This is a genomic window from Bartonella sp. AP280QHHD (assembly GCF_042196125.1).
In the GTDB taxonomy this organism is placed as follows: domain Bacteria; phylum Pseudomonadota; class Alphaproteobacteria; order Rhizobiales; family Rhizobiaceae; genus Bartonella.
This window is the reverse complement of the sequence record NZ_JBHIPQ010000056.1, coordinates 1-115,343: the sequence shown is the minus strand read 5'-3', so window position 1 is coordinate 115,343 and position 115,343 is coordinate 1. Positions and strand designations below refer to the sequence as shown.

The 115,343-nt window shown below is 36.0% G+C and carries 99 protein-coding genes, 3 tRNA genes and 5 pseudogenes; 42 read left to right on the top strand and 65 right to left on the bottom strand.

The annotated features are described in order from the left end of the window. The first annotated feature begins 566 nt into the window (after nucleotides 1-566). Entirely contained in the window at nucleotides 567-1,547 is a 981-nt protein-coding gene (gene dusA, locus ACFIMK_RS09285) for a tRNA dihydrouridine(20/20a) synthase DusA (protein WP_375613406.1), read from the top strand. Between the two features lie 393 nt (nucleotides 1,548-1,940). Continuing rightward, nucleotides 1,941-2,948: a nicotinate-nucleotide--dimethylbenzimidazole phosphoribosyltransferase gene (gene cobT, locus ACFIMK_RS09280; protein ID WP_375628152.1), complete on the top strand. Its 1,008-nt coding sequence runs from the start codon at nucleotides 1,941-1,943 to the stop codon at nucleotides 2,946-2,948. A 25-nt stretch (nucleotides 2,949-2,973) separates the two neighbouring features. Here cobT and ACFIMK_RS09275 read toward each other — a convergent pair whose 3' ends face one another. The 7 genes from ACFIMK_RS09275 to topA all read right to left on the bottom strand — a co-directional run bounded on the left by ACFIMK_RS09275 (nucleotide 2,974) and on the right by topA (nucleotide 11,600). Beyond that, entirely contained in the window at nucleotides 2,974-3,465 is a 492-nt protein-coding gene (locus ACFIMK_RS09275) for an Lrp/AsnC family transcriptional regulator (protein ID WP_015856433.1), read from the bottom strand. A 21-nt stretch (nucleotides 3,466-3,486) separates the two neighbouring features. After that, on the bottom strand, nucleotides 3,487-4,116 hold the full coding sequence (locus tag ACFIMK_RS09270) for a uracil-DNA glycosylase family protein (protein ID WP_375638419.1): 630 nt from the start codon (nucleotides 4,114-4,116) through the stop codon (nucleotides 3,487-3,489). 27 nt (nucleotides 4,117-4,143) lie between these two features. Further along, nucleotides 4,144-4,707, bottom strand: a complete 564-nt coding sequence (locus tag ACFIMK_RS09265; RefSeq protein WP_375611942.1) for a thermonuclease family protein — start codon at nucleotides 4,705-4,707, stop codon at nucleotides 4,144-4,146. A 331-nt stretch (nucleotides 4,708-5,038) separates the two neighbouring features. Continuing rightward, entirely contained in the window at nucleotides 5,039-5,206 is a 168-nt protein-coding gene (rpmG, locus tag ACFIMK_RS09260) for a 50S ribosomal protein L33 (protein WP_004864083.1), read from the bottom strand. 102 nt (nucleotides 5,207-5,308) lie between these two features. Continuing rightward, nucleotides 5,309-6,481 (bottom strand): MFS transporter, encoded by a 1,173-nt coding sequence (locus tag ACFIMK_RS09255; protein ID WP_375628148.1) that lies wholly within the window; start codon nucleotides 6,479-6,481, stop codon nucleotides 5,309-5,311. Nucleotides 6,482-6,746: 265 nt separating this feature from the next. After that, nucleotides 6,747-9,023: a ribonuclease R gene (rnr, locus tag ACFIMK_RS09250; protein WP_375638418.1), complete on the bottom strand. Its 2,277-nt coding sequence runs from the start codon at nucleotides 9,021-9,023 to the stop codon at nucleotides 6,747-6,749. A gap of 3 nt (nucleotides 9,024-9,026) precedes the next feature. Further along, complete coding sequence (topA, locus tag ACFIMK_RS09245; RefSeq protein WP_375611939.1) at nucleotides 9,027-11,600, bottom strand: type I DNA topoisomerase; 2,574 nt, start codon at nucleotides 11,598-11,600, stop codon at nucleotides 9,027-9,029. A gap of 264 nt (nucleotides 11,601-11,864) precedes the next feature. Between topA and ACFIMK_RS09240 the strand changes: the two genes are divergently transcribed. Then, entirely contained in the window at nucleotides 11,865-12,071 is a 207-nt protein-coding gene (locus ACFIMK_RS09240) for a hypothetical protein (RefSeq protein ID WP_005773510.1), read from the top strand. On the opposite strand, the gene dprA is transcribed toward ACFIMK_RS09240, so the two are convergent. Genes dprA through ACFIMK_RS09220 form a run of 4 tightly spaced genes read right to left on the bottom strand, consistent with a single transcriptional unit; the run spans nucleotide 12,001 to nucleotide 16,097 of the window. After that, entirely contained in the window at nucleotides 12,001-13,233 is a 1,233-nt protein-coding gene (gene dprA / locus ACFIMK_RS09235) for a DNA-processing protein DprA (RefSeq protein ID WP_375650374.1), read from the bottom strand. The genes ACFIMK_RS09240 and dprA overlap by 71 nt on opposite strands. Continuing rightward, on the bottom strand, nucleotides 13,190-13,822 hold the full coding sequence (plsY, locus tag ACFIMK_RS09230) for a glycerol-3-phosphate 1-O-acyltransferase PlsY (protein WP_375611937.1): 633 nt from the start codon (nucleotides 13,820-13,822) through the stop codon (nucleotides 13,190-13,192). The genes dprA and plsY overlap by 44 nt, the downstream gene beginning before the upstream one ends. Nucleotides 13,823-13,833: 11 nt before the next feature. Further along, on the bottom strand, nucleotides 13,834-15,135 hold the full coding sequence (locus ACFIMK_RS09225) for a dihydroorotase (protein ID WP_375668373.1): 1,302 nt from the start codon (nucleotides 15,133-15,135) through the stop codon (nucleotides 13,834-13,836). Beyond that, nucleotides 15,132-16,097, bottom strand: coding sequence for an aspartate carbamoyltransferase catalytic subunit (locus ACFIMK_RS09220; protein WP_375611935.1), 966 nt, complete (start codon nucleotides 16,095-16,097; stop codon nucleotides 15,132-15,134). Before ACFIMK_RS09220 ends, ACFIMK_RS09225 begins: the two co-directional genes overlap by 4 nt. Nucleotides 16,098-16,222: 125 nt before the next feature. Here ACFIMK_RS09220 and ACFIMK_RS09215 point away from each other — a divergent pair, with 125 nt between their 5' ends. After that, nucleotides 16,223-17,842: an acyl-CoA dehydrogenase family protein gene (locus ACFIMK_RS09215; protein WP_375682941.1), complete on the top strand. Its 1,620-nt coding sequence runs from the start codon at nucleotides 16,223-16,225 to the stop codon at nucleotides 17,840-17,842. Here ACFIMK_RS09215 and ruvX read toward each other — a convergent pair. After that, a complete protein-coding gene (gene ruvX, locus ACFIMK_RS09210; RefSeq protein ID WP_375611932.1) occupies nucleotides 17,827-18,306 on the bottom strand; it encodes a Holliday junction resolvase RuvX in 480 nt (159 codons plus the stop codon). The genes ACFIMK_RS09215 and ruvX overlap by 16 nt on opposite strands. Nucleotides 18,307-18,454: 148 nt before the next feature. On the opposite strand from ruvX, the gene gatC reads away from it, so the two are divergent. Then, nucleotides 18,455-18,742: an Asp-tRNA(Asn)/Glu-tRNA(Gln) amidotransferase subunit GatC gene (gatC, locus tag ACFIMK_RS09205; protein ID WP_375606898.1), complete on the top strand. Its 288-nt coding sequence runs from the start codon at nucleotides 18,455-18,457 to the stop codon at nucleotides 18,740-18,742. Nucleotides 18,743-18,773: 31 nt separating this feature from the next. Then, complete coding sequence (gene gatA / locus ACFIMK_RS09200) at nucleotides 18,774-20,258, top strand: Asp-tRNA(Asn)/Glu-tRNA(Gln) amidotransferase subunit GatA (RefSeq protein ID WP_375611931.1); 1,485 nt, start codon at nucleotides 18,774-18,776, stop codon at nucleotides 20,256-20,258. A 95-nt stretch (nucleotides 20,259-20,353) separates the two neighbouring features. Here the strand turns inward: gatA and ACFIMK_RS09195 are convergent, their stop codons facing one another. From ACFIMK_RS09195 to ACFIMK_RS09175, 5 genes are all read right to left on the bottom strand, one after another. Beyond that, nucleotides 20,354-21,064, bottom strand: a complete 711-nt coding sequence (locus ACFIMK_RS09195; protein WP_273791026.1) for an ABC transporter ATP-binding protein — start codon at nucleotides 21,062-21,064, stop codon at nucleotides 20,354-20,356. Further along, the gene (locus ACFIMK_RS09190) at nucleotides 21,051-21,833 is read right to left on the bottom strand and encodes an ABC transporter ATP-binding protein (protein ID WP_375611930.1); all 783 of its coding nucleotides are present in this window, start codon (nucleotides 21,831-21,833) and stop codon (nucleotides 21,051-21,053) included. The genes ACFIMK_RS09195 and ACFIMK_RS09190 overlap by 14 nt, the downstream gene beginning before the upstream one ends. After that, complete coding sequence (locus tag ACFIMK_RS09185) at nucleotides 21,830-22,888, bottom strand: branched-chain amino acid ABC transporter permease (RefSeq protein WP_375611929.1); 1,059 nt, start codon at nucleotides 22,886-22,888, stop codon at nucleotides 21,830-21,832. Before ACFIMK_RS09185 ends, ACFIMK_RS09190 begins: the two co-directional genes overlap by 4 nt. Further along, nucleotides 22,888-23,964 carry a branched-chain amino acid ABC transporter permease gene (locus tag ACFIMK_RS09180; RefSeq protein WP_375611928.1) on the bottom strand — a complete coding sequence of 359 codons (1,077 nt, stop codon included), beginning with the start codon at nucleotides 23,962-23,964 and terminating at the stop codon, nucleotides 22,888-22,890. The genes ACFIMK_RS09185 and ACFIMK_RS09180 overlap by 1 nt, the downstream gene beginning before the upstream one ends. A 114-nt stretch (nucleotides 23,965-24,078) precedes the next feature. Further along, on the bottom strand, nucleotides 24,079-25,212 hold the full coding sequence (locus ACFIMK_RS09175) for an ABC transporter substrate-binding protein (protein ID WP_273791030.1): 1,134 nt from the start codon (nucleotides 25,210-25,212) through the stop codon (nucleotides 24,079-24,081). A 323-nt stretch (nucleotides 25,213-25,535) separates the two neighbouring features. On the opposite strand from ACFIMK_RS09175, the gene ACFIMK_RS09170 reads away from it, so the two are divergent. The 4 genes from ACFIMK_RS09170 (at nucleotide 25,536) to ACFIMK_RS09155 (ending at nucleotide 28,478) form a co-directional block, all read left to right on the top strand. Continuing rightward, nucleotides 25,536-26,111 carry a cold-shock protein gene (locus ACFIMK_RS09170; RefSeq protein ID WP_273791031.1) on the top strand — a complete coding sequence of 192 codons (576 nt, stop codon included), beginning with the start codon at nucleotides 25,536-25,538 and terminating at the stop codon, nucleotides 26,109-26,111. A 251-nt stretch (nucleotides 26,112-26,362) separates the two neighbouring features. Next, complete coding sequence (locus ACFIMK_RS09165; protein ID WP_375628133.1) at nucleotides 26,363-26,875, top strand: DUF192 domain-containing protein; 513 nt, start codon at nucleotides 26,363-26,365, stop codon at nucleotides 26,873-26,875. Then, nucleotides 26,872-27,645, top strand: a complete 774-nt coding sequence (locus ACFIMK_RS09160; RefSeq protein ID WP_375638412.1) for an alpha/beta fold hydrolase — start codon at nucleotides 26,872-26,874, stop codon at nucleotides 27,643-27,645. The genes ACFIMK_RS09165 and ACFIMK_RS09160 overlap by 4 nt, the downstream gene beginning before the upstream one ends. A gap of 620 nt (nucleotides 27,646-28,265) precedes the next feature. Then, on the top strand, nucleotides 28,266-28,478 hold the full coding sequence (locus ACFIMK_RS09155; RefSeq protein WP_375638411.1) for a DUF3126 family protein: 213 nt from the start codon (nucleotides 28,266-28,268) through the stop codon (nucleotides 28,476-28,478). Nucleotides 28,479-28,522: 44 nt separating this feature from the next. Here the strand turns inward: ACFIMK_RS09155 and radC are convergent, their stop codons facing one another. From radC to sfsA, 3 genes are read right to left on the bottom strand one after another with little or no spacing between them, the layout of a single operon-like run. Continuing rightward, nucleotides 28,523-29,317: a DNA repair protein RadC gene (gene radC / locus ACFIMK_RS09150; RefSeq protein ID WP_375638410.1), complete on the bottom strand. Its 795-nt coding sequence runs from the start codon at nucleotides 29,315-29,317 to the stop codon at nucleotides 28,523-28,525. A 17-nt stretch (nucleotides 29,318-29,334) separates the two neighbouring features. Beyond that, the gene (gene map, locus ACFIMK_RS09145; protein ID WP_375638409.1) at nucleotides 29,335-30,165 is read right to left on the bottom strand and encodes a type I methionyl aminopeptidase; all 831 of its coding nucleotides are present in this window, start codon (nucleotides 30,163-30,165) and stop codon (nucleotides 29,335-29,337) included. Then, complete coding sequence (gene sfsA, locus ACFIMK_RS09140) at nucleotides 30,158-30,874, bottom strand: DNA/RNA nuclease SfsA (protein ID WP_273791037.1); 717 nt, start codon at nucleotides 30,872-30,874, stop codon at nucleotides 30,158-30,160. Before sfsA ends, map begins: the two co-directional genes overlap by 8 nt. 303 nt (nucleotides 30,875-31,177) lie before the next feature. Between sfsA and ACFIMK_RS09135 the strand changes: the two are divergent. The 4 genes and pseudogenes from ACFIMK_RS09135 to ttcA all read left to right on the top strand — a co-directional run bounded on the left by ACFIMK_RS09135 (nucleotide 31,178) and on the right by ttcA (nucleotide 34,768). Continuing rightward, nucleotides 31,178-32,015: pseudogene (locus ACFIMK_RS09135) on the top strand (RNA methyltransferase). Next, nucleotides 32,008-32,835 (top strand): glutamate racemase, encoded by an 828-nt coding sequence (gene murI, locus ACFIMK_RS09130; RefSeq protein WP_375638408.1) that lies wholly within the window; start codon nucleotides 32,008-32,010, stop codon nucleotides 32,833-32,835. Before ACFIMK_RS09135 ends, murI begins: the two are co-directional and overlap by 8 nt. 172 nt (nucleotides 32,836-33,007) lie before the next feature. Beyond that, on the top strand, nucleotides 33,008-33,625 hold the full coding sequence (gene rpsD, locus ACFIMK_RS09125; RefSeq protein WP_273722651.1) for a 30S ribosomal protein S4: 618 nt from the start codon (nucleotides 33,008-33,010) through the stop codon (nucleotides 33,623-33,625). 267 nt (nucleotides 33,626-33,892) lie between these two features. Then, complete coding sequence (ttcA, locus tag ACFIMK_RS09120; protein ID WP_375638407.1) at nucleotides 33,893-34,768, top strand: tRNA 2-thiocytidine(32) synthetase TtcA; 876 nt, start codon at nucleotides 33,893-33,895, stop codon at nucleotides 34,766-34,768. Nucleotides 34,769-35,300: 532 nt separating this feature from the next. Here ttcA and rimO read toward each other — a convergent pair. Continuing rightward, nucleotides 35,301-36,614, bottom strand: coding sequence for a 30S ribosomal protein S12 methylthiotransferase RimO (rimO, locus tag ACFIMK_RS09115; RefSeq protein ID WP_375638406.1), 1,314 nt, complete (start codon nucleotides 36,612-36,614; stop codon nucleotides 35,301-35,303). Nucleotides 36,615-37,074: 460 nt separating this feature from the next. After that, complete coding sequence (gene lexA, locus ACFIMK_RS09110) at nucleotides 37,075-37,779, bottom strand: transcriptional repressor LexA (protein WP_273791042.1); 705 nt, start codon at nucleotides 37,777-37,779, stop codon at nucleotides 37,075-37,077. Between the two features lie 1,204 nt (nucleotides 37,780-38,983). Here lexA and ACFIMK_RS09105 point away from each other — a divergent pair. The 11 genes and pseudogenes from ACFIMK_RS09105 (at nucleotide 38,984) to ACFIMK_RS09055 (ending at nucleotide 48,823) form a co-directional block, all read left to right on the top strand. Then, a tRNA-Lys gene (locus tag ACFIMK_RS09105) sits at nucleotides 38,984-39,059 on the top strand. A 539-nt stretch (nucleotides 39,060-39,598) separates the two neighbouring features. Next, a complete protein-coding gene (locus ACFIMK_RS09100; protein ID WP_375610370.1) occupies nucleotides 39,599-40,498 on the top strand; it encodes a septal ring lytic transglycosylase RlpA family protein in 900 nt (299 codons plus the stop codon). Nucleotides 40,499-41,587: 1,089 nt separating this feature from the next. Next, nucleotides 41,588-42,751: a D-alanyl-D-alanine carboxypeptidase family protein gene (locus ACFIMK_RS09095; RefSeq protein ID WP_375628125.1), complete on the top strand. Its 1,164-nt coding sequence runs from the start codon at nucleotides 41,588-41,590 to the stop codon at nucleotides 42,749-42,751. 28 nt (nucleotides 42,752-42,779) lie between these two features. Then, nucleotides 42,780-43,424, top strand: coding sequence for a dTMP kinase (tmk, locus tag ACFIMK_RS09090; RefSeq protein ID WP_375613423.1), 645 nt, complete (start codon nucleotides 42,780-42,782; stop codon nucleotides 43,422-43,424). Further along, entirely contained in the window at nucleotides 43,421-44,464 is a 1,044-nt protein-coding gene (locus tag ACFIMK_RS09085) for a DNA polymerase III subunit delta' (protein WP_375638405.1), read from the top strand. Before tmk ends, ACFIMK_RS09085 begins: the two co-directional genes overlap by 4 nt. Nucleotides 44,465-44,540: 76 nt before the next feature. Next, nucleotides 44,541-46,100 carry a methionine--tRNA ligase gene (gene metG, locus ACFIMK_RS09080; RefSeq protein WP_375638404.1) on the top strand — a complete coding sequence of 520 codons (1,560 nt, stop codon included), beginning with the start codon at nucleotides 44,541-44,543 and terminating at the stop codon, nucleotides 46,098-46,100. Then, nucleotides 46,090-46,863 (top strand): TatD family hydrolase, encoded by a 774-nt coding sequence (locus ACFIMK_RS09075; protein WP_375638403.1) that lies wholly within the window; start codon nucleotides 46,090-46,092, stop codon nucleotides 46,861-46,863. The genes metG and ACFIMK_RS09075 overlap by 11 nt, the downstream gene beginning before the upstream one ends. 10 nt (nucleotides 46,864-46,873) lie before the next feature. Further along, nucleotides 46,874-47,683, top strand: a complete 810-nt coding sequence (locus ACFIMK_RS09070) for an MBL fold metallo-hydrolase (protein WP_375638402.1) — start codon at nucleotides 46,874-46,876, stop codon at nucleotides 47,681-47,683. Between the two features lie 109 nt (nucleotides 47,684-47,792). After that, nucleotides 47,793-48,152, top strand: a complete 360-nt coding sequence (locus ACFIMK_RS09065; protein WP_375606871.1) for a hypothetical protein — start codon at nucleotides 47,793-47,795, stop codon at nucleotides 48,150-48,152. Between the two features lie 56 nt (nucleotides 48,153-48,208). Beyond that, nucleotides 48,209-48,337, top strand: a pseudogene (locus ACFIMK_RS09060) (MBL fold metallo-hydrolase); the annotation flags it as partial. Nucleotides 48,338-48,460: 123 nt separating this feature from the next. Continuing rightward, nucleotides 48,461-48,823, top strand: a complete 363-nt coding sequence (locus ACFIMK_RS09055; protein ID WP_375618144.1) for a hypothetical protein — start codon at nucleotides 48,461-48,463, stop codon at nucleotides 48,821-48,823. A 314-nt stretch (nucleotides 48,824-49,137) separates the two neighbouring features. Here ACFIMK_RS09055 and ACFIMK_RS09050 read toward each other — a convergent pair whose 3' ends face one another. The 3 genes from ACFIMK_RS09050 to pcsA are packed head-to-tail and all read right to left on the bottom strand — an operon-like array spanning nucleotide 49,138 to nucleotide 51,434. Further along, on the bottom strand, nucleotides 49,138-49,551 hold the full coding sequence (locus tag ACFIMK_RS09050) for a DUF6163 family protein (protein WP_375611911.1): 414 nt from the start codon (nucleotides 49,549-49,551) through the stop codon (nucleotides 49,138-49,140). Further along, nucleotides 49,548-50,594 carry an enoyl-CoA hydratase/isomerase family protein gene (locus tag ACFIMK_RS09045; protein ID WP_375638401.1) on the bottom strand — a complete coding sequence of 349 codons (1,047 nt, stop codon included), beginning with the start codon at nucleotides 50,592-50,594 and terminating at the stop codon, nucleotides 49,548-49,550. Before ACFIMK_RS09045 ends, ACFIMK_RS09050 begins: the two co-directional genes overlap by 4 nt. A 21-nt stretch (nucleotides 50,595-50,615) precedes the next feature. Then, complete coding sequence (gene pcsA, locus ACFIMK_RS09040; protein ID WP_375638400.1) at nucleotides 50,616-51,434, bottom strand: phosphatidylcholine synthase; 819 nt, start codon at nucleotides 51,432-51,434, stop codon at nucleotides 50,616-50,618. Between the two features lie 185 nt (nucleotides 51,435-51,619). On the opposite strand from pcsA, the gene ACFIMK_RS09035 reads away from it, so the two are divergent. The 4 genes from ACFIMK_RS09035 to sodC all read left to right on the top strand — a co-directional run bounded on the left by ACFIMK_RS09035 (nucleotide 51,620) and on the right by sodC (nucleotide 54,984). After that, on the top strand, nucleotides 51,620-52,846 hold the full coding sequence (locus ACFIMK_RS09035; protein WP_375632233.1) for a UbiH/UbiF family hydroxylase: 1,227 nt from the start codon (nucleotides 51,620-51,622) through the stop codon (nucleotides 52,844-52,846). A 510-nt stretch (nucleotides 52,847-53,356) separates the two neighbouring features. Beyond that, nucleotides 53,357-53,701 (top strand): hypothetical protein, encoded by a 345-nt coding sequence (locus ACFIMK_RS09030; RefSeq protein WP_375638399.1) that lies wholly within the window; start codon nucleotides 53,357-53,359, stop codon nucleotides 53,699-53,701. Then, nucleotides 53,679-54,002, top strand: coding sequence for a hypothetical protein (locus ACFIMK_RS09025; protein ID WP_375675849.1), 324 nt, complete (start codon nucleotides 53,679-53,681; stop codon nucleotides 54,000-54,002). The genes ACFIMK_RS09030 and ACFIMK_RS09025 overlap by 23 nt, the downstream gene beginning before the upstream one ends. A gap of 454 nt (nucleotides 54,003-54,456) precedes the next feature. Beyond that, nucleotides 54,457-54,984, top strand: a complete 528-nt coding sequence (gene sodC / locus ACFIMK_RS09020) for a superoxide dismutase [Cu-Zn] SodC (protein ID WP_375632234.1) — start codon at nucleotides 54,457-54,459, stop codon at nucleotides 54,982-54,984. 646 nt (nucleotides 54,985-55,630) lie between these two features. On the opposite strand, the gene ACFIMK_RS09015 is transcribed toward sodC, so the two are convergent. From ACFIMK_RS09015 to ACFIMK_RS08975, 9 genes are all read right to left on the bottom strand, one after another. Beyond that, nucleotides 55,631-56,569: a COG2958 family protein gene (locus ACFIMK_RS09015; RefSeq protein WP_375675848.1), complete on the bottom strand. Its 939-nt coding sequence runs from the start codon at nucleotides 56,567-56,569 to the stop codon at nucleotides 55,631-55,633. 377 nt (nucleotides 56,570-56,946) lie between these two features. After that, nucleotides 56,947-59,700, bottom strand: coding sequence for a DEAD/DEAH box helicase (locus tag ACFIMK_RS09010; RefSeq protein WP_375682940.1), 2,754 nt, complete (start codon nucleotides 59,698-59,700; stop codon nucleotides 56,947-56,949). Between the two features lie 22 nt (nucleotides 59,701-59,722). Then, entirely contained in the window at nucleotides 59,723-61,363 is a 1,641-nt protein-coding gene (locus ACFIMK_RS09005) for a site-specific DNA-methyltransferase (protein WP_375638396.1), read from the bottom strand. An 83-nt stretch (nucleotides 61,364-61,446) separates the two neighbouring features. Then, complete coding sequence (locus ACFIMK_RS09000) at nucleotides 61,447-61,848, bottom strand: SUF system Fe-S cluster assembly protein (protein WP_273787976.1); 402 nt, start codon at nucleotides 61,846-61,848, stop codon at nucleotides 61,447-61,449. Beyond that, on the bottom strand, nucleotides 61,841-63,085 hold the full coding sequence (locus tag ACFIMK_RS08995) for a cysteine desulfurase (RefSeq protein ID WP_375611900.1): 1,245 nt from the start codon (nucleotides 63,083-63,085) through the stop codon (nucleotides 61,841-61,843). The genes ACFIMK_RS09000 and ACFIMK_RS08995 overlap by 8 nt, the downstream gene beginning before the upstream one ends. A gap of 10 nt (nucleotides 63,086-63,095) precedes the next feature. Beyond that, nucleotides 63,096-64,358 (bottom strand): Fe-S cluster assembly protein SufD, encoded by a 1,263-nt coding sequence (gene sufD, locus ACFIMK_RS08990; RefSeq protein WP_375611953.1) that lies wholly within the window; start codon nucleotides 64,356-64,358, stop codon nucleotides 63,096-63,098. 11 nt (nucleotides 64,359-64,369) lie between these two features. Beyond that, complete coding sequence (gene sufC / locus ACFIMK_RS08985; RefSeq protein WP_375613438.1) at nucleotides 64,370-65,125, bottom strand: Fe-S cluster assembly ATPase SufC; 756 nt, start codon at nucleotides 65,123-65,125, stop codon at nucleotides 64,370-64,372. A gap of 159 nt (nucleotides 65,126-65,284) precedes the next feature. Then, nucleotides 65,285-66,796, bottom strand: coding sequence for a Fe-S cluster assembly protein SufB (gene sufB / locus ACFIMK_RS08980; protein ID WP_375613439.1), 1,512 nt, complete (start codon nucleotides 66,794-66,796; stop codon nucleotides 65,285-65,287). A 139-nt stretch (nucleotides 66,797-66,935) separates the two neighbouring features. Continuing rightward, on the bottom strand, nucleotides 66,936-68,111 hold the full coding sequence (locus ACFIMK_RS08975; RefSeq protein WP_375628096.1) for a cysteine desulfurase family protein: 1,176 nt from the start codon (nucleotides 68,109-68,111) through the stop codon (nucleotides 66,936-66,938). A 160-nt stretch (nucleotides 68,112-68,271) separates the two neighbouring features. On the opposite strand from ACFIMK_RS08975, the gene ACFIMK_RS08970 reads away from it, so the two are divergent. The 3 genes from ACFIMK_RS08970 to ACFIMK_RS08960 all read left to right on the top strand — a co-directional run bounded on the left by ACFIMK_RS08970 (nucleotide 68,272) and on the right by ACFIMK_RS08960 (nucleotide 71,204). Then, entirely contained in the window at nucleotides 68,272-68,952 is a 681-nt protein-coding gene (locus ACFIMK_RS08970) for an alpha/beta hydrolase (protein ID WP_375613441.1), read from the top strand. A 322-nt stretch (nucleotides 68,953-69,274) separates the two neighbouring features. Next, a complete protein-coding gene (gene tyrS / locus ACFIMK_RS08965; protein WP_375638395.1) occupies nucleotides 69,275-70,528 on the top strand; it encodes a tyrosine--tRNA ligase in 1,254 nt (417 codons plus the stop codon). A 190-nt stretch (nucleotides 70,529-70,718) separates the two neighbouring features. Beyond that, nucleotides 70,719-71,204, top strand: a complete 486-nt coding sequence (locus tag ACFIMK_RS08960) for a peroxiredoxin (protein ID WP_375611894.1) — start codon at nucleotides 70,719-70,721, stop codon at nucleotides 71,202-71,204. A 338-nt stretch (nucleotides 71,205-71,542) separates the two neighbouring features. On the opposite strand, the gene prfB is transcribed toward ACFIMK_RS08960, so the two are convergent. From prfB to ACFIMK_RS08945, 3 genes are all read right to left on the bottom strand, one after another. Beyond that, nucleotides 71,543-72,671, bottom strand: a protein-coding gene (gene prfB / locus ACFIMK_RS08955; protein WP_375611893.1) for a peptide chain release factor 2 whose coding sequence is annotated in 2 segments (ribosomal slippage) — nucleotides 71,543-72,601 and nucleotides 72,603-72,671 — 1,128 coding nt in all. Because the reading frame shifts where the segments join, the coding sequence is not laid out codon by codon here. A gap of 170 nt (nucleotides 72,672-72,841) precedes the next feature. Next, nucleotides 72,842-75,307: a penicillin-binding protein 1A gene (locus tag ACFIMK_RS08950; protein ID WP_375628088.1), complete on the bottom strand. Its 2,466-nt coding sequence runs from the start codon at nucleotides 75,305-75,307 to the stop codon at nucleotides 72,842-72,844. Between the two features lie 168 nt (nucleotides 75,308-75,475). Beyond that, nucleotides 75,476-76,651 (bottom strand): N-acetylmuramoyl-L-alanine amidase, encoded by a 1,176-nt coding sequence (locus ACFIMK_RS08945; protein ID WP_375683654.1) that lies wholly within the window; start codon nucleotides 76,649-76,651, stop codon nucleotides 75,476-75,478. A 642-nt stretch (nucleotides 76,652-77,293) separates the two neighbouring features. Here ACFIMK_RS08945 and ACFIMK_RS08940 point away from each other — a divergent pair. After that, a complete protein-coding gene (locus ACFIMK_RS08940; protein ID WP_375638393.1) occupies nucleotides 77,294-79,924 on the top strand; it encodes a ribonuclease E/G in 2,631 nt (876 codons plus the stop codon). Nucleotides 79,925-80,013: 89 nt separating this feature from the next. Here the strand turns inward: ACFIMK_RS08940 and ACFIMK_RS08935 are convergent, their stop codons facing one another. The 24 genes and pseudogenes from ACFIMK_RS08935 to ACFIMK_RS08820 form a co-directional block, all read right to left on the bottom strand. Beyond that, nucleotides 80,014-80,625: an invasion associated locus B family protein gene (locus tag ACFIMK_RS08935; protein ID WP_273791265.1), complete on the bottom strand. Its 612-nt coding sequence runs from the start codon at nucleotides 80,623-80,625 to the stop codon at nucleotides 80,014-80,016. A 1,529-nt stretch (nucleotides 80,626-82,154) separates the two neighbouring features. After that, nucleotides 82,155-82,994 (bottom strand): hypothetical protein, encoded by an 840-nt coding sequence (locus ACFIMK_RS08930; RefSeq protein ID WP_375613447.1) that lies wholly within the window; start codon nucleotides 82,992-82,994, stop codon nucleotides 82,155-82,157. 262 nt (nucleotides 82,995-83,256) lie between these two features. Next, complete coding sequence (mfd, locus tag ACFIMK_RS08925; protein WP_375638392.1) at nucleotides 83,257-86,757, bottom strand: transcription-repair coupling factor; 3,501 nt, start codon at nucleotides 86,755-86,757, stop codon at nucleotides 83,257-83,259. Between the two features lie 5 nt (nucleotides 86,758-86,762). Next, complete coding sequence (locus ACFIMK_RS08920; RefSeq protein WP_375611887.1) at nucleotides 86,763-87,050, bottom strand: succinate dehydrogenase assembly factor 2; 288 nt, start codon at nucleotides 87,048-87,050, stop codon at nucleotides 86,763-86,765. 65 nt (nucleotides 87,051-87,115) lie between these two features. Beyond that, nucleotides 87,116-87,796, bottom strand: a complete 681-nt coding sequence (locus ACFIMK_RS08915) for an ABC transporter ATP-binding protein (RefSeq protein ID WP_375638391.1) — start codon at nucleotides 87,794-87,796, stop codon at nucleotides 87,116-87,118. Further along, a complete protein-coding gene (locus tag ACFIMK_RS08910; protein WP_375628078.1) occupies nucleotides 87,796-89,064 on the bottom strand; it encodes a lipoprotein-releasing ABC transporter permease subunit in 1,269 nt (422 codons plus the stop codon). Before ACFIMK_RS08910 ends, ACFIMK_RS08915 begins: the two co-directional genes overlap by 1 nt. A gap of 11 nt (nucleotides 89,065-89,075) precedes the next feature. Then, nucleotides 89,076-90,401, bottom strand: a complete 1,326-nt coding sequence (gene proS, locus ACFIMK_RS08905; protein WP_375628076.1) for a proline--tRNA ligase — start codon at nucleotides 90,399-90,401, stop codon at nucleotides 89,076-89,078. A 203-nt stretch (nucleotides 90,402-90,604) separates the two neighbouring features. Next, complete coding sequence (locus tag ACFIMK_RS08900) at nucleotides 90,605-92,281, bottom strand: ribonuclease J (protein WP_375628074.1); 1,677 nt, start codon at nucleotides 92,279-92,281, stop codon at nucleotides 90,605-90,607. 45 nt (nucleotides 92,282-92,326) lie between these two features. Continuing rightward, nucleotides 92,327-93,136, bottom strand: coding sequence for a biotin--[acetyl-CoA-carboxylase] ligase (locus tag ACFIMK_RS08895; RefSeq protein ID WP_375613451.1), 810 nt, complete (start codon nucleotides 93,134-93,136; stop codon nucleotides 92,327-92,329). Beyond that, nucleotides 93,136-94,590, bottom strand: a complete 1,455-nt coding sequence (gene nuoN / locus ACFIMK_RS08890) for an NADH-quinone oxidoreductase subunit NuoN (protein ID WP_375638390.1) — start codon at nucleotides 94,588-94,590, stop codon at nucleotides 93,136-93,138. Before nuoN ends, ACFIMK_RS08895 begins: the two co-directional genes overlap by 1 nt. A gap of 17 nt (nucleotides 94,591-94,607) precedes the next feature. Next, entirely contained in the window at nucleotides 94,608-96,077 is a 1,470-nt protein-coding gene (locus ACFIMK_RS08885; protein ID WP_375628157.1) for an NADH-quinone oxidoreductase subunit M, read from the bottom strand. Beyond that, on the bottom strand, nucleotides 96,077-98,041 hold the full coding sequence (gene nuoL, locus ACFIMK_RS08880; protein ID WP_375638389.1) for an NADH-quinone oxidoreductase subunit L: 1,965 nt from the start codon (nucleotides 98,039-98,041) through the stop codon (nucleotides 96,077-96,079). Before nuoL ends, ACFIMK_RS08885 begins: the two co-directional genes overlap by 1 nt. Before the next feature lie 6 nt (nucleotides 98,042-98,047). Continuing rightward, nucleotides 98,048-98,356: an NADH-quinone oxidoreductase subunit NuoK gene (gene nuoK / locus ACFIMK_RS08875; protein ID WP_273791275.1), complete on the bottom strand. Its 309-nt coding sequence runs from the start codon at nucleotides 98,354-98,356 to the stop codon at nucleotides 98,048-98,050. Nucleotides 98,357-98,370: 14 nt separating this feature from the next. Next, nucleotides 98,371-98,991, bottom strand: a complete 621-nt coding sequence (locus ACFIMK_RS08870; RefSeq protein ID WP_375611880.1) for an NADH-quinone oxidoreductase subunit J — start codon at nucleotides 98,989-98,991, stop codon at nucleotides 98,371-98,373. A gap of 94 nt (nucleotides 98,992-99,085) precedes the next feature. After that, a complete protein-coding gene (gene nuoI, locus ACFIMK_RS08865) occupies nucleotides 99,086-99,577 on the bottom strand; it encodes an NADH-quinone oxidoreductase subunit NuoI (protein WP_273723184.1) in 492 nt (163 codons plus the stop codon). Nucleotides 99,578-99,591: 14 nt separating this feature from the next. After that, on the bottom strand, nucleotides 99,592-100,638 hold the full coding sequence (nuoH, locus tag ACFIMK_RS08860) for an NADH-quinone oxidoreductase subunit NuoH (RefSeq protein WP_375632259.1): 1,047 nt from the start codon (nucleotides 100,636-100,638) through the stop codon (nucleotides 99,592-99,594). A gap of 21 nt (nucleotides 100,639-100,659) precedes the next feature. Then, a complete protein-coding gene (nuoG, locus tag ACFIMK_RS08855; protein WP_375613455.1) occupies nucleotides 100,660-102,729 on the bottom strand; it encodes an NADH-quinone oxidoreductase subunit NuoG in 2,070 nt (689 codons plus the stop codon). A gap of 68 nt (nucleotides 102,730-102,797) precedes the next feature. Continuing rightward, on the bottom strand, nucleotides 102,798-104,102 hold the full coding sequence (gene nuoF / locus ACFIMK_RS08850) for an NADH-quinone oxidoreductase subunit NuoF (RefSeq protein ID WP_375613456.1): 1,305 nt from the start codon (nucleotides 104,100-104,102) through the stop codon (nucleotides 102,798-102,800). 129 nt (nucleotides 104,103-104,231) lie between these two features. Next, nucleotides 104,232-104,922: pseudogene (nuoE, locus tag ACFIMK_RS08845) on the bottom strand (NADH-quinone oxidoreductase subunit NuoE). Further along, the gene (locus ACFIMK_RS08840) at nucleotides 104,922-106,112 is read right to left on the bottom strand and encodes an NADH-quinone oxidoreductase subunit D (protein ID WP_375682939.1); all 1,191 of its coding nucleotides are present in this window, start codon (nucleotides 106,110-106,112) and stop codon (nucleotides 104,922-104,924) included. Before ACFIMK_RS08840 ends, nuoE begins: the two are co-directional and overlap by 1 nt. Nucleotides 106,113-106,233: 121 nt before the next feature. Further along, complete coding sequence (locus ACFIMK_RS08835) at nucleotides 106,234-106,845, bottom strand: NADH-quinone oxidoreductase subunit C (RefSeq protein WP_375613458.1); 612 nt, start codon at nucleotides 106,843-106,845, stop codon at nucleotides 106,234-106,236. 14 nt (nucleotides 106,846-106,859) lie between these two features. Beyond that, a complete protein-coding gene (locus ACFIMK_RS08830; protein ID WP_375621224.1) occupies nucleotides 106,860-107,441 on the bottom strand; it encodes a NuoB/complex I 20 kDa subunit family protein in 582 nt (193 codons plus the stop codon). Then, the gene (locus ACFIMK_RS08825; protein ID WP_375632253.1) at nucleotides 107,432-107,797 is read right to left on the bottom strand and encodes an NADH-quinone oxidoreductase subunit A; all 366 of its coding nucleotides are present in this window, start codon (nucleotides 107,795-107,797) and stop codon (nucleotides 107,432-107,434) included. Before ACFIMK_RS08825 ends, ACFIMK_RS08830 begins: the two co-directional genes overlap by 10 nt. A 298-nt stretch (nucleotides 107,798-108,095) precedes the next feature. Then, nucleotides 108,096-108,172: transfer RNA gene (locus ACFIMK_RS08820), tRNA-Asp, on the bottom strand. Nucleotides 108,173-108,345: 173 nt separating this feature from the next. Between ACFIMK_RS08820 and ACFIMK_RS08815 the strand changes: the two genes are divergently transcribed. Beyond that, nucleotides 108,346-108,421 (top strand) — tRNA-Val (locus ACFIMK_RS08815). Nucleotides 108,422-108,602: 181 nt separating this feature from the next. Here the strand turns inward: ACFIMK_RS08815 and ACFIMK_RS08810 are convergent. Beyond that, nucleotides 108,603-109,005, bottom strand: a pseudogene (locus tag ACFIMK_RS08810) (helix-turn-helix domain-containing protein). Nucleotides 109,006-109,221: 216 nt separating this feature from the next. Between ACFIMK_RS08810 and ACFIMK_RS08805 the strand changes: the two are divergent. The 3 genes and pseudogenes from ACFIMK_RS08805 (at nucleotide 109,222) to ACFIMK_RS08795 (ending at nucleotide 111,366) form a co-directional block, all read left to right on the top strand. Further along, nucleotides 109,222-109,944 carry an ATP-binding protein gene (locus ACFIMK_RS08805; RefSeq protein ID WP_375638387.1) on the top strand — a complete coding sequence of 241 codons (723 nt, stop codon included), beginning with the start codon at nucleotides 109,222-109,224 and terminating at the stop codon, nucleotides 109,942-109,944. Between the two features lie 706 nt (nucleotides 109,945-110,650). Then, nucleotides 110,651-111,091, top strand: a pseudogene (locus ACFIMK_RS08800) (phage antirepressor KilAC domain-containing protein); the annotation flags it as partial. Further along, entirely contained in the window at nucleotides 111,088-111,366 is a 279-nt protein-coding gene (locus tag ACFIMK_RS08795) for a hypothetical protein (protein ID WP_375638386.1), read from the top strand. The pseudogene ACFIMK_RS08800 and the gene ACFIMK_RS08795, both read left to right, overlap by 4 nt. 45 nt (nucleotides 111,367-111,411) lie before the next feature. Here the strand turns inward: ACFIMK_RS08795 and ACFIMK_RS08790 are convergent, their stop codons facing one another. From ACFIMK_RS08790 to ACFIMK_RS08780, 3 genes are read right to left on the bottom strand one after another with little or no spacing between them, the layout of a single operon-like run. Next, nucleotides 111,412-111,684: a CopG family antitoxin gene (locus tag ACFIMK_RS08790; RefSeq protein ID WP_375631758.1), complete on the bottom strand. Its 273-nt coding sequence runs from the start codon at nucleotides 111,682-111,684 to the stop codon at nucleotides 111,412-111,414. A 42-nt stretch (nucleotides 111,685-111,726) separates the two neighbouring features. Then, complete coding sequence (locus ACFIMK_RS08785) at nucleotides 111,727-112,044, bottom strand: type II toxin-antitoxin system HicB family antitoxin (protein WP_004856761.1); 318 nt, start codon at nucleotides 112,042-112,044, stop codon at nucleotides 111,727-111,729. Further along, nucleotides 112,034-112,306, bottom strand: coding sequence for a toxin HicA (locus ACFIMK_RS08780; protein ID WP_375628353.1), 273 nt, complete (start codon nucleotides 112,304-112,306; stop codon nucleotides 112,034-112,036). Before ACFIMK_RS08780 ends, ACFIMK_RS08785 begins: the two co-directional genes overlap by 11 nt. A 49-nt stretch (nucleotides 112,307-112,355) precedes the next feature. On the opposite strand from ACFIMK_RS08780, the gene ACFIMK_RS08775 reads away from it, so the two are divergent. The 5 genes from ACFIMK_RS08775 to ACFIMK_RS08755 form a co-directional block, all read left to right on the top strand. After that, a complete protein-coding gene (locus tag ACFIMK_RS08775) occupies nucleotides 112,356-112,898 on the top strand; it encodes a hypothetical protein (protein ID WP_375638385.1) in 543 nt (180 codons plus the stop codon). After that, nucleotides 112,879-113,568: a phage baseplate assembly protein V gene (locus ACFIMK_RS08770; protein WP_375682938.1), complete on the top strand. Its 690-nt coding sequence runs from the start codon at nucleotides 112,879-112,881 to the stop codon at nucleotides 113,566-113,568. Before ACFIMK_RS08775 ends, ACFIMK_RS08770 begins: the two co-directional genes overlap by 20 nt. Continuing rightward, complete coding sequence (locus ACFIMK_RS08765) at nucleotides 113,565-113,906, top strand: GPW/gp25 family protein (protein WP_375682937.1); 342 nt, start codon at nucleotides 113,565-113,567, stop codon at nucleotides 113,904-113,906. The genes ACFIMK_RS08770 and ACFIMK_RS08765 overlap by 4 nt, the downstream gene beginning before the upstream one ends. Then, nucleotides 113,903-114,730 (top strand): baseplate J/gp47 family protein, encoded by an 828-nt coding sequence (locus tag ACFIMK_RS08760; protein ID WP_375638383.1) that lies wholly within the window; start codon nucleotides 113,903-113,905, stop codon nucleotides 114,728-114,730. Before ACFIMK_RS08765 ends, ACFIMK_RS08760 begins: the two co-directional genes overlap by 4 nt. Next, nucleotides 114,730-115,343: phage tail protein (locus ACFIMK_RS08755; RefSeq protein WP_375682936.1), on the top strand; the 614-nt coding region annotated here is incomplete at its 3' end. The genes ACFIMK_RS08760 and ACFIMK_RS08755, both read left to right, overlap by 1 nt.

Genomic DNA, 115,343 nt, shown 5'->3' with positions numbered 1-115,343 from the left:
AAATGGCAAAATTAGATAGAATATTTAGGATGAAATTTGTCTATCTTATAAAGTGAAATTCAAGAATGTTACCAAGAATAACTCATTGAAAAAAATGATTTATAATTAGATTCATGTGAAATAAGGATTTTTATTCTTTCTTTAGGAGAAGATAAAGATACTTTCTGTAGCATTTATTTGCACAATAAGTTAAAAAAATCTAAAGAAAATTAAATCTATTATAAAAAATTGTATAATGTGTTAGTTTAGCATTTATTATCTTAAATGCTGTGCTAAATCATGTAAGGATGGAGGCTTGATGAGCGTAAGAAGAACTTGTAAATGAGTTTTTTATATTATGGTGAAAATCTTCTTTTTTCATGTTTATATACCTAAACACTAATCTATGAGAAATGCGATATTGTGTTTTATCATGATTGATTGTAGTAAACCTTGATATCAATTGAAAATAATGAACTGTTATTATACTCATGATAGTATAAGAGAATAAAATTTTCCGTAAACTAAAAGTAAGTATTTTTCTATGTATAAAGAGAGAGCTATAGGGACGTGAGAGTAATACCCTCATGATATTTTACAACCTTCCATCGCCTATAAAATTTGCAGTAGCACCAATGTTGGACTGGACAGACCGACATTGCAGGTTTTTTTATCGTCTTTTAACGAAAAAAGCTCTCCTTTATACGGAAATGATGGTAGCAGATGCTGTCATTCATGGTGTTCGCGAACAATTGTTGGCTTTTAGCGATAAAGAACGTCCAGTTGCATTACAACTAGGGGGGGCTGATCCGAGAAAGTTAGCAGAAGCTGCACGAATTGCTGAGGATTTTGGCTACAACGAAATAAATCTTAATGTCGGGTGCCCATCAAATCGTGTTCAAGCAGGTGTCTTTGGGGCTTGTTTGATGCTACATCCAGACATTGTGGCAAATGCCGTGGAAGCGATGAAACGAGAGGTTACTATACCTGTAACTGTCAAATGTCGGATTGGAGTGGACGAACAAGATGAAGAGTTAGCGTTAGATCTTTTGGCTAATCAGGTTTGGAATGCTGGATGTGATGCGCTCTGGATACATGCACGCAAGGCATGGCTGCAAGGATTGAGTCCGAAAGAAAACCGTAATATTCCGCCCCTTAATTATGAAAGAGTTTACAAATTAAAACGTAAATATCCTCATAAATTCATTGGGATAAATGGTGGAATTAAATCGATTGATGAGATCAAAGAACACTTAACTTTCTGTGATGCTGTCATGGTTGGTCGCCAAGTTTATCATAATCCAGCTTTGTTAAAACATATTGATTTTGAACTCTATGGTGAGACGCAAAATAATCTGAGTGAGAGTGATCTTATTGAGGTTATGTGTGATTATACAGCTCGACATATTGCATCGGGGGGGCGGCTTTCTCATGTGACACGTCACATGATTGGTTTATTTCATGGGCGAGGTGGGGCACGTCGATGGAGGCAAATATTATCAAATGATGCGACAAAACCAAATGCAGATATATGTATTTTAAAAGAAGCTTTTTATGCTCTCATTTAATAATAGCCTAATAATTAACATATATTAAAGTTGAGATCCTTTGCGTTTGGATGTCTTTGCGATAATTTTGATCTCTTCAATTTTATAAGTTTTTGAAAGTTTATAACTTTTATTATGCATAAGAATTGTTGGAATGTATATATTAAACGGCATGCTGATTATGCCTATTAAATAAAAAATAGGTTAAGGGTATCACTGTAAAGGTAATCATAAGATATTAATAACATTTTGAATCTTGCACGTTTGTTATTAGGGTTGAAAATAGAATGTAGAAATTATTGCTTTCATAGTATTTAACATTTTTAAAGCACTGTTAAAAAAACAATAAATTATTCATATCCTGTATATATGACGGGATTTTCATAAACATTGTAGATTTTAAAAGGTATCCTTATGACCGCTAGTCCATTTGATGATTTTCGTGCTTTGCTTACAAATTTACCTGTTGCTGATGAGTTTTCTATAATTTTGGCAAAAAAACGGCAAAAAGACTTAACAAAAGAGCAAGGAACATTAGGAAAACTAGGAGATATTGCTGTTTGGTATGCGGGGTGGAGGGGTACAGAAAAACCTATCGTAACGAGACCTTTGGTCGCTATTTTTTCTGGAAATCATGGTATTGTAGAGGAGAATATTACACCATTTCCACAATCTATGACACAAAAAATGGTAGAAAATTTTGCCTCTGGTGGAGCTGCTATCAATCAAATTTGTATTGCTTATGATCTTGGATTAAAAATATTTGATTTAGCATTAGAATATCCAACAATGAATATTACGAAGGATGCCGCAATGGATGAGCGGAGTGCGGCTGCTACAATGGCATTTGGAATGGAATCCATTGCGGGTGGAACAGATCTTTTATGTATTGGAGAAATGGGAATTGGAAACACAGCAATAGCTTCAGCTTTATGCTTAGCATTGTTTGGAGGGGAAGTGGAAGAATGGACAGGAAATGCTATGGAATCAGAAGGTGATTTTTATCAGCGTAAAATTGCAGCGGTTAAGACAGCTATTTCTTTGCACAAGGATTATTTCAATGATCCTTTTGAGATAATGCGTCGCTTAGGAGGACGTGAGATTGCTGCTATGGTTGGTGCTATTTTAGCAGCAAGAATAGAAAAAATACCCGTTATTTTAGATGGTTTTGTGGCAACAGTAGCTGCAGCGGTTCTTTATAAAATGCATCCAAAAGCTCTTGATCATACCCTTGTTGGACATGTTTCTTCTGAGACAGCTCATCGTAAACTTTTAAAAAAAATTGGCAAAGAACCACTTCTAGATTTGGGGATGCGTCTTGGTGAAGGGACAGGAGCAGCTATGGCAGCTGGTATCGTCAAAGCCGCTGTTTTAACACATGCACAAATGGCAGTTTTGGAACAAGAAAGTTTGAATGCCTAAAAGTCATGAGACGGATATAAAAATCTTAAGAGTTTTGTTCATGCGTCTTGTCGTGTAATTTAATATAATTAAGTGGAAGTTCCGTTGTATATTTAATCTGTTCCATTGCGAAAGAAGATGAGACATCACGGATATCAATTTTAGAAATTAATTTTTTATAAAAAAGATCATAAGCTTCAATGTTGGGCACAACAACACGCAATAAATAGTCAATATCTCCACTCATTCGATAAAATTCAATGACTTCACGGAATTCTTGCACAATTTTTGAAAAACGCTTAAACCATTCATGACTATGTGTATTTGTGCGAATAGACACAAAAACAGTGACGTGTGCGTTTACTTTTTCTGGAGAAAGAACAGCAACACGACGCTGAATGACGCCATCTTCTTCAAGTTTTTGAATTCTACGCCAGCAAGGAGTGGTCGAAAGTCCCACTTTTTTAGCAATATCAGCAACAGAAAGTGTCGCATTTTCTTGCAAAAGATGTAAAATTTTTCGGTCAAGACGATCCATATTTTTTCTCAATATTTTAATTTATAAAAATTTACGCACTAAACAACGCAGATATACAATAAGCTCATCGTTAAACCATGGGTTTTTCTGTAACCAAGAAGTATTTCGCCATGACGGATGAGGCAAAGGCATAACATTATAGCCTCGAGGTTGAGGAATGGAAAGAATATTTCTCCAATCACCAACAGTTGCAGAAACGGTTTTATGTTTTAATTCTGTAATGTGCCACTTTTGCGCATAACTGCCAATAGCAAGAACAAGCTTTATTTGAGGCATTGCCTGAAATATCTTTTCATGCCATATTTCTCGACATTCACGTCTTGGTGGTAAATCAGCTTTATTTTTATCATAACCTGGAAAACAAAATCCCATAGGAACAATAGCAAAGAGAGATTTATTATAAAATTCTTCTTTCGTGACACCTAGCCAATTACGCAATTTTTCGCCAGAGCGATCATTAAAAGGGATAGAAGTTTCATGGACACGCAACCCTGGCGCTTGGCCTGCAATTGCAATCGAAGCAGTATCGGATAAATAAACGACAGGGTTTGGTTCATGAGGAAGAGGAGGAAAATAATGGGGTTGTTGGACGCAAACACGACAGGAATAGATCTTTTTTTCAAGTTTGATAATTGGGCTACATTGTTTCATTAGTAAATAAAATTAAAAAATATTTTTTTATTCTGTGCGAGGATTTGCTTTGCGCCATTCTTTTGGTCGTTGAAAACTTGATGCCCATATTCCTTTCTTTTTCTTTCTAGCTTCTTGCTCTTCTTTGGGGTATTCATAATAATTTACAGCCCAACCATTATGTACAAGTGTTGCGTTGATATTGCTAACTTGTTTTGTTTTACATGTTGCAAGAATACGGCGATATTTATCTGTTTTTTGCCAGTGACATGTAACAGTTTGATTTTTTAATAGTTTTTCTAAATATTTCTTTGCCTCAAGCCCACAAGGGTAGCGTGCTTCTTTTTTTCCACAAAATTGGTGGAGTTCAGGAGCATCAATTCCAGCTAGTCGAATCTTAATTGAAGAAATCATAATGGTATCGCCATCAATGATTAATGCATTTCCTTCAACAGTGTTTTGAGAAGAAAATTTTTCTTTTTGAGGCAACAGCTGAGTTTTCTTAAAATAAGTTGACATAATGATAAGAATGCTAGCAGCGACAAAAATACTGAAACCGATAACTTTTAGATTAAAGCTTCTTAGATTAAAATGAGAAAAAGATTTTTTCATGAAATAAAGAAACTGCTAACATTATTATAACTCTATTTTAGTATTGTTTATAATTGACCCGAGAAACTTTATTCATATGACGAAACAGTGTTTCGTTTTAATGACAAAATTTTCATTAGATATCACAATAATCAAATACTCATACAGAATATATGTAAGCAACTTAAATAATAAATCAATTTATCCAAATCCGTACAAAACATACAAAGTTTAAAGTAAACTTTTTAAACTTAAGGAAATAAAAAAACATCCCTCAAAAAATAACTTTGAAGAGCAATACTCCCACATTTCTTTTGGAGTATAAAATCTATCAATTTAATAATAATTTTATTTATTTAATTTTTGTTTCCTTAAATTCAACGTGCTTTTTTACAACTGGATCATATTTACGCTTGCTCATTTTATCTGTCATTGTACGGCTGTTTTTCTTTGTTACATAGAAAAAACCAGTATCTGCAGTTGATAAAAGCTTGATCTTAATGGTTGCTGCTTTAGCCATAATGTAAATACCCTATTTATACTGAAAAAATATTATTGCTGTCAAAACTTATTTCCGACATCATCAGATTTTCCGGCAACACTACGGATGTTCTCAAAAAAGTCAAGAGCTGATTAATTTTCTCATAAGTTGGACAAACACCAAAATGACATATAAACCGAAAAAAACAGCCATGGCTATCGAAAAACCAAAGGGTTTAAAGATATCCATGGATTTTCCGATAAAGGTCGGTCCGATGAGCATACCAATTCCATAACAAAAAATAAAAGCAGAATTAGCAGCAGCAAGTTCTTGCCCCTTGAGACGGGCTCCTAAATGTGCAAGACTAATTGTATAAAGGCTCGCTGATACACCACCCAGAAAAAACAAATCAAGCATCAGAATCCATGGATATTGAAGAATCCATGGTACTATAAAAGTTCCTATAAAACCTAGAATAGCGCAACTCATCAGCGGGTAGCGTCGATCTTTGGCGTAGTCGCTTATAATGCTGATAGGAATTAAGAGGAAAATATTCCCAAGTGCAAGGGTTGCCATAAAATGTGCTGCTTCATTCTCATTATAACCAATGGATAAACTAAAGGGTATTATAAGAGTTAATACGCCCATTTGAATGGCCCCGTAAACAAGGACCGCCATCATTGCACTTGGAACGTGAAAAAGATAACGAAAAAATGGCATATATTGATTTTTTTGAAATTCTGGACTTAATTTCCAAGCGGTAAGAATTGGTATAGTAGCAAGTATAATAAGGCTATATCCAACAGCAAAAGGAATAAATCCTTGTGTTCCCACTTTTGCTAGCAGCGTTAGACCTATTATAAACCCTAATCCTAAGACAATAGCATAAATAGAAAGGATCAAACCGCGTTTTTTTGGGGGAGCATAACTGTTGATCCAAAACTCTGACAGGATAAACATAACTGTCATGCTGAAATGTAATATAAACTTTAAAATAAACCAAACCCATATGGGATCAAAAAAATAGAATCCTAAAAAACTTAAAGATCCTATCGCCATCATAAGCAATATTGTTTGAGCGATTCCTAAGTATAAGGCAATTCGAGACGTAAAAATAGCTGCAATAATTGTGGCGATTCCACCAACTGTTCCACTATAGCCGATTGTACTGTTGGAAAGTCCTTTCTCTGCCATAAGAAGAGAGACAAGTTGTGTTCCCATTGCCAATGCTGTTCCAACAGTGCCAATGGTTGCAATAGCGGCAATAATTGCACGCAAAGAATTATTTTGAGAGTCAAAAGGTTTTTTTTTCATGAGAATGGCTTAAGGTACTCTTGTTTATTTAAACAATGAAAAGATGAGCTGAAATGAAAGGGAGCCAAAACTATCCTTTGCAGTTTCTCTCATTTTCTAAGTATAAAAAACTGCAAGATTTTTATATGGTTATTATAGACTTAACAATAAAATTTATCCTCTTGTATACTAAAGAAATAAGATTGTATATATAAATATTATATAATATAAGTCATTTCTTAAATTGAATTTATTATTCATATATATTCAATGGAGGGCAAGAAGATTAATTTTTTCTTTTCCCATAAAAAGTATACTTTTGTTTTTTTAATTTGTTTTTATGGTAGGATGTCGGTGAAAATTTTATTGGACGAGGTTTTGTTAACAGTTCAAAGCATAAAGCGCCAGCAAAAGGTTGTACCGTTATAAGTTTTACTTCTACAACATCACTGAGCTGATAGCCTTTATGGCTACGCTGTCCTACAAGAACATGTTGTGCTTCATCAAAATGATAATAATCATTTTTAAGTGTAGAAATATGGATAAAACCATCTGTATTGAGTTTATCAAGTGAGATAAAAAGACCTGCTTTTGTAACTCCGGAAATGCGGCCTGTAAAAATACGACCGATTTTATTCGTTAAATAGTGAGCAACAAGCCGATCAATCGTTTCTCTTTCAGCCATCATTGCACGGCGTTCGTATAAAGAAACTTGCGTAGCAATTTCTGCAAGATTTTGTTCTTGTGTATCTGTTAATTGATCATTTCCTAATTTGAGAGCTTTAATGAGTGCTCGATGAATAATGAGATCAGCATAACGACGGATTGGTGATGTAAAATGTGTATAGTTCTGCAAATTTAAACCAAAATGGCCACTATTTTTAGGGTTGTACTCTGCTTGTGATTGTGAACGCAAAATAACTTGATTGACTAGTTCTTGTTGTTGAGTATGAGCGACCTTTTCTAAAATTCTATTAAGGCGCGCTGAGGTAAGTTCGCTTCCGCGGGAGAGTGGTATCCCCAAACTTTGAAGAAAGCTCCGAAGTATTTCTTGCTTAGCAAGAGAAGGTTTTTCATGAATACGATAAATGAGCGGCTGGTGATGTTGTTTTAATGTTTCAGAAGCTGCAATATTAGCTTGTATCATAAACTCTTCAATTAAACGATGCGCTTCTAATTGTGTTTCACTCACAACATCTTTTATGCATCCATTTTGATCAAGAATAATCTTTTTTTCTGCAATTTCTAATTCTAGTGGTTGGCGACGATTTCGCGCAGCTTTAAGGCATGCATAGGCTTCCCATAAGGGGTGCAAAATGCTCTCAAAAAGAGGGGTTATTTTTTCATTTATATTACCTTCAATTGCCAATTGTACTTCTTGATAAGAAAGTTTGGCTCTTACACGAATCATAGTACGATGAAAACTATGTTTTCGTTTATTACCGTTTGCATCAAAAATCATACGAACGGCTAAAGCTGGTCTTTCTTTTCCTTCACGCAGAGAACATAAATCATGAGAAAGGCGTTCAGGTAACATTGGCACAACGGTATCAGGAAAATAAACAGAATTTCCACGTTTCAATGCTTCTTTATCTAAAGCGCTTCCTGTTTTGATATAATAAGAAACATCTGCAATGGCTACAATAATAATCCAACCATCATTATTTGCTGGATCCGTATCCTTGGTTGCATAAACTGCATCATCATGGTCTTTTGCATCTGGTGGATCAATTGTAATAAAGGGTAATTGTCGCCAATCTTCACGATTATCCATATTGGCAGCTTTGATATGTTTGGCTTGCTCAAGAACACTTTCAGGAAAAATATAAGGAATTCCTTTCGAAAGAAGCGCTATCATTGAGAGTGTTTTCTCACTCTTAATGTGCCCTAAAACATTCTTTATTTTTGCGCTCTTTAATCCGTAACCAGTATTTTTTTTTATTTCGACTTCAACGAGATCACCAATTTGAATCTTCATTTCTGGAGACATTTCAACAATGAGTTCATTGGTTTTGCGGTCTATAGGATCAAGGCGCCATTGATTATTTTCCAATTTTCGCACAATAGCAAATGCGCTTTTGGGAGATACATCAATTTTACGAATAATTCGTCCCGTATAAGGATGGCTTGAGCTTTCAGAATTTTTATTTCGAAAAACTTTTACAAGAATATGATCTCCAACACCAATATTACTTCCTTTTATGTGATGAAAAGAGTGTATTTCAATATTGGGCTTTGGAGAATCTTCCCATTCAAGAGGTTGTGCAATAAAACTTCCATCTTTATCACGTCCGCTAATTTTTACTAAAGAAACAGGGGGTAATTTTCCTTTGTTTATTGCTCTTTTGTGGTGTTTAGATATGAGATTTTGATCCTTTAACTCACGTAACATATCTCTAAGCCAGATACGAGAATCGCCTTTTAAGTTAAAAGCTTTAGCGATTTCTCGTTTACTTGAGTGGTTAGGATTCTCAATTATAAAGGAAAGGATTGCTTCCTTATTGGGAAAAGTTTTCCCCTTGAATGAAGAGAGATATTTTATGTTTTTTTCACCTTTAGCCAAAATTTATGTCTCTTTTATTTTTGCTTTTGTTTTAGAAGAAGCTCTTTTTGAAGTTGTTTTTTTACTCGATGCTTTAGCCGATATAAGTTCTAGTGCCTCTGGAAGTGTTACACTAATGGGATCTTTATCTTTTGGCAATGTTGCATTAATTTTACCCCAATTGACATAAGGACCATAACGCCCGTTGCGCACGGTAATGGTTCCTCCTTCGGGATGCTCTCCTAATGTTGCCAATGCTTCAGGTGTTGTTCTGCTTTGCCTGGTTTTGTTTTCTTGTTGTTCTGCTAATACTGTAACAGCGCGATTGATACCAATATCAAAAACTTCATCTGCATGAAGAAGGCGCGCAGATTTTCCATTATGGCTAAGATAGGGACCATATCGTCCAATCGTAGCCGTGATTGTTTTTCCGGTTTCAGGATGAATGCCAATTTCACGGGGAAGGGATAGTAAAGCCAAGGCTTTATCAAGGGTTACATTTTCTGCCTGCCATTCTTTTGGTAATCCTGCACGCTTAACTTCTTTGCTTTCACCAAGTTGAATATAGGGACCAAACCGGCCATTACGAAGAGAGATCTCTTTTCCTGTTTCAGGGTCAATACCAAGTATAACAGGTTCATCATTGCGTACAGCTTCATTCTCTTCTCCAGTATCTGTACCAAGTTGGTGTGTGTATTTACATTCGGGATAATTGGAACAGCCAACAAAAGCACCATAACGCCCAAGTTTTAATGATAATTGACCATTTTTACAAAGAGGACAGGAACGCACATCACTTCCATCTTCGCGTTCAGGAAAGGCGAGAGGTGCTAATGTTACATTTAAAGCATCAAGAACATTGGTTATACGGAGTTCTTGGATATTGCTAATAGATGCATTAAATCCATCCCAAAAATCTCGCAATACGTCTTTCCAAGAAAGTTTGCCATCAGAGATAAGATCCAGCTTTTCTTCAAGATCTGCTGTGAAACCATATTCTACATAGCGATTAAAAAAATTTTCAAGAAAGGCTGTAACAATACGTCCCTTGGCATCGGGAATAAGCTTTCGTTTATCAATGACAATATATCCACGGTCACACAATGTCGCTAATGTGGATGCATAAGTTGAAGGACGACCAATTCCTAACTCCTCAAGCTTTTTAATTAATGAAGCTTCAGAATAACGAGAAGGGGGCTCTGTGGTATGTTGTACAGATTCAACTTTTTCTTTTGTAAGTGCTTCACCAGTGTTTATTTGTGGTAAACGTGTTGTTTCATTTTCTTCATTATTTTCTTCGTCTCGTTGATCCGTGTAGACGGAAATAAAGCCATCAAAACGAACAACAGATCCTGTTGCCCGTAGATTTGCACGCTCTTCTCCTTGCTGTGCTTCAATTTCAACGGTTGTACGTTCAATGTCAGCAGAGCGCATTTGGCTGGCAATGGCACGCTTCCATATCAGATCATAGAGCTTTGCTTGATCGCTATCGAGAAAATTACGGACTTGACTAGGATTGCGTTGAAAATCTGTTGGGCGGATCGCTTCATGTGCTTCCTGTGCATTTTTTGCCTTTGTTGAATAAAAACGTGGCTTTTCAGGAATATAGTCTTTTCCGAAAGTTTCATGAATAACTTTTCGTGCTGAATCAATAGCCTCTGGTGCTATCTGCACACCATCGGTACGCATATAAGTAATAAGCCCTGCCGTTTCACCATTAATTTCAATGCCTTCATAAAGCTTTTGGGCAATTTGCATAGTGCGAGAAGCTGAAAAACCTAGTTTTGAAGAAGCTGCTTGTTGTAGTGTAGAGGTCGTAAATGGAGGAAAAGGATTTCTCTTTGTAGGTTTTGCTTCAACACTGAGTGTATGATATTGCGCTTTCTCCAGCATAAAGCGAATTTGGTCTGCTTGTTCTTGAGATTGAATATCAAGCTTGCCTATTTTTCTTTGATTAAACATTGTCAATCTTGCTTGGAAACTATCATTTCGGATGGTTTTTAACTGTGTTGTAATGGACCAATAATCTTCTTTGATAAAATGTTCTATTTCTGATTCACGATCACAAATAATACGCAAAGCAACCGATTGAACGCGTCCTGCTGAACGCGCACCAGGGAGTTTACGCCATAAAACAGGTGAAAGTGTAAAACCAACGAGATAATCGAGAGCACGACGTGCAAGATAAGCATCGACAAGGGATGTATCAATATCACGTGGATTATTCATAGCATCAAGCACAGACTTTTTGGTGATGGCATTGAAGACAACTCTTTTAATAGGTTTATCTTTTAAAACTTTTTTTTGACGAAGAACATCCAGAATATGCCATGAAATAGCTTCCCCTTCACGATCAGGGTCTGTTGCTAATATAAGGCTATCAGCTTCTTTAACGGCTTTTGCTATTTCATTTAAACGTTTAGCGGCAGCAGAATCTATATCCCATTTCATAGAAAAATCTTGATCCGGTAAAACAGAACCATCTTTTGCAGGCAAATCACGAACATGTCCAAATGATGCGACAACTTTGTATTGAGACCCAAGATATTTATTAATTGTTTTTGCTTTTGCTGGAGATTCAACGATAACGATATTCATAATTTTACCCAAATATTGAAATAAAAATTTTTTTATAAACGCCTTTTACGCGAATAGCTAATGCCAATTGCTTAAGAGCACATAAAAAAATATTAGCCATATAAAAAACATGAATATTGTACAACTTATGATTGTCATTATTAGAGTACACCCTATATAGAATTACACGATTTATTTTCCACTGTTATTACAAAAACATACGGCGAAATACTAAGATAACGTCTATTGAGAGGTAGGAGGGGAAATGCTCAAGGATAGAGGATTATGTTTATAAATCATTTAAAAGTTATCCAATATATTACAGACATGTCAAAGCAAATGAATCAGATGGCGCGTCAGGCGCACAGTCCGCTTTTAGCATTGCTTTTGGATATGGTTGCCAAAGAAGGGCAAAGCATTATTAATAGTGCTGAGGCTCTTGGGGAAGATCAAGATTCGACAATGACACACAACCACCAGAGTGTCGAATAAGCTTTCCAGCAAGCTCGAGTTCTACCAACAAGAGGTAGAGAGTTGGGAGTGAAATACCTGAGTGGATACTGAGTGTGTCTAAGTCGATTGGCGTTGTTGAAAGAGCGGAGAGAACTGCTGCACGTGCTGCATCATCATCTGCTAAAGAGAGATCGCTGTTTTTTTCATCTGCTAAATTAAAATTCTCCTTTTCAAGTTGTAAGGAGGATGGTTCCTCAAAAAAATTGAGTTGCGAATTTGGAAGCGGTGAAATTAATGGCGTAAGTGTTTCTATAATGTCAGAAGGATGTGTGGTGAGTAGAGCACCGTCTTTGATAAGATTGTTTGTACCAACAGATCTTGGATCAAGTGGAGAACCGGGAATGGCAAAAATTAGCCGTCCCATTTCAGCTGCTTGACGTGCGGTAATTAAGGACCCTGAGCGCAGGGCTGCCTCTACAACCAAGAGACCAAGTGATAGAGCTGCAATAATACGGTTTCTTCTTGGAAAATCGATAGCACGCGGCTTCCAAGAAATGGGCATTTCGCTGATGATGGCTCCACCGTTGGCAATAATATCTTCATGCAACTTTTTATTTTCAGGAGGATAGATATGATCAATTCCTCCCGCCATGACTGCAACAGTTCCTGTTTTTAAACTTGCTTGATGCGCAACGCTATCAATTCCACGAGCGAGCCCAGAAATTGTTACAAAGTCTGCTTCTCCGAGAAAACGCGCAAATTGAGCTGTAAGCTTTTTTCCCGCAGCTGAAGCATTTCGAGAACCTATAATTCCAATAGAAGTTTTTTGAAAAATTGAAACATTACCTTTGATAGCAATAAGCGGCGGAGGGGCTTCTGTAACCTTAAGAAAAGCTGGATAATCTGGTTCTCCCATACCGATAAACCGGACACCTAATCTTTCAGCTTCTTGCATTTCTTTTTCTGCATCTTCTAAGCTTGCTATTTTAATAGATACAGAACCACCCCCTTTTCTACTAAGCTCTGGCAGTGCTGCCAGAGCATTTTCTGCTGTTTTATAATGATCAATGAGATTGCGAAAACTAACAGCTCCAATATTTTCACTGCGCAATAACCGTAACCAGCTTAGACGTTGATGATCAGTAAGCAGGATTCCTTTATTTATCTCCGTGTTGCGTACCAATCTTACTTTCTTCCCCAATTAATAATCTACCGATATTTGCAGAATGTTTTATAAACACAAATACGCTCATCACAATCAGCATACAATAGAAATAAGAAGCGGAAAAATAAAAAACAAATATCGGTGTGATCGTAACAGCAATAAGCGCAGATAATGAAGAATAACGCATGAGGAGAAAAATCGCACTCCATACAATAATAAAAATAATTGCTGCAGGCCAATAGATTCCTAAGCAGACTCCTAGATAGGTAGCAACACCTTTGCCACCTTTAAATTTAAGCCATACGGGGAAAAGATGTCCTAAGAAAACAAAAAAGCCTGCTAGAGAAACAAGGATACTATTGTCTAGCGGATCACTAAAAAACTTTATAACGAAAACAACGATAGTTCCTTTCAACATATCACAAAGAAGTGTTAGAGCAGCAAGCTTTTTATTTCCTGTTCGTAAAACATTTGTTGCTCCAATATTGCCGGAACCGATTGTTCTTATATCACCAATTTTGAACAATTTCGTAAAAAGAAGCCCAAATGGAATCGAGCCAATGAGATAAGATACGAGGAAAATAAACCATGGAGTGGACTGAAAAAATATTTCTGCTTCATTCATTAAGAATCTCATTAAGTTTGTTGATCAAGTTTAAAAACGTTTTTCCCTTTCACAAAAGTCTGGATCACGCGTCCTTGAAAACGTGCATTCTCAAAAGGGGTATTTTTTGAACGTGAATAGAGCTTCTCTTTCGAAACAACCCATGGTTCTTCAAGATCAACCACAATAAGGTCTGCATGAGCCCCTTTTTTGAGTGTTCCTGCATTGAGTCCAAAGAGCTTTGCAGGCGCCGTTGACAAAAGTTCCGTTATCCGTAGAAGAGATAGGCTCTCATTATGATAAAGACGTAAGGCTGCGCTCAATAAGGTCTCCATACCAATAGCGCCAATTGCCGCGTCATTAAATGGTAAATGTTTTGTGTCGATACTCTGAGGATCATGAGAAGAGACAATAACATCTATAATCCCATCCTTTATTGCTTCAATCATTGCTACACGGTCTTCTTCTGTACGCAATGGGGGCATTAAGCGAAAAGAAGTGCGATATTGTCCAATGTCATTTTCATTGAAAGATAAATGATTAATAGATACACCCGCTGAAATTTTCTCACTGCGTTTTTTACCTAAACGAAGTGCATCAGCAGAGAGTGCTGTCGATATTTGAGCGGCATGATAGCGTGTTTGCGTTAATGCTGCTAAACGTAGATCTCTTTCAAGTGGGATAACTTCTGCTTCGCGAGGGATGCCAGAAAGACCAAGCCAACTGGCAAGCAGTCCTTCATTCATCACACCTTGCCCTGTAAGATCTTTATCTTGCGTTTCATGCATCAATGGAACATCAAAATCGCGTGCATAAGTCATTGCACGCCGCATAACAGATGAATTTTGAAGTGTTTTTTTTCCTTCACTAAAGGCAACGGCTCCAGCATCTTTGAGCAAACCAAATTCGGTTATTTCTTGTCCGTTGAAACCTTGTGTGATTGAAGCAACGGGATAAATATTGACCAATGAGATTTCCTGTGCTGTATGCGTAATAAATTTAACGAGTGCTACATTATCAATAACTGGATGCGTGTTTGGCATCATAAGAAAGGAAGTAATACCACCTGCTGCGGCCGCGTAACTTGCTGATGTAATTGTTTCACAATGTTCATTCCCTAATTCTTCAACAAAAACGCGCGCATCAACAAGTCCAGGGAGAATTGCTTTGTTTTGTGCGTTAATAACTTCTGCTTCTTCAGGGAATCCCTGATTCAGAGCTTCTTTTCCAGCGGCTATAATTCGTCCATTTTCAACAATAACTGTACCAATTTCATCGATTACGCGCGAAGGATCAATAATACGAGCATTTTGAAAAACAACTGGTTTTATCATTTTTTTTCTCCACTGATCTTTGCGCGTGAATCTAATAAAGCCTCCATGACAGCCATACGCACTGCAATTCCCATTTCTATTTGTGTATGAATCATACTTTGTGGTCCATCTGCTATGTCGGATGCAATCTCTACACCACGGTTTAATGGGCCAGGATGCAGAATAATAGAATCATTTTTGGCATAGGCTAAATTTTCTTTATGTAAGCCAAAATAATGGAAATATTCACGCGTAGAGGGAATAAAAGAGCCTGTCATCCGTTCATGCTGTAAGCGCAACATCATGATAACGTCAGCATTTTTAAGACCTTCTTTCATCGTGTTAAAAACCTCAACACTCATATGAGCGATTTCTGCGGGTAAGAGTGTTGAGGGAGCAACAGCACGAACACGAGCACCCAAAGCATTGAGACACAGGATATTGGAACGGGCAACACGTGAGTGTAAGATATCTCCGCAAATCGCAACAGTTAATCCTTCAATACGACCTTTTGCCCTTTTAATGGTTAGAGCATCTAATAAAGCTTGGGTTGGATGTTCATGAGCACCATCACCTGCATTAATAACACAACAATCAACTTTTTGCGCTAATAAAGCTGCCGCTCCTGCACTGTTATGGCGAAAAACCAGTATATCTGGCTTCATCGCATTGAGAGTTGTAGCAGTATCAAGTAATGTTTCTCCCTTTTTTACAGATGAGTTGCCGATCGCAAGACTCATCACGTGTGCACCTAGCCTTTTACCCGCTAATTCAAAAGAAGATTGTGTTCGCGTAGAGGCTTCAAAAAAGAGATTAATTTGAGTCCGTCCATGCAAAGTAGATTTTATTTTATCAATTTTGTTAGAAAGGATAATATTTGCTTCTGCACGATCAAGCAATGTATTAAGATCTTGTACACTCAGATCTTTAATAGCTAAAAGATGTTGATGAGGGAAAAGTGGGAAAAAATTATCTTGCATCATAGCATTCTTCTTTATCTCTCTCTAAACAGGTTAAACAAGCATTTGTTTGAATATGATAAATGTTTCTTAACTCTAAAAAGACAAATAGTCTATGATATGAATGATTTGAATGTAGGAATATACCTATGAGTGCTGTATCTGCGCAAAATACTCGTCGAAAAAATACATTTCTTAGCGATACGCTTATGTTTCGTATTGCTTCTACTTTGCCTAAGTTTTTGTTAGCAAGTTTTGAAGAAATAGGGGATTTTGCCGCGAGTCGAGAAGCATGGAAACTTTCTTGCTTAGCGAATCATTATAAGCCTTTACTATGCTATAATGATGAATGGGGGCAACCAACAGAAAGATTAGAGATCCATTCTTCCTATCAAGCTCTTCAACAATATTCTAGACAAGCAGGTTTGGTTACCTCGCTTTGGGAAAATACGAGCTCAGAAAATGGAGTACGCTATCAAGCGCGTGCGATTCGTTTAGCTTTATCTGCTGGTTTAGAAACAGGACATTTGAATGAAGTTATCATAACGAGTGCAGCTATTGCTGTTTTAATTAGTGATATTGAGCTCTTCAAAAAATGGCAAAATGTACTTTTATCACGCCAATATGATTCCTCATCAAAGCCTATTCATCATAAAAAGGCTGCTTCTCTAACTTGTGCATTTGACGATATTGAAAAATACGCTTTCAATTTTCCAAGTGTTAAGAAAATTTCTTTCGATGAAAGTATGGAACGTGATCTATATCATTTAAATGTTGTAAAAACCAACGTTATTAATCCTACCGCTGACGGATATCTTGTTAGTGCAGATTTAGATGGTCATTTAAGTTGTTTTTTTATTCCACGCATACAAGAAAATGGCGCATTAAATGGATCTATATCGATTCGTCATTTAATTCAGCGATCTGGAGAACTTTTAACACCAGAGGGGGTTGTCGACTTCCAAGGCAGTTATGGCTGGCTTTTGGGAAATGCTGGAGAAGGGCTTAAAGTTATTAAAGATATCGAGACGATGATGCGTTTCGATCAATCTGTCATATCGGCAGGTGTTTTACGAGCGGCTCTTCAATTTGGTATGGATTTTTTCCGGAAAAAAATACCCAATCAGCCTTTACCTCCACTGACAGAACGTATTTTTGCAGATATTGCATTAGATATAGCTGCCTCACAAGCATTGGTTTTGCGTTTAGCGAGAGCATTTGACAATGCAGCAAATGACCGTTCTGAAGCAGCTTTTGCCCGCATTATGACACCTATTATTGCTTATCATGTAAGTCAATTGGTTGTGCCTATTATTGGTGAAATTATTGCACAACTTGGTATTGAAAGTTTTATAGAGAATAATCCATTATCACAAATGTTGCATAATGGGCCTGCGCGAATTGTGAGAAATAGTTCTGCTAATCAATTGGTAAAGGATGCAATTCTTATTGCTGAAAAAGCACCGGGATTGTTTCAGAAATTGTTGGAAAAAATTGCTCTTGATATTGGACCAGCGGGACCCCGAGCAATTGAAATTATTAAGTCAGCAGGTGATATGGCATCAGCAAATGAAGGTGCAGGAAGATTTTTTGTTGAACAAGTAGCCTATGCAGCAGCAGCAGCAGCATTACGTTCTACAGACATAGAACATGTTGCGAATGCCTATATGGAAAGCCGCCTTGGGGGACAATGGAGATCTTCTTACGGGATGCTCATTGCACGATATAATGCAGGGCATTTGCTCAATGTCCTCTATCCTTCCATATGATGAAAGTTTTGAATTCTATTGAGAGCACCTTGCAATATAAAAGCGGCGGCTGCCGAATCAATACGGCTTGCTCTTTTAGCGCGCGATACATTCATTTCTAAAAGAGACCGTTCCGCAGCAATTGTTGATAAACGTTCGTCCCAAAAAACAAATGGAATTTTTGTATAAGCTTTCATATTGCTCACAAAAGCTCTGGTTGCTTGAACACGAGAGCCACTGCTTCCATTCATGTTAAGAGGTAAGCCAATGATAATAACGCCTACATTTTCACGGTCAAAAATTTTAATAAGTGTGTAAGCATCTTCTGTAAATTTTTTTCGCTGTAGTACAGGACGCGGATTTGAGACAGTCAGCCCCATATCAGAAATCGCAATTCCGATAGTTTTTGTCCCTAAATCTAAGCCTGCTATTGTTTGTCTAGGCAAAAGATGTTTTATAACTTCATCTATATTAATAACAGTCATAAAGGTATAATACGTTTTTTAATGTTTCAGATCTATAGTTATATTCTTTATTCATGTTATCTAATATTCTTGCACTTACAAGTGCACCCTTGTATAGCCAGAATAAAGATCAAATAAATAAACAAAAAAGCAGAAAGGCGTAAAGAGTATGTCTGTTGATCAAGAGACAGTCAAGCGGATAGCACATTTAGCAAGGATTGCCCTCCACGATGATGAGATAGAACCTGTGACAAAAAAATTCAATGCTATTTTAGGTTTTGTAGAGCAATTGAATGAAGTTGATGTCAGTGGGGTTGAGCCATTAACATCTGTGATGCCGATGACTCTACGAATGCGTGAAGATAGTGTTACAGATGGCGATAAAGCAGCAGATATTGTAGCCAATGCCCCTGTTACAGAAGAAAATTTTTTTCTTGTCTCAAAAATTGTTGAGTAACTTTTTATATTTTTGAAATTTGAGAACCAATATGACTGATTTAACAACTCTCACAATTGCGCAAGCTCGTGATGCTCTAACAAAGAAAAATCTCAAAGCAACAGAATTAACGGAAGCTTATTTACAAGCAATAGAGTTGGCGAATCCAACTTTGAATGCTTATGTAACAATAACAGCAGAACAGGCAATGAAAATGGCTGCTGAATCAGACAGTCGCTTAGCGAAAGGGCAGGGAGGGCTTTTGGAAGGAATTCCCTTGGGGATTAAAGATCTTTTTGCAACCTATGGTGTTCATACTCAAGCCTGTTCAAATATCCTTGATGGTTTTAAACCGCACTATGAATCAACTGTCACGGCTAATTTATGGCAAGATGGTGCTGTGATGTTAGGAAAACTTAATATGGATGAGTTTGCTATGGGCTCATCCAACGAAACATCATATTATGGTCCCGTTATTAGTCCATGGAGAAAAAAAGGCTCAAATGAAAAACTCGTACCCGGTGGTTCTTCGGGAGGATCCGCAGCCGCTGTTGCTGCACAAATTTGTGCTGGTGCAACTGCAACCGATACAGGTGGCTCAATACGTCAACCAGCAGCTTTTACTGGAACTGTGGGAATAAAGCCAACTTATGGACGTTGTTCGCGATGGGGCGTTGTCGCGTTTGCTTCATCTCTTGATCAAGCTGGACCTGTTGCTAGAGATGTTCGTGATTGTGCTATCTTACTCAGATCAATGGCCTCTTTTGATGAAAAAGATTCTACTTCCGTCAATTTACCAGTTCCTGATTATGAAAGTTATCTTGGTCAATCAATCAAAGGAATGAAAATCGGTATTCCAAAAGAATATCATGTGGATGGAATGTCTCCAGAAATTATTGAGCTTTGGCAAAAAGGAATAAATTGGTTAAAAGAAGCAGGTGCTGAGATTAAAGATATTTCTTTGCCCCATACAAAATATGCTCTACCTTCTTATTACATTATAGCTCCTGCAGAAGCCTCTTCTAATTTAGCGCGTTATGATGGTGTGCGTTTTGGTTTGCGCATGCCTGGGAAAGACATCATTGAGATGTATGAAAATACGCGTTCTGTTGGTTTTGGTGATGAAGTCAAACGGCGCATTCTGGTTGGGACTTATGTTCTTTCATCAGGTTATTATGATGCCTGTTATTTAAGAGCTCAAAAAGTAAGAACACTCGTAAAACGTGATTTTGATCAATGTTTTGCTTCAGGCATTGATGCTATTTTGACACCAGCAACACCAACATCTGCTTTTGGTATTGCTGATGAAAAAATAAAAAATGATGCTGTAGCAATGTATCTTAATGATATTTTTACTGTACCAGTTAATATGGCTGGATTACCAGGAATTTCTGTTCCTGCTGGTCTGTCATCAAATGGTTTACCTCTAGGATTGCAATTGATTGGTAAACCTTTTTCTGAAGAAGTCATTTTTCAGATAGCGCACATTATTGAACAAGAAGCAGGAATATTCAGTGCAGAAAAATGGTGGATGTAATAGTCAAAATTCACAAAAGAGCATTTCTCATCCTTAATGAGAAATGCTCTTTTAAATGGTGGAGGGAATGAGCTCTATTTCCTTAATTCGTAGTCTTACCCACCAAGATAGGCTTCTTTAACACGCGAATCAGAGAGCATAGTTTTTCCTTCACCGTGAAATAAAATATGTCCTACCTCTAAAATATAAGCATAGTCAGCTATGGAAAGTGCAGCAAATGCATTTTGTTCAATAAGAAGAACAGTTTTCCCCATATCATTAATTTTTCGAATAATCGAAAAAATTTCTCGAACGAGAAGTGGTGCTAACCCCAACGAGGGTTCATCTAATATGACCATATCAGGATTGCTCATGAGTGCACGGCCCACAGCAACCATCTGTTGTTCACCACCTGACATTGTTCCTCCCAACTGTTTTGCTCTTTCACGTAGGCGCGGAAAAAGGTCAAATATCCATTCAATATCACGGGAAATTCCCTGCTTATCGTGACGAATATAAGCGCCTAGATGAAGATTCTCTAAAACAGTGAGATGGGGCATGATACGTCGTCCTTCAGGGCTTAAAGCAATCCCTAATCGCAAAATCTCTTCTGGTGATTTTTTAATAATAGATTTGCCATTATAGGTAATTTCTCCATAAACAGAGCGATTAAGCCCTGTAATAGAACGTACAATACTGCTTTTTCCTGCACCATTGGCTCCAATTAAAGTGACAATACTGCCCCGCTTTATGGACATAGAAAGATTTTGGACAGCTTTAATGGCGCCATAATGAACGTAAAGATTTTTTATTTTAAGAATATCCATAAACATCTCCGCCAAGATAAGCTTCAATAACTTTAGGGTTATTACGAATTTCATCTGGTGTACCACTGGCAATGCAACAGCCATATTCCATAACCAAAATATGTTGGCAAAGCCCCATAACCACTTTCATATCGTGCTCAATAAGAAGAATTGTAAGATCAAAGTCTTTTTGCACTTTTGCTATGAATTTTCTAAGATCTTCACTTTCTTGTGGATTCATGCCAGCAACAGGTTCATCAAGAAGAAGCAATTTGGGCTTTGTGGCTAACGCACGTGCAATTTCTAGACGTCGTTGCACACCATAAGGTAAAGCTGTTGCCGATTGATTGGCAAGATGATCAAGTTGTAGCTGTTCAAGGAGCTCCAAGGAATTTTTATAAACTTCCTTCTTTTCTTTTATTGCTTTTGAAAAAAAGAGAGCTGAAGAAAACCAAGGATATTTTTGTCGAACATGCGCTCCTACCATAACATTCTGCAAAACCGTTAACCCTGAGAAAAGACGAATATTTTGAAATGTTCTGGCAATATGGCTTCTACAGATAATATAAGGAGACGCTCCAGAAATTTTTTTCTCATCAAAAAGAATGATGCCGCTTGTAGGAGCATAAAATCCAGAAATCATATTGAAAACTGTTGTTTTTCCAGCACCATTGGGACCAATTAATCCAGTAATACTTCCTCGTTTAATTGCCATATTAACATTATTTACAGCAACTAATCCGCCAAAACGCATTACAATATTATTGAGTGAAAGGATATTGTCGTTCATAGCTTTCCCTCAGTATTAGAAAGCTTTTTGCGTGTCAAAAAGCTATAAATTCCATTCCATGAAAATTCTCGTTGTCCCATTAACCCTTTTCTCCAAAACAAGATAATTACCAGCAATAAAAGAGAAAAAACAACCATACGAAGCCCTGGGGTTTCTGGAATATGTATAAAACCTAAGTCAAATGGACTTTCAATGATACGAAGCCATTCAAGCATGACTGTAATAATAATGCTGCCAATAATGCTCCCTGTAATTGAACCGAGACCACCAGCAACAACAATCATTAAAATATTAAAAGTCAGAAGAAAATTAAACATTTTTGGATCAATGGTTGAAATAAGAGCCGCCATTAATGCGCCACCTATACCTGCAAAAAATGCTCCAACAGTAAAGGAAAAACTACGGTAGAAAAAAGCATTAATTCCCATAGTTTTCGCAGCTATTTCATCATCACGGATAGCACGTAATACGTTACCAGTATTGCTTTGCAGTAAGAGGACAATAAAGAGAACTGTAAATGCTAGCCAACCATAGTTCCACCATAATGTTGCATTTTGAGGTATTCCTTTGATTCCCAAAGAGCCATTTGTGAGCGATGTTGCGTTCGTAATGACAATGCGAATAATTTCCGCAAAACCTAATGTTGCAATTCCAAGATAATCGCCACCAAGACGCAATATTGGTAAAGCAATTAATAAACCTACAACAGCAGCACACAAACCACTTACGACAACAGCGATAAAAAAAGGTAACTGCAAATGATATAATGGTTCAGCAATAGGATCAAGAATCCACATCATTTCTTTTTGTTCAGGGGAAAGAAGTAAAATTGCGCAAACATAAGCACCAATAGCCATAAATCCAGCATGTCCAAGAGAAAACATACCTGTGAAACCGTAAATCAAATTAAGCGAAATTGCCAATATCGCATTAATAGCAATCAGATTGATGATACGAAGCGTATAGTCATTAAAATGGCTATCAGCATAAAATAAAAAACCTATGAGAACTAAAACACTTATACACGATAAAACAGTTGTCGCTGACTTTGCCATTAGATTTTCTCCTGATTTCTTTTACCCATTAATCCTGTGGGCAATATCAATAGAATCAGAATCAATAAAATGAAAGCGAAGGCATCTCGATATCCAGATAGCGCGGGGAAAAATGCGATAATCATAATTTCAATAAACCCTAATAACAATCCTCCCAACATTGCTCCTGGTATCGAACCAATACCTCCGATAACAGCAGCAATAAATGCTTTGAGACCAGGAAGAACACCCATATAAGGCTGAATTTGAGGATAACGTAAAGACCACATAATGCCTGCTATGGCGGCAAGAGCTGAGCCTATTCCAAATGTAAACGCAATAACTTTATTGACAGACACACCCATCAAACGTGTTGTTTCAATATCATGGGAGATTGCGCGCATAGCAAGACCCGGTTTTGTTTTATGGATAATCCATAATAGTAATAAAATAAGAATTAATGACACAAAGGGAACGATCAGAGACATGGGAGCAATTCTGATGATACCATCTGCTCCTGATCCTAGATGCCATAAAAATGGTGTTACAAGAAAGTCTGGCTGTTGTACACCTTTCGGAACACCACTAAAGAGTACAGTAGCAAGATTTTCAATAAAAAAAGAAACACCAATTGCACCGATAAGTGCCGAAATACGCGGAGCATGGCGTAGAGGTTTATAAGCAAATTGATCAACAGCAACACCCACAGCACTTGTAATAAAAATGGAAAAACAAAGAGCTAAAACCCAAATCGGTGTAAAGTCTTGCGGGGAAATTTTAAAATAATAAACAAATCCTAGCGCAAGAATTAAAAAAGCAGCAATCCAATAAATTGGAGGACGCCTTTTAAAGCCTATAAAGACCGAATAATAAACAAGAGCAGCAAGGAACAAAAGAAGAAAAGCTGCCCAAGCAGGCATAAAGCCAATTGTGGAAAAGAAAACAAAATATGCTCCCAGCATAAAGATATCACCGTGAGCAAAATTAATGAGTCTCAGTATACCGTAGACCATGGTGTAGCCAATAGCAATAAGCCCATAAAGAGATCCCAATGCCAGTGCATTAAAAAAGTACTGGATGAACATTTCAGTGCTCATCTCTCATCCTTCCACATTTGTTAATTTACATAGGACAATAAGAAATTTCTAAGTTTTTGGTTGAGAAAAAGATCCTCAACCAATTCTTGCATTTTAATAAGCACAACTTTTTAATTAAAAAGCAGGTTTAACTTCTTCTAAATAAACACGTTTTCCATCCTGTATTTTAATGATACCAATAGGAATTTTAGGATTATGATTTTCATCCATTGACATATCCCCAAAGGGGGTAGGAAAATCTTTTAATTGGCTAAGTGCGATAGTAATTTTTTCACGATCAGTGCTACCAGCATTTTCAATAGCCTTCATGAACATCATATAACTCGTGTATCCCAAAACAGAATTGATATTTGGCTCTTTGTCTGGGTAAGCTTTTTTCCATTCTTTTGTGAATTCTTGCGCAGCTACTGACATATTTGGCATATCCTCACTATAGGGAAGTGTCGTATGTAAGAAACCTTCTGCAGCTTTTCCTGCAATCGTAATGGTTTCTGGATTATCCATAGCATCTCCACCCATAATTTGAAATTTAGCCCCTAATTCTCGTGCTTGTTTCATGATGATAGCACCTTCAGAAAAGTAAGATGGAATGAATAAGATATCAGGTTTCTGGGCGATAATTTGCGTGAGAACAGCTGAAAAGTCCTGATCTCCAGAATTATAATTTAAATTTGAGATAACTTCACCACCTAATTTTTTGAAAGCACGCGTAAAATAACTTGCAAGACCAATAGCATAATCGCTTGAAATATCTTTAAGGATAGCAGCCTTTTTTGCGTGTAAAGTTTGGCTTACATAAGTTGCGATTCCTACTCCTTGATAGGAATCAATAAAGCAAGCACGAAAGTAATATTTTTTACCCTGTGTAACAAGGGGACTTGTTGAGGACGTTGCAATGGTTGGAGTCTTTGCCTTTTCAGATATTTCACCACCTGCTAACGAGAGCGAAGAACCATAGCTACCAATGATTCCACTCACTTTTTCACTTGCTGTTAAACGCATAACAGCATTAGCCGCTTCTACTTTATCAGACTTATTATCAATAATAACAAGTTCTACTTTACGTCCTAAAATTTCTGGAACTTTTTTATGGGCTAATTCTATACCTCTAATTTCAAGCTGACCTCCAAATGCATTTTGACCACTTAATGGAAGATAAACACCAATCTTAATAGGTTCACTCGCATAAACATTTGCTGTAAATGCCATAAATGCTGCGATTATCGTAAGGATTTTCTTCAATTGCATTGCGCATTTTCCTTAATTGAATTGTCGTTTTTTCACCTTATATTGAACTTCTTCATCATGCAAGTTACACATTAATCAAAATATCATTATGTAAAAAAACTTTTATATGATCTCTTTTGTAGGGCACTTCTTGTAAGGTATGTAAAGTGTACAATCAAATAGTTTTATAAATATTCACGTTGATATTCTCTGACATTAACATAGAAGATACGACAATGTGGGGAAATCTTATCTTGGGGCTTGCGTGTTGATACAAGAGCAATGTTTACTTAAACCTAGAGAATCAATATCGTACAATTTATAAGCTACAGGATCACGTTATTATGACGAGTAAGGATGCATTAAAGGATTGTTCCCCATCTGAGGATAGTATAGGTGCTTGTGGGGAGATTATCGAAATCAGTGGTGTCATTAAGTGGTTTGATGGTAGTAAGGGGTATGGATTTATTGTACCTGATTTACCTCATTTCCCCGATATATTATTGCATGTTACAGTAATGCGAAGGGATGGTTTTCAAACAGCTTTGGAGGGAGCTAAAGTCATTTGTGCTGTGGAAAAAACTGAACGAGGATTAAAGTGCGTTCAGGTGAAATCCATAGATTGTTCTTCAGCAATCCATCCATCAGAAGTTCCAGCCCGTACCCATGTTGTTGTTACTCCAGAAAGTGGACTAGAACGAGCAATTGTTAAATGGTTTAATCGTGACAAAGGATACGGTTTTCTTAGCCGTGGGCAAGGAACGGAAGATATTTTTATTCATATGGAAACATTGCGCCGTTTTGGTTTAGCAGAGCTTCGTTCGGGTCAAGTTGTTCTTGTACGTTTTGGTAAAGGAGAAAAAGGTTTAATGACAGCAGAGATTTATCCGGATATAGGCATTCCTTTAGCTACGCATTAAATTTCACGAGTGAAATCAGTGTGTTTTCTATATTTTTAAAGGTGATTGTTTCATAAATTGCTATAGAAGTAGATTTTTAAAGAAAATATAGCTCTCGTGAATCCATAAACCAAATGAAGAAAATTGTGCATATTACGTTGAAAGAAACTAGAAAATAACAAGGAAGCAATTCTCTTGTTTTTTGACTTTTAAACTCTGGTACTTTTTATTTTATAAACAAAATTTAAAATTTTTCTCTGGTGGAGACAAGAATGTTAAAGCCTTTTAAAAAGGAGTATATTGTTTTATTGGTGATGCTTTTTATGTTAGATATGCGTGTTGTTGTAGCAAAGGAGCCCATAGAGATTCCTGTGCATCCGATTCCTTTAGAAATACATACAAAGCAAGGTCCGGTTTTTTATAAGGTAGAGATTGCTTTTACGCCATCTCAAGCAGCAGCTGGTTTAATGTATCGAACTGATTTTCCACGCGATCGTGCAATGCTCTTTAAGCAGCTAAAAAGTTATCCATCGGGAGATGAGCAGAAAATTTTTATGTGGATGGCAAATACGCCTTTACCTTTAGATATGATTTTCTTAAACTCTGAGGGAATTATTGTATCGATTATTGAAAATACTTCTCCATTTTCAACAAATACCATTTCATCAGAAGTTCCTGCAGCTTTTGCACTTGAAATTAATGCTGGTGAAGTTTCTGAAAAACAGATACAAAAAGGACAACGTGTTATTCATCCTGTACTTTGTGGAAAGTGCAATAAAAAATGACCGCTGAAGATATTCGTTTTTTTGAATATAATGGTTTGCGATTTGCTTATCGAGAAGAAGGACAAGGCGCTCCTGTTTTGTTGATCCATGGTTTTGGATCTTCTGCACGGGTGAATTGGTATGCAACAGGTTGGTTTCGTATTCTCACGGAAGCAGGATATCGTGTTATTGCTCTTGATAATCGCGGTCACGGAGATTCAGTTAAAAGTTATGATCCTGCTTTTTATACACCTCAAGCTATGGCTGGTGATGCGATAAAGTTACTACAGCATTTAGAGTTATCTAAAGCTCATGTTATGGGATATTCTATGGGAGCTCGTATTAGTGCTTTTATGGCTCTTTTGCATCCAACATATGTGAACAGCGTTATTTTTGGTGGTTTAGGTATTGGTATGGTAACGGGAGCAGGAAATTGGGAGCCTGTGGCTGAAGCTCTTCTAGCGGAAGATATTTCTACCATTACCAATACGCGCGGTTTAATGTTCCGTAAATTTGCAGATCAAACGAAAAGCGATAGGCGTGCTCTTGCTGCTTGTATCATTACATCAAAACAGGAGTTAACGGCGTCTGAAGTTTACAAAATCAAACAACCAGCACTTGTTGCCGTTGGTTCATTAGATGAAATTGGCGGTGATGCAGAGCCATTGGCAGCCTTGTTGCCTTGTGGTGAAGCTTTATCAATTCCTGATCGAGATCATATGCTTGCTGTAGGCGATAAAGTTTATAAAAAAGGCGTTATCGATTTTCTTTCTCGTTATCCTATAAAATAAGAACTCTTCATAGCTTTTAGAATTTACAGAAATACCCAATATTTTTATTTCGTATAAATTGAAAAAAGCTTATTAAAAAATCTTTCTGTTATGACGTAAGTTTTTATAAAAAATGAAAAGAAAAATAAACTCTTATTAGCTTATTTTGTATATTTTCCAGAGAGGTAATTCTTCTAAGATTAGATAATTATACTTTAAAGGTTATTAAAAAGAATTATTTTCGAATGATGTAATAAATATTTTTTGCTAAAAAATGTAGTTTTAAATAAAAAAATATTTTTATTTGTATTTTTTATAAAATAAACAAAATTATAAATTATTGATCAATTTATTCTTACGAATATGCATTTTAAATACAGATGCTAAAATTGGAGATAAAGTAAAATTATTAAAAATATACAGTTTTTTTTTGCCATTTTTTAATCTATACGGGTATATTTAATAATGATAGACTCCTTTTGTAAACGTTCTTTATGAATGTATAAAGAACGTTGTGAATATATGTAATATTAAGTAAATATTCAGATTATGCTTTTTTACTGACTTTACAGAATCATAAGAGTGTCTTATTTGCACGACACGCAATTATTTTAATCGTTTCAAAAAAACAGGAGAGCATAGTGAATGCTGATGAAATAAAAAAACTTGATAATTATTTTAAAAATATATTCCAAAACTCAGCATTGCAAGTCAGAGCACGGCCTAAAAAGAGTGATTCTTGTGAGGTTTATATAGGAGATGAGTTTTTAGGCATTATCTATCGAGATGAAGATGAAGATGAGCTCTCCTATAATTTCTCAATGGCTATATTAGATATTGATTTAGAAAATTGATTCGTTATTCATAGTTGAATGAAGTCTTTTTTATCCCATAAGATTTATATAAGTTTTAACGCTTTAAAACTCGTATGGTTATTTCGTGCAATAATAAGATGGTCATGGATAATAATGCCTAATGCATTTGCTGCATCTTTTAATCTATATGTCATTGTTATATCTGCATTAGAGGGGGTGGAATCGCCAGAAGGGTGATTGTGGACTAAGATAAGTCCTGATGCGGATAACTCTAAAGCTCGAGAAATAACTTCACGAGGATAAACAGGGGTATGATCAATGGTTCCAGTTTGTTGCACCTCATCAGCAAGTAAGCCGTTTTTCTTATCAAGAAACAAAATACGAAACTGTTCACGTGTTTCGTGAGCCATAACAGCTTTACAATACGCTAACACTTTATCCCATGATGAAAAAATATCGCGCTTAAACAATTGCGCACGAGCAAGACGTCCAGCAACATCTGAAATAATTTTTAAATCAACTGCAGTGGCGGGACCACATCCTGGAATTTCTTGAAGTCGGTGAATATCCGCTCCCAACACATCAGCTAATGAACCAAAACGCGCTATCAAATTTTTAGCTATGGGTTTTGTGTTTGCACGGGGTATTGTGCGAAAAAGCAATAATTCAAGATACTCATAATCTTCAATTGCATTTCCTTTTGACTTTAAATAGCGCTTCCGAAGACGTTCACGATGTCCTTGATAATGTTTATGAAGCTGTGCGTTTTTCTGAGGCTCTTCACTTTTTCTTTCTGATACTGGGGTGAGTGGAGAACTCGATGTTAATGCAAAGTGATTACTTTGAGTACCTTCCTTTTGATTTAATTTTTTAGCCATAACATCTCTACGTTGCGTTAGGTATGCGAATTTGGAATATAAAAAATATTTTTAGGAGATTGCGTAAATATTTCATATCCTTCATTTGTCACACCAATTGTATGTTCATATTGTGCTGTCAGAGAACGGTCACGGGTAACAGCAGTCCAACCGTCAGATAAAATCTTAACTTGTGGTTTACCAAGGTTAATCATAGGCTCAATTGTAAACATCATACCTTGTTTTAATTCGACTCCTTCTCCAGGGGCTCCATAATGGAGGATATTAGGAGCATCATGAAAAAGCTGGCCGATACCATGTCCGCAAAAGTCTCTCACAATTGAACAGCGTTCAGATTCTGCATACTGTTGAATGGCTGCCCCGATATCACCTGTCGTTGCTCCAGGCTTAACGACAGCGATTCCTTTCATAAGACTTTCATAGGTTATTTTTAGCAAGCGTTCTGCTGCACGCCTAATTTTTCCAACAGGATACATTCGGCTTGAATCCCCATGCCAACCATCAAGGATAAAGGTTACATCAACATTTACAATATCACCTTCTTGCAAAGGTCTTTTATTGGGAATGCCATGGCAGACAACGTGATTGATAGATGTACAGCATGAATGGCTGTATCCATGATAATTTAGATCAGCAGGAAGTGCTCCTCGCTTAGCACCAAAAACGAATACAAAATCATCAATTTCTTGCGTAGTAACGCCCGGCTTAATAATATCCGTAAGCGCATCAAGGCATTCTGCAGCAATACGACCAACTTCACGCATTTTAGCAAAAGCATAATCATCGAAAATGCGGATTTTTCCATTAAATTTTAAAGGGATTTTATTATATTCGATATACTCAGTCATTGTTTCTTCTATTTTCTATTTTTACTCTCTGAATCGGAAAAATGCCTTCTACACTTACATGACACTTTACAGCATAACATTCTACCCCTGATTTTAATGCTAAATCAAACTTACGTCCATAGAGTGGATCAAGATCATGACAAATTGTAAAAGCTGTGCAATCTTCTCGTTGAATAATATAAAGCATAGCAGCTCGTTTTCCTTGTTGTACAACTCCTATGAGCTCATCAAGGTGACGTGCACCACGTTTTGTTTCGCTATCAGGAAATTCTGCTAATCCTTTCTGACGAATAAAATGAACATTTTTGACTTCTAGGTAACAATCAGGAAGAATGTCATCTTGTAAAAGAAAGTCAATTCGTGATTGTGTCCCATAGCGTTGTTCTTTTAAAATTGTTTTATATCCACTTAATTCTGGTAGTAATCCGTTTTGAATTGCCTCTAACGCAAGCTTATTGGGTAAAGAAGTATTAATGCCAACCAAAGTATTATCGGCTTCAATAATTTCTAATTGATAGGCATATTTTCGTTTGATGTCGTTATGATAAGAAAGCCAAATATTGGAGTTGAAAGCTGTTAATCCAAGCATTGATCCTGTATTAGGTACAGACACGGTGAGGACATGCTGATCATCTTGTTGAACATCTGCAAGGAAACGTTTATAACGACGGATAAGCTTTGCAGGAAAAAGTTTGGGAATAAAGTGCATATCCCTTTTTAGGATTTATGATTTCATAATTCAACTGAGATTATGATTTATAGGGGCTGTTCCCTATTAAAAAAGATAAAATTGATGTAAAAAACGCTACGATATCTTATATAAATTGTTATAAATTCCATCGTTCACTTTAATGGCTTTTAAAATTTATTATTAGGTTTAGAAACTATTATCTTTGAATGAAAAGATAACATTGTCTATAATTTATTATTAAACAGCATTAGAGTATTGTGAAAAAGGTTTCGTAAAAAATAGTGGAGAGGGAGATAGTTTAAGTGAAACTAGGTAAGATTGATGGCAGGAACGAATAAGAATCGTGAAAATTTAACAAATGGTCCCATTATTATTTTAGTTGAACCGCAGCTTCCTGAAAACATTGGTATGGTCGCAAGGGCAATGGCAAATTTTGGGCTTTCTAAGCTTCGATTAGTCAATCCTCGAGAAATGTTTCCAAATGAAAAAGCTAGAGCTGCTGCAAGTAAAGCTGATCATGTCATTAACAATGCTGTGATTTTTAACACATTGCGTGATTCAATTGCAGATTTACACTATGTTTTTGCCACAACAGCACGTGAAAGATGTGGATTTAAAACTGTAAAAAGTGCTGTCGAAGCAGCAAGCGTATTACGTCAGCGTGAAAGTATCGGACATAAGACAGGTATTGTCTTTGGAAGAGAGAGATGGGGACTAGAAAATGATGAAATCAGCCTTGTTGATGAAATTATTACTTTTCCAGTTAATCCTGCTTTTGCGTCACTTAATATTGCGCAAGCGGTTCTTTTAATGTCTTACGAATGGATGAAAACTGGTTTAGAGAATGTCAGCGATACGGCATTTCGTGCCGCAGAGATGGAACCTGCAAATAAAACAATATTTCATGGTTTTTTATCTCAGTTAGAAGAGGCTTTGAATATCCGTGGGTATTTTAGACCCCCAGAACGCAAAGAAGTAATGATTGCAAATTTGCGCTCTGTTTTTACGCGCGCTAACTTTAGTGAACCTGAGGTTCGTTTATTGCGAGGCATTATATCTTCTTTGGATCATTTTTCGCCACAATATCCACGAGGGAGTAGAGCACCTGAAGAACGTGATCGTAAAAAAATTAAAAATAAGTGTGAAAACTAATGGATGAACGACCTGTTCTTTTTTTTGATAGCGGTATTGGTGGTTTAACAGTGTTTAGGGAAGCGCGTATTCTTATCCCTGACATGCAATTTATCTATGTTGCTGATGATGCAGGATTTCCTTATGGAAATTGGAAAGAAAATATTTTGAAAGAGCGTATTTTGAAGATTTTTACAAATCTTTTAACACGCTACAATCCAGCTTTATGTGTGATTGCTTGCAACACTGTTTCTACACTGATGATAGCAGATTTACGACAGAATTTTCCTCATGTCCCTTTTGTAGGAACGGTTCCTGCAATTAAATCAGCTGCAGAACAAACAAAATCTGGTTTTATTTCCGTATTAGCGACTCCAGGAACAGTTAAACGTGCTTATACAAATGAATTAATTAACTCTTTTGCTGGACAGTGTCATGTTCAGCTTGTGGGAAGTAAAAAGCTGGCTGGACTTGCTGAAGATTATTTACGGGGAAAATCTATCGATTCAGAAGAGTTAAGAAAAGAAATCCTGCCATGTTTTGTGGAAAAAAATGGACAATATACGGATGTTATTGTTTTAGCCTGCACACATTATCCTTTTTTGATTAATTTCTTTCGTGAACATGCTTTATGGTCCGTTGAGTGGATTGATCCGGCGAAAGCGATCGCCAAACATATCAGATCTTTATTACCATTGTCGGGAGAAATACACCATCAATATATAAAGAAATATCAAGATTTTGCGTTGTTGACATCGAAAAATATCACTTCTTTAACGGAGAATTTGTTTAAAGGATTTGGCTTAAAACTCATGAAAGGAGTTGACTTTGGGTTACGAGACCAATAATGATGATCTAGCTATTTTTTCAAGAAAATAGCATTAATTGACGTGTCCCGTGGATAACTTTGCATATTGATATGTTAAGGTATTCTGTCAGTCTTTATAGTATTTAAAGGCAGAGGAGGGCGCGTTTCCTTGGGGTCTTAAGATCTCGTGTTTTATTTTATAAGGAAATGCGATGAGTAAACGCGAAACAACAAAGTATAAAATTGACCGTCGTATGGGAGAAAATATTTGGGGGCGTCCAAAATCTCCTGTCAATCGTCGTGATTATGGTCCAGGTCAGCATGGACAGCGTCGTAAAGGAAAACTTTCTGACTATGGGGTGCAGTTGCGCGCTAAACAGAAATTGAAAGGGTTTTATGGAGATATTTCAGAAAAACAATTTCATAAAACCTATGAAGAAGCTGCTCGTCGACGGGGAGATACTGGTGAAAATCTTATCGGTCTGTTAGAATCACGTTTGGATGCTGTTGTTTATCGTGCAAAATTCGTACCTACGATTTTTGCTTCTCGCCAATTTATCAATCACGGTCATGTTAATGTCAATGGGCGGCGCACAAACATTCAATCTTATCGTTGTAAACCCGGTGATGTTATTGAGGTTCGGGAAAAATCGAAACAACTTGTTTTAGTGTTAGAATCAGTGCAATTGGCAGAACGTGATGTCCCTGATTATATTGAAGCAGATCATAAACAGATGAAAGCAACCTTTACACGTATTCCTGCTTTTGCAGATGTTCCTTATGCTGTGCAAATGGAACCTAATCTGGTTGTTGAATTTTATTCTCGATAATTTTTCTGTAAGAGAAATTGTTTCTCTCTTCTATTATGATAACTTCAAAATATTATGTTATTCTTACAATATTTGAAGTTAATAAGTTCTTTTTGTAAATGGTTCTATATTAAGTTTATTGCTATGTTTTATAGTCATAAATTTGTATAGTTCCATTTCTTTTTTGTGTATCTAATTTATAAATTCAAAAAACATAAATGTAAGCTTGCTTTAATATTTGTTTTTATCTTTGCAAAACGAGCCGTTTATTGTGCAGGATATGGTATTATGAATGATGTTTCAGTTGAATATCAGGCAATAGAAGAAAACGAAGGGAGAGATGATCCTTTAATAAGCGAAGCAGATAATTGTCATCCAATGTTTCGTGTTGCTCCTTCAAGCGTAGAATTTAATAAATTACGCAAACGACTTTTACGTCATATGCGACAAGCTTTGGATGATTTTTCTATGCTCTCTACAGGAGAAAAATGGCTTGTTGCTTTATCGGGTGGAAAAGACTCTTATGGTTTATTAGCGCTTCTTTTAGACTTAAAGTGGCGAGGTCTTTTATCCGTTGAAATTCTTGCCTGTAATCTTGATCAAGGGCAACCAGGATTCCCTAAGCATATTCTTCCAGACTTTTTAAGTTCTTATAAAATTCCATATCGTATTGAATATCAGGATACTTATTCCATTGTTACAGATAAATTGGCAGAGTCGCAGACATATTGTTCACTTTGTTCTCGATTACGACGTGGTAATCTCTATCGTATTGCACGTGAAGAGGGATGTTCTGCATTAGTTTTAGGTCATCATCGTGATGATGTTTTAGAAACATTTTTTATGAATTTGTTTCACGGTGGCCGATTAGCTGCCATGCCTGGAAAACTTAAAAATGATGAAGGAGATCTTTTTGTGTTACGTCCTCTTGTTTATGCTGCTGAGGAAGATATGGAAAAATTTTCTCAAGCAATGCAATTTCCGATTATTCCTTGTAATCTTTGCGGTAGTCAAGATGGTTTGCAACGTAATGCCATGAAAGAAATGCTGAAAAATATAGAAAGACAAATGCCAGGACGTAAAGATACGATGATTCGCGCTTTAACAAATGTACGCCCAAGTCATTTGCTTGATAAGAAATTCTTTGATTTTAAAACGTGTTAATAATAATTAGATATTTAAAAAAAATACGTTCAAAGAGTTTAAGATAAGATACTTATTTATAATGATAATTTATTGTTTTTTTAATTTAGATACGTCAGATTGTTTTGTTTCAAATTCTCTTATATTGCATCTATAAAAAACATCTGCCTGCATATCACAAAGGAAATTCTCGTGTGCATCAAACTCTCTTGAAAAAATTTTTCTTTCACTAACCAATGACTGTCGCAATATCAAAAATAGGAAAATAGTACGATTGTTGATTTGCTCTTTTGTTAATTAAAAATAGTGAACCTTGTGGATTTTATTTTATTCTGTTGCGCCGCCATCACCGTCATTTAAGGTATTAAATTAAGAGAATATATAACTGCTTGATATTTTGGGAGTGTATAGCAACACTCAGGGCAAGAATTGCTCGTAAATTCTCATGAAGTGAGTTACATAAGTGATCAAGTTCGATTGTGAGTAACCGACCTTTTATAAACCAATGCTGATAGAAATCTTCATCATTGAGGACAGAGAAGGAGTTAAATTTTTAAACGGCTATACCATAAAGGTCATAGGCATCCGATTGTTCGATTTTAACGGTGACAAATTCACCAACACGCAGTGGGCGTCGTGATGATATATGGACAACACCATCTATTTCTGGAGCATCGTACTGACTCCGTCCTTTGGCAACTTTTCCTTGACTTTCATCAATAAGAACTTGGAGTCTTTTTCCAATTTTTTTCTTTAAAAGATATGTAGAAATTTGTTGTTGTTTTGCCATAAAACGATGCCAGCGGTTTTCTTTCACCTCTTCAGGAATATTTTCTAATCCCAAATCATTTGCGGCAGCTCCTTTTACTTCTTCATATTTAAAGCACCCAGCGCGTTCAATTTTTGCTTCTTCTAGCCATTCTAGAAGTATATTAAAATCTTCATTCGTTTCACCAGGAAAACCAACAATAAATGTTGATCGCAAAGTAAGATCTGGACAGATTTTCCGCCATTTTTCAATTTTACGGTTTGTTTTTTCCATAAGTGCGGGACGCTTCATGTGACGCAAAACAGCCGGTGATGCATGCTGAAAAGGAATATCCAGATAAGGAAGAATTTTTTTTGCAGCCATAAGTTCGATAACTTCATCAACATGGGGATAAGGATAAACGTAATGCATACGTACCCAAATACCCATATCGCCTAGTTCGCGACAAAGATCAAAGAATTTCGTTTTGATTGTACGATCTTTCCAAGAATTTTCGAGATATTTAAGATCAACACCATAAGCACTCGTATCTTGTGAAATAACCAAAAGTTCTTTTACACCCGCTTGCACGAGTTTTTCAGCTTCACGAAGAACATCGCTGATGGGACGTGAAGTGAGATCACCACGCAGAGTAGGGATGATACAAAAACTACACTGGTTAGAGCATCCTTCAGAAATCTTTAAGTAGGCGTAATGGCGAGGTGTTAAACGAATACCTTGGGGAGGAACTAAATCAAGAAAAGGATCATGAATTGGAGGAATTGCTGTATGAACAGCTTCTATAACGCTTTCATAAGCTTGCGGTTTTGTAATAGCCAATACATTAGGATATGTTTGGCGAATAGCATCAGGATCAGCACCAAGACACCCTGTTACAATAACTTTTCCATTTTTTTTAAGAGCTTCATCAATATTGGCTAATGATTCTTTCCTTGCCGAGTCAAGAAAACCACAGGTATTCACAATAACGACATCAGCTCCTTGATGTTGACGTGAAATCTCATACCCTTCGGAGCGAAGGCGTGTAATAATTCGCTCAGAATCTACGAGTGCTTTTGGGCATCCGAGGGAGACAAAACTAATACGAGGTGCTACCATGATGATCCTACAATTACTATGAATGATTCAGTTACGTTTTTATTAACTTAAAAATAATGTTCTTTATTTTTATACCTATGCAATACAGTCTGTTACAAAGTTATTTGATTTTTTTTCTACAAAATTTTATGTGTTTTTATGCATGCATACAATTTTGTCTTATTATATCGTAAAATTCCATCATTGAGGACGAGGATATAAGGCTGCTTTCTTAAAAGCATTCAAGTTTTTTTCAAAGTACGTGGTGAATATTTTAAAGCTTACTTGCCAAGCCTTGCATAAGTGAAGAACATGGAGGGAAGGGAAAGTGAAATCCGCTCGATAAGGATCTGGATTGTTTATAAACCGAATTGGGGGCATCCTTTGGCTGTGGAGAAGAAGTCAATTGCATGTGGCACAATAAAAAAATACTCAACAGCTTCTTATTGCGATATATATCACGTACTATAAGGTTTATTTTTTAATATTTGCGAATAAGTCCGGTAAGTTTTCCTTGTATTTCTACACGCTCGGATTCGTATGTCCGTACTTCATAATGAGGATTTGCAGCTTCTAATGCAATAGAAGCTCCTTTGCGTCGATAACGTTTTAATGTTGCTTCTTTTTTATCAATAAACGCAACAATAATTTCACCTGTTATTGCTGTATTTTGACGTTTCACAATGATCGTATCTTTATCAAAGATACCAGCCTCCATCATAGAATCATCTTTAACTTCTAATGCGTAGTGCTCACCTGTATTAACCATATCGAGTGGAAGAGAAAGGCTGTTTATTTGTTGCAGTATAGCAGAGGCGGGTACGCTTGCAGAAATACGTCCCATAATAGGAATGGTGATATTTTTTTTTTCTTCTTCATCAAAGGGACTCAAGCTTTTTGATATTTCCCTTTTATTTCTTTCTATTATACTGGGAGAAATTTTACGTGCTAAAGAAAGGTTAAATGTTATTTTCTCAGGAAGTCGAATCACCTCCACAGCACGAGCACGATTGGGCAAACGACGTATAAAACCTCTTTGTTCTAAGGCTATAATGAGCTTATGAATACCAGACTTTGAAGAAAGCTCTAATGCATTTTTCATTTCTTCAAAAGAAGGAGGAACACCAGTTTCTTTTATATGGTTATGAATAAACAAGAGTAGCTCATACTGTTTACATGTTAGCATTCAATATTCCAATCAAAATAATAAAAATTAGTAAAGTAAAAATACATGTATATATAACACTTTTACAATTTTTATCGCCAAATCAAAATTATTTTCTTTGTTTTTGATCTTATCGTTTAATAAAGCAATATTTTTATTTATAGATATATTTAAATTATTATTTATATAGCTATATAGCTACATTAATATTAAATAATGTATAAAATACTTTATAGTTCTGACTGAATTATATAACACCAAATTTTATGACCAGTATTATCCTTTTCTTCTAAAAATATATCTACATGTTTTGTAATTTCTGATATAAAAAAGTTAAATAGAAGGCATTCTATATATTTAGAACTCTCTATGGGTATTTAAAATCATTTTACATACTGCATATTATTTCTGCTTTTTTATTCTTAGTAAAATTATCTACAGCTCTAATAGTGAGCACAATTTATAGTCATTCGGGATATTTTCAATGAGACTAAATTTTGCTTCATATCTACTTTATTCTATAGGATAAATTGGCTTTCGTTATATATTCATTATGCATAAATAAAATTATACTCTCAAAATGCCATTGTTGCTCATTGTTCCATTTTCAGGTCTAACGTGTCAACTGCTATATACTATTTTCATGAACCCTAATGTTACGATAAATTTTGATTATTGAAAGGAGGCATAAAAGGTATTTTCATTTCTTTTTTATAGTTTTATTCTCTCACTTATATTGGTCAAGAAAATGCTTTTTATTGTTTCAATATAAAAAAGATTTGAAATGAGATAAGCTTACAGTATTTGAGACTTCTCACTCAAGTGAAAAATAATAAATTATTATAAATCAATATATTATCTTATAAAGCTGTATTCATATTTGAAAATTAAACACTAAAATATAAAGATATAAAAATAATATTATAATAAAAGGTATTTTTTCTTCTCTACCCATTATGCTCAACAACCCATGTGAGGGGAAGGGGGTATTGCTCATAATTTTAACGCTTCGAATCTATGCAATATTTTGCAGTGAAATTTTTCCTTTATTGAAACTTCAAAAAGAAGATTAAAGAGTACTTATACAATGATGAAGTAAAGGGGCGAAAACGGAAAATTATTGATAACTGAAGAAAATAATAATATTTTTTCCAAAAGGTGTTGACCAAATGGAAAGTCAACCGTATGTTCCCTTCACTTTCTGCAAACTAGATAGCTTGTGTGAGAGCGCGTAGCTCAGCTGGTAGAGCAACTGACTTTTAATCAGTAGGTCCAGGGTTCGAATCCCTGCGCGCTCACCAAATTTAAGTAATATCAATAGGCTATAAAAAATTTAAGAATCTTTTTTGTTTTGATTCTTTTTGAAGTTTTTATCGATTCTATAGTCTGTCATTTTCTATCAGCTGTTTTTGGAATAGAGCGGTGCTATGCTGTCTCCATTTTCAACAAACTTACGGATAGGGTTGTACCTGCGTTGGCAGCACATGCGGTTTCTAATTTTCTCAATCCATAGGTGGTTTTTAATACCCACTGCATTACATGATTCGCAAAACAGTTGCTAAAATCACCACTTATTCACACTTATATTATGAAATGAATTTTCTATAAGATGTTGATTTGTTTAAATTTTAATCTTTTTAACATCTACTATAGTACATTTATTTTGTATGAAAACCATAAAAAGGTTAACAATACGTTAATTTCTTGATAGAAGGGGCCAATTCAAGAGTGGTATATGCGCGAGGGGAATCATTTAAAAACGTAAATTCTTCCGTTGCGTACAAAAAGCGTGACGTGGTTTTTACAAGTAGTACTTAACAGAAATAAGTGGACTGAATAGATGCCTTCAAATAGAAAAAAGAAAATTACTTTTATGATTAAACCAACACTTCAATTGTTTTCTATGATCGTCATTTCTCAGTCACTGGTATCTTGTTGCGCAAGCCAAACTATGAATTTTTCAATAAAAGATTCCTATCATAATAAACCAATTAACGTAAACACTTCTGTACTACCTCAACAAGTATCTAATAAGAAGAATCAATCGGAAGAAAAAAAGCGTGGACGAGCGATTGTTGGTAAACCTTATCAAATAAAAGGAAAGTGGTATTATCCTCAAAGTGATCCAACTTATAAACGTGTTGGCGAAGCATCATGGTATGGTTCAGATTTTCATGGACGTTTAACTGCCAACGGTGAAATTTATGACATGAATCTTTTGACTGCTGCTCATCCTACAATGCCTTTACCTAGCTATGCTCGTGTTACTAATTTGAAAAATGGGTCTTCAATCGTTGTTAGAGTGAATGATCGCGGACCTTTTATGAAAGACAGAATCATTGATTTATCAAGGCAAGCTGCGGCAATATTGGGGTATGTAGATAGGGGGGTCGCAGATGTTAAAGTAGAATATATTGCTGAAGCACCTGTTGGCTATTATGATGCTGCATATTTAATGTCCTCTTATACTCCTGGAAATGCTGCCCCATATTCATTAGCGTCGGAAAATGTTGCGAAAAAAAGAGAAACTGTTTTGTTAAAAGAGCAGCGCAATACAAGGAACAAAAAAGAATTAGCTAAAGCAGCTGCTGTTGAACAAGAACAACGTAATAAAACTGTTGCAGTTAAATTGCCAGAAATTGGTCCTATCATGGTTGATAAGCCGATACCATTCGATCAAGTTGCTTCTATAAATAAGCTAAACAAAAAAACAAAGGTTAATTGGCTACAACTGTTTTAAGAAAAAATGCATTGATTTTTTATCTATATAATTTTCTAGTAAAAAAGGTAAGAAATTACGGATTTAGTGTAGGATTTTTATCTTAAAGCGCTTTGTCCTTTTCAAAAAGCGTGGTTGGGTTCTATTATTATAAATTCAGTACGGCCTTTCCACTCCATTGCTGGTCTATTCGTCGTTTTATGATATTGCTTGCTTAATAAAGCGTGTACTTTTCTTGCTGTAATAGCTTTTGCTAGACGAAGGTAAATTATTGTGTCAGTCTGTTTGTGTAATCTCTAAAACAACTTGTACTCTCGATTTGAGAGGAATAAAAAGCTTAACAAGTAAAAAAATATTTTCTTTTGATTCGGCCTTGCATCTTTCTAAAGTATCTACGGTAATATCTTATGAAAAGATTATGCATTATCTCATGCTTTTGTTTATCATGTTCTTTAATGGAGTAAGTTCCCTCACGAAAAACAGAGCGTCTCAAACAAAATACACTTACATTGCCAATTCATGGACTTATTTAAAAGAGACATACTTTAACACGCTACAAGCCTATTTTGCGACAGCGCCTGTGAATGGTATAACTGTTAGCGCCTTTAGACATCAGCATCTTTACTCTTATGAAGATATAAATCGACACCATCATACACTTTGCAAGCCCCCAATGTTTTGTGCGATAATTCTTAACACTTGAGAGGTTTATAAGAAGTATTTTTACTCTCTTTTTTAATAATTTTTATCCATATACGAACCCTACTTATGACCCGTAAGTAAGCGATTTTTAATGAATTCAATATGAGAAGAGGGGATGAGAGAATCTTACAGTATTTTGAGTTAGCTTCAATTTTAAAATGATAATTTATCATAACAAATCAAAATACTATCAATAAAAATAGGAAAAAATCTTTTGTCTCTCATACATTTAAAATGTTAAATTGAACCTACATGGAAGATAAAAAACGTGTCATATTATTTTTTCTAAAGCTAAATGAAAATAAAATCTTTTTATGAGTTGTAAATAATTCCTCAATTTTCAGAAATCAAAAAGTTTTTTCCTATATAAGATTCTTTATGTTGATCTTTGGGATGGGAGGAGCAGCTATGTATACAGCATTAAGGATCTTATTGATATTATGGGGAGTATTGGCATTTGATACGTGGGGGAGAGCACAAGATTTTCAAACTCCCGCATCACAACTGTTATTACTCGATGATGATACAGAGACAATACTTTATGAAAAACAAAGTGATATTCCTTTTTTTCCTGCTTCATTAGTAAAATTGATGACAGCAGAAGTTGTATTTCATCAATTAAAAAAAGGATTATTAAAAAGTACGCAGAAATTCAAGGTCAGTGAAAATGCTTGGCGCAAAGGTGGAGCACCTTCCGGTACAACCACTATGTTTGCAAAGATAAAGACAGAAATCAGTGTTTCTGATCTTTTACGTGGTTTAATTATTGTGAATGGAAATGATGCTGCTATTATTCTTGCTGAAGGAATATCAGGACATGAAGATCATTTTGTAAAACTGATGAATCAGCGCGCAAAAATAATCGGATTATCTCAGAGTCATTTTGTTAATGCTACAGGGCTACCCGAAGAGGGACAATTTGTAACTGTGCGTGATATGATTATATTAGCACGTCATATTGTTCAGGAATATCCGGATTATTATGCACTTTATTGTGAGCCTCATTTTACATGGAATAATATTTTTCAACGTAATAAAAACCCTCTTATTTCTAAGGAAATTGGTGTAGAAGGATTTGGTTTTGGCTACAGTGAAAAAGAAGGTTTTTCAATGGTTGCCACCATTTCTAAAAATCATCGACGTCTTTTTTTAGCAATCAATGGTTTGCAAGATGGTAAAAAATATACAAAAGAAATAGAACGCATTCTTCAATGGGGGATGACGGCATTTGATCTCAAAACAATTTTCACAAAAGAAGAAACGGTTGGTCGTGCTTCTGTTTACGGTGGTAAGAAAAATTTTGTTCCACTCATTGTTAAAACACCAATAAGTTTTATGCTTTCGAATGAAAAAAAAGTAAATGTTAAAGCAAAAATTAAATATCATGGTCCATTGAAAGCCCCCATCGTTTCTGGGCAATCAGTTGGTGTTATTCAAATTTTAGAAGATAAAAAGATTCTTCTGGAAAAACCAGTTTTTGCCGGAATGAATATTCAGGAAGGAAGTTTCTTTGCAAAAGTAAAAAATGCATTCTATGAAATAACAATTGGATGGTTACGGAAATATTTGTAGTTACGCGCTAATAAGGTTAAGGTCATACGTGTCAGGTTATTTTATTACATTCGAAGGAGGGGAGGGGGTAGGAAAAACGGTGCAGATTTCTTTACTTGCTGAGTCTCTCTCTCACCAAGGTTATGATGTTGTTACAACACGAGAACCAGGAGGAACGCCAGGAGCAGAAGCAATCCGGCATATTTTGTTGTCGGGGCAGACGCAACAGTATGGACCGTTGATTGAAGCTGTTTTGTTTACAGCTGCACGCGCTGACCATTTTCATGAAGTTATTGCACCTTCTTTGCAAAAAGGTAAAATCGTTTTATGTGACCGCTTTATTGATTCTACACGCGTTTATCAAGGACTCAATAATAGAGTCAGTTCTTCTCTTCTTTCTGTTTTAGAGTGTATTGCGCTCAATGGTATTTTGCCTCATTTAACATTTTTATTAGATATGCCAGCAATGTGTGGTATGAAGCGTGCAAATTTACGAAGAAAAAAAACAGAAGAAATTGATTATTTTGAAAAAGATCAGTTGGAAATTCAAGAACAAAGACGTCAGGCTTTTCTTCAATTGGCCAAACAAGAACCCCATAGATTTCGAGTCATTGATGCCACTGGCTCAGTGGAAGCTATTGCTCATCAAATAAAAAATATTTGTCATCAGGTATTGTTGGATCAGCTTTCATGAGTAATTTAAATACCTTACACCAATATGATGATATTGATACAATTTTATCACCATCCCAGAACAATGTTATCTTTGGTCATGAGGATGTGCGTCATTTTTTGACACAAATGCTTAAAGAAGAGCGTTTGCATCATGCATTATTATTTGAAGGAGAATACGGGATTGGAAAGGCTACATTAGCCTTTCATCTTGCTTGGAACATTTTAAGTTTTCAACAGAGTTCTTTCTTGAAACCCGATCCTTATTCTACCCCATGGCGCCAAATTACACAAGGAAGTCACCCTGGTCTTTTGTATATTTCACGTCGATTTGATGTGAAAACACAAAAGTTTAAAACAGGAATACTCGTTGATGATATCCGTGATATTATGCATTTTTTAAGTCGAACATCGCAAGATAATGGATGGCGTATTGTTATTATTGATTCTGCAGATGATATGAATAGAAATGCAGCAAATGCAATTCTCAAAATACTTGAAGAACCACCTACAAAAACGTTATTTGTTATTATCGCACATTCTTCAGGAAAATTGCTTCCAACAATCCATTCACGGTGTCAAAAAATTTCTTTTCGTCCGTTGAATAACGATGAAATGAAAAAAGTTATTATACATATTTTCGCCGATCAGGATTTACCTGATGAAAAAACAATTGAAATGATTATTAAAAAATCTAAAGGAAGTCCTCGAAAAGCCGCTTTACTTATTTGCCATGGCGGTCTTGAAGTTATTAAAACAATTGATGCTCTCCTAGAGAAACCTGTTTGTAATGCAACGATTGTACATACTCTTGCACAAACATTTTCATCTGCTTCTTCTACATTCCAATTTCAACAATTTTGTGATGAAATTCTTAATAAAATTCAAAAAAAAGCTATCATGCTCGTTGAAAAGGGAGACTTATTTCTCTCAAAAAAATATGCGGAAAAATGGCAGGAGATTCATCAAGAAATAGAGGAAATACAACTGTTTAATCTCGATAAAAAGCAGTTTGTTATTAACTTACTTTTTAAAGTTCATAAGATCATTCATGAGAATTAGTTTTTCCGTGACAATGCGATGAACAAGCGTTATGTCATTATATCTTCTATTTATAGCGTTTTACAACGAGTATGACATGCGTGACACATATTACATAACAACTCCCATTTTTTATCCTAATGCTGCTCCACATATTGGACATGCTTATAGTGCCATTACAAGCGATGTTTTAGCCCGCTTTCAACGGTTAAACGGAAAAAATGTATTTTTTCTTTCTGGTACAGATGAGCATGGTCTCAAGATGCAACAAACCGCAGCTGCATTAGGCATGACACCTCAGCAACTTGCAGATCGTAATAGTGCGGTGTTTCAAAAAATGCTTGCAGTATTAAATTGTTCTAATGATGATTTTATCCGTACGACAGAAGAACGCCATTATCAAGCTTGTCAAGAAATTTGGAAAAAGATGGAAGCAAATGGCGATATTTATCTCGGTCGTTATACGGGGTGGTATTCGGTTCGCCAAGAAGCGTATTATGAAGAGAAAGATACAGAAGTTGGAGCAGACAACATCCGTCGCGAGAAGGAATTAGGCTCTCCAGTTGAATGGAATGAAGAAGAAAGTTATTTTTTTAGACTTTCTGGTTATGAAAAGGCTCTTCTTGAATATTATGAAAAATATCCTGATTTTATTTTGCCACTTGAGCGGCGTAATGAAATTATAAGTTTTATCAAATCGGGATTAAAAGATATCTCTATTTCACGCACAAGTTTTAACTGGGGAATTGCTGTTCCTGAGAATCCAAAGCACGTGATGTATGTCTGGGTTGATGCGCTTACAAATTATCTATCAGCAATAGGTTTTTTCAATGAAAATTCAAAAAAACGTGATTTTTGGCCTGCAAATACGCATATTATTGGTAAGGATATTATTCGTTTTCATGCAGTCTATTGGCCGGCATTTTTAATGTCTGCTGGAATTGAATTGCCTAAAAATATTTTTGCACATGGTTTTTTACTTAATCGTGGTGCAAAAATGTCAAAATCTATTGGAAATGTCGTTGATCCTTTTGAAATGGTTGATCATTATGGTCTTGATCAGGTCCGTTATTTCCTTCTCCGTGAAGTGCCATTCGGACAAGATGGTAGTTATAGTCATGAAAGCCTTGTGAACCGTATTAATGCTGATCTTGCTAACGATCTTGGTAATTTAGCACAGCGCTGTTTGTCTATGATTGCCAAAAATTGTAATGCACAAGTCCCGAAACCAGCTTTATTTTTAGCTCAAGATAAACAGCTTTTAGAACAATCTCTTCAAGTACTTGAAACTGTACACCAAGCTATGTCTTCTTATAGTATGCATTTAGCACTTTCAGCTATTTTTTCAATTGTAGCAGATGCCAATCGCTATTTTGCCAACGAACAACCTTGGAGTTTACGTAAAAACGATCGAGAACGATTTTCTACAGTTCTTTATATAACTGTAGAAATCTTGCGGAGAATAGGAATTATGCTTTTGCCTTTCATACCCCAATCAGCAACGAAACTTCTTGATAGCCTTGCGGTTGCTGAAGATGATCGGTTATTGTATCATATAAGTCATTCAAAAATTCAAGAAGGGCTTGATCTTCCACCACCAGAACCAATTTTTCCTCGTTATATCTTGAAGAAAGAAGACACTCATCATGTTGATTGATACACATTGTCATCTTGATTTTGAAGACTTTTCACAAGATTTGGATAATGTTATCCAACGGGCTTTAGATGCTGACGTTAAACGTATGATAACAATTTCAACCCATGTTCATAAGTTAGATAAACTGTTAGCCATTGCGCAAAGCTATGATCAAGTCTTTTGTTCCGTTGGAACACACCCCAATCACGCGCATGAAGAACAAAATATTACAGCGGAAGAGCTTATACAGCTCTCGAATCATCCTAAAATTGTTGCGTTTGGGGAAGGGGGCCTTGATTATCATTATGATTACTCTACACCAGAAGAGCAAAAGAAAGTTTTTCAAGAACATATCATTGCTTCTCGAGAAACACAGATTCCTCTTGTTATACATTCACGCAATGCCGATATCGATATGGAGAAAATATTACGTGAACAGATAAAAGAAGGAGCTTTTCCCTTTATCCTTCATTGTTATTCGTCTGGAATGCAACTTGCTCGTGCTGGAATTGAACTTGGTGGTTATATTTCTTTTTCGGGTATTCTTACTTTTAAAAACGCACTTGAAATCCGTGAAATAGCAAAAATTGTGCCCCATGAGCATTTGTTAGTGGAAACAGATGCTCCATTTTTAGCACCTAGTCCCCATCGGGGCAAAACAAATGAACCATCTTTTGTATGTTATACAGCAGCTGTTTTGGCTGAAACAATTGGCTTAAGCATTGAAGAAACAGCTCAAATAACAACGCGTAATGCTTTTCGTTTATTTAGCAAAATGAAATAAGGCAAAAGATATGTGTGATCAATACCGATTTACAATATTAGGTTGTGGTCCTTCTCCAGGAGTGCCAAGACCTAATGGTGATTGGGGAACATGTGATCCGAATAACCCTAAAAATAAACGCTACAGAAGTTCTTTATTAGTTGAACGTATTAAACCTTCAGGAGGCAAAACAACGATCGTTATTGATACAGGTCCAGATTTTCGCTCACAAATGATCGATGCGCGTGTAAGCCATCTTGATGCTGCTCTTTACACGCATTCTCATGCAGACCATATCCACGGTATTGATGATTTACGCAGCTATGCACTTGCACAAAAATGTTTAATAGATATCTATGCCGACAGATTTACACTAGAGCATCTCAAAAGTGCTTTCGGATATTGTTTTCAAACTCCAAAAGATTCATCTTATTCTCCCATTTTAAAAGAGCATCTTATCAATGAAGATAGCCAATTTATTATTCAGGGGCAGGGCGGAGAAATAAGCGTCAATACACATTTACAACACCACGGAAACATTCATTCCTTAGGTTTTCGGATTGGGAACGTTGCCTATTGTACGGATGTTAGTGAATTTCCTGAAAAAACATTATCCAAATTAATGGGTTTGGATGTTCTCATCATCGAAGCCCTTCAATTTAAATCTCACCCAAGTCATTTTTCTGTTGATCAAGCATTACAATGGATAAAATATTTAAAGCCAAAACAAGCAATACTCACACATATGGATAGATCGCTGGATTATAATGCAGTCGTAAATTACGTTCCATCCTATGTAAAACCTGCGTATCAGGGCCTTACTTTCGAAACAACTGCATAAGCTTATTCATACAATATTTTACGTTAAATAAAGTTTTTTGAAGATTATCCTTTATTTTGTTTTATTTTTGACATAAATATCACTTTTTTATGTTTAAAATGAGGTTTTTATGTATAAGAATTTTAAGCGGGGTGTATGTATTGCCGTTTTAGCAGTTTCCTTGACAGCATGTGGGGGGCGTTTAGAAAAAAATATTGCAACGACAACATTACATGATGGATCAATGAGTTGCACCGATATTCAACGGGAGTTTTTTGCTAATAAACGACAGATTAATGATACAATTAGAGAGCGTTCTACAGCAAGAAATAAAAATGTAGCTTTAGCAGCGGCAGGTGTTGTATTTTTACCTGCTCTGTTTTTTATGGATCCTAAATCCAGTGAAAGCAATGAAATTTCGGCTTTAAATAATCGTAATGCTGTTTTGAGTGATCTTGCACGTATGAAACGTTGTAAAATAGTACAGTAATTTTTCTTATTTATCATATGTAATTTCATTTTTTGGTCTTTAAGGAATATACCTTAAAGACCAAATCGAAATTAATGGATTTGGATGTTCTCATCATTGAAGCTCTACTCACACATAATTACAATGTGGTCGTAAATTACGTCCCATCCTATGTAAAACCTGCATATCAAGGTCTTACTTTTTAAACAGATGCGTGAACTTATTAACGAAATATATTTTTGTTGATAGTATATTTGTTAAAATTTTAATCTTACTTTTGCTCTATTTAAATCTCATTAAAAACATTTTGTGTTAAAAGTGAGGTTTTTATGTATAAAGAAAATTTTAAATGGGGTGTATGTATTGTCGTTTTAGCGTTTTTTTTGACAGCATGTGGGGGGCGTTTAGAAAAAAATATTCCAGTTACCACATTACATGATGGAACAATGAGTTGTTCTGATATTCAACGGGAATTTTTTGCTAATAAGCGCCAAATCGATGCTACAATTAGAGAGCGTTATAAAGCAAGAAATAAAAATGCGGCTTTAGCAGCAACAAGTCTTGTATTTCTTCCTGCTTTGTTTTTTATAGATCCTAAATCCAGTGAAAGTAATGAAATTTCAGCTTTAAATAACCGTAATGCTGTTTTGAGTGATCTTGCACGTACGAAACGTTGTCAAATAGCACAATAATTTTTCTTAGTTTTATTATACGTAATTTCATTATCACTATCACTATTTTTGGTCTTTAAGGAATGTACTTTAAAGACCAAATTTTATTTTAAAAGTAAATTGTATGATATAAATATGATGATGTTTTAAAGGAGGGTTTTCTTTTTGGATAAAGGATTTATCTTCTGCATCATATTATCGCATAATATATATTATGGAACTTTATGGAGAAGTATAGCTAGCATCAGCGTTTTGAGGAACGAAGCTTTAAAATGAGCTACTTAAGTTAGCTAAGATCGAAAATCGAGCCTGTTATTCTGGCTCGAAAATTTCAATCACAATGTTTTTTTATTTTTTACTCTTTTAAAAAAAATAATTACAATTTGTAGTACTATAAAAGCTAAAAACAATATTCCATGAAATAATGGTACAAATGGCTGATAAATAAAATCGGAATAATATATTGTTATTGCTTCAATCAATGCTGCAATACACCACACAATAATACCCCATAGTGAATACATCCAAAGTCCAACTAAGGCAATAGGATAGAGAATAGCCAATATAGCTGATGCAAATTGCCACTGCCAAGGCATAAGATCAAAACGCCATAGAATACCTGGAAAAACACCAACAAGGCGTATCCAATAACAAATACCTAGAACTAAGCAAATAAGTGCCAAAAACCGTAAGTAACAGTTATAGATTAAATTGATTTTTGAAATCTGTTTGTGAGAATTATTTTTCACAATAATAACTCTTGTTCAACAGGTTGGAAGTAAGAATCTACCATTTCATCTGTCACATTTGAAAGTTTATCTGGTTGCCATTGAGGTCTTTTATCCTTATCGATTAACATAGCACGTATACCTTCATAAAAATCATGTGAATGAATCATATGATACGCTATGCGGTTTTCAATTTTCATACAATCTTCCAACGTTTGAGATGAATTTTGTTTCATTTGTTTCCAGATAACTTTTAAACTTGTCGGAGAACGTGACTGCAAAATATCATAACATTCTTTAGCAAATAAAACATCTTCATTGCTTTTTTTATGTAGCAACTCGAGACATTCTTCTAAGGTATGGGCACTAAAACAAGTGTTAATAATACAACGTATTTCATGACTTGTTTCATAGTCTTTTGTAATTGTTCGCTCGTTTAAAGCTAAAGTAGGATCTCCTTGCTCAATAACAGCTTTTCTAATCATATCGAATTCAGTTTCAGCAACGGCGTGTGTTGCTAATCCTAAATTTAAGCAATCTCCCCACTTTATACGTGCGCCCGTTAATGCAAGATAGATACCAAAATGATTGGGAAGAGATGGTAAAAAAAAACTTGCACCTACATCTGGGAAAAATCCAATCGCACCTTCTGGCATAGCAAAAACTGTATTTTCTGTAACAATTCGATGCGAGCCATAGAGAGAAATACCTACCCCTCCTCCCATCCAAATACCGTTTAAGAAAGAAATGTAGGGCTTTGAAAAATGTTTGATATAAGCATTTAAACTATATTCATTTCTAAAGTATTGACAAGCAGCAGCACTTTTCCCCATATGATAGATTTCTACAACATCTCCACCAGCACAAAAAGCACGCCCTTCCCCTTCAATTAAGACACAAGAAACATTATCATCTGTTTCCCATGTTCTGAGAGCTTTTTTTAAAGCTGAAACCATTCGTTGATTAAGAGCGTTTAATGCTGAAGGACGTGTGAGCTTTATAATACCAGCACGCCCTTCTTTCGTAAAAGAAATATCATCATCTGCTCCAAAATTAATTTGCATCTCACACCCTTCTTAAAACAATTATTTCATTGTTTTTTTTATACTTTTTTCCCCAAGTTTAGGAAATATTTGCATGATTGCGCCAATACAATATATATAAATTCCTGTTACCGAAATTCCTATTTTAACCCAATAGGGAGCCTCTAGTTGATAAAAGAAGGCAGAAACACCAAAAAAACACCATAAGAGAAAAATGGGAAAATTAATTCTACGTAAACGAAGGACTCTTACTGGATGAATAAAATAAATTGGCAAAAAAGATATAATCGCCGATAGAACAATAATGATAAAAGTAATCCACTCTCCTGGTCTGACGACAAAAAGCGTAAAAATCATCATATTCCAAACAACAGGAAATCCTTTAAAAAAGTTTTCTTTGGTTTTCATACTAGTATCTGCATAATAAATAGCAGATGAAATAACAATAATTGCACTCAATGAAAATGATAACCCTATCCCCATGAAACCACTTTGATAGAGTGCAAAGGCAGGAATTAAGACATAAGTCACGTAATCAATAATATTATCTAACAGCTCTCCAGACCATGTTGGAAGAACGTACTTAACATCAAGTTTGCGTGCAATTGGTCCATCTATACCATCAACGAGAAGAGCAAGCCCAAGCCAACAGAACATAGCTGTCCATTCTTTTTGAGAGGCTGATATAAGAGAAAGAAACGCTAAAAATGATCCCGAAGCTGTTAGTAAATGAACGGAAAAGGCCTTTGCTTGTGGCATTGTTACTTTTTTATGGCGTAATAATTTAGCATTTGTTTTGATTTTCTTTGTTAATTTACGTTTCAAGGTTTTCTTATCCTCGTTTTTAAAGTCTTCAACCATCTATCAATACGCCATTTTTTAACGATGATATAACTCAGCATTTAAAAAAATCATAAAAAGGTTACTTTTTTATATCGCATTATTTATTACATACTATAATAATAGAAGAGCTTCATATAATAAAAAGAGAGAGATCATTTGGAAATGTTAAAATATTTTCTCAATGAATAAAGGTTCAAATCGTTGTGATATTTGAAAAGGAAGAGCATAAAGATATTGCTGTTATTGGTGCAGGTCCTGTCGGAATGTTAGCCGCGCTGAGTCTTGCACAGAAGGGGCTTTCTGTTTTTCTTGTTGGGCCCCCTGCTCATACAGATGAGTTACGGACAACGGCTCTTATGATGCCTGCAATACGCATGCTTCAAAAACTCAATATTTGGGATAATCTTCAAAAACATGCAGCTGCTTTATCGTCCATGAGAATTATAGATATAACTTCTAGAATTGTGCATGCTCCTACGGTGCATTTTTCTTCTACTGAAATTGGCGAAAAAGCTTTTGGCTATAATATACCTAATGTAAAATTGAACAGTGCTTTAGTCGACGCTGTTACACATACGCCCAATATTACAAGATTTGTTTCTGCAGCCAAATCTGTTCATCACACAAAAAACCATGTATGCATTACTCTTGCTGATCATAGAATTATTCAAGCACCACTTGTTGTTGCAGCTGATGGACGTCACTCTCTTACACGTGCCGCAGCAGGGATAAGTGTGAAACAGTGGAATTATCCACAAAAAGCACTTGTTCTCAACTTTTCTCATGAGTTTTCTCATCAAAATACATCAACTGAATTTCATACAGAACACGGTCCATTTACACAGGTCCCACTACCAGGACGAAGATCTAGTCTTGTATGGGTTGTTCATCCTTCCCGCGCTGAGGAATTATTAAATATAGAACCAAAAACAATTGCAAAAATGATCGAAAACCAAATGCAATCAATGCTTGGAAAGCTAAGCTTAGAAACATCAATTCAAGCATGGCCGCTTTTCGGACTTCTTTCTCATCATTTTGCTGCTAATCGAACAATTTTAGTGGGTGAAGCCGCTCATGTTTTTCCCCCTATTGGGGCACAGGGATTGAATTTAGGATTCCGTGATGTCCAAACTTTAATTGATATTTTACCCAATAAAATATCCAATTCTAACTCTGAAATGATTGTTGCACATTATAACAAATGCCGCAAACCAGATATATTAATCCGAAGTGGAGCTGTTCATACACTGAACTCTGCTCTACTTTCTCATATGTTGCCTGTTCATATCATACGAAGCATTGGGCTTGGTTTGTTGCATAGTTTCCCACCATTACGTAATTTATTTATGCGCGAAGGAATGTATCCCGGTTATGGATTCAAGGAAATTATGCAAATATTTCCAACAAAATCATCAAAACAGCTCTACTAAGCAATAATGGATAATAACGTAAAATAATAAAATTGCATTTTGAATCATATCTATTACTAATATAAAAAATATTTTTGTTCTTTCTAAGAAGTAACAATTTATATTAAAATAATTAATTATATTTATTTGATTTATTTATAATAATAACATGTTTAATTAATATAACTGTAAATTATTTTTTATTAAAAATTATTATATATATTTAGTATATTGATATGAAATAAGAGAAAACTGAATTATATACTACAAATTAAATTATAAAGATATCTTGCTAAATCATAGCTGTTAAATTTAGAACTATAAATAAAGTGAAAAATAATACCGTTTTGAAAAAGTTATTTTATAAAATTAATTTTAATAAGAAAATAAATAATAAAAAAACAGTTTTATTTAATCAATATATTTTTAAAAATTTTTATTGTTAAGTATAATATTAAAAATAAAATCATCTTTGGAACCTGTTAGTAACACAGAGGTTAATGAAGTGTTGTTTCAACAAATGGTAACAAGATGACACTAAATAATTTTTTGAAATTAAGTACTTTTTTTATAATGATTGCATGTGTCTCGTTGATAGTCACGACTTCAATAAGTGAAGTTTTTTACCTTCCTTATTGTCAAACCTTTACCTATAGCTCTACTCAAAAGGTCACTAAAATAGGTCAGAACTCATTTACTGCTTCACAAGTTAAAAATTGTCTTATGCAAAATGGTTTTGAGAATATTAAACGATTGCGCTTAGATGACAATGGTATCTGGCGTGCTTTAGTAAAATTTAAAAAGTCCCATTTTTTCGTATCCGTTGACTATTCAGGAACAGTTAGCATTCAAAATGAAAGAAAAGAATATGATTGATTTAAAAACTTACAGCAACGTTTCTTTTCACAGCTGTAAGAAAAAAAAATTAAAAAAGTGCTACCATTCTATTAAAGAATTTGCTTTCATTGGCGGTTTAAATGGTAGCATATCAGGAGCTATCGCGGCAACTCTTGCAGCTTATGGTTATATTGCTCTTCCAGGATTTGGTCCAGTTATCGCAATGGGTATAGGAGTAGCACTTTCTTCCGGAATAATAATAGGAGCACTGATAGGATCAGGAATGGGAGGGAGTGTCGGTATATGCTGTATTTTATTGGGAAATTTATATGAATCATAATAATTTTTTCTCTTATAAATTTCATAATGAATAGAAATTTCTCGTCATTTTTTCTATGAAAAACAATTAAATCATCAACAAATTATATGTTCTTTTTTTGATGAAACGATCATCATATTGTAAATGAAATAATAGCTAACTTACTAAAATTCCTTATTTAATTTCTTATTATACCTCAAAAAGTAGATTTTTTAAAAGCATCTCTTGAAGAAATGTAAGTGAGATATAATTATCCATCCATAAAAGCTGTATTTTTTATAGATCAAAAAATAAAAGTTATGTTCAGAAATATATATAAACACACTTTAATTTATTTGCTCTTTCTAATAACAGAATATTTCTATGTAAATTATTTTTCTTAAAGTTAAATTTAAGACATTTATATAATATATCATTAATATAGATTGTTATTTATAGACAACAATATATTAAAATATAAGTATAAAGGTATTTTATGAAAAAAATATTATTATCATTATTGTTTTTTATGGCATTTTTAATTCATAAAAATTCTGCATTAGCACTATCAAAACAAGTAAATATTTATAAATTAGAATATAACAATTCCAAAAAGGCTATTGGTAGCATTAAAATTGAAGAAACCACATACGGTTTGATTTTCATCCCTAATTTATCTACTTTATCAGAAGGAATGCATGGTTTTCATGTACATGTAAATCCTTCATGTGATACAAAAGATGGCATAATTGGTGGAAGCGCAGGTGGACATTATGATCCGGAACATACCGGAAAACATTTAGGACCTTATAATGTCAATGGTCATCTTGGTGATTTACCAGCACTTTATGTTGATAAGCAGGGATATGCCATAATGAGCGTTCTTGCTCCACGATTAAAAAAAATCTCTGAAATTAAAGGGCGCTCTTTAGTCATTCATTTAGGGGCTGATAATCAATCAGATAAACCATTACCGCTTGGCGGAGGTGGTGCACGTTTAGCGTGCGGTATTATTGAAAAATAAAGAGAGTATTGTGGCAGACTGCGACAGTACACACTTCCTTTACCATAAGGTGTGAGAGAAATTTATTTTTTAAATCTATTTCAAGAAATTGAGTAAACTATGTGAATATTTTATAAAATTAATGTTTTTTTGAATGTTTACTTCGGATAACAAAAAGCTTAGTAATCATCAAAACGAACAGCAATGGAAATTAAAGAAATAGTAGTGTAAATTCTCCGTAAGAAGACTTCAATATGAGGAAGTAATATTTTCCATGCTTGATGTAAACAAAGCAAAAAAGTCGAATTTCACCCTCTATAATAGCAAATTTATAATAAATTATAATCATTATAAGTCTAGTATTTAATGGAATCACGCTCAATGCACAAAATAGAACAGGCTTAAAACAGAATTTTTACTCTTCCCCTACTCAACCCTACTCATGAGGTACGTGAGAAAAATTTTAATTGATACAATATCAATATGAGATGGTTTGAAAGGATTGAATACTAGGGTATTCATTCCCCTCATTTAAGTTTAAAGACTAATTATCATTAGTAAATCAACATATTATACCAATATAATAAGACAAATAAAATAGTTAGAGTAATTTTTCATCATTCTGAAAAAAGGCTTTTAAACAATAGAGTCTTTTTAAAAATACCCCTCATAGATACATATGATCCCAATCTAGAGGACGCATCTCACCAGTTTGATAAAATTGACGAATGAGCTTAATATAATCAAGAAAATCTTTGTTTTCCTCCACTAATCTATTAGCAGTATCCCAATCAATATCACTACGTTCTTTGGCAGGAATTAAGATCTCACTCTCGGAAGAGTTTTCCTTATTAAGTCTTATAAATCCAATTCCATGCAAACTTGAAAGCATCCGAAGCTCTTTTAATGTATCAACTCCTTCAATTTCACTAGCAACTAAATAACTCAAATTAGCCCATGAAGAATTACTAACTGTTTGAAAAAATGCTTTTCGTAAATTTGAACGATTGATGAGAATTTTTACTTCAAAAGACCAAAGCTTTGTCTTTTTATCAAAATATTGCAAAACACAGTCTTTGATTTCACGATTCCATTCCTTGCTTAAATCTTGCATCCCTACGAGATCTGGATAAAGCCATTTATTTCCGCCTGCACCATGTTTATTACGAGAACATTTCTCATTAATGCGCTTGCTATAAACTGCAAGCTCTGACCATAAAAATTTAGATAATAATGGATAAAGATCATGCTCTTTAACAGAGCCATCTTCTGTTCTACTCTTTGCATTGTCCTCTATTGCATCAATTTCAGCACTATCTGTTTGTTCAGTAAAATAATATTGTCTCGGTCGTCCTTCAGTGGTTTTAATTTCTGAATAACGCTTTTGTAACTGAGGGCGTTTTGCCCCTATTTCAGCAACAATTTGCTGAATAAGAGCCGCATCACTATTAAGGGGAGTGATTATTGCCGTTGAATTCTTTTGTTTTTGACGGCATTTTTCTGGGTAATTTTCAAATATCCATTGAGCAATTTCTCGAGCTGTAAACTTTTTTGTCGGGTTTTTCTTTAAAAAATTAAAAACAGTGTTTGTTAAATTTAAAGTCATATGAAAAACTCCCCCTTTTATCCTCTGGGTATTTCATTATATTCAGGCGTTTTAAATGAAAGAACAATAAACTGTTTAAGTTTTTTAAAAAAAGAACATTTATCAAATTACTCAATAAAATTAAAATATTTTTTTTAATTTATGATTATAACTCAAAGATCTTTTCACATAATGAAAATAAGATTGTACTTTTATAAAAAAGTGTAAATGTGCTACAAATCCCCATACAAAAGCATAATCTTGTATAACTTTTCTATACATTTTTCTTTTTATTTTAACGTCGTTAGAAAAAAGTTAAAAATAATTATTCAAACATTTGATTAAACCTCACACCCGTCAATTAAAAAACTTATGTGTTTTATTTTTGAAGCAAAAAGTTATAAGCTCTCAAGTATAGATTCTGAAATGGTAAACTCTGCACACAAACCTTCAAAACTACTATTTGCTTTAATAGCATCATGGGGAATAAGAACATAATACCATTTTTTATCGCCATAAGTCGCCGCATAGCGCGTTGCATGACAACACCATTGAACTGCAGCTTCTCTCTTTTTTAAAACAATAGGATTTTGCATTTCAGAGGCTTTTTTAGGCTCACAAAGATATTTGGCATCCTTCGTTTCTACAACAAAGTCTGGTTCATAGATTGATCTTTTATCATATTCTATTCTGAAAAAACCTCGAGCGGGTTTCATCCATTTCAAGACTTGTGCATCATCCTCTAATATTTGAGCAAATCGTAATTCCCCTTCTACTGAATCAAACTTTTGTAAAGGATAACAGCATTTTCTAAAGCCGCTGAATACAAGTTTTTTAATATCGCTTTTAATGGCAGGAATATTACGAAAATCAAGAGGAGACGTCCCTTGCGGCAACACATAATGGATAGGTTGTAAAATTGTAAAACCTCGTGTAACTTTAACCGCATAATCTTTTTGCGTTTCCCATTGATGTTCTCTTAATTGCGCAACAATAAAACTAGTAAGCTTGTGCTGATAGTGAATTAATACGTTCTCAACAGCTGTATCATTGGGTAAATAAGATCGGAAATGTTCTACTATCTGACTAGCTAATTTTCGTAATAAGAGCGTATGGTTATCATAATCGACAAAGTCATTATCAATCAAACCACGAATGATGTAGTTTTCAAGATAAGGCTCTTTGACATATTCATTCTTAGATGTGAGAAAAATGCTTTTATGGGTACGCAATTCTCGAATTAAAAGTTCTTTACTAACAGGTTGAAAATTTAAGTTTTCTAAATTTTCCAAATCAAAATCATAAAAACCATAAGTAACATCACGCGAAGGAATGAGTATAATATTTGGAATATCTATGATCAGTTCTGTTAATTGTTTTGTCAGAATTGTCAGCACTTTTGATACAAGAGACTTTTGTGATGAAGGCTTAATATTCATAACTTTATTAGCAATTTTTTCTTGTATCTGTGCAGAACAAAGCATTTGAGAACTTGGCAATTTATCATTCTCTTTGATAAGATCCCACGCGATCGCTGCAATATCTTGCTCTTCAGGTGTTAATGTAGGGGAATCTGTATGACGTAATATGATACCTTGTAAATCAGAAAATGCTCCATTTATATCGGAATTACGTATTACCATCGTTTGCATCAATAAAGCTTCTACTTGACTTGGAACTGTCACTATATCGGTCTTTTCAAAGGGGATATTCCCTCCTGTTCCAATCTCAATATGCTTTTTTATAATTGAGTTTGGATCGTTTGCACGATCAATAATATCTTGAAAACGATCATGCGCAATAATTGTTAAACGATCAATAGCTTCCACGCCTGTTCTATACCCATAAGGCAAACGCAATCCACGCCCAATTGTTTGCTCTGTTAAAATTTCTGAAGCCGATGCACGCAACGGTACAATAGTATAGAGATTCGTAACATCCCACCCCTCCTTTAATTTATTAACGTGAATAACAATTTCTGTTGAGTCATGAGAATCTTCAATTGCAATCAGCTTTTGAATATTTTGATCTTCTTCTATATTCGACTGTTTTGTATGAATCTCTATAACTTTTCCCTTATAAGCTCCTGCAAAAAAATCATCTGATTCCAATAAATCACGCAATTTCTGTGCATGATTTGTATCTTGAGCGACAACTAAAATAAAAGGCTTAACGAACTTTTTGTTATAATCTTTTGCATAGACAATTAAATCTGCTTTCACGTTTTCATGGGCATGAATTGCATCTTGTAATTTGATATGTTCTAATTGTTCAGATGTATAATTTTGAGGTTGAAAATCTTTACGTGTAGCAACAGCAGGCTCTTTTACAAAACCATCTCTCATAGCCTCTGCAAGTGAATAACTATAGACAACATTTTTAAAATCTACGGGTTTTGCACCTATTGTTTTTGGTGTCGCTGTAAGCTCTATTCCTAAAACAGGTTTTAACTCATTAATTGCTGCCGCACCAGCAGAAGCTCGATAACGATGTGCTTCATCCATTAACAAAACTAAATCAGGAAGATTTGCGAGATAATCAAAATAACTTTCACCAATCGTTTCTTGTAAGCGTTTAATTCGCGGAATACTAGATTTTAGTGCGCCTTTTTTATTATCCGTTGTATTAATTTTAGAAATATTAAAAATATTGATAAAGGCCGTATCTCTATTCTCAAACAAACGCTTTTGTCCTTGAATATGGTGTTCATCAACGCGAATACCTTTACCACTTTCATAATCTTCACCTGTAATAATAACGGGTCTATTGGCAATAAATTCACTCATTCCACTGAAAACATACTTCGGACTTTGGGGACTAAAATCCTGTTTTAACTTTTCATAAATAGTCAAATTTGGCGCTAAAACAAAAAAATGGCGACTACGACCTGTTAAATAAAGATAGCTGATAAAAGCCCCCATAAGTCGCGTTTTCCCAACACCCGTTGCTAAGGCAAAACAAAAAGAGGGAAAGTTTCGTTCAAAATCTTGTACAGAAGGATAAAGATTTTTTATCACTTCTAACTCTGCAACCAAATCAGCATTTTTAGAAAGCTCTATATTTTCTAAGATTTTTACCAAAATATTTAAAGATTCACGTTGAGGATCACGCAACGATAAGCGAGCAGAAATCCTTTTTTCAACAGTGTTCATGAAAAACTCCGCTTTTTATATATTATTCAAATAGATCTAATTCTGCTTGCGCAATATCTTTATTTTTGCTGTTTTCTTTTACCACAATCACTGGTTCAAGATTGGCTACATTTAAACTGTAATCGTCCCTTCCCCATTCGCATTTTTCTAATATTGCACGGGGGATTTTAGTGAGTGTCAGATTTTCAAAGGATGCTGATTTTGTATCAAAGGCTGTACCACAAATCAGCAACGTGCGATGAGAGCCTACCTCTTCACTCATTATACAGAGTTGTTCATGGGTCATGGCGCTCGTTGTGACATAAATATAATCTGTTTCGGTTGAATACCCTTGCATCCAATAATGATTTTCATCAGGTGCGTAGGTAAATCCCATATGTTTGCACATGGCTTCTGATAGCATGGCAGCATTATATTCGCGACTAATAATCCATTGTCCCCATGGATCTTTTTGCAACAGGGAAGGTGCAAGGCGATAATAACGGAATCCACCGCCACCTTGCCAATTGACACTTTTGGAAATTCCCCCTTGATCAGTTCCATCAATGACTTGTTTTAAACGAGGGATAATGTGGGTGTGACAATGCTCACCAAGTTCAATCATAATCCACTTCCTTCCCATTTTATGGGCAACAGCACCGGTTGTGCCAGAACCAGCAAAAGAATCCAGTACAAGATCACCGGGATTAGTGGCAAGTTGAATAATGCGTTCCATTAAACGTTCCGGTTTAGGAGTTGTAAAGACACTATCAGAATTGAAGACTTTGGCTTCTTTTTTTGCATCTTGATTATGGCCAACTTCCTGATAAGGCCAAATGGTCATTGAAACCATACCATTTTTTACCTCTGATAAAAAACGTTTCATAGAAGGAACATTACTTCCTGTTGGACCAAACCAAACACGATTATCTTCTAATAGCTTAGCAAATTTTTGTTTACTAACGCGCCAACTCGTTCCAGCAGGAGGCATCACACTGCGCCCAGAAGGCGTAACAATTTCATAAACATCTTTTAAATTCATAGTCTTAACTGAAAGATTATCTGATTTCCAAGGACCGCGAGGATCATTATCAGGATTTTTATAGCGCGCATCCATATCGCTTGAACGAGGAAGCAATTGAGGGCGCCAAATCGTTTTATCTTTAGCATAAACCATTATAAAATCATGATTATCAGAAAGCCATTTTGTATCATTTTGTGGAGCATATTTCTTTTGCCAAATAATATTGTTGATGAAATTTTGGCGACCAAAAATTTCATCCATCATCACTTTAAGATAGGCTTGTTCATCATCATCAATTGATATCCAGATACTTCCATCATCCGCCAGTAAATGATGTAACAATTCTAGCCTATCTCTCATAAGACTTAGCCATATGGAATGCTCTAAACCATCTTCATAATGTTCAAAAGCATTACCTGTATTATAAGGCGGATCGATATAGATACATTTTACCTTCCCCATATATTCTTGTTCAAGCGCTTTGAGTGCGAGCAAATTGTCACCAAAAATAAGTTTATTATCAAAAATATCTTGGGATGATATTTGATGCGAAGCGTGATAAGATTTTTCAAGATCTTCTAATAAGATACGAGGCTCTAGTTTTGGGCGTTTTTCTTTTCCAATCCAAATGAGTTCTAGTTTTTGTTTATTATAACTCATGCGATCGTCCTTAAATTCAAATGCTTGTGAAAAGTAAACAGCTTATTCATGAATGGCTAAATTAGAGTCTCTTAACAATACTTTTAGTACCATCCGACAGCAATTTGAGCTTCTTCTGACATACAATCAGGTGTCCATGGTGGATCAAAAGTCATAGTGACTTCAACATACGAAACCCCTTCAACTGCACTGACTGCATTTTCTACCCACCCCGGCATTTCACCTGCAACAGGACATCCCGGTGCTGTAAGAGTCATTTCAATTTTTACTGAACGATCATCTTCAATATCAATACGATAAATCAGTCCTAGCTCATAAATATCAGCAGGAATCTCTGGGTCATAAACTGTTTTGAGAGCAGCAATAATATCATTTGTCATACGATCAATTTCGTCTGCTGGAATTGCCGATATGTAAGATTTTTTATTTTCGCTTACAGTTTCAACGGATTCTGTAGAATGACGCTCTTCAATTGATTCAGCCATTAAAAAATGTCCTTGTTTCTTGCAATGCTTCTACTAATTGATCTATATCCTCTTGAGTGTTATACATGGCTAACGATGCGCGGCAAATAGATGTTAGACCAAAGCGCTGTAATAAAGGCTGTGCACAATGAGTTCCCGCACGTATTGCAACCCCTTTTCTATCAATAAACATAGCGATATCATGGGCGTGAATCCCTTCAATTATAAATGATATAATAGCTCCTTTATTGGGAGAATGACCATAAATACGCAATGACTCAACCATTTTAAGTTTTTCCTGCGCATAAGCTAAAAGGGACCTCTCATGGGCATGAATCGTGTTACGACCTTTCTCTTGTATATAATCAATAGCCGCAGTTAATCCAATAGCTTCAACGATAGGAGGAGTGCCTGCTTCAAAACGGTAAGGAGGAGCATTATAAAAAACCTTATCGGTTGTTACCTCCTCGATCATTTCCCCTCCCCCTTGAAAAGGACGCATTTCTTCTAACCTATCTTCTTTACCATACAAAACACCAATACCAGTGGGTCCATAAAGCTTATGACCTGTAAAGACATACCAATCACAATTGAGATCTTGCACATCAACGGTTAAATGTACTGCTCCTTGAGAACCATCAACAAGAACCGGAATAGAATTTTGATGTGCTAGTTTAATAATCTCTTTAACAGGAGGCACAGTTCCTAATATATTGGACATATGCGTTATAGCAACAAGCCGCGTTTTTTCGCTTAAAGCCTTTTGGAAATCTTCAATGTGCAGAACACCATTTTCATCGACAGGAACAAAAATAAGTTTAACACCTTTTTGTTCACGGAGAAAATGCCAAGGAATAATATTTGAATGATGTTCCATGATCGTTAGAACAATCTCATCACCTTCCTTGAGTTTTGGCATCGCCCAACCATAAGCAACAGTATTAATAGCTTCTGTTGCATTTTTCGTAAAAACAATTTCTTCAGCTTTTTGAGCATTTAGAAAAACACGAACGGTTTCACGAGAATTTTCATAGGATTGTGTTGCTATATTGGCTAAAAAATACATTCCCCTATGCACATTAGCATAACTATAGTGATAATAATTATTCATTGCATTGAGTACTGACATTGGTTTTTGGGCAGAAGCACTACTATCAAGATATGCTAATCGCTTTCCATAAACTTGATGGTGCAAAATAGGAAAATCACGCCGAATTTCTTCGACATTATAAGTAAATGTTTGTACGTTATTTTCCATTTTTTCTACCTTAAACATTTTTTTCAAGCCATTTACTAATGATATTCTCCAAAACGATTTGAATATTATCTTGCTTGATGTCATCAATGAGCTCAGAGATAAATCCTTTAATCAAAAGTGCTCGCGCCGTTTTAAATGGGATACCACGTGTCATAAGATAAAAAAGATAATCATGATTAATATTAGCAACTGTTGCACCATGACCACATGCAACATCATCAGCAAAAATCTCCAGTTCAGGCTTTGCATTAAATTCTGCATCATCTGAAAGAATAAGGCTATTACAAGCCATGCGTGCATCTGTTTTTTGCGCTTTTTGAGAAACACGTATTATTCCTTGGAAAACACCAACAGCCTTATCTGTAACCACATTGCGTATAATTTCGGTTGATGTTGATTTTTCTTCCACGTGACGAACAGTCATTGTAAGATCACTATGTGTTTGTCCTGATAATAAATTTATGACGCGTAATTGAAAATCAGATTCTTCTCCCTGTAATTCAATATCGATTTCTTGGCGATTTAATTGACTCCCTATATTAATGACATAAAGTGATAACTTCGCTCTTTGATCAAGAACAGCACAAAATCGACCAAATTGTGTAGAATTAAAATCACGATTGCGAATGAGAATCCACGTAACATCACTATCAGCAGCAACATTTAATGAAAATATTGAACTGACAAAGGTATCTTTATCATTGCCAACCTGATGTTCAATAAACATAACTTGACTATTTTTATCAACTTTTATATCCGAAAAAATATGAGATTGTCCCCCCATTTGTATATTTTGTAATTCAATGGGGATATTTAACTTTGTATTTTCAGGGATGTGAAAAAGCCAACCATCTGTAACAAAAGCTGTATTTAACTGTCCAATAAAATCTTCATCAGAAATGTTTTGATTTATCTGTACAGAATTATCTTCTAATGCGTCTGAAAGGCGTTTTACTGCAATGTTGTCTACCTTTGACTCTATCGATGTTTTTCCATTGTTTATGGAGAAAACAGCACTTTCTGAAAGCAATGCATCAACCAATTGATTGTCTTGAACTTTTGAAAAATTGCTAATAGACTTCAGTAAGGTACGCAGATTGGTATAATGCCAACTTTCGATTTTACGGGAAGGAAGCCGTGTCGTTTGAAACTGCTCAATAGTTTTCTTGCGGATTTCCTGTACAGCTTTATCACCAGGTAAGTGGTTTACATACTGATTAAAATTACTGAGTATATTTTCTTCAACCGCTAACAAGTTTTGCTGTGCATTCATATTTAATAACCTCAAACCGCTTCCCTAATAAGATCAGCATACCCATTTTCCTCTAAATAAAGCGCTAAGGATTTATCACCGCTTTTGATAATTTGTCCTTTATAAAGAACATGTACCGTATCAGGAATAATATAATTAAGCAGCCGTTGATAATGGGTAATCACCAAAAATGAACGTTTTGAATCCCGAAGTTTATTAACACCATCTGCAACAATTTTTAGTGCATCAATATCTAAGCCAGAATCCGTTTCATCTAAAATGCAAAGTGTAGGTTCAAGAAGTGCCATTTGTAAAATTTCAGCGCGTTTTTTTTCTCCACCTGAAAAACCTACATTTAATGGACGCTTTAGCATATCCATATCTATTTCAAGTTTGGCTGAAACTTCTTTAACACATTTTATAAATTCAGGAATTTTAAGTTCTTCGTCACCTCGCGCTTTGCGTTGAGAATTCATCGCAACTTTTAAAAATTCCATTGTTGCTACCCCTGGTATTTCCATTGGATATTGAAATGCAAGAAAAACACCATATGCAGCACGTTCTGCTGGATCCATTTCTAAAAGTGATTGTCCATTATAGAGAATATCTCCTTCTGTTATTTCATAATCATCACGACCAGCAAGCAAATAAGATAAAGTTGATTTTCCGGCTCCATTTTGTCCCATGATAGCGGCAACTTCTCCATCTTGAACTGTCAAGTTTAAACCACGAATAATTTCTGTATCGGTTTCAGCAATACGGGCGTGCAAATTTTTGATCTCTAACATAATTTAATCCTGTTTTGGCTGTTTTTCAGATATCAATGCGTATTATTTTACCTTAGCATCCATCTACTTTTGTAATTACCATAGAGGTCATTTTTAGCATTATGTGCTACCGTTACAGCCTTTTTACATAAAGTCTTCTATTTATCTAATTAAATAAAATTATCCAACACTACCTTCAAGGCTAATACTAATAAGCTTTTGTGCTTCGACAGCAAATTCCATGGGAAGTTTTTGAATGACCTCTTTTACAAAACCATTTACAATTAATGCGATAGCTTCTTCTTCGGGAATTCCTCTTTGCATAACATAAAAAAGTTGGTCATCAGAAATTTTTGATGTTGTGGCTTCATGTTCAAACTGAGCTGTTGCATTTTTTGCTTCAATATAAGGAACTGTATGCGCACCACAATCATTCCCGATTAACAAACTATCACATTGCGTAAAGTTACGCGCATTTTGTGCTTTTCGATGCGCTGTGACTTGTCCTCGATACGTGTTATTTGAAAAACCTGCAGAAATACCTTTGGAAATAATGCGACTGGAAGTATTTTTTCCCAAATGAATCATTTTTGTACCGGAATCAATTTGTTGATAACCGTTTGCAACGGCAATAGAATAAAATTCTCCACGCGCATTATTACCACGGAGTAAGCAGGATGGATATTTCCAAGTAATCGCAGAACCAGTCTCAACTTGTGTCCATGAAATTTTAGAGCTATCACCTCGACAATCTCCACGCTTCGTCACAAAATTATAAATACCGCCCTTTCCATCTTTATCGCCAGGATACCAGTTTTGTACTGTAGAATATTTAATCTCTGCATTTTCAAGGGCAATAAGCTCAACAACAGCAGCATGAAGTTGGTTTTCATCACGTTGGGGTGCTGTACACCCTTCAAGATAAGAAACATAGGAATCTTCAGCGGCGATAATCAATGTTCGTTCAAATTGGCCAGTGTTGCGTTCATTAATCCTAAAATAAGTTGAAAGCTCCATAGGACAACGAACCCCTTTAGGAATATAAACAAATGAACCATCTGTAAAGACAGCTGCATTTAAGGCCGCATAATAATTATCACTTATAGGTACAACTGTTCCTAAATATTCTTTAATAAGCTCAGAATGTTCAATAATCGCCTCTGAAATAGAACAAAAAATCACACCAGCACGTGCCAGCTCTTTTTTGAATGTTGTTACAACAGAAACAGAATCAAAGACTGCATCAACAGCCACCTGCCCCGATACAGACATACTGTCATCAAAAGTGGAGGGATCAGACTGTTTTCTTACTCCTGCCAAAATCTCTTGTTCTTTAAGGGGAATGCCAAGTTTTTCGTACGTTGCTAATAACTCAGGATCCACTTCATCCAAAGATTTTGGTCCTGTATGATTTTTTGGAGCAGCATAATAATAAAGCTCCTGAAAATCAATTTTAGGATATTCAAGACGCGCCCAATGAGGCTCTTGCATTGTCAGCCAACGGCGGTAAGCTTTTAAGCGCCATGTTAGCATCCATTCAGGCTCATTTTTTTTAGCGGAAATAAATTTGATAATATCCTCATTTAAGCCTTTTGGAGCTTTATCGGTTTCAATATTGGTTTCAAAACCATATTTATATTGGTCAACATCTATTTCACGTACTTGGCGTATCGTTTCTTGTACTGCCGGCATAAATTTTCTCCATTTTTTGGCGTCAAAAACCGGTAACTAAAGTCTTGTTTTTTACAAGATTAAAGTAAGCAAGTTATCTCCTAGGCTATAGGTAAAGCGCAAAAATTTCAATCAAACTTATTTTATTTTTAAAATAATTCTAATTTTTATAACTTTCTGATGATAAATCTTCCCCTTTTTTCCTGCTTATAATTTGAGAAAAAAACGACAGAAAATCATCAATATCTTCAGAAGTTGTGCCACGCCCTAGCGAAATGCGAATGGCACCATTTGGAACATGATACCCCATTGCCTCCAACACTTTGCTTTGTTTTACTTTTCCCGAAGAACAGGCAGAGCCGGATGATAAAGAAAACCCTTCTAAATCAAAAGCAATTTGCATCGTTTCAGCTTTTATATTTTTCACGGTAAAGTAAGTTGTATTTGGCAAACGTTGAACTCTTTTGCCAAAAATCTCAACATTTTTACTTATTTTTTGTAGTCCAGCTTCTAATTTATTGCGTAAATATATTAACTGTTTTATTTCCTCCTGTGTGAAGCAATCAGTCATTGCTGCCCCAAAAGCAGCAATAAGGGGCAATGCTTCTGTTCCTCCACGGAGACCTTTTTCTTGTCCTCCTCCAATAATAAGAGGGTGTGGCATGAGAAGATTACCACATGAAACAAAAGCACCAATTCCTTTAGGACCGCCAATTTTATGGGCAGACAGTATAAAAAAGTCTCCTCCTAACTGATGAATATCCACAAAATTTTTATCTACATATTGTGTCAAATCAACTATAAGAGTGCCTCCTAAATCCCGAACAATAGCGGCGATTTCTGTTAACGGTTGAATAACACCCGTTTCACTATTTGCAGCTTGAATAGCAACAAGAGGTAAACCTTTTGTTTTATCGTGAACCGTTAAGAGTGATGTTAATTTATCTTGTTGTATGAGCCCATCTTGATCAACATCAATGACGCTTATCAATTCTTTAGAAAAACGTCCTCCCTCTGCAACAGAGGGATGTTCAGTCGCTCCAAGGTAAAGATGAGAAAATTTAACTTTTGCTTTCCCCATATTGTAAAAAGGTGTTAACAAAGTCATTGCGGCTTCACTCGCACCAGAGGTAAATACCACGTGATCTGGATCTGTTTTAAGATTTTCAGCGATTTGCCGACGGGACTTTTGCAACAAAGTTTTAGCGGCACGCCCTTCCTTATGAACCGATGATGGATTACCAAATATCTCTAAAGATTCCAGTAACGCTATCCGTGCCACTTTTTTGAGCGGTGTTGTTGCGTTATGATCAAAATATCGGCGTTTTATAACCATTTTACATCGCAATCATTAATCTTATGAATTGATTGAAAAAATAGCGCATTTTTCTTGAAAAGTGCACTAAAAAAAGAATATCTAATAATTATTTAAGAGATTCTATGGTAAAAGTCGACCAGGGTCAAAGAGAGCCTTTTATTGCATTAAGGAGCATTTTATGCCAGAAATTATTTTTAACGGTCCCGCGGGTCGGCTCGAAGGGCGTTATCAACCTTCACAACAAAAAAATGCACCCATTGCGATCATTTTGCATCCTCATCCCCAATTTGGTGGAACTATGAATCATAAAATTGTCTATGACCTCTTTTATATGTTCCAACAACGTGGCTTTACAACTTTACGTTTTAACTTTCGTGGTATTGGTCGTAGTCAGGGTGAATTTGATTATGGAATAGGAGAACTTTCAGATGCTGCTGCTGCTCTCGATTGGGTGCAGACACAACATCCAGACTCTAAAAATTGTTGGGTAGCAGGATACTCATTTGGAGCATGGATTGGTATGCAGCTTTTAATGCGCCGACCGGAAATTGAGGGATTTATCTCAGTTGCCCCTCAGCCTAATGTTTATGACTTTTCATTTCTTGCACCTTGTCCCTCTTCTGGACTTATCATTCATGGCGGTATCGATAAAGTTGCCCCTCCAAAAGATGTTCAAATACTTGTCGATAAATTAAAAACACAAAAAGGTATCATCATTACACAAGAAATATTGGAAGAGGCTAATCACTTTTTCAGTGGATGTCATGAAAAACTTATTGAACGATGTGCCCACTATTTGGATAACCATATCTCCAATGAACTTCTCGCTCCTCCTCCTGAAATACTTTCACTAACTTAGGAAAATACGATAGATTTATAAAAAATTAGCAAAAATCGTCTCTGATCATAACAAAGTAATTTTTTTAGTCTGCATTTAAAATTTTTCTAAATTTTATTTCAGGATAGAAATGAGAATAACAGAACACCTTTTTTCTATTACTAAGAAGTTTCTTTTTTAGCGTAAAAAGGAAATAATACCTGTATTATTATCTTTATACTACCAATATGTCTCTTTCTCTTGTGAGGTGTGCGTCAGTTATGATAGATAACGCATTAATAATTCGTTATATAATCGCCTATTATATACAATAAATGCACTCTTAAATTAGGAAATTAAATCTGTGTTTGCCTTTAAATCTGATTTTTTACACATTATGAGCGAACGTGGTTTTATCCACCAAATTTCAGATGAAAAAGGCTTAGATGATCTTTTTTCAAAAGAAACTGTAAGCGCTTATACTGGATTTGACCCAACAGCATCGAGTTTACATGCTGGAAGTCTTCTTCAGATTATGATGCTTTATTGGTTACAAAAAACGGGTCATCGCCCCATTGCTTTAATGGGTGGAGGAACCGGATTGATTGGTGATCCTTCTTTCAAAGACGAAGCGCGACGCCTTCTGACACAAGATGATATTGCTGCAAATATTGATGGTATTAAAAAGGTATTTGCTAACTATTTGACATTCGGTGACCGAGAAACCGATGCTTGTATTGTGAATAATGCTGAATGGTTATGCAATTTAAACTACTTAGAATTTTTGCGTGATGTAGGAAAGCATTTTTCTGTCAACCGTATGTTGTCATTTGATTCTGTCAGACTCAGACTTGAGCGTGAGCACTCTTTGTCATTCTTAGAGTTTAATTATATGATTCTGCAAGCTTATGACTTTGTTGAACTTTATAAACGTTATGGGTTGCGTATGCAAATGGGGGGCTCTGATCAGTGGGGCAACATTATTAACGGAATCGAATTAGGACATCGTTTAGGAACACCGCAATTATATGCGTTAACATCACCATTGCTGACAACCTCTTCCGGTGCCAAAATGGGTAAATCATTGAATGGGGCTGTATGGCTAAATGCGGATAAACTTTCACCTTATCAATTTTGGCAATACTGGCGCAATACAGAAGATGCTGATGTAACACGATTTCTAAAGCTCTATACTCCATTGCCGATGGATGAGATTCTTAAACTTTCTCTATTACAAGGAACTGAAATTAACGAAGCAAAAAAAATTCTTGCAACAGAAATTACAGCAATGTTGCATGGACGTGTTCTTGCTGATGCAGCAGCAGAAACGGCTCGCAAGACGTTTGAAGAAAAAACTCTGGGAGAAAATCTTCCAACTGTTGAAATTAATGCCTCAGAATTAAAAAAAGGTGTTGGATTGCTCACTCTTTTAGTACAAGCAGGACTCGCTAGATCGAATAGTGAGGCACGCCGACACGTTCAAGGTGGAGGTGTCCGTGTAAATGATCAAATTATTGAGGATGAAACACATCTTATTATTGAAAGGGATGTCAGTGCAGAAGGAACCATTAAACTTTCTTTTGGTAAGAAAAAACATGTTGTGATGAAACCAGTATAATCTTTTGCTGTTTTGTTTATGTTGTTCACGTCGAGCTTGTTCTTTCAATTCAATCGTTGTGATAGGGCGAATTTTGTTAGGGAAATAAAAGTCTCTTCAAAACGATAAAATTCTAGAGAGTTGAATAGTTCTTTTCTTCTGTGTACTCTGATATTTTATACCTGTTACACAAAAAAGAAAGATGAAAACAATGACAAGACCAATGAAAGGTGCTCTTGCTCCTGATTTTACTTTGCCGCGCGATGGAGGAGAGACAGTGTGTCTTTCTGACTTTAAAGGAAAGCCTGTTGTTTTATATTTTTATCCAAAAGATGACACCAGTGGTTGCACAAGTGAAGCACTTGATTTCACAAAATTAAAGATGAAATTTGATGAAATCGGTGTTGCTGTTATTGGAATCTCTCCAGATAATGTAAAAAAACATGATAAATTTAAAATAAAACATGAACTTGATGTCATCTTGGTTTCTGATGAAGAAAAAACGACCCTCGAAGCTTATGGTGTTTGGGTTGAGAAAAGCATGTATGGACGCAAATATATGGGAGTTGAACGGAGCACTTTTTTAATTGATGCAAATGGAATAATAGTAGAAGAATGGCGCAAAGTAAGCGTATCTGGGCATGCTGAAAATGTTTTAGCTACTGCAACACTTTTATATCATAATGGTAACTTGTAAATTGAGTGTTTGATTTACCTTCAAAAGCAAAAGTTATTCTCCCTAATTGATTTTAGTTTTTCAACGGATTCAATTTTTACAATATATTGATTTATAAGGATAATGAATTGTTTTACATTTATATTAGTCCCCCGAATATCGCAAAATTTTCTGATTTCAGATTCTTCCTATCACTTGCAATATCATAAGCAGAATTAGCGTGTGAGAAAAAGTTGAAGAAAGGAACAAGAAAATCCCCCTTTAAACCTTTAAAGTATCAAAGGCTATATAACATCACAGCATCCATAAAACGAACAGCTTAAGAAAAAATCTACATGGCTTGAAGGAAGGATATGTAATTAACGAATATCCTCAGTTTTTTTGTCTTGTCCATAAATGCGCCGTGCGAGTGCTGCCTCTATAAATGCATCTAAATTACCATTAAGTACGGATTGTGGATCCGTATTTTCAATTCCTGTACGCAAATCTTTGACAAGCTGATAGGGTTGAAGAACATAAGATCTAATTTGATGTCCCCATCCGATTTCTGTTTTAGAAGATTCAGCAGCATTGGTTTCTTCTTCTCTTTTTTTAAGCTCTTCTTCATAAAGCCGTGCACGCAACATCGACCAAGCCGTAGCGCGATTTTTATGTTGAGAACGCTCTGTTTGACATTGAACAACAATACCCGTTTTTATATGTGTGATGCGAACAGCAGAATCTGTTGTGTTAACATGTTGTCCTCCTGCTCCAGATGCACGATATGTATCAATACGCACATCTGCCTCTGAAACATCAACTTCAATATTGTCATCAATAACTGGATAGACCCAAATGCTCGCAAAAGAAGTATGGCGCTTTGCATTCGAATCAAATGGAGAAATCCGTACTAAGCGATGAACGCCTGATTCTGTTTTTAACATTCCATAAGCATTATGCCCTTTTACAAGAATAGTCGCTGACTTTATTCCTGCTTCTTCTCCATCATGAATTTCTAAAATTTCAACCTTCATTTCATGCTGTTCAGCCCATCGCATATACATACGTAAGAGCATAGAAGCCCAATCTTGGCTTTCTGTTCCCCCTGCTCCAGCATGAACTTCTAAATAGGTATCATTCGGATCTGCCTCTCCTGAAAGAAGTACGTCAATTTGCCTTTTATCTATCTCATTTTTAAGATTACGTATTGATCTTTCTGCATCAGCGATAATTTCCACATCACTTTCTTCTTCGCCCATCGCAATAAGCTCAATGCATTCTTCAAGTGTTTTTGTAAATGATAAAAGACCATTGATTGAATCATCAAGACGTTGACGCTCACGCATCATATCCTGTGCTCGTTGTGCATCATCCCATAATGATGGATCTTCCGCTTTTTGATTAAGATATTCAAGACGCTTTAGTGATTGATCCCAGTCAAAGATGCCCCCTTAGCAATTGTATTGCTTTCTGGATTTCATCAACTAATGTTTCTATTTCTGCTCGCATAATTTAACACCGTATTTTTAAAAACTCTTTTTGGTTGTGTCTCTTAGCATTTTATACAAATTTAATAGCTGCTATCAGAAAATGGTACAGTTCTATCACTCTATTTATAGAACCGACATTGTAAAAAAGAGATAAAAACCATGACTCATGGCAAAAGGAGATTTTGTCGATTAATACAGCCCACCTGTCCCACTTTCAAGTGCTTTGTTGACTTGTGGAGAAGTCGTTACTGCAGGAACACCTTCTTGAAAAGAATTTGTACTCCCAATAACTTGATATATATCAGCAGGCCCAGTCCCTGGTTTAAATGCTTCTATAATGACATCTTGATCTCCTCTTTCGGCAAGCATTCCTGTTTTCCGATTAATTGGCATTAAAATCATACCTTTTGGCATCTTAAAGGGAACATCTGGCTTCCCTTTAAGAGCATCTGCCATAAAATCACCAAAAATAGGTGCAGCTAATGAACTTCCTGTTCCATTATATCCTAACGGAGCTGGTTGATCATAACCGACAAAAATACCAACGACAATGTCAGGAGTAAATCCCATAAACCAGACATCCTTAGAGTCATTGGTTGTTCCTGTTTTAGCGGCAATATGTCGATTAAGATAACGTAAACGTGCCGCAGTACCACGCTGAACAACCCCTTCCATCATCGATGTAATTTGATAAGCCGTCATAGGGTCAAGAACTTGATCTCGCTCATCAATCAATGTGGGTTCACTTTGATTATTCCATGAATTCGTATTACAATTTTCGCAAATACGATCATCATGACGATAAATTGTCTTCCCATAACGATCTTGAATTCTGTCTATCAGAGAAGGTTTAATAGAGCGTCCGCCATTGGCAATAACGGAATAAGCTGTAACCATTCGTAATACTGTTGTTTCGCCAGCCCCTAAAGCCATGGGAAGATAAGGCTGCAATTTATCTACGATCCCAAAGCGTTCTGCATATTCAGCGACAAGAGGCATTCCCATATCATTGGCAAGCCGTATTGTCATAAGATTACGAGAACGCTCAATACCATAACGCAACGTTGAAGGTCCTGCAAAGGTACCCCCATAATTTTTGGGTTGCCAAACTTCACCATTATATTGACGAACTTCAATGGGGCCATCTAAAACAACGGATGCTGGTGTATATCCGTTATCAAGAGCTGCTGCATAAACAAAAGGCTTAAAAGCAGACCCCGGTTGGCGATAAGCTTGGGTTGCACGATTGAATTCAGATGCGGCAAAAGAAAATCCTCCCACCATAGCAAGAACGCGCCCTGTATGAGGTTCCATAGCAACAATTGCACCTTCAACCTTTGGAATTTGTTGTAAACGATAAGTGTTGTTTGTATTAGATAGTTTTTCAACAAAAATGACATCCCCAACTTGCAGAACATGAGATAAGCTCTGAACAGTTTTTCGATAACCATTTTCTTTTACAACATGGAGTGCCCATTTTGAATCAGCTTCAGATAAAACAGCAATTTCCCGTTTTTTTGATAATATACCTGAAGCTTCGCGCTGTGGCTGTAAACCAATCTCTACTTTATTGAGATTAGTAGAAAGAACAACAGCTAAACGCCATTCAGGAACATCACTTAGCCCTGTGATATCTGCAAGTTCTGTCCCCCAATCACCTTTCTCATCAATATGCGCATAAGCTCCACGCCATCCTTGCGCATGATCAAATCTAATTAATCCATCGTGCAAAGCACGTCGCGCAATAAGTTGTAAATGCGGATCAAGCGTTGTACGAATGGAAAGCCCACCTTCATAAAGTGTTTTAGCCCCATAGCGATGTATTAAACGACGCCGTACTTCTTCAGTAAAATAATCAGCCGCAAAAACATAGCTATCACTCCCACGTATTGTCGCTCCTAAAGGTTTAGCTTTCGCTTTTTCACCTTGTTCACGCGTTACATATCCATTTGCAATCATCCGGTCTATAACCCAATTACGCCGATCAATAGCACGTTGTGTATTCTTAAATGGATCATAATTTGCTGGTCCTTTTGGAAGAGCAGCCAAATAAGCACATTGTTCTAGCGTCAGGTCATTGACGGATTTATTGAAATAGGTCAATGAAGCAGCAGCTATGCCATAAGTGCCACGACCCAGATAAATTTCATTGAGATAAAGTTCGAGAATATGATCTTTTGAATAAGTTTTCTCAATACGCATTGCTAAAATAGCTTCCTTAAATTTACGTTCTAACGTTGTTTCTGAACTTAAAAGGAAGTTTTTAGCGACTTGTTGCGTTATAGTTGATGCACCCTCTGGACGTCTTCCAGAACCAATATTACGAATATTATTGATCAAAGCTCGAGAAAGTCCTTCAGGATCTAAACCAAAATGATGATAAAAGTTTTTGTCTTCAGCCGAAATGAAAGCATTTATAACAAGCTTTGGTATTGATTGAATCGGTAAATAGAGGCGATGTTTTGTTGCAAACTCTGCCATAAGACGGCCATCAGAAGCATGGACACGGGTCATTACCGGCGGCTCATAAAGTGAAAGAACTTCATAATCAGGGAGTGCATTTGCTTGACCACTGGTCATAACACCCCACGTTATTGCACCATAAAGTCCAATAGCAATAAAAAAACGAAGAAGATATCTTAAAAAAATCATCATAAAAACGGCTATCGCTTTCTTAAGAATTAATTAAAGAAAAAATACGTTACTTCAAACACACCAAGTGGATATCACCACAAGATTGAGATCAAGAGAAATTGTTTTCTATCTTTTATTTATACTAGGGTACACTAGAAGCCCATATTGATACTCTATTTTCTCATAAATTTAAAGAGGCTGTATCATTTTCTGCCTATAATCAGCAAATTGACGAATAGAATGAGCAATAGAGGCTGCCATTTGTTTTCTCCAATGAGGATCATTTAATAACTTTTCATCCTCTTTATTGGATAAATAACCTATCTCTATCAAGACTGAGGGTATATCTGAAGCTCTTAAAACTTGAAAATTAGCATACCGATGTGGGTTATTAATCAAGTTAATATGATTCTTTGATAAACTTGAAATAACACTATTTGCAAAATTAACCGAAAATGTATGTGTTTCACGTCGTGTAAGATCCATCAAAATATCTGTAACTTCGAGCGTTTCATCTGCAGGCAAACCATCAAGCAAATCAACTTTATTTTCATTTTCAGCTAAAGATTTTGCAATGGCATCAGAGGCTTTATCTGATATGGTATACACTGTGGCACCGCGAAGAGAATGTAGATCAATCGTATCTGCGTGAATAGATATAAAAAGATCAGCATCAAACTCTTGCGCTTTTTTAACTCTTTCACTTAGTCTTAAAAAAATATTGGAATCTCGTGTTAAAGCAACGGTAATATGAGAATCCTTTTGTAATTCGTCTTGCAATGCACGCGCAAAGTCTAAAGTCACATCTTTTTCTAAAATTCCAGTAACACCCCGTGCACCGCCATCAATACCACCATGACCAGGATCAAGAACAACACGGAAATTATATGCTGGCATTAACTGTGTTTTTGTATCAAAATTGCTTCTTTGCTGTTTTTTTAATATCTCATCAAATTTTTCTTGTGTACTTTTACGAATATCAATCAGCAACTGCCATAAACCATTATTTAATTTTTTTACGACATTTTTTTCAACCACAAAAGCCGTTTTACTTGTCAAAATAATGCGTGAAGTCTGTATGTCAGAGAAAGCATAACGCACATCTGAAAGCATAACGGATAATGTATTCCGTTTCTTTAAAGGCGTATTTTGCATCGAAAAGTCAATTGTAGGTAAATTGATAACCAAACGTGCGGGCCTGTCAAAAATCTGTAAACGAACATTTGGTTTTGAATTAAAAACCGCAATAATACGCGTATGAATACTATCACCAATGGTTCGAAAATTAATAAGTCTCAGAGGATCTGCGGCTTGAACACTAGTTTGGAGTAGCAAAAAAGATAATAAAAAGTATGTGACGAGCACAATAACATCCCCATAAGCTGTTTTCAGCTTTTTGGTAAAAAAAAACTCTTATCATAAGCAAAATACTCTACATTACCTTTGTAATAATTTATCTTGGTTACATAAAACGATACACCAATTTATTATCTATTTTTCAATAAAAGCTAAATAAACACCTCAAAACGAAATTAAGGTCATAAAGATATTATAATTATACATGATTTACATTGTTACTTGCCAAACGCATGATATCAACATAAAAGAATATTTATGCTTCCTAGCTGATAATAGTCATCTAAATTATCTGTAACTCATATTAAGTTGTCTTTAGAAGTTTTTTGTCTATTATGCGTTGAGACTTTTTTATGGATGAAAAATTTCTATGTTGTAACATTAGGATTGCATTACTTAAGATTCGTTGGTTCGGATATCCGAACTGTTTTAAAGATTATTTTACCGGAGACTTTTAAGAAAATATGAGTCATAAAAAACAGATGGAAATAATGATGAGAAATGGTGTAAATGCAGTCATGCCTTTGCACGTGGTGTTTCGTCCTGTTTTTCTGGTACCTCCCTTTTATGGCAGACAGCCTTTTATGTTTACGAATAGTTATGGCATTCGTTTGAATAAAATTGTGCATGTCGCCTTCAGGATATTAACTTATGTCAAACAAAATGCTTATAGATGCCTCCCATCCGGAGGAAACACGTGTTGTTGTTGTTCACGGCAACAAAATTGAAGAACTTGATTTTGAATCAGAACATAGAAAACAGCTCAAGGGGAATATTTATCTCGCACGTATTACGCGTGTAGAACCGTCTCTCCAAGCGGCTTTTGTTGAATATGGTGGAAACCGACATGGTTTTTTAACATTTTCTGAAATTCATCCTGATTATTATCAAATTCCTATTGCTGATCGCCTTGCTCTTCTTGAAGAAGAAGAAAAAGAAGCTGTAGGAGAAAATTCTGTAGATACCTTTACGGAAGAAGCAACTAAAAATAAAAAACGCTCCAGAAGAACAAAAAAAAGTGAAAAAAACAATGTTATAGCAGCCGATATTGAAAATGATATCACATCTGAAGCGATAATAATTGATAATACAGAAGAAGCATTAAATGCCAATATCTCTTATGATGAGATTGAAATGGTCGGTGCTGAGGACATCCGTGAAGAGCTCCCGATTTATCAAAGAAAACAAGGGCGCCAGTATAAAATTCAAGAAGTCATTAAACGACGTCAAATTTTGTTGGTACAAGTTATCAAAGAAGAGCGTGGTAATAAAGGTGCTGCCCTTACAACATATCTATCTCTAGCTGGTCGTTACTCTGTTCTAATGCCCAACACAGCACGTGGTGGTGGTATTTCACGAAAAATTACGAACGTACAAGACCGTAAGCGTCTTAAAGAAATCGTAAAAGAATTAGCCGTTCCAAAAGGTATGGGCGTTATCTTACGAACCGCTGGTGCCAATAGAACAAAAGCTGAAATTAAACGTGATTATGAATATCTTATGCGGTTATGGGATACTATTCGCACTTTGACACTCGAGTCAACGGCGCCATGCCTTGTCCATGAAGAAAGCAATCTCATCAAGCGTTCTATACGAGATCTTTATAATAAGAACATTAGTGAAATTCTTGTCTCTGGAGACCAAGGATATCGTGAAGCGAAAGACTTTATGCGTATGCTCATGCCAAGTCATGCAAAAGTTGTGCAACCTTACCGTGATCCTACGCCCATTTTTGCAAGAAATAATATTGAAATTCAACTTGATAAAATGTTGCAACCACAGGTTTCTTTAAAATCTGGTGGTTATCTTGTTATTAATCAAACAGAAGCACTTGTTGCTATTGACGTAAATTCTGGCCGCTCTACGAAAGAATTCTCTGTCGAAAAGACAGCCTTACAAACTAACCTTGAAGCTGCTGAAGAAGTAGCGCGGCAATTACGCTTGCGTGACCTTGCTGGTTTAATTGTGATTGATTTTATTGATATGCTTGAAGAACGCAATGTGAAGCTGGTCGAAAAAAAATTAAAAGATTGTTTAAAAAACGATCGTGCTCGTATTCAAGTAGGTCATATTTCACACTTCGGCCTTTTAGAAATGAGTCGTCAACGTATTCGCATATCGGTTTTAGAAAGTACGACACAGCCCTGCCCACATTGCGCAGGAACAGGAAATATACGTTCTGAATCATCAATTGCGTTACATGTCATGCGCTCAATTGAAGAATATCTTCTTCATAATTCGCAACATAATATTATCGTGCGCACCCCCGTAGCAACAGCGCTTTATGTATTAAATCATAAACGCAATATTCTTGTTAATTTAGAAGCTCGCTTTAAACTTAATATTAGTATTGAAGCAGATGATAGTATTGGAACACAACATCTTGTTATTTCTAAAGGCTCAATAGCAGAGAGAATTTCTCAATCTTCATTGGAAGATGACAATAAGCAAGAAATTGAAGATTCTGTTTTCATAAAAAGTGAATCTATTGAAAATCCTTCTCCCATTGAAACAAACCAAAAGCGTCGGCGCAAAAATCGTCACGGTGAAATTACTGATCATTCTCTCTCCAACGTTCATAAAAAAGAAGATACCTTAAATGATGATTCTTATCGTCGAGGACGTCGTCGAGGACGTCGTGGTGGTCGACGCAATCAAGATAATAATTTTCATCAGATTCGCGTTCCTTATGCAGAACCAGTAGGAGATTTTGCTAAGCAAGCTTTAGCAGAAATTAAAGCAGCGCATCGCAAACGTCGTGTTTCACCTGTTAAATCTTTTGAACTTGAAGAAACAAAAAATAATACACAAGCTCTAGATATACAACAACAGAGTGAATCTGAAAAAAATGATACAAGTATTAAACCTAAAAAACGTAAAACACGTTCTTCAAAAGTAGTAGAAAATCAACTTTCTTTAGAGAATGATCAAAATATTGCAGAACAAAAATCTCTTGAAAAAAAACCTACAACCAGTCCGGTGCGTAAAACTAAAACAAAAAAAGCAGACAAAGCTATTCATGAGGTAGAAGATAAAGCTCTTGAAAAGAGTAAAAAATCAACACGTGGAACACGTAAAAAATCATCTTCTAAAGAGACAACGCAAATACAAAAAATATTAGAGCAAGAAACTGTAATCGAGATGGAGAAAGTTATCGAAACCTCTCCTTCCCAAATTGAAGAAACAATTAATCAACCCGTTGTTATTTCATCAACGCCTAATGATTCTTCCAAAACTGAACGTATTGGTTGGTGGAAACGCAGAATTCTTTCGAAAAATTAAGGATTAAAAAAAACCGCCACAGAAAACTGTGGCGGTTCAAATAAACAATTATAGAAAACGTTTTGACCAACTTTTATGGTGTGGTTTTATTACTTTTGTTTCGCTTTTTCTTGCTCAGCCCGCATACGCTCTTCAATTTCTTTTTGCTTTGATTGAATAGCTTGCTGCAGCTTTATTTGTTCTTGTTGGAAATCTTTTTCCTCCATACCAGGACCGGTATAGGCTGCTGTAAACCCATTAAGAGAAAATTCAATAGGATTAGCTGAACCACGGAAATTAACTGTGGTTACAACCATTTTTGTACCACTTTTCATAGCTGCTATAAGCTTATCATCTAAGACATCATTAGCAATACAACTTGGTCCATTACAAATAATATAAGGAATTTTTTTAGAGAACTCGTCACCAATTTTAATGTGAACACCTTCTGGCAAAAAACGACCTGTCGGCACTTGAATACCTATACGTTTCTCATTTTGCTTCCCTTTTATTTCAACAAGATTAAAAGCCGTTAAAGGTTGTCCCGTATTCGATAATACAGTATTCATTGTATTACAAATATCAACATCATGCTGCTTACTGCAAACTTTGTACCAACCTTGTGATAAAGTTTGCGCATTTGCAGAAATACCAGCTATAAGAAAAAGGGCAGCGGCTCCAACTAATACTGAAACAGCAGAATAAACATTTTTATGCGACATGATTAAGTTAATCCTTTCAACGCGCTCTTAAGTAACTTCAAAAAAATATTAAATATAATTCCAACTTAATTTATTAAATTATAATGAAATAACAATTAATTTTACTATTTTTACTTCAATATAAAAAAAAAAGTCAAATTTAGAGAAAAAATACGACGAGCCATTCTAATTTTTATACACTCATATCATTTCCCCTCTTCATCACATTGGTATTTGATGCAATCTATCCATAAAACACCTCTGTGCATTTAAACTAAGATTACACAAACGAATCAATATTGCAATATTAATTAAAATAAACTCTGATACTACTCTAAAAAACTTACTAATTAAAATTTTTACATTTATTACTCTTCATGTTAAGCTTATAGAACCTTTGCAACAGGTGTTGCAATGCATGAAGCTCTAAAATATCAGATAAATTTTACTGTTTTCCTTGTGTGATACACAAAAACAAAATCATCTACGATATTATTGAAACATTTAATGAATTAAAACCACTGATTGTCTAAAATTTCTGCATAATTGTTAAGAGAGCTTTTTGCTAATGAACAATTTTCTGCCCTTGTTTACAAAATAATAGTGATACGCTTTTGTAATAAAAATTTTATATTCCATAGCGTTTAACTAAACAGTTTAGTTTAAAAATACGCTACTAAAGAAGTGCTTTTTTCTTAATTAAACAACACATTTTCTTAGAGAGAAAATCTATAACTGCTGAAAATATTTTATTTATAAAAAACTTTCTTAAAATATAATAACATATTAATTTATAATAATAATTTATCTTTTTTCTATTTCTATATTGTATGAAAGATCCTAATAGCGCAAACCTCTCTTATGTTGAATCAATAAAATTTATCCACTTGTACATCACAAGCGGAGTTAGTTTTATAGATAAACTACTGAACAAAGGAAACCCTCCCTATGAATCATCTCACGTGCCTAAAGCCATAATAAATTTATGCTCATATATTAAACATCTATTATTGCACTTCTGTACAAATATCATCTCTCAGTTTTATAACGTGAATAAAAAATATAGCTTTTATCAATTTCTTTTAAGTTATTTCTTAAATAAAAGAATCTACTAAAATGATAAATTCTTTTCATCTTTCACAATATCAAAGATATAAATCGTTAATGATTTAAGTTTTAAGAAAAAAATGAATTAAAATATCATTTTGTTTCTCTATATAACACAACTTAGAGCTATAAAATATCTCTCTTATCATATTAATGAAACAAGATTTATGATATGAGATGTATCGTCATTAAAATAATTAAACAGATAAAAATAAAAAACTACAAGCACAAAAAATTATGCATAAAAAGAAAACATAAAAAAGATATATGATTTTATTATTTAATATATATATTAAATCTTATATGATAAGAACAATAGATAATATCTTATGTGCATAAAATTACTTTATTATAAATAATAATTAAAAACAAAAAATTAAAATATATTTTAACTATTATTTAGTATAAAATCTTAATTTCTCTGTATTTATATGAGTAAATTTTTAATTGAATAATTCTTCAACATGAAAACGTATACGATCTATAATATTCTTTTTCTTGTTTGGAAGCATTATATTATGTACTTCTTTAATGGTATTACAAAGCTTAGGTGCACTTTTTACAAACCAATTATCTTCTGTAAGACTATTTTTTATATCGTCAAATATTTGTTTTTCATAACTATAAGAGCCATCTGTTAATAATTCTTTAATATCCCTGACTAAACTAGGACTTATTGAATTATTTGCGCCTTTAGCCCAACTAAAATCTTTATCTTTCCAATCAAAATCTTTGCGCAAAATAGCACCTATATCACTTTGCAATATATCCGCTAACGTATTGCAAGCAATAATAAATATGAGATAATTTTTCATTATCTCATCATCACCTCCACTTTTCTCATTCATTCCCCATTCATTAAACGTTTGAGTTTTTTTTAAATAATCTTTTGCTTTAATCAACTTTTCTTCATACTCCCCTACTTCATACTCTCTCGCTATATGTATTCTAGAGATAATTTTTTGTTTTTTTTCAGCTAGATCCTGTAATTTCGAACCAAGATTATAATATTCATCCTTCAGAGTTTTCAGTTTTTTATATAACTTATTCCGTTCCTGTAAACGCTCATAGTATTCTGCTTTAGAAATATTTTTTTCCCAAATATCCAAATGAGATATACTTTCTTCAATAAATTGTATGCTCTCTTTAATATTCTTTCTTTTGTTTTTTAAATGTTGGTATTGTTCATCAGAAGATAACTCAGCATAAGCGTTTTTTACGCCATATATTAAAGTGAGTAACAAAAAAACGATAGTTAGACACTTTTGTAATGAAGAAAGCATGCTATCTTTACCTAAATTTTTTTTCTAAAAAATTTACAGGAGCTTATTAGCTTATTATATTGAAAGTGCTATTTATTGCAGTTAAACCGTCTAATCTATTTCCTTCATTATATCAATACGTATATAATAAAAACCAAATAAATATATAAGGGCTCTTTATTATAAACTTAAATTTTATTCTTATACAAAATCAATAACTGTTTGTTTTTATAGAATGATTTTATAAAAATGAGTAATAATTCTAAAATAATAAAGATATTTTTTAAACAGAATGTTGTTCTGCCATTTCGACAAGCTGTGTTATAATATTCGCTGCTCCAACAAGCCTTTCATCCGCTGTGGACCAATCACGAATAAGAGCAATACTTTGATCTGGTCGGATTTTTGCCATTGAACCTTGTTTTCCCACCCACTGAACAAGAGCAACACTATTTGCGAAATAGTTATTACGAAACTGTATGACAATCCCCTTTGGTCCTGTATCTAATTTTTCTACATGCGCTTTTCGACACAATGTTTTGATATAAAAGACTTTAAGAAGGTGTTGAACCTCAAGGGGTAAAGGACCAAAGCGATCAATTAACTCCGCTGCAAATTCATCAATTTGTTCTAAATCATCAAGTTCTGTTAAACGACGATAAAGTCCCATACGTAACGATAAGTCAGGCACGAAACTTTCTGGTATCATCACTGTTGTACCAAGGGAAATTTGAGGTGACCATTGCTTATCTTCATTTAGCTCTCCATCTTTTAATTCAGCAACAGCTTCTTCAAGCATTTTTTGATAGAGTTCAAATCCAACTTCTTTGATATGCCCCGATTGCTCTTCACCTAAAAAATTGCCTGAACCGCGGATATCCATGTCATGGCTTGCCAATTGAAAACCGGCCCCTAAGGTGTCAAGAGATTGTAACACTTTAAGACGGCGATCAGCAGCAATTGTTAAAACTTTACCAGCAGGAAATGTAAAGAGAGCATACGCACGTTGTTTTGAACGTCCTACCCTACCACGTAACTGATAAAGGGCAGAAAGACCAAACATCTCAGCACGATGCACAATTAGGGTATTGGCTGTTGGAATATCAAGACCTGATTCAATAATGGTTGTTGAGAGCAGCACATCATATTGTCCATCATAAAATGCATTCATGATATCATCAAGTTGTCCAGCCGGCATTTGTCCATGAGCCACAACGAATTTCAGTTCTGGCACATGTGTTTTGAGATATTCTTCTACAAAAGCCAGATCAGAAATACGAGGACAAACATAGAAACTTTGTCCACCACGATAATATTCTCGAAGCAGGGTCTCTCGTATAACAAGTGCATCAAAGGGTGAAATAAAAGTACGAACCGCCATTCTATCAATGGGGGGGGTTGTTATCAATGAAAGTTCACGTACACCCGATAAAGCTAACCCTAAAGTGCGTGGTATGGGAGTTGCTGAAAGTGTGAGAACATGAATATCACTTTTAAGCTCTTTTAAACGCTCTTTGTGTTTGACACCAAAATGCTGTTCCTCATCAATGATAAGAAGACCTAACCGTAAAAAATTAACTGCATCACTTAATAATGCATGGGTTCCAATGACAATATCGATTGTACCATCTGAAACACCTTTTTTTACTCGTGCAAGTTCTTTCGCTTTTACAAGCCTCGAAGCATGTCCAATTTTAACCGGTAATCCTTGAAAACGCGAAATAAATGTTTTGTAATGTTGACGTGAAAGCAAAGTTGTCGGTACAACAACAGCAACCTGATATCCATTTAATGCTGCAACAAAAGCACTTCGAATGGCTACTTCAGTTTTTCCAAAACCAACATCACCGCATATCAAGCGATCCATCGGCTTGCCTGAGGCTAGATCGTCCAAAACAGCATCAATTGCATTCATTTGATCTTCCGTTTCTTCATAGGGAAAGCAAGCAACAAACTCATCAAATGGTCCAATTGGTGGAAGTAAAGCAGGCGCAGCACGAGTCATACGCTCTGCAGCTATACGGATTAATTGCCCTGCCATTTCCAATAAATGTTTTTTAAGCCGAGCTTTACGTGCCTGCCAAGCAACACCTCCTAATTTATCTAAAGTTACCTCTGTTCCTTCTGAGCCATAACGTGAGAGAAGCTCAATATTTTCAACAGGTAAAAAGAGTAAATCACCTCCAGCATATCTAATTTCAAGGCAGTCTCGTAAAATTCCAGTGGTTCTGATGGTTTTAAGACCAACAAATTGGCCAATACCGTGGTCGATATGCACAATAATATCACCAGAATTTAAAGCAGAAATTTCAGAAATAAAATTTGTATTATTCTTACGCCGCTTTGGCGATCTTATAAAACGATCGCCAAGGATATCTTGCTCTGCTATAATAGCCAAATCTTCAGCCACAAAACCATGTTCTATCATGATAACAGCTGCTAATATGCGATCCCGAGGTGTTGCTTTGACAGTTTGCAAAGATTTTGCAACATCTATTTTTTTCAATCCATGCTCATCGAGAACTTGTAACAAACGATTGAGAGATCCTTCACTCCAACACGCTAAAAGCACTTTTTTACCAGCAGCGCGTAAAGATGCGATATGATCAATAACACTTGAAAAAACATTTTTTTCCTGCGCATTACGCTCTTTTACAAAATCATATCCCTGTTTAACATGTGCGTGAATAATAGTTTGTTCCAAACTTTGTGGAACATTAAAAGGAGAAAAATCAATACGCTGTGAAGATTGTTGCGCACCTTCCAAAACACGCTCTGGCGTTAAATAAAAAAGACTAGGATCTATTGGATGATAAGAAGTAGAATTTTTTTCATCACTTTCGCGCTCTTTGCGCGCATTATAATAGTCTTCAATAAGACGATAGCGCTCAATGAAGACTTCTTCTATGAGATGCTCAAAAACTATCGGTAAGTTGCCACAATGATCAAAAAAGCTATCAAGGTTTTCATAAAAAAATGGAAGCCAATGTTCCATACCGGCAAAACGCCGACCTTGAGAAATTGCTTCATAAAGCATGTTATTTTTTTGTGATACACCAAATGTACGGGTATAATTGCTTTTAAAACGACTGATGCGTTCTGGTGTAAGAACAACCTCACTCATTGCCTGTAATAAAAGTTCAGTTTTTTGGCCTGTTGTCCTTTGACTTTCTGGATCAAATACGCGGATACTTTCTAGGGTATCTCCAAAAAAATCAAGGCGTAAAGGTTCAACATCCATCGGAGAAAAGATATCAAGTATTCCTCCTCTTACAGCAAACTCACCAACATCACGGACAACCGTAACGCGTTCAAAACCATTGGTTTCTAGAAATTGAATAAGATTTCCCATGTTATTGCGCTGGCCAACACGTGCGTGAATAAGCTGAGCTTCTATCATTTCACGAGGAGGCAACTTTTGCATAATTGCATTTGCTGTTGTTAATATAATTGCAGAATATGGATCTTTCCGTAAATTTGCTATGTGTGCCAATGTTGATAGTCGACGTGCCATAACAGCAATTCCTGGTGATACGCGATCATAAGGCAAACAATCCCATGCAGGAAATTGAAGTACGGGTAAATTGGGTTCAATAAAATTTAAAACTTGTTGTAAATGCGCAATTTTTGTTCCGTCACGGACAACATAGATGAGCGGTTTACCTTGTGCAATTTCTGAACTTAATTTAGCAAGCGCAAAGGCTTCAAATCCATCAGTAACGCCATCTAAAATCATACGAACAGAATTATTTTTGGGAATAACAATTTTTTTAAATATAGGCATCGGGATTAATAACTTAAGCAAGTACGATAATTGGCAATATCACGGAAAAGTGGACTATCAACTTCAGAGGGGGGCAAAATTTCTCCAGTAATCCATGTGAGTAAATCACGATCATCAAAAGACATAATATACTCAAGCTCAGAGAGCGTTTTATCATTCATCCCAGTAATATGAGCATCGACATAATGTCCAAAAATGAGATCCATTTCACGAATACCGCGATGCCATGCACGAAAAATCAATCGACGACGACGAGCATCTAATTGATTTTTGTCAACGACAAAAACTGTCATAAAAAATCTCCTTTAATAAAGTAATATAAACTATTCAATTAGTCGTATAAAATTTTTACCTTGCTTTAAGGAAGTTCTATAATCTTTTGTTCTTTAAGTGTAATTCGACGATGCATTTGCTTAGCCAAAGCGTAATTATGTGTTGCAATAAGAGCAGAAAGACCAGACTGACGAACAAGGATAGATAAAGCTTGAAAGACATAAGTTGAAGTTACTGGATCAAGATTTCCTGTAGGTTCATCAGCCAAAAGAACCGAAGGGCCATTTGCTACTGCACGTGCAATAGCAACACGTTGTTGTTCTCCTCCCGATAACTCTGAGGGACGATGGTTCGCACGATGAGAAATACGCAGATACGTCAATAATTTGCGTGCACGATCTTCTGCTATGGATTTTTTTAATCCTGCTATCATTTGCGGTATCATGACATTTTCTAACGCCGTAAACTCTGGAAGTAAATGATGAAATTGATAAACAAAACCAATATCATTTCGTCTTATAGCTGTTCGCTCACTATCAGAGCGCTTTGCACAAGAAACACCTCGTAACATCACATCACCAGCGGTTGGTTTTTCTAATAATCCAGCAATATGAAGAAGTGTTGATTTTCCAGCACCAGATGGTGCAACAAGTGCGACAAGCTCTCCACGATTAAGAATAAAATTCGCTTTATCTAAAACAATGAGTGGCTTATGACTCTCGAAAAAGTGTCTTTCAATCTCTACAAGCTCTAAAATAGCTGTCATTATTCATACCTCAAAGCTTGTACGGGATCTAGCTTAGCAGCACGCCATGCCGGAATGAGAGCAGCAAGAAACGACAAGAATAAAGCCATCATAGCAACCAAGATGGTCTGTTTCCACTCAATTTGTGCAGGCAATTTTGTTAAAAAATAAAGTTGAGGATTAAAAACGTCGACATTAAATAACCAAGATATAAAATCTTGGATATGATTAATATTCGCGGTCGCGATAACACCTAAAACTAAACCCAATATAGTTCCAATAAAACCAATCATCATTCCTGTAATGATAAATATACGCAAAATCGCACTCTGTTGAGCCCCCATCGTGCGTAAAATTGCAATATCATGACTTTTATCTTTTACAAGCATAATCAGCCCTGAAATAATATTTAAAGCAGCAACAAGAACGATCAGAGAAAGAATGAAAAACATAACATTTCGTTCAATCTGTAAGGCTGAAAAAAAAGCCTGATTGCGTGTACGCCAATCAATTAAATAGACCTGTTGTTCAACTACTTTTTCTACAACAGGTTTTATTTGATCAACAGCATCAGGATCATTTAGAAATAATTCCAAAGACTGAACCTTATCTCCCAAATTAAAAAACATTTGTGCTTCATGGAGAGGCATAAAGATAAATATTGAATCATATTCAGACATACCAACTTCAAAAATAGCAACGACTTTATAAGCTTTCACACGTGGGGTAACGCCAAAAGGAGTCTCATCACCATCTGGAGTAATAATACGAATATCTCTTCCAACTGTCAGTCCTAATTTTTCTGCTAAGCCACTTCCAATTGCAACACCTTCTTCTTGATCAAACCGAGAAATCGATCCTAATTTAATGTTTTGAGAGACTGTTTTAAGCTTTTCTAGATCTTGTTTGCGCATACCACGAACTAACGCGCCAGAGCCACCTTGAACTTCACCTTGAACAAGCGCTTGACCTTCAATAACAGGTAAAGCAAACTTCACACCATTTGTAGTTTCTAAAGAAGAAATAAGAGTCTTATAATCAGAGAAACCAGAATCAACTGTTTGAATAATAAGATGCCCATTCATACCAAGAATACGATTGAGAAGTTCTGTACGAAAGCCATTCATCACCGCCATAACAACAACCAGAGCAAATACGCCCAACATAATCCCAATAAGAGAAATAATTGAAATAACAGATGCAACGACATGTTTTTTATTGGGAATCATATAACGAAAAGCGATCATCCACTCATAAGATGAAAAGCATTTTTTTTTCAGCCTCTTCATAATATTTCCTATTAAATTATAGAAAGTTGGCTGAGCACATCTTCAACCTTTAGAGATTTTTTTATTCCTGTTTTTCGATCTTTAATTTCAACTTCATTTTGTGCAATACTGTTAGGACCAACAATGATTTGCGTTGGCAAACCAATCAAATCCATTGTTGCAAATTTTGATCCAGGGCGTTCATTTCTATCATCTAATAACGGATCAAAACCAACCTTCTTTAATCCCTGATAGAGAAACTCACATGCCTGTGTGCATTTTTCATCATCGGGCTTCATATTGATAATCCCAAAATCAAACGGTGCCATAAACTTTGGCCAAATAATACCATTTTCATCATGAGAAGCCTCAATAGCGGCCGCAACAAGACGCGAAGGCCCAATACCATAAGATCCCATAGAGACCACATGCTCTTTTCCATCTTGTCCCATAACTTTTGCTCCCATTGGAGCAGAATATTTAGTACCAAAGTGGAAAATATGCCCTACTTCAATACCACGCGCTGAAAGACGATTATGATCAGAAACTTTAGCCCACTCCTCTTCATTATGCATTTCTTCCGTTGCTGCATAAAAAGATGTCCATTGCTTAACAATATCATCTAAAACAGCTTTATCACTAAAATCGATTGAACTATCAGGAACGGTAAGTTCAAGAAATTGTTTATCACAGAAGATAGCACTCTCTCCTGTTTCAGCCAAAATGATAAATTCATGACTGAGTTCCCCCCCTATTGGACCTGTATCTGCACGCATAGGAATTGCTTTTAAGCCAAGGCGAGAAAAAGTGCGTAAATAAGCAACAAACATACGATTATAAGATGTTTCAGAGCCTTCATAATCAAGATCAAAAGAATAAGCATCTTTCATTAAAAATTCTCGTGCTCGCATCACACCAAAACGTGGACGAATTTCATCACGAAATTTCCATTGAATATGGTATAAATTAAGCGGAAGATCTTTATAAGAACGAACATAAGAGCGAAAAATATCTGTTACCATCTCTTCATTGGTTGGACCATAAAGTAAATCACGCTTTTGACGATCTTTAATGCGGAGCATTTCCAAACCATAATCATCATAACGACCGCTTTCACGCCAAAGATCAGCAGACTGAATTGTAGGCATCAATATTTCTATTGCACCCGCACGTTCTTGCTCTTCACGAATAATTTTACAAACTTTATCAAGCACTTTTTTTCCCAAAGGAAGCCAAGAATAAATCCCTGATGTTTGTTGTCGAATCATTCCAGCGCGCAACATGAAGCGATGAGAAACAATTTCTGCTTCTTTAGGATTCTCTTTTAAAAGTGGAAGGAAATATTGAGAAAGACGCATTGAAATAATTAACTCCTAATCAGATCTATCATATCGGAACAATTTATCACACCCTCTATTCATCTATAGCCGCATTCTGAATACTTGCAAATATAACGATCTTATCATTTAAAAATTTATTGTGCTTTATTCTCTATTTTTCTTATTTAGCAATAAAATAAAAATGCTCTTCTCTTTTTAAATAACGTAATAGGAAAGTTCTTTTATTTTGACCGATGTAAAAAAACTGTACAGATAGGTTTTTTTTGCCAAATTTCATGAACAGCCGCTCTTACTGCACGTCGTGTTGCCTCTCGAATAAGTTCATTATTTTTCTGTTTCATGCGTGGGATATTATAAACTGTATTTTCTACGATATCTAAAAGAATATCTTTTAAACTTTCCCCCTTTCCATTACTTTCAGGTAACCCGAATGTTGTTAGACCTATATCCCCTAATAATTCATGCTTACTATTTATATGGAGAGAAATAGTAACATGACCAGCATAACTTAGTTTACGGCGTTCACGAATCCCTAATTCATCTTCATCTCCAATTAAGCAACCATCCTTATAGATGCGGCCAACAGGAACTTGATCAATAACTTCTACAGGCTCTGGTGCAAGACGTAACATATAGCCATTTCTGATATCCATAACAGTTTTAATACCCGCTTGACGTGCTAAAGTTGCCTGAGCCTTAAGATGCATTGCTTCCCCATGTACAGGGACAAGTATTTGTGGCTTTATCCAATCATACATCTGTAAAAGTTCTGAACGACGGGGATGACCTGAAACATGAACAAGTGCATCTTCATTCGTAATAATTTTAATACCCAAATCAATGAAACGATTTTGTACCTCAATAATCGCTTTTTCGTTTCCTGGAATACTTCGTGATGAATAAATAACGGTATCACCAGCGGAAAGTGCAATATTTTTCATTCCATCACGTGACAGTTTAGCCAAAGCAGCACATGGCTCACCTTGGCTCCCTGTGACAATTAAAACAAGATCTTTTCGCGAGATGTACCCATAATCATCTTCCGTTACAAATGGTGCTAAACCATTCATATAACCAAGCTCTTGTGCAACCATAATACTTCGCTTAAGGGAACGCCCAATGACAAGCACCTTACGTCCAGCAGCTTCAGCTGCAAGAGCAATAGAACGTATCCGACCAATATTAGAAGAAAAAGTTGCTATCGCAACGCGCCCTTCAGCTTTAGAAATAATCTCTGAAAGACTGGCTTGAACTTGCTGTTCTGAAGGAGAGATACCATCCCGACATGCATTTGTGGAATCACAAAGTAATGCTAAAACACCTTTTTTGCCTAAAGCACGAAATCTTTTTTCATCGGTTACAGCCCCGAGTGAAGGGGTATGATCAATTTTCCAATCACCAGTATGAATCACAGTCCCCAAAGAGGTTGTAATTGCTAAAGATACAGATTCTGGTATTGAATGGTTAACGGCTATAGCCTCTACAGCAAAGGAACCTACCTGAAAACAATCACCAGCTTGAAAAATATTGAGTAAAATTTTTTGAGATTCAAAATCTAATTGTTTTTTAGTTTCCAATAATCCTGCCGTAAAAGGCGTACAGTAAATCGGCACTTGTAACTTTGGACATAAATCAAGAACGGCCCCATAATGATCTTCATGTGCATGTGTTAAAACAAGACCCCGTATATTGTGTTTTTCACTTTCTAGAAAACGAATATCAGGCAAAACAAGATCGACACCTGGTAATTCAGAACCAGCAAAACTAATCCCCATATCAACCAGCAGCCATTCACGAAGATATTGGGGACCAAATCCGTAAGCAGCTAAATTCATCCCTATTTCACCTACACCTCCCAGAGGTAAAAAAACAAATTCACATCTATTGGCTGCAACCATAAACATCTCCCAAATCATTAAGGTATCTGATGATAAAATAATTTTTCAATAACGGCCTGCATTAACAGAATCAGCCAAACCAAAATGAACATCCCCAGCTGTTATAATGGCTGTCTGACCGTCTTTTCGCTTTATGATGCAGTTAAAATCACTATCAAGACCATCAAAAATACCCTCAATGACTTTTTCATCATTCACCACTTTGACATGTTTCCCAAGATGAGCGGAATATAAAAGCCATTTTTTTCGGATTATTTCACATCCTTTTGGTTGTTTCCAAAGAAGGTAATTTTTAGAAAAACACTCCGTCAAAACCGTAAATAATTGTTCTGCATCAATACGCAACCCGATATTCTTTAAGCTTGAAGTGGAATAGGGCGCATCTTCATAATTATATTTCACATTTATTCCAATCCCAATAACCAAGGCATATTGTTGTGATGACAATTTTAAAATCTCAAGCAAAACTCCAGAGCTTTTTTCTCCTCTGAGCAAAATATCGTTTGGCCATTTTAAGCTCACAATATTGTTTGTCTGCTTTTCCTCTTTTATCAATTGTTTTATTGCCTCTGCCACACTTACTCCAGCAACAAAACCAAGTTGAGCCGCAGTTTGATGAACAATATCATCAATTAATAAAAGACTAGAATAAAGGTTCCCTTTTGGACTAGACCAAGTCCTCCCTCTTCTTGCTCTTCCCTGTGATTGTTCTTGTGCAACAATCCAAAGATTACCTTGATGACCAGTTTGCGCTTTTCGTTGCGCAATAAGATTTGTTGAATCAACACTATCGTACGCTTCAACAGTGTATCCCTGTTTTTGTGCAAAATCTGATAAAGTATAAACCATATTCATTAAAACAATGCTGTTGCTGCTTTTTCTGCTAGCTCAGCGAACCAAACTCCAAAAAGCGCGTAAAATAAAATAAAGAATACAGAAAGACCAAGACAAAATTGAAGCTCTTTCGATAAAGCAACAAAATGCGCTTTTGCATCATCAAACCACATAATTTTAATGACTCGCAAATAGTAAAAAGCCCCAACTACAGACGCTATCATCCCAACGACAGCAAGTGGCGTAAGTCCAGCGTGGACAGCAGCAGAAAATGTATACCACTTTCCAAAAAAACCAGCCATAGGAGGTATGCTTGCTAAAGAAAAAAGCTGTATTGTCATCACAACAGCCATAAACGGATTCGTCTTTGCTAACCCTGAAAGATCATAAATATTTTCAACATTTCCATTCTGAGAGCGCATTCCAAGAATAAAGGCAAATGAACCAAGCGTCATTCCAAGATAAATAGTCATATAAAGGATAACGCTTTTTATCCCAAGCATATCTCCAGCAGATAAACCAACAAGTGCATAACCCATATGACTGATCGACGAATAAGCCATTAAGCGCTTAATATTATTCTGACCGATTGCAGCAAAAGCACCCAGTATCATTGATGTAATCGCCATGAACACCAAAATTTGTTGCCATGCAGGCATCACGTTATCAACACGCCCTAGGGGAATAAAGGTCACCACAATAATACGGATGATTAAAGCCATTGCAGCAACTTTAGGGGCACCAGCAAAAAATGCTGTAATCGGTGTGGGCGCTCCTTCATAAACATCAGGTGTCCACATATGAAACGGAACAGCAGAAATTTTGAAAGCCAAACCAGCTAAAATAAAGACAATTCCAAAAATGACCCCCAATTGTACATTTTTGCCCTTTAAAGCAAGAGCAATTTCGTGAAAACCAATTTGACCGGTAAAACCATAAAGCAAAGAAATACCATAAAGAAGCAACCCTGAAGATAATGCTCCTAAAACAAAGTATTTTATACCGGCTTCAGAAGATTTTACATTATTACGATTAATCGCTGCTAAAACATATAAAGCTAAAGATTGCAGCTCTAACCCCATATAAAGCGACAGCATATTACCCGCTGAAATCATAAACATCATTCCAAGGGTTGCTAAAAGAACAAGTACTGGAAACTCAAATATATTAAACTTTTGTGCATTGGCAAAACCAACAGACATGATAAGAGAAAAGAGTGCACCAATAAGCATTAAAATTTTCATATAACGACTAAAGGAATCGATAACGAGCGCATTGGTTTGAAATGAACCATTTTTCGGAAAAACTATAAGAATAATAATGGTTGCCACAAGAAGTGCCATAGCTAAACCTGTCACTGTTAAAGAAGCACGTGTATTGGAATAAACACCAATCATAAGCAGCACGACAGCTCCTAATGCAATTAAAAGCTCTGGAAGAATTAAGACTAATTGCGCTATTATTTCAGTTTGCATGTGCATTCTTCCCTTATCTAGTGCAGTTTATTGATGAGGGTTTCTACGGAAAACGCCGTTGCCTTAAGAATAGGCGTTGGATAGATACCAAAGAATATTGTAAGAATAACCATTGGATAAAGGAGGAGTTTTTCTCTTAAAGAAAGATCTATTAATACTTTTAAATTCTCTTTATCCAAGGAACCAAAAATCACACGCCGATAAAGATAAAGGGCATAGGCTGCCGATAAGATAACACCTGTTGTTGCTAAAACAACAACCAATTTATTTACTTGAAAAACACCTATTAAGGTTAAAAATTCACCCAAAAATCCTGAGCTTCCAGGCAAACCAACATTTGCCATGGTAAAAATTAAGAAAACAACAGCATATTTAGGCATATTATTCACTAAACCACCAAACGCTGAAATTTCACGTGTATGCAAGCGATCATAGATAACCCCAACACAAAGAAACAATGCTGCTGAAACAATTCCATGGGATAGCATCTGATAAATAGCCCCTTGTATCCCCTGTTCATTCACAGCAAAAATACCCATCGTTACATATCCCATATGCGCTATTGAGGAATATGCAATAAGTTTTTTGATGTCACTTTGAACAAGTGCAACCAGTGATGTATAAATAATAGCGATAAGCGATAATGTGAAAACAAAAGGCGCAAAATCTGCTGAAGCGATAGGAAACATAGGTAAAGAAAAACGAAGAAAACCATACCCACCTAATTTAAGTAAGACACCAGCTAAAATAACAGAACCCGCTGTCGGTGCTTCTACGTGAGCATCAGGGAGCCATGTATGAACTGGCCACATTGGCATTTTAACTGCGAAAGAAGCAAAAAATGCAAGCCATAGCCATATTTGCATATGAGCAGGAAACTGATAATTGAGTAAAGTTGGTATATCAAGTGTCCCAGCCTCCCAATACATAACCATAAGAGCAACCAGCATAAGCACTGAACCAAGTAAAGTATATAAGAAAAACTTTATACTTGCATAAACACGACGTGCTCCTCCCCATACACCTATAATGATAAACATTGGAATGAGGCTGCCTTCAAAAAAAACATAGAATAGCATTGCATCAAGAGCACAAAAAACACCAATAATCGCAACTTCTAGAAGAAGAAACGCAATCATATAGGCTTTTAATCTCTCTTTAACATTCTCCCAACTTGCTAAAATACAGAAAGGCAAAAGAAAAGCCGAGAGAACAACAAAAAGAATAGAAATACCATCGACCCCCATATGATAGCTAATACCACCCCCTAACCAACTGGATTTTTCAACCATTTGAAAATTTTGGTTGCTAGAATCAAATCCTATCCAAATAATTAAAGAAATAATAAAAACAAATAGAGTCGTAAAAAATGCGACATTACGTATATTATGGCGTGCTACTTCACTATCATCTTTGATAAACAAAATCAGAAGAACACCAACAAGCGGCAAAAATGTAACCGTAGAAAGAATAGGCCAATCGGTCATTAGTTTACGCCCCCGATCATCATCCATGTAATGAGCAATGCAACGCCGATAAGCATTGCAAATGCATAGTGGTAAAGATAGCCTGTTTGCATTCGAACAACTCTATTTGTAATATCAACAACACGCGCTGCAATACCATTGGGACCTAGACCATCAATAATCTTACCGTCTCCCACTTTCCAAAGAAAAGAACCAATTCTAAAGGTAGGACGAACAAATAAAAAGTTATATAATTGATCGAAATACCACTTTTGGTAAAGAAAGTGATACACTCCTGGCATAATACGCGCCATTTTCTTGGGAAGAGAGGGAGCCACAATATAAAATAAATAAGCCAACATAAACCCAAGAATCATTGCTATAAAAGGCGACCATTTTACCCAATTAAAAACATGGTGAGCATCATGAAGAATATGATTATGGCTGCTTGTAAACAATGCTCCCTTCCAAAAAGCATTATACAAGTCACCAAAAAAGTAAGGTTGGAAAACGACACCAGAAAATATTGCTCCAATAGATAAAAGAAAGAGTGGAATCAACATAACTGGAGGCGATTCATGAACATGATGCATCACATCAACTGTTGCCCGTGGTTTACCATGGAATGTCATAAAGATAAGTCGCCATGAATAGAAACTTGTTAAAAAGGCAGCAAAAACAAGAAGATAAAAAGCATATCCTGAAGCAATATTATGAGATGCAAAAGCAGACTCTATAATCGCATCTTTTGAGAAGAAACCTGCAGTCCCGAAAAGTGTTCCTGGAATTCCAACTCCGGTCAAGGCAATGGTCCCGACCATCATCATCCAATAGGTGATCTTTATATGTTTGCGTAACCCACCCATTTTTCGCATATCTTGTTCATCAGACACAGAATGAATCACAGAACCTGCACCAAGAAACAATAAGGCTTTAAAAAAAGCATGCGTAAAAAGATGAAAGACAGCAGCGCCATAAGCTCCAACACCTAATGCCACAAACATATAACCAAGTTGAGAGCATGTAGAATAAGCAATAACACGCTTAATATCATTCTGCACCAACCCCACAGTTGCTGCAAAAAACGCTGTTGTTGCACCAACAATAATAATCACGGTCAAAGCAGTTGAAGAAAGTTCAAAAATTGGCGACATACGCGCAATCATAAAAACACCAGCCGTTACCATTGTAGCGGCATGAATAAGCGCTGATACAGGGGTTGGCCCTTCCATTGCATCAGGCAGCCAAGTATGTAAAAGAAATTGTGCGGATTTTCCCATCGCACCAATAAATAATAAAAGACATGTAATGGTAATTGCCGTCTGCCCATCAAATTGCCAATCTAAAAATGTCATATTTTGTATAAAGCTCTTGTCGGCAGCTTTTGCAAAAATAGAGGCAAAATCAACCGATTGGAACAAAACAAAAATACTAAAGATTCCTAAGAGAAAACCAAAGTCTCCAACACGGTTAACTACAAAAGCTTTCATTGCGGCCTTATTAGCAGAATCGCGCTGAAACCAAAAACCAATGAGTAAATAAGAAGCAAGTCCGACACCTTCCCATCCAAAAAACATCTGAATCAAATTATTGGATGTGACCAACATAAGCATCATAAATGTAAACAAAGAAAGATAAGAAAAAAAACGAGACCTTGAAGGGTCATGGTGCATATAACCAATTGAATAAATATGCACTAATGCCGAAACACTATTCACAACAATAAGCATGACAGCTGTTAATGCATCAACATGTAAAGCCCAATTAAAGCTTAAGTCACCAACAGTCATCCAATGTAATACCAATACATCAATCGCTGGAATATGACCAAGTGCAGTACTGAAAAATGCTATCCACGATAATATGGCAACAACAACCATAAAGCTACATGTTATCAATTCACTCGCACGATCTCCTATCGTTTTTCCACCTAGTGCAGCAATTAAAAAACCCAAAAGCGGAAGAAAGACAATCGTATAATACATCACTGGTTAGCCTTTCATTACATTAACATCTTCAACCGCAATGGAACCACGATTACGGAAAAAAACGACCAGAATTGCTAAACCAATGGCAGCTTCAGCAGCTGCTACGGTTAAGACAAATAAAGCGAATACCTGACCAACGAGATCATGAAGAAATGCTGAAAATGCAACAAAATTGAGATTAACTGAAAGCAATATAAGCTCAATGGACATCAAGATAATAATCACATTTTTTCTGTTGAGAAAAATTCCAGCAATACCAATTGTAAACATCAAAGCAGAAACAGTGAGATAATGTGTAATATCAATATACATCTGCATAGCCCCCCTTACATACCTTTGCCTGATTCAACTTGTTTGATTTCAATGGCACTTTCTACCGTTCTAGAAACTTGCTCCGCAATAGATTGCCGCTTTACTCCTAATTTATGACGAAGTGTTAAAACAATAGCTCCAATCATTGCAACCAATAAAATCATTCCAGCAATTTGAAAATAGAAAACATAATCCGTATAGAGAATATCACCTAATGCTTGTGTATTTGTTCGCTGCGCTAAATCTGGCATTGGTTGCGTAACATGCGTTCTCAAGACTGGAGAAAAATAGCTACTCATAAAAACAACAATCAATTCTACAGCGATAATAACACCAATAAGAGCTCCAATAGGAGCATACCGAAGAGTTCCACTCTTTAACTCAGCAAAATCAACGTCAAGCATCATAACGACAAATAAAAATAAAACAGCGACAGCTCCAACATACACAACAAGCAGAATAAGCCCTAAAAACTCTGCTCCTGCAAGTAAAAACAAAGCTGCTGCATTAAAAAATGCGAGGATTAAAAACAAAACAGAATGCACTGGATTGCGTGCTGTAATAACAATAACTGCACTTGTTAGCATAATAAAAGCAAACAAATAGAAAAATGCCGCCGCTAGATCTGTTAGCATAGGCTTCTCCTTAATTATTCAAACAATTGGTATAAACTTCATACCAGATTACAATTTATCGGAAAAATATCCGACACCTCATTTAACGATACACTTAACGATAAGGCGCATCCATCAATATATTTCGAGCAATTTCTCGCTCCCAGCGATCTCCATTCAATAAAAGTTTTTCTTTATCATAATAAAGTTCTTCACGTGTTTCCGTCGCAAACTCAAAATTTGGACCTTCGACAATAGCCTCAACCGGACAGGCTTCTTGACAAAAACCACAGTAGATACATTTAACCATGTCTATATCATAACGGACAGTTCTACGTGTACCATCATTGCGCCGTGGACCAGCTTCAATTGTAATCGCTTGAGCAGGACAAATCGCTTCACATAATTTACAAGCAATACACCGTTCTTCACCATTTGGATAGCGACGCAATGCATGCTCACCACGAAAACGCTGAGATACAAAACCTTTTTCATAAGGATAATTAATCGTGGGTTTTGGTGAAAAAAATTGACGCATAGCTAAGAAAAAAGCACTCACAAATTCCAATAGAAGAAGTGACTTTGCCGCCTGAATAAAACCTGACATCGTAAAATCTCCTCTTAAACGAAATCCGTAAACTTTAAAAAAGCAGCAGTTATCACAACCATTGCTAGTGAGAGAGGAAGAAAAACCTTCCAACCAAGCCGCATGAGCTGATCATAGCGATAACGTGGAACAAATGCTTTAACCATAGCAAACCAAAAAAATACAAAACAGACTTTTAAAACAAACCAAATGATACCAGGAACCCAATTAAGCCACCAAACATCTAAGGGAGGCAGCCAACCGCCTAAAAATAGAATGGTTGTTAATGCGCACATTAAAACAATCGCAACATATTCACCTAGAAAGAAGAGCATGTAAGGCGTTGAAGAATATTCTACCATATGACCAGCAACAAGTTCGGATTCTGCTTCCACCAAATCGAATGGAGGACGATTTGTCTCTGCAAGCGCAGAAATAAAAAATATAATAAACATTGGAAAAAGGACCAACCAATTCCAATCGAGAAAACTGTTAAAAGGAAGACCAAGAGTTGTACCAAGCCCGTGCGTTTGTTTAAAAACAATTGTTGTGAGATCTAACGAACCACTTATTAAAATGACAGTCACAAGCACAAAACCAATGGAAACTTCATAAGAAACCATTTGTGCCGCCGAACGAAGAGCTCCTAAGAAAGGATATTTTGAATTTGATGCCCATCCCCCCATAATAACACCATAAACTTCAAGAGATGAAATGGCTAAAATATAAAGCAAGCCAACATTAATCTTTGCAATCTCCCAACCCTCATTGACAGGAATAACAGCCCAAGTTGATAAAGCAAGTGTCGCTGAAACAAAAGGAGCCAAAAGAAAAACACCCTTATTTGCACCTGCAGGGATAATAGGCTCCTTAACAACAAATTTAATTAAATCTGCAAAAGACTGTAACAAACCCCATGGTCCAACAACGTTTGGTCCACGACGCAATTGTACCGCTGCCCAAATTTTTCTATCTGCATAAAGAAGATAAGCAACTAAGACCAAAAGAACGACCAAAAGAAGAAGTGTTTTTCCGATTATAATGAGTAATGGCAACAGCCAAGTCATAAAGAAATCATACATCATTATTCCTTTTCCTTTGCCTTACTTTACTGTTTGTGTAGCACGGTTTTTTGCAAGAGATGAACATTCAGCCATAACAGCAGAAGCACGTGCTATCGGATTTGTTAAATAAAAATCTTTAACCATAGAAGTAAATGCTTGACTCTCGAGAGAAACCATTTTTGAACCAAGCGCCTTAAGACCACTTATATCAGAAGGCACTATATCATCAACAGCACAAAGGTGTGGATAATCATTAAACAAGCATTGCCTTAATTGAGAAAGAGAATCAAAAGGGAGCTTTTGTCCTAAAATATCCGATAAAGCACGCAAAATAGCCCAATCTTCTTTTGCTTCACCTGGAGCAAAACCAGCCCGATTTGTCATTTGAACACGTCCTTCTGTATTCACATAAAGCCCTGATTTTTCAGTGTAAGCAGATGCAGGCAAAATAACGTCAGCAGCATGTGCACCATTATCACCATGGCTCCCAATATAAACTGTAAAAGCTTTTGTATTGGCTAATTCTACTTCATCAGCACCAAGCAAAAATAGAACTTCACAGGTTTTAAGTATATTTGCAACCCCAAGCTTAGAAGTAAAGCCTATGTCCAACCCTCCAACAATCGAAGCTGCATTATGAAGAACCCCAAACCCATTCCATGTCTCACTAAGAGCACCTATATTATCAGCTAATTTAGCAAGACTTTTTAAAACAGATAAACCTTCACTTCCTGAAACCGCTCCCTCTCCGATAAGAATAAGGGGCCTCTTCGCTTCTTTTAAGACATTAAAAAAAACATCCTCTCCACGAATAAGTGTCGTTAATGTATCACTCCCAGATCCAAGGTAAGAATAAGGATAACGTAAATCGACTTTCTCTCCAATTAATGCAATAGGAAAATTGCCCATCCGTTGGCGCTTTAAAATACGCGCATTTAAAACAGCTGCTTCATGACGTGGATTAGATCCCACAATAAGCAGTGCATCAGCCTGTTCAATACCTACAATTGTAGGATTAAAAATATAACTCGAGCGCCCAAACTCTGGCGATAAAGCCCCCCCTCTTTGACGACAATCAAAAAGCGTTGAGCCCAAAGAACTCAATAATGCTTTAAGGGCATACATTTCTTCAACAGAAGCAAGATCCCCCGCAATGGCTCCAATTTTTTCTGGAAAAATTTTAGAGATTACCATTTTAATTTTTGCAAAAGCTTCTGTCCAACTGACAGGTTGAAGCTTTCCATCTTTGCGTACATATGGCTTATCAAGCCGCTGAGTCCGTAATCCATCCCAAATAAAACGCGTTTTATCAGAGATCCATTCCTCATTTACATCTTCATTCGTACGCGGCATAATCCGCATAACTTCACGGCCGCGGCTATCAATACGGATAGCACTACCAAGCGCATCCATCACATCAATCGATTCCGTTTTTACCAATTCCCACGGACGGGCATGAAACGCATAAGGTTTTGAAGTTAGAGCTCCCACTGGACAAAGATCAATAACATTTCCCTGTAATTCAGATGTCATAGCTTTTTCAAGATACGTCGTAATTTCAGCATCTTCACCACGACCGATCAAACCAAGCTCAGAAATACCTGCAACTTCCGTTGTAAAACGAACACACCGTGTACAATGAATACACCGTGTCATAACAGTTTTGACAAGAGGTCCAATATATTTATCTTCTACAGCACGTTTATTTTCTGTATAACGAGAACAATCTCGTCCATAAAGCATTGCTTGATCTTGAAGATCACACTCTCCCCCTTGATCACACACTGGACAATCCAAAGGATGATTAATGAGAAGAAATTCCATAACACCTTCACGTGCTTTTTTTACCATCGGTGTATTGGTAAAAATCTCAGGTGCCTCACCGTTAGGCCCTAATCGTAAATCACGAACCCCCATAGCACAAGAAGCCTGAGGTTTTGGTGGACCACCCTTAACCTCAACTAAACACATACGACAATTTCCAGCAATTGACAAAGATTCATGAAAACAAAAACGTGGAATTTCTGCCCCAGCCGCCTCAGCAGCCTGAAGCAACGTGTAGTAATCAGGAACTTCAATCTCTTTGCCATCAACTTTGATATTTATCATCACCCATCCAACCTGCGGATAACCCACTTAAAATTTGCATTCGGTCGTTCTTAAAACAAAATCCTTTATTAAACCGCTTCTAAAGCAATATTTTTGCTTTGGACTACATTTCGCGTGTATTCATCAATTCTACGCTCGATTTCTGGACGAAAATTACGTATCAACCCCTGTACAGGCCATGCGGCAGCATCACCAAGCGCACAAATAGTGTGTCCTTCAACCTGTTTAGACACTTCAAACAAAAGATCAATCTCGCGTTTTTGCGCTCTTCCCTCAACCATACGCCCTAAAAGACGCATCATCCATCCCGTCCCCTCACGACACGGTGTACACTGACCACAACTCTCGTGCTTGAAAAAAGCAGCTATACGCCAAATTGCCTTGATAATATCGGTTGATTTATCCATAACAATCATTCCCCCTGTGCCAAAAGAAGACCCGACATCTCGCATCCCATCAAAATCCATGATCGCATCGATCATATCCTCACCACGAACGACTGGACAAGAAGCCCCCCCTGGAATAACTGCTAAAAGATTATTCCATCCACCACGAACACCACCCGTATGTTTTTCAATTAATTCACGGAATGAAACACCAAGAGCGTCTTCAAATGTACAAGGTGCATTAACATGCCCTGAAACCATAAATAATTTCGTTCCAACATTATTTGCTCGTCCGATTGATGAAAACCACGAAGCACCCCGCCGCAAAATCGTTGGAACAACGGCAATAGACTCTACATTATTTACTGTTGTTGGACAGCCATAAATCCCCATATTGGCAGGAAATGGTGGTTTAAGCCGAGGTTGTCCCTTTTTTCCCTCAAGACTTTCAAGAAGAGCTGTTTCTTCACCACAAATATAAGCACCCGCTCCATGATGAATAACAATATCACAAGCATGCCCATATTTCGTTTTTTTGCCAAGTAAACCCGCATCATAGCATTCATCAACGGCAGCTTGAAGCGCTTCACGTTCACGAATATATTCACCACGAATATAAATAAAAGCAACATTGGCTCCCATAGCAAAAGTAGCGATTGCACATCCTTCAATCAAAGTGTGGGGGTCATGACGTAAAATATCACGGTCTTTACAAGTTCCAGGTTCAGATTCATCGGCATTGACAACCAAATAATGAGGACGCCCATCATTCTGCTTTGGCATAAAGGACCACTTCATTCCAGTAGGAAAACCAGCACCACCACGACCGCGTAAACCCGATGCCTTCACTTCATCAATGATCCAATCACGACCTTTGTCAATCATTTCTTTCAGACCATTCCAATGCCCACGCAACATCGCAGCCTTTAATGATTTGTCTTTTAAACCATAAATATTGGTGAAGATACGATCTTTATCAGCTAGCATACCCCACCTTTTTTTCTATTACCCATAGCATTTTCCGCTTTTCCTCAAATGCAATTTTTAAATATCTTTTCAAGATTTCTTACTTTTCGTTAAATGTTGCCATCATGGGTAGAATAATAAAATATTTTCTCAAGAAAAATACTTAATTATGTTCCCCATTCTTTCCTTATCCTTTTTTGGTGAAGACTTGAGAGATCTTTTTTTCTTTCTCATCATCAATAAGAGAAGTTAAACCACTAATCGGTTCCGACGATTTACGACTATTTTGCGGACCAACCGCTATCTCAGAACCCTTACCTGCTTCAAATGCATCAATAATTTCTTCAAGGCGTTCAGCTGTAAGATCTTCATAAGTATCTTTAAAAATCATAACCATCGGAGCATTCACACAAGCACCAAGACACTCTACCTCTTCCCATGATAAGGTTCCATTCTGATTGGTCGCAAAAGGTTCATGATGAATTTTTTTCTGACAAACTTTAATCAATTCATCAGAACCACGTAACATACAAGGCGTTGTACCACAAACTTGAATATGCGCTTTTGTTCCAACAGGCTTAAGCTGAAACTGAGTATAAAAAGTAGCAACTTCTAAGACACGGATATAAGCCATGGAAAGAATCTGAGCAATATGCTCAATCGCTGCACGTGTCACCCAACCATCTTGCTCTTGAGCACGCATTAATAATGGAATTACAGCAGACTGCTCACGCCCTGCAGGATATTTTTTTATGGTATTTTTTACCCATATCTGATTTTCTTTTGTAAAAGAAAACTCAGCGGGCTGATAAACATCATCTGCAAGACGGCGTACGGACATTAGCGATCAACCTCCCCAAAAACAATATCAATCGAACCCAAAATAGCTGTAGCATCTGCTAACATATGACCTCTGGTTAAAAAATCCATAGCTTGGAGATGAGCAAACCCAGGAGCACGCAACTTGACACGATAAGGCTTATTGGTTCCATCAGAAACAAGATAAACACCAAACTCACCCTTCGGAGCTTCCACAGCAACATATACTTCTCCAGGAGGTGTATGAAAACCTTCCGTATAGAGTTTAAAGTGATGAATCAGTGCTTCCATCGAGCTTTTCATTTCACTCCGCGTCGGTGGTACAATTTTGCGATCCAAGCTCGAAACTGGTCCATTTTTTTCAGTACTCAGTAAACGTTCCACACATTGGCGCATAATTTTCGCTGATTGACGCATTTCTTCCATACGAATAAGATAGCGATCATAACAATCGCTATTTTTACCTATAGGAATATCGAATTCCATTTCATCGTAACATTCATAAGGCTGACTTTTACGCAAATCCCATGGAACACCAGCTCCACGAATCATAACCCCAGAAAAACCGCGTGCCCAAGCTTCATCAATACTTACAACGCCAATATCCACATTACGCTGCTTAAAAATCCGATTTGGGGTCACAAGCGCGTCAAGTTTTCCGAGAGAAACAAGAAATGGATCAATAAAATCACCAATATCCTCAACTAAAGATTCTGGTAAATCTTGATGCACGCCACCAGGACGAAAATAATTTGCATGAAGACGAGCACCACAGGCACGCTCATAAAAAATCATCAATCTTTCACGTTGCTCAAATCCCCAAAGCGGTGGTGTTAAAGCACCAACATCCATTGCCTGTGTCGTTACATTAAGCAAATGATTAAGAATACGCCCAATTTCAGAAAACAAAACACGTATTAATTGCCCTCTTTTAGGAACTTTTATATCTAATAACTTTTCAATAGCAATAACAAAAGCATGTTCCTGATTCATAGGAGCAACATAATCCAAACGATCTAGATAAGGACCAGCTTGGAGATAAGTCTTTGTTTCCATTAATTTTTCAGTACCGCGATGCAACAACCCAATATGTGGATCTACACGCTCAACAACTTCACCGTCCAGCTCCAGAACCATGCGCAAAACCCCATGCGCCGCAGGATGCTGCGGACCAAAATTGATATTAAAGTTTCGAACATTGACCTCAGCCACAATCAACCCCTTGCTTTTTAAAAAACTTCATATCAAATATCAAAAAAATCTATCACGCTAAAAAATATTTAATTATTTAAGAAATACAGTACCCTAATATAATGCCTTATCAAAACCAATATTATTTTTTTTCATCTGCTTTCCCATCACATGGCAAAGTATACTGTCCTCCTTCCCAAGGAGAAAGAAAATCAAAATTACGCATCTCTTGGCGCAAAACAACAGGCTCATAAATCACCCTCTTTGCTTCATTATCATAACGGCATTCAACAAATCCTGTCACAGGAAAGTCTTTGCGTAAAGGATATCCTTCAAACCCATAATCTGTTAAAATCCGTCTCAAATCCGGATGTCCTGAAAATAAAATCCCATACATATCATACGTTTCACGTTCATACCACTCTGCGCCAGGATAAACTGTACAAGCTGAAGCAACAGGAGTATTTTCATCTGTACGAACTTTTACACGTAAGCGTAAATTCTCACGAGGAGATAACAATTGGTAAGAAACATCAAAGCGCTTATCGCGAGAAGGATAATCCACACCACTAATGTCTGTAAGATTAATAAATTGACAACGAGAATCATCACGAACAAACATTAAGACATCGATAATTGCATCAAGACGTGCCACAATGGTCAATTCACCAAAAGCAAGAACAGTCTCTTCAAGCTTATTTTTTAATTTGTTTTCCAAATAAGCAGCAAGCTCAACCAATGTTTCATCCACCATGACAAGAAAACTCTCTATCGCTCTATGGATCCGGTACGACGGATTTTTTTCTGTAGCAACAATATGCCGTATAATAATGCCTCTGCTGTAGGTGGACACCCTGGGACATATATATCGACAGGCACGATACGATCACATCCCCGCACTACTGAATAGGAATAATGATAATATCCCCCACCGTTTGCACATGATCCCATAGAAATCACATAACGTGGCTCTGGCATCTGATCGTACACTTTTCTTAAAGCAGGAGCCATCTTATTTGTTAGAGTACCTGCCACCACCATCACATCTGACTGGCGGGGTGAAGCTCGTGGTGCATATCCAAAACGCTCATTATCATAATGAGGCATTGAGCACTGCATCATTTCGATAGCACAACAAGCCAAACCAAAACTCATCCACATTAAAGAACCGGTACGTGCCCAAGTAATCAAAGCATCTGCCGAGGTAACTAAAAAACCCTTATCTGACAATTCAGCATTGATATCACGAAAAAACTCATCTTCAGATCCTATCAGCCCACCAGTATTTGGATCAATGATTCCTTTTGGTTTTGGAGCCTCAATCGTTGAATTATTATATCTTAATTCCATTCAAGGGCTCCTTTTTTCCATTCATATATAAATCCAATAGTCAAAATCGCTAAAAACGCAATCATCGACCAAAAGCCAAACATACCTATTGATTCGAATGAAACAGCCCAAGGAAAAAGAAAAGCAACTTCAAGATCAAAAATAATAAATAAAATTGATACCAAATAGAAACGAATATCAAACTTCATGCGTGCATCACTAAATGAATTAAACCCACATTCATAAGCCGATAATTTTTCAGGATCGGGAGAACGATATGCTACAATGTAAGGTGTAATCAACAAAACTCCAGCAATAACCGCTGATATAATAATGAAAATCAAGACTGGTAAATAAGAGCTCAATAAATAAGCCATAACCCTCTTCCATCATAACGAAATGCCTGAGTTTAACACAATGATTCAATATTGCGTGACCAAACAGACAAATTTAACAATCGCTCTATTAACTCTATTCATACTGCTTCAAAGGCATACAGAGCGATACTTTTCTTATCGGCATAGGTAACGCAGAGCAAAGAAAGACGCAAGCCCTATTCTTATAAACCATATAAAAAGAAAGAAAAAACATATTTATTCCCCGATCAAACACTCCACCACATTACTCATAGCATATGGATATTTTAAAAAGGAAATTTCATAAGGAATCACGAAATGGCGCGAGTGACGGGGCTCGAACCCGCGACCTCCGGCGTGACAGGCCAGCACTCTAACCAACTGAGCTACACCCGCGCATTTTTTTCGAACCAATTTAATTTGGTACAAGCGGTCGTGTAAGGGGTTCATGCGTTCATGTCAAGAAGGATTATGCATTTTTTAAAAAAATTATCAAATCCCATCTTTATTCTTGCGTTTAGAAAAATTCTTCCTTAAATAGTCTCCATTCAATTGCTGATCATTGCATTGGGCGATTAGCTCAGCTGGTAGAGCGCCTCGTTTACACCGAGGATGTCGGGAGTTCGAGTCTCTCATCGCCCACCATATAGCTTTATATTCCTATTAAGTTTTTGGAATTCATATCTTTTTTACTGCGAGGGATGCCTTAATAAAGTTANGCCCACCATATAGCTTTATATTCCTATTAAGTTTTTGGAATTCATATCTTTTTTACTGCGAGGGATGCCTTAATAAAGTTAAGGGAATAGGATTTTTCAACCTATCTCTATAGGACGCCTCTTTTTTTGCAAACTTTCTCAAGAACGTCTTTTAATTCTGCTAAGTTTTGTTGTGAAAAATTCTCTAAATTTCTAACAAACTCACCAACAGCTTCATGCCTCAACGGATCAGAAGTCTTGATTGTAAAACTTTTGCGACAAACATAAGCTTCTTTTCTTAAGAGTAAAGCCTTCTCTTGATCTAAATCATAGAGTTCAATTATCTTTTCCTACAGTCCTACAGGAACAGATTTTTTGCCAATTTCTACAGAAGATAAAAATGATACAGATATGTCTAATTTCTTAGCCATATCTATAGAGGCGTTCTGAGCGAACAATACGAAGTTTGCGTAAAGTTTTACCAAAGGGGGTAACATTTGAAAAATCCTTTAGAAAGAATAAGTATTTTATTCTGATTCTAATAAAGTTTTTCAAATTTTGGTTAGTCTTTATTTTTAGTGTGTGGAGATCTTGTCCAATACCTCTATACAAAAACCGTTATCAAGCATATACAATATCTCTTATGGTGAGAAATTATTAACTTTTCATCAGGAATAGTGTGTTTAATATCATTATAAAATTTAAATATTACAACGAGATATATAAATAAAATATATTGGTGTACTTATGCTTGTCAATCTTAATGCTATAATCCGCGATCTTTCTTCAGAAACGAATATCGTTACAGTTCTTAAGGAATCTATCGTTAACTCTATACAAGCTCATGCAACAAAAATTGATATTTTATTCCAACTTTATGGCAATGCAGATTTGTGGGAGAATCAACCAATTTTTTCTATAAGTGTTTTTGATAATGGAGATGGATTTACAAAAGAGAATATCAAATCTTTCTCTTCTTATAAAAGTGATTATAAAATTCAAGAAGGATGTAAAGGGGTTGGACGTATTACTTACTTGAAAATATTCGAAGAAGTTAAAATCATTAGTTTTAGCAAAGATGAACATCATGCTCAAATTTCACTGAATTTCACCCCACAGTTTACACAAGATTCTTTTAAAAAAGAAAATGGCGAAAAAGATAAATGGTGGAATACACATTTATCTTTTGAAGGGCCTTATAAACAAAATGTGTTAGATATAAACTTAGTTCATAATGAAATTTACTATCATCTTCTTCCTTTACTTTTTTTAAAGAAAGATGAAAATATCCAAATTAACTTTTATGTACATAATGTAGAAAATTTAGAAAATGTAAATAACTTAAGGGATGTAAAAAATTTAGAAGATGTAGAAAGCTTAGAGAAAAGAACAATCAATACGCAAGGCTTTAGAAACTGTTATAAACATCTGTTTCAAACGTTTAAACAGTATTTAGAAAGGCTTTCATAAGTTTCTTTTAAACATAACTTTTTTGCAAATTAATCGCTCTATATTTGTGCTCTGTACTTTTAAATGGTAACTTTTAAAACGTTTTTTAGTACCATATCTAAGGTAAAATAGTATTTTACTGCTGTGGTATTAGCCGCCTCCATTTTTTTGTGGAAGCGAATAATTCCGTTCTTAAAAACTAGTCTGCAATCTATTCATTAAAAGGCTTTTCATTTCATAAGATATAAAATACCTCTTTATCGTTTTTTTAACTTTTAGTAAGCGTTTTAAAAGTGATCTTATCCTTAATCCTTTTATGCAATCTTTATAAATTAAACCTATAAGCTTATGACAGTTTCAAACGATTATTCCTTTTTAAGGTTTCGCTCAAAAAAGAGCAAAACTCATACCATTCTTTAAACGTATAATCGATAATTCCAAACGACTAAATTTTTAAACAATGTGATTTGTGCTGTGATAAAAACGTATCATAAAATTTATAAACTGTTATAAATGATATCTGCTTTTCATTTCATTTGAATGCACACATGCGTTATAACATTTACATCATGATTTGCTTTTTATGGTCTATTCATACATGGCAATCTTATATAAAAAATGATCAAATGAATCATGCATAAAAGTGTGGATTCTTAAGTGGATTCATATAAAATAATTTCACACAACATATTGACTTTATTGTGTTTTTGTTTATAATGTCCTTCACAAATGCGAACGGCTTTTGAAACAAGTAACAACACCACAAGTTGACTACTCTAAACCCGAGGCATTGCTTGGTGTTTTGAATCATCTACAAAGCCAAATCGAGCAAAAGGATAACACCATTGCTGAATTGACTCCAAAAGCAAAAGCTTTGGAAGGTTTAAAGCGTTCTGATGGTTTGTTTGGTCTTATTGAAGCAGCAAAGATGTTGGAAGTACGACCAAAGGATTTGACCGATTATTTGCGTAAACATGATTGGGTGTATCGACGGGCTCCAGGGGCGCCTCTGTTACCTTATCAGGACAAGATCAAGAAAGGATTCATGGATTGTCCCGCTATTACAATTCAAAGACCGGATGGTACAGAAAAGGTGCTGCCTTCAACGAAAATCACATCTAGAGGATTAGCTTGTTTGAGAGAACAAATCCATGGAGGTTTACAATGAACACCAGTATCGACTTCTTATGCGATTTATGGATAGCTTTATATCAGTTTTCTAATGATGAAAATATTAATGAAAAAGAGTGTACAGCTCTGATTAACATCATGAGTTTGGTAGAAAAAGCTTTGATTTTCAAACTTCAAGATGAGGTGCCAAATATACTTAAAATCTTAACAGTTCTAACAGATTTTGGCGATTCAGAGTTTCCTACAGTTATGTTACCTTTATTGCGAGCTTACGAAACAGATTTAGAGAGCCCCATTAAAAAGGTTGCTTAATTTAAAAAATAGAACTCCCCTTCCCGTTCTTAAAATGGGAGGGGGTTAATTCCGATGACTTTTTCGTAAATCCTGTTCAATCAGATGCCTAACATAGCGTGTATAAGGGATAGCTTGATTTTTAGCTTTTTCCTTTAAAGCCTTCATAAGCGCTTGAGGCAAGCGAATATTCATAGACGCTTCTTTAGGTAAAAACTCAAAATGAACGGGTTTAAAACCAGTTAAGTCATAATCTGTAAGGTCTGCAGTATCAACAAAGTTTTCTGCTTCTTCATCCGTCTTAAAAACGGGCATTTGTTTTAATTTAGAGGTTTTCATAAAAATTAAATTTCTTTTGATGTGTATAGAATTTTAAAAGATTCAAAGTTTAGAAGAAATGTATCTGTTTAAACTCACACCATTTTCAGCGGCTTGTATTGCAAGTTTTCTATGGAGTTCTGGTGGTATTCTTAATTGAAACTTACCACTGTATTTACCATGTGACAAAGGCACAGGAACTTCTTCTCCATTATGTTGCATGTCCTCCACAACTTCTGAAACAAGGTCCATAATGCCTTTTAAAGCTTTCTCTGCTTGAGCATCTAACCATGAAAGGGATGGGAATTCTGCACACAATCCGACATATTCCTCATCTTCTTGCGACCACAAAACACGATATGTATAATGATTATTGTTCATGTTTCATCCTTTCTATCGCTTGTAAGACTTGTTTGACTTGATAAGCTTTTGCTTTGTTACCAGAATCTTTTTGAATATTCACACGGGGGTCACCAAGCCACGGGGTTTTAAAAACAAAATGACTTGTACCATTGTTCCGTGGTTCTCCAAAGAAATAGACACATACAGCCAACAAATCTGAAAACTTAATGTTCTTTGGTGATGCTTTCATCAAGCTGATTATTTTTTCAACTTTATTACTCATAACCGATAATAGTATCATTATTAATCCTAGTCAATCATTTTATGCACTTAATTGAACAGGAGCCCCCATGCACCCCCGTGAGACGATAAGAGAAACATTTGTTGCGTTGATCAAAGCAGCAAAGACGGCAGCTGGTGACAATGTTTTCAATATGCGTGATTTCAATTTATTTATTGAAGCAATGCCAGCTATTAATATCTCAACGCAAAATGAAACCATTGAAGATGGACATGATTTTGGCTTAAGGCGGCGTGTTTTAACGCTAGATGTTGAATGCTATGCAACATGTGAAGATGGCGCACGTTTTGTTGACCAATTAGCATGGGAAGTTGAAGAGATTTTCCATGCCAACCCCAATCTTAACAACACCGTTGAGACATGCCGCCTGCAAAATATTGCTTTTGCCTTTGGTGATAATGGCGCTCTAGCACTCCACGGTGCAATTTTAACCTTTGACGTGACTTACGTCACCAATATCCCCTGCCCTTATGAAGGAAATGCAACCGAAAGAGTTGTTGAACCCCTTGTCGGTTTTAAACCAGAAACAGGTATGGGAAACCAAGACAAATACCATAAAATTGAAGGTGGACATGTTAGAGCGACGCGATAAAGAAATCACAGATCTAAAGAGACGTGTGGCAAATATGGTTGTGGTGGGTAAGATTAGCCATGTCGACCATAAAAACGCACGCTATCGGATAAAAAGTGGCAATCTTGTCAGTGACTGGATTCCAGATACACAAGCCCGCGCCGGTAAAACACGTTCTTATGAAGGACGTGATATTGGAGAGCAAGTAATTGTTGTTTCATCATCAGGGGATTTATCGCAAGGGATGATTGTGGGTTCCATTCATACAGATGCTAATCAAGCAGCCGATAAGGGCAGCATTCACCGAACGATATACCCTGATGGAACCAGCCTTGAATATGATGATGAACAAAATACTTATGGAATTCATATCAAATCAGGTGGAAAATTTCTTCTCACGATTGCTGATGGTGTGTCACTAAAAGGTGATGGTGGCAAGCTAGAGCTTACCGCACCGGAAGGCATAAAGATTGTTTCAGAAAGCGATATAAATTTAAACGCAAAAGGCAACATCTCTTTGAAGGCTGGTGATGGCATTTCACTGAATTCGAATGATAGTCTCTCTCTTTATTCTGGGAATAATGTTTCCATTCATTCAAGTGGACTAAAGCATAACGGCACCAATGTAGGAGCAACACATGTTCATGGCGGTGTTACTTCTGGTGGCTCTATGACAGGAGGTCCCAATTGAACAGTGGAATGGACCGTACAACAGGCAAACCATTGGTTGGCATAGAGCATTTGCGGCAATCGATTATTGATATCTTATCAACACGCATTGGCACACGGGTGATGCGACGTGATTATGGTTCACGCGTTGCCGATATTATTGATGCGCCAGTGAATAATAGTTTTGCCGTTGCCCTTTATGCCGCCATTGCCGAGGCTTTAGACAAATGGGAACCGCGTTTTAAGCTTAAAAAGATTGATTTTCAAATGCTTGAAACTGGACAAGTTTCTTTATCCTTTGAAGGACTTTATTTGCCATCAGGCAAGCCCATTACCATGGAAGGATTATTGATAAAATGAATGGAGTGCTTGCAAAACCAGAAATCATCACGGAACTTTCTTTTGAGGAAATCCGCGCTGCTGTTCTGACCCATTTAAAAGAGCTTTTACCCGAATATACATTTTTGGAAAGTGATCCGGCAGTAAAAGTCATTGAGGCTTTTAGCTATCGAGAACTGCTTTTAAGGCAGCGTATTAACGAAGCAGCACGCAACAACATTCTTGACTTTGCAACCGGTGAATCTCTTGATGCTTTGGGAAACTGGCATGGTATTGCCCGCATGGAAGAGGAAAGTGACGAGAGATATCGTGAACGCATACAGCTTCATGCCCGTGGAGGAAACGGAAGTGGAACAGAACCCTATTACAAGCTTATAGCCTTAACAGCCGATAGCCGTGTGAAGGATGCGATTATTTATCGTAAAGGCAAAGACCCAACCATCTATGTTGCTGTTTTTGGCAATAATGAAGAAGGAACAGCCTCTGAAGATCTCTTACAAACAGTTTCACAAGCTCTTCACAGAAAAAATATCATCATGACCAATGATACCATTATTGTGCATGCTGCTGTTAAAAAAGTGCTGGACTTAGAAGCAGATGTTTGGCTGTTACCGGAAACATCCTTGAAAATTCTCACGACAATGGAGGAAAATTTAAGAGCAGCGTGGAGACAAGAACAAGCCATTGGTCGTGAATTAAGCCTCTCGTGGTGGATTTCAAAACTGATGATCCCTGGTGTTCAGAAAGTCATTGCCATTACCCCAACACAAGACAGTATGGTTTGTGATGAAGAAATCTTATCGATTGGCAAAATCACCTTAAACTTTAAAGGGCGGGCGCGCTAATGGTTGGCTCCCTCCTTCCCACAAACGCGACGGAATTTGAAAAGCGCCTTGCTGATGCTTGCGATTTTCATCAAGATATTGATGGTTCTGTTTTGGGGATTTCACGCGCAAAACTGATCACACGCCCTCCCCGTTTCTTGCCGTGGTTGATTGAAGAATACGGGCTTGGTGAACTGACACCTTATGTTCCAAACCTCTATGATTTGATTGATCAAGGGCTTCAATGGCAGCGGATACGTGGCTCACTTGCGGCAATAGAGATGGGGTTGAGATGGTTAGAGATTTCGGCACGCTTTATACCCGCTTGGACGGGGCGGGCATGGTGGAATTCCTTTCAACTTGATTTTGATCAGTTGCCTGAACGCAAAAGCCTTGAAGCCATTGAAGCAATCACAGATCTTTCCAAAAGTTTGCGCTCTGATTTTCGCCGTGGGACCTATGGTTATAATGTGCAAGCTGTTGAATGCAATATGTCACGCCTTGATGACAGCATGTTGGAGTATGAAAGCGGTGTTCGCTTAACAGCTGGGGGCACTTTGTTTTCCTTTGGGCGCACAACAGAGATCAATCACACGCTCACAAGAGAAGAAGGCAGGCTTATTGGTAATTGGAT

Excerpts from the sequence above, each read along its gene's own strand:
- dusA (WP_375613406.1), top strand. The coding sequence starts at position 567 with ATGATATTTTACAACCTTCCATCGCCTATAAAATTTGCAGTAGCACCA.
- cobT (WP_375628152.1), top strand. The coding sequence starts at position 1,941 with ATGACCGCTAGTCCATTTGATGATTTTCGTGCTTTGCTTACAAATTTA.
- ACFIMK_RS09275 (WP_015856433.1), bottom strand. The coding sequence starts at position 3,465 with ATGGATCGTCTTGACCGAAAAATTTTACATCTTTTGCAAGAAAATGCG.
- ACFIMK_RS09270 (WP_375638419.1), bottom strand. The coding sequence starts at position 4,116 with ATGAAACAATGTAGCCCAATTATCAAACTTGAAAAAAAGATCTATTCC.
- ACFIMK_RS09265 (WP_375611942.1), bottom strand. The coding sequence starts at position 4,707 with ATGAAAAAATCTTTTTCTCATTTTAATCTAAGAAGCTTTAATCTAAAA.
- rpmG (WP_004864083.1), bottom strand. The coding sequence starts at position 5,206 with ATGGCTAAAGCAGCAACCATTAAGATCAAGCTTTTATCAACTGCAGAT.
- ACFIMK_RS09255 (WP_375628148.1), bottom strand. The coding sequence starts at position 6,481 with ATGAAAAAAAAACCTTTTGACTCTCAAAATAATTCTTTGCGTGCAATT.
- topA (WP_375611939.1), bottom strand. The coding sequence starts at position 11,600 with ATGAATATCGTTATCGTTGAATCTCCAGCAAAAGCAAAAACAATTAAT.
- ACFIMK_RS09240 (WP_005773510.1), top strand. The coding sequence starts at position 11,865 with ATGTTTATAAATCATTTAAAAGTTATCCAATATATTACAGACATGTCA.
- plsY (WP_375611937.1), bottom strand. The coding sequence starts at position 13,822 with ATGAATGAAGCAGAAATATTTTTTCAGTCCACTCCATGGTTTATTTTC.
- ACFIMK_RS09225 (WP_375668373.1), bottom strand. The coding sequence starts at position 15,135 with ATGATAAAACCAGTTGTTTTTCAAAATGCTCGTATTATTGATCCTTCG.
- ACFIMK_RS09220 (WP_375611935.1), bottom strand. The coding sequence starts at position 16,097 with ATGATGCAAGATAATTTTTTCCCACTTTTCCCTCATCAACATCTTTTA.
- ACFIMK_RS09215 (WP_375682941.1), top strand. The coding sequence starts at position 16,223 with ATGAGTGCTGTATCTGCGCAAAATACTCGTCGAAAAAATACATTTCTT.
- ruvX (WP_375611932.1), bottom strand. The coding sequence starts at position 18,306 with ATGACTGTTATTAATATAGATGAAGTTATAAAACATCTTTTGCCTAGA.
- gatC (WP_375606898.1), top strand. The coding sequence starts at position 18,455 with ATGTCTGTTGATCAAGAGACAGTCAAGCGGATAGCACATTTAGCAAGG.
- gatA (WP_375611931.1), top strand. The coding sequence starts at position 18,774 with ATGACTGATTTAACAACTCTCACAATTGCGCAAGCTCGTGATGCTCTA.
- ACFIMK_RS09195 (WP_273791026.1), bottom strand. The coding sequence starts at position 21,064 with ATGGATATTCTTAAAATAAAAAATCTTTACGTTCATTATGGCGCCATT.
- ACFIMK_RS09190 (WP_375611930.1), bottom strand. The coding sequence starts at position 21,833 with ATGAACGACAATATCCTTTCACTCAATAATATTGTAATGCGTTTTGGC.
- ACFIMK_RS09185 (WP_375611929.1), bottom strand. The coding sequence starts at position 22,888 with ATGGCAAAGTCAGCGACAACTGTTTTATCGTGTATAAGTGTTTTAGTT.
- ACFIMK_RS09180 (WP_375611928.1), bottom strand. The coding sequence starts at position 23,964 with ATGAGCACTGAAATGTTCATCCAGTACTTTTTTAATGCACTGGCATTG.
- ACFIMK_RS09175 (WP_273791030.1), bottom strand. The coding sequence starts at position 25,212 with ATGCAATTGAAGAAAATCCTTACGATAATCGCAGCATTTATGGCATTT.
- ACFIMK_RS09170 (WP_273791031.1), top strand. The coding sequence starts at position 25,536 with ATGACGAGTAAGGATGCATTAAAGGATTGTTCCCCATCTGAGGATAGT.
- ACFIMK_RS09165 (WP_375628133.1), top strand. The coding sequence starts at position 26,363 with ATGTTAAAGCCTTTTAAAAAGGAGTATATTGTTTTATTGGTGATGCTT.
- ACFIMK_RS09160 (WP_375638412.1), top strand. The coding sequence starts at position 26,872 with ATGACCGCTGAAGATATTCGTTTTTTTGAATATAATGGTTTGCGATTT.
- radC (WP_375638410.1), bottom strand. The coding sequence starts at position 29,317 with ATGGCTAAAAAATTAAATCAAAAGGAAGGTACTCAAAGTAATCACTTT.
- map (WP_375638409.1), bottom strand. The coding sequence starts at position 30,165 with ATGACTGAGTATATCGAATATAATAAAATCCCTTTAAAATTTAATGGA.
- sfsA (WP_273791037.1), bottom strand. The coding sequence starts at position 30,874 with ATGCACTTTATTCCCAAACTTTTTCCTGCAAAGCTTATCCGTCGTTAT.
- murI (WP_375638408.1), top strand. The coding sequence starts at position 32,008 with ATGGATGAACGACCTGTTCTTTTTTTTGATAGCGGTATTGGTGGTTTA.
- rpsD (WP_273722651.1), top strand. The coding sequence starts at position 33,008 with ATGAGTAAACGCGAAACAACAAAGTATAAAATTGACCGTCGTATGGGA.
- ttcA (WP_375638407.1), top strand. The coding sequence starts at position 33,893 with ATGAATGATGTTTCAGTTGAATATCAGGCAATAGAAGAAAACGAAGGG.
- rimO (WP_375638406.1), bottom strand. The coding sequence starts at position 36,614 with ATGGTAGCACCTCGTATTAGTTTTGTCTCCCTCGGATGCCCAAAAGCA.
- lexA (WP_273791042.1), bottom strand. The coding sequence starts at position 37,779 with ATGCTAACATGTAAACAGTATGAGCTACTCTTGTTTATTCATAACCAT.
- ACFIMK_RS09100 (WP_375610370.1), top strand. The coding sequence starts at position 39,599 with ATGCCTTCAAATAGAAAAAAGAAAATTACTTTTATGATTAAACCAACA.
- ACFIMK_RS09095 (WP_375628125.1), top strand. The coding sequence starts at position 41,588 with ATGTATACAGCATTAAGGATCTTATTGATATTATGGGGAGTATTGGCA.
- ACFIMK_RS09085 (WP_375638405.1), top strand. The coding sequence starts at position 43,421 with ATGAGTAATTTAAATACCTTACACCAATATGATGATATTGATACAATT.
- metG (WP_375638404.1), top strand. The coding sequence starts at position 44,541 with ATGCGTGACACATATTACATAACAACTCCCATTTTTTATCCTAATGCT.
- ACFIMK_RS09075 (WP_375638403.1), top strand. The coding sequence starts at position 46,090 with ATGTTGATTGATACACATTGTCATCTTGATTTTGAAGACTTTTCACAA.
- ACFIMK_RS09070 (WP_375638402.1), top strand. The coding sequence starts at position 46,874 with ATGTGTGATCAATACCGATTTACAATATTAGGTTGTGGTCCTTCTCCA.
- ACFIMK_RS09065 (WP_375606871.1), top strand. The coding sequence starts at position 47,793 with ATGTATAAGAATTTTAAGCGGGGTGTATGTATTGCCGTTTTAGCAGTT.
- ACFIMK_RS09055 (WP_375618144.1), top strand. The coding sequence starts at position 48,461 with ATGTATAAAGAAAATTTTAAATGGGGTGTATGTATTGTCGTTTTAGCG.
- ACFIMK_RS09045 (WP_375638401.1), bottom strand. The coding sequence starts at position 50,594 with ATGCAAATTAATTTTGGAGCAGATGATGATATTTCTTTTACGAAAGAA.
- pcsA (WP_375638400.1), bottom strand. The coding sequence starts at position 51,434 with ATGGTTGAAGACTTTAAAAACGAGGATAAGAAAACCTTGAAACGTAAA.
- ACFIMK_RS09030 (WP_375638399.1), top strand. The coding sequence starts at position 53,357 with ATGACACTAAATAATTTTTTGAAATTAAGTACTTTTTTTATAATGATT.
- ACFIMK_RS09025 (WP_375675849.1), top strand. The coding sequence starts at position 53,679 with ATGAAAGAAAAGAATATGATTGATTTAAAAACTTACAGCAACGTTTCT.
- sodC (WP_375632234.1), top strand. The coding sequence starts at position 54,457 with ATGAAAAAAATATTATTATCATTATTGTTTTTTATGGCATTTTTAATT.
- ACFIMK_RS09015 (WP_375675848.1), bottom strand. The coding sequence starts at position 56,569 with ATGACTTTAAATTTAACAAACACTGTTTTTAATTTTTTAAAGAAAAAC.
- ACFIMK_RS09010 (WP_375682940.1), bottom strand. The coding sequence starts at position 59,700 with ATGAACACTGTTGAAAAAAGGATTTCTGCTCGCTTATCGTTGCGTGAT.
- ACFIMK_RS09005 (WP_375638396.1), bottom strand. The coding sequence starts at position 61,363 with ATGAGTTATAATAAACAAAAACTAGAACTCATTTGGATTGGAAAAGAA.
- ACFIMK_RS09000 (WP_273787976.1), bottom strand. The coding sequence starts at position 61,848 with ATGGCTGAATCAATTGAAGAGCGTCATTCTACAGAATCCGTTGAAACT.
- ACFIMK_RS08995 (WP_375611900.1), bottom strand. The coding sequence starts at position 63,085 with ATGGAAAATAACGTACAAACATTTACTTATAATGTCGAAGAAATTCGG.
- sufD (WP_375611953.1), bottom strand. The coding sequence starts at position 64,358 with ATGAATGCACAGCAAAACTTGTTAGCGGTTGAAGAAAATATACTCAGT.
- sufC (WP_375613438.1), bottom strand. The coding sequence starts at position 65,125 with ATGTTAGAGATCAAAAATTTGCACGCCCGTATTGCTGAAACCGATACA.
- sufB (WP_375613439.1), bottom strand. The coding sequence starts at position 66,796 with ATGCCGGCAGTACAAGAAACGATACGCCAAGTACGTGAAATAGATGTT.
- ACFIMK_RS08975 (WP_375628096.1), bottom strand. The coding sequence starts at position 68,111 with ATGGTTATAAAACGCCGATATTTTGATCATAACGCAACAACACCGCTC.
- ACFIMK_RS08970 (WP_375613441.1), top strand. The coding sequence starts at position 68,272 with ATGCCAGAAATTATTTTTAACGGTCCCGCGGGTCGGCTCGAAGGGCGT.
- ACFIMK_RS08960 (WP_375611894.1), top strand. The coding sequence starts at position 70,719 with ATGACAAGACCAATGAAAGGTGCTCTTGCTCCTGATTTTACTTTGCCG.
- ACFIMK_RS08950 (WP_375628088.1), bottom strand. The coding sequence starts at position 75,307 with ATGATGATTTTTTTAAGATATCTTCTTCGTTTTTTTATTGCTATTGGA.
- ACFIMK_RS08940 (WP_375638393.1), top strand. The coding sequence starts at position 77,294 with ATGTCAAACAAAATGCTTATAGATGCCTCCCATCCGGAGGAAACACGT.
- ACFIMK_RS08935 (WP_273791265.1), bottom strand. The coding sequence starts at position 80,625 with ATGTCGCATAAAAATGTTTATTCTGCTGTTTCAGTATTAGTTGGAGCC.
- ACFIMK_RS08930 (WP_375613447.1), bottom strand. The coding sequence starts at position 82,994 with ATGCTTTCTTCATTACAAAAGTGTCTAACTATCGTTTTTTTGTTACTC.
- mfd (WP_375638392.1), bottom strand. The coding sequence starts at position 86,757 with ATGCCTATATTTAAAAAAATTGTTATTCCCAAAAATAATTCTGTTCGT.
- ACFIMK_RS08920 (WP_375611887.1), bottom strand. The coding sequence starts at position 87,050 with ATGACAGTTTTTGTCGTTGACAAAAATCAATTAGATGCTCGTCGTCGT.
- ACFIMK_RS08915 (WP_375638391.1), bottom strand. The coding sequence starts at position 87,796 with ATGACAGCTATTTTAGAGCTTGTAGAGATTGAAAGACACTTTTTCGAG.
- ACFIMK_RS08910 (WP_375628078.1), bottom strand. The coding sequence starts at position 89,064 with ATGAAGAGGCTGAAAAAAAAATGCTTTTCATCTTATGAGTGGATGATC.
- proS (WP_375628076.1), bottom strand. The coding sequence starts at position 90,401 with ATGCGTCTTTCTCAATATTTCCTTCCACTTTTAAAAGAGAATCCTAAA.
- ACFIMK_RS08900 (WP_375628074.1), bottom strand. The coding sequence starts at position 92,281 with ATGGTTGCAGCCAATAGATGTGAATTTGTTTTTTTACCTCTGGGAGGT.
- ACFIMK_RS08895 (WP_375613451.1), bottom strand. The coding sequence starts at position 93,136 with ATGAATATGGTTTATACTTTATCAGATTTTGCACAAAAACAGGGATAC.
- nuoN (WP_375638390.1), bottom strand. The coding sequence starts at position 94,590 with ATGCAAACTGAAATAATAGCGCAATTAGTCTTAATTCTTCCAGAGCTT.
- ACFIMK_RS08885 (WP_375628157.1), bottom strand. The coding sequence starts at position 96,077 with ATGACCGATTGGCCTATTCTTTCTACGGTTACATTTTTGCCGCTTGTT.
- nuoL (WP_375638389.1), bottom strand. The coding sequence starts at position 98,041 with ATGTATTATACGATTGTCTTTCTTCCGCTTTTGGGTTTTTTAATTGCT.
- nuoK (WP_273791275.1), bottom strand. The coding sequence starts at position 98,356 with ATGTATATTGATATTACACATTATCTCACTGTTTCTGCTTTGATGTTT.
- ACFIMK_RS08870 (WP_375611880.1), bottom strand. The coding sequence starts at position 98,991 with ATGCTAACAGATCTAGCGGCGGCATTTTTCTATTTGTTTGCTTTTATT.
- nuoI (WP_273723184.1), bottom strand. The coding sequence starts at position 99,577 with ATGTCAGGTTTTATTCAGGCGGCAAAGTCACTTCTTCTATTGGAATTT.
- nuoH (WP_375632259.1), bottom strand. The coding sequence starts at position 100,638 with ATGTATGATTTCTTTATGACTTGGCTGTTGCCATTACTCATTATAATC.
- nuoG (WP_375613455.1), bottom strand. The coding sequence starts at position 102,729 with ATGATAAATATCAAAGTTGATGGCAAAGAGATTGAAGTTCCTGATTAC.
- nuoF (WP_375613456.1), bottom strand. The coding sequence starts at position 104,102 with ATGCTAGCTGATAAAGATCGTATCTTCACCAATATTTATGGTTTAAAA.
- ACFIMK_RS08835 (WP_375613458.1), bottom strand. The coding sequence starts at position 106,845 with ATGGTGGATGAAACATTGGTTGAGCTTGCTGCTTATTTGGAAAACAAA.
- ACFIMK_RS08830 (WP_375621224.1), bottom strand. The coding sequence starts at position 107,441 with ATGGAATTAAGATATAATAATTCAACGATTGAGGCTCCAAAACCAAAA.
- ACFIMK_RS08825 (WP_375632253.1), bottom strand. The coding sequence starts at position 107,797 with ATGGCTTATTTATTGAGCTCTTATTTACCAGTCTTGATTTTCATTATT.
- ACFIMK_RS08805 (WP_375638387.1), top strand. The coding sequence starts at position 109,222 with ATGCTTGTCAATCTTAATGCTATAATCCGCGATCTTTCTTCAGAAACG.
- ACFIMK_RS08795 (WP_375638386.1), top strand. The coding sequence starts at position 111,088 with ATGAACACCAGTATCGACTTCTTATGCGATTTATGGATAGCTTTATAT.
- ACFIMK_RS08790 (WP_375631758.1), bottom strand. The coding sequence starts at position 111,684 with ATGAAAACCTCTAAATTAAAACAAATGCCCGTTTTTAAGACGGATGAA.
- ACFIMK_RS08785 (WP_004856761.1), bottom strand. The coding sequence starts at position 112,044 with ATGAACAATAATCATTATACATATCGTGTTTTGTGGTCGCAAGAAGAT.
- ACFIMK_RS08780 (WP_375628353.1), bottom strand. The coding sequence starts at position 112,306 with ATGATACTATTATCGGTTATGAGTAATAAAGTTGAAAAAATAATCAGC.
- ACFIMK_RS08775 (WP_375638385.1), top strand. The coding sequence starts at position 112,356 with ATGCACCCCCGTGAGACGATAAGAGAAACATTTGTTGCGTTGATCAAA.
- ACFIMK_RS08770 (WP_375682938.1), top strand. The coding sequence starts at position 112,879 with ATGTTAGAGCGACGCGATAAAGAAATCACAGATCTAAAGAGACGTGTG.
- ACFIMK_RS08760 (WP_375638383.1), top strand. The coding sequence starts at position 113,903 with ATGAATGGAGTGCTTGCAAAACCAGAAATCATCACGGAACTTTCTTTT.